This window comes from Paenibacillus sp. CH40, assembly GCF_024213605.1.
In the GTDB taxonomy this organism is placed as follows: domain Bacteria; phylum Bacillota; class Bacilli; order Paenibacillales; family Paenibacillaceae; genus Paenibacillus; species Paenibacillus polymyxa_B.
In genome coordinates this window covers 115099-230441 of record NZ_JANAVQ010000005.1, presented here as the reverse complement: position 1 = coordinate 230441, position 115343 = coordinate 115099, and the positions used below count along the sequence as shown (strand labels likewise).

Annotated in this window: 110 protein-coding genes and 1 riboswitch (2 of these 111 only partly in view); of the genes, 34 read left to right on the top strand and 76 right to left on the bottom strand. The window is 47.7% G+C overall.

The window, feature by feature from the left end:
- On the top strand, positions 1-480 hold the 3' portion of the coding sequence (locus NLX73_RS17000; RefSeq protein WP_254326774.1) for an FTR1 family iron permease. It extends 1344 nt beyond the left edge of the window; the window shows 480 of its 1824 coding nt (coding positions 1345-1824); its start codon lies beyond the left edge, outside the window; its stop codon occupies positions 478-480.
- A 90-nt stretch (positions 481-570) separates the two neighbouring features.
- Here NLX73_RS17000 and NLX73_RS16995 read toward each other — a convergent pair whose 3' ends face one another.
- The 12 genes from NLX73_RS16995 to NLX73_RS16940 form a co-directional block, all read right to left on the bottom strand.
- Positions 571-1983 carry a type III PLP-dependent enzyme domain-containing protein gene (locus NLX73_RS16995; RefSeq protein WP_254326842.1) on the bottom strand — a complete coding sequence of 471 codons (1413 nt, stop codon included), beginning with the start codon at positions 1981-1983 and terminating at the stop codon, positions 571-573.
- Positions 1984-2066: 83 nt separating this feature from the next.
- Positions 2067-3155 carry a Gfo/Idh/MocA family oxidoreductase gene (locus tag NLX73_RS16990; protein ID WP_254326773.1) on the bottom strand — a complete coding sequence of 363 codons (1089 nt, stop codon included), beginning with the start codon at positions 3153-3155 and terminating at the stop codon, positions 2067-2069.
- Entirely contained in the window at positions 3152-4312 is a 1161-nt protein-coding gene (locus NLX73_RS16985; RefSeq protein WP_254326772.1) for a UDP-glucuronosyltransferase, read from the bottom strand. The genes NLX73_RS16990 and NLX73_RS16985 overlap by 4 nt, the downstream gene beginning before the upstream one ends.
- A 17-nt stretch (positions 4313-4329) precedes the next feature.
- Positions 4330-5862 carry a hypothetical protein gene (locus NLX73_RS16980; RefSeq protein WP_254326771.1) on the bottom strand — a complete coding sequence of 511 codons (1533 nt, stop codon included), beginning with the start codon at positions 5860-5862 and terminating at the stop codon, positions 4330-4332.
- Positions 5863-5911: 49 nt separating this feature from the next.
- Positions 5912-6724, bottom strand: coding sequence for an ABC transporter permease (locus NLX73_RS16975; protein ID WP_254326770.1), 813 nt, complete (start codon positions 6722-6724; stop codon positions 5912-5914).
- A 1-nt stretch (position 6725) separates the two neighbouring features.
- Positions 6726-7532, bottom strand: coding sequence for an ABC transporter permease (locus NLX73_RS16970; RefSeq protein ID WP_061828871.1), 807 nt, complete (start codon positions 7530-7532; stop codon positions 6726-6728).
- On the bottom strand, positions 7522-8514 hold the full coding sequence (locus NLX73_RS16965) for an ABC transporter ATP-binding protein (protein ID WP_254326769.1): 993 nt from the start codon (positions 8512-8514) through the stop codon (positions 7522-7524). The genes NLX73_RS16970 and NLX73_RS16965 overlap by 11 nt, the downstream gene beginning before the upstream one ends.
- Positions 8515-8576: 62 nt before the next feature.
- A complete protein-coding gene (locus tag NLX73_RS16960; RefSeq protein ID WP_254326768.1) occupies positions 8577-9662 on the bottom strand; it encodes a hypothetical protein in 1086 nt (361 codons plus the stop codon).
- Between the two features lie 37 nt (positions 9663-9699).
- Entirely contained in the window at positions 9700-9945 is a 246-nt protein-coding gene (locus NLX73_RS16955) for an acyl carrier protein (RefSeq protein WP_023990061.1), read from the bottom strand.
- A 17-nt stretch (positions 9946-9962) separates the two neighbouring features.
- Positions 9963-11339, bottom strand: a complete 1377-nt coding sequence (locus tag NLX73_RS16950; protein ID WP_250266565.1) for a preATP grasp domain-containing protein — start codon at positions 11337-11339, stop codon at positions 9963-9965.
- A gap of 52 nt (positions 11340-11391) precedes the next feature.
- Complete coding sequence (locus NLX73_RS16945) at positions 11392-12585, bottom strand: radical SAM/SPASM domain-containing protein (RefSeq protein ID WP_061828875.1); 1194 nt, start codon at positions 12583-12585, stop codon at positions 11392-11394.
- A 49-nt stretch (positions 12586-12634) separates the two neighbouring features.
- The gene (locus NLX73_RS16940; protein ID WP_013311713.1) at positions 12635-12913 is read right to left on the bottom strand and encodes an acyl carrier protein; all 279 of its coding nucleotides are present in this window, start codon (positions 12911-12913) and stop codon (positions 12635-12637) included.
- Between the two features lie 357 nt (positions 12914-13270).
- Between NLX73_RS16940 and NLX73_RS16935 the strand changes: the two genes are divergently transcribed.
- Genes NLX73_RS16935 through nagA form a run of 3 tightly spaced genes read left to right on the top strand, consistent with a single transcriptional unit; the run spans position 13271 to position 16084 of the window.
- Positions 13271-14137: a MurR/RpiR family transcriptional regulator gene (locus NLX73_RS16935; RefSeq protein ID WP_254326767.1), complete on the top strand. Its 867-nt coding sequence runs from the start codon at positions 13271-13273 to the stop codon at positions 14135-14137.
- Between the two features lies 1 nt (position 14138).
- A complete protein-coding gene (nagB, locus tag NLX73_RS16930) occupies positions 14139-14867 on the top strand; it encodes a glucosamine-6-phosphate deaminase (protein ID WP_254326766.1) in 729 nt (242 codons plus the stop codon).
- On the top strand, positions 14864-16084 hold the full coding sequence (nagA, locus tag NLX73_RS16925) for an N-acetylglucosamine-6-phosphate deacetylase (protein WP_254326765.1): 1221 nt from the start codon (positions 14864-14866) through the stop codon (positions 16082-16084). Before nagB ends, nagA begins: the two co-directional genes overlap by 4 nt.
- A 105-nt stretch (positions 16085-16189) precedes the next feature.
- Here the strand turns inward: nagA and NLX73_RS16920 are convergent, their stop codons facing one another.
- The gene (locus tag NLX73_RS16920; RefSeq protein WP_254326764.1) at positions 16190-17167 is read right to left on the bottom strand and encodes a YhcN/YlaJ family sporulation lipoprotein; all 978 of its coding nucleotides are present in this window, start codon (positions 17165-17167) and stop codon (positions 16190-16192) included.
- Between the two features lie 195 nt (positions 17168-17362).
- Between NLX73_RS16920 and NLX73_RS16915 the strand changes: the two genes are divergently transcribed.
- Positions 17363-18940: an esterase/lipase family protein gene (locus tag NLX73_RS16915; RefSeq protein ID WP_254326763.1), complete on the top strand. Its 1578-nt coding sequence runs from the start codon at positions 17363-17365 to the stop codon at positions 18938-18940.
- 115 nt (positions 18941-19055) lie between these two features.
- On the opposite strand, the gene NLX73_RS16910 is transcribed toward NLX73_RS16915, so the two are convergent.
- The 3 genes from NLX73_RS16910 to NLX73_RS16900 form a co-directional block, all read right to left on the bottom strand.
- The gene (locus tag NLX73_RS16910; RefSeq protein WP_165179150.1) at positions 19056-19721 is read right to left on the bottom strand and encodes a hypothetical protein; all 666 of its coding nucleotides are present in this window, start codon (positions 19719-19721) and stop codon (positions 19056-19058) included.
- A 75-nt stretch (positions 19722-19796) separates the two neighbouring features.
- A complete protein-coding gene (locus tag NLX73_RS25000) occupies positions 19797-20024 on the bottom strand; it encodes a helix-turn-helix domain-containing protein (RefSeq protein WP_081112418.1) in 228 nt (75 codons plus the stop codon).
- On the bottom strand, positions 19967-20323 hold the full coding sequence (locus tag NLX73_RS16900) for a sigma-70 family RNA polymerase sigma factor (RefSeq protein ID WP_254326762.1): 357 nt from the start codon (positions 20321-20323) through the stop codon (positions 19967-19969). Before NLX73_RS16900 ends, NLX73_RS25000 begins: the two co-directional genes overlap by 58 nt.
- A 192-nt stretch (positions 20324-20515) precedes the next feature.
- Here NLX73_RS16900 and NLX73_RS16895 point away from each other — a divergent pair, with 192 nt between their 5' ends.
- The gene (locus tag NLX73_RS16895; RefSeq protein ID WP_223822138.1) at positions 20516-20713 is read left to right on the top strand and encodes a YvrJ family protein; all 198 of its coding nucleotides are present in this window, start codon (positions 20516-20518) and stop codon (positions 20711-20713) included.
- 73 nt (positions 20714-20786) lie between these two features.
- Here the strand turns inward: NLX73_RS16895 and NLX73_RS16890 are convergent, their stop codons facing one another.
- Genes NLX73_RS16890 through NLX73_RS16875 form a run of 4 tightly spaced genes read right to left on the bottom strand, consistent with a single transcriptional unit; the run spans position 20787 to position 24953 of the window.
- Positions 20787-21725 carry a DUF4340 domain-containing protein gene (locus NLX73_RS16890; protein WP_254326761.1) on the bottom strand — a complete coding sequence of 313 codons (939 nt, stop codon included), beginning with the start codon at positions 21723-21725 and terminating at the stop codon, positions 20787-20789.
- Positions 21722-23113: a GldG family protein gene (locus NLX73_RS16885; RefSeq protein WP_254326760.1), complete on the bottom strand. Its 1392-nt coding sequence runs from the start codon at positions 23111-23113 to the stop codon at positions 21722-21724. Before NLX73_RS16885 ends, NLX73_RS16890 begins: the two co-directional genes overlap by 4 nt.
- 5 nt (positions 23114-23118) lie before the next feature.
- Positions 23119-23841, bottom strand: a complete 723-nt coding sequence (locus NLX73_RS16880) for an ABC transporter permease (RefSeq protein ID WP_013311725.1) — start codon at positions 23839-23841, stop codon at positions 23119-23121.
- The gene (locus tag NLX73_RS16875; RefSeq protein WP_250260515.1) at positions 23838-24953 is read right to left on the bottom strand and encodes an ABC transporter ATP-binding protein; all 1116 of its coding nucleotides are present in this window, start codon (positions 24951-24953) and stop codon (positions 23838-23840) included. Before NLX73_RS16875 ends, NLX73_RS16880 begins: the two co-directional genes overlap by 4 nt.
- Positions 24954-25390: 437 nt before the next feature.
- On the opposite strand from NLX73_RS16875, the gene NLX73_RS24995 reads away from it, so the two are divergent.
- From NLX73_RS24995 to NLX73_RS16850, 4 genes are all read left to right on the top strand, one after another.
- The gene (locus NLX73_RS24995) at positions 25391-26719 is read left to right on the top strand and encodes an NTTRR-F1 domain (RefSeq protein ID WP_302055453.1); all 1329 of its coding nucleotides are present in this window, start codon (positions 25391-25393) and stop codon (positions 26717-26719) included.
- Positions 26720-26909: 190 nt separating this feature from the next.
- Positions 26910-28001: a glycosyltransferase gene (locus tag NLX73_RS16860; RefSeq protein WP_254326759.1), complete on the top strand. Its 1092-nt coding sequence runs from the start codon at positions 26910-26912 to the stop codon at positions 27999-28001.
- Between the two features lie 58 nt (positions 28002-28059).
- Positions 28060-29154 (top strand): tetratricopeptide repeat-containing glycosyltransferase, encoded by a 1095-nt coding sequence (locus tag NLX73_RS16855; protein ID WP_254326758.1) that lies wholly within the window; start codon positions 28060-28062, stop codon positions 29152-29154.
- A 51-nt stretch (positions 29155-29205) separates the two neighbouring features.
- A complete protein-coding gene (locus NLX73_RS16850) occupies positions 29206-30300 on the top strand; it encodes a glycosyltransferase family 4 protein (protein WP_250260513.1) in 1095 nt (364 codons plus the stop codon).
- Positions 30301-30382: 82 nt separating this feature from the next.
- Here NLX73_RS16850 and NLX73_RS16845 read toward each other — a convergent pair whose 3' ends face one another.
- The 4 genes from NLX73_RS16845 to NLX73_RS16830 are packed head-to-tail and all read right to left on the bottom strand — an operon-like array spanning position 30383 to position 35711.
- Positions 30383-32236 carry a beta-glucoside-specific PTS transporter subunit IIABC gene (locus NLX73_RS16845; protein ID WP_254326841.1) on the bottom strand — a complete coding sequence of 618 codons (1854 nt, stop codon included), beginning with the start codon at positions 32234-32236 and terminating at the stop codon, positions 30383-30385.
- A 5-nt stretch (positions 32237-32241) separates the two neighbouring features.
- Positions 32242-33351: an ethanolamine utilization protein EutH gene (gene eutH / locus NLX73_RS16840; protein ID WP_254326757.1), complete on the bottom strand. Its 1110-nt coding sequence runs from the start codon at positions 33349-33351 to the stop codon at positions 32242-32244.
- Positions 33352-33362: 11 nt separating this feature from the next.
- Positions 33363-34397, bottom strand: a complete 1035-nt coding sequence (locus NLX73_RS16835; protein WP_254326756.1) for a Gfo/Idh/MocA family protein — start codon at positions 34395-34397, stop codon at positions 33363-33365.
- A gap of 33 nt (positions 34398-34430) precedes the next feature.
- A complete protein-coding gene (locus NLX73_RS16830; protein ID WP_254326755.1) occupies positions 34431-35711 on the bottom strand; it encodes a glycoside hydrolase family 140 protein in 1281 nt (426 codons plus the stop codon).
- Positions 35712-35955: 244 nt separating this feature from the next.
- Between NLX73_RS16830 and NLX73_RS16825 the strand changes: the two genes are divergently transcribed.
- The gene (locus NLX73_RS16825) at positions 35956-36984 is read left to right on the top strand and encodes a LacI family DNA-binding transcriptional regulator (RefSeq protein ID WP_254326754.1); all 1029 of its coding nucleotides are present in this window, start codon (positions 35956-35958) and stop codon (positions 36982-36984) included.
- A 113-nt stretch (positions 36985-37097) separates the two neighbouring features.
- Here NLX73_RS16825 and NLX73_RS16820 read toward each other — a convergent pair whose 3' ends face one another.
- Both NLX73_RS16820 and NLX73_RS16815 read right to left on the bottom strand, forming a co-directional pair.
- Complete coding sequence (locus tag NLX73_RS16820) at positions 37098-38003, bottom strand: NAD(P)/FAD-dependent oxidoreductase (RefSeq protein ID WP_254326753.1); 906 nt, start codon at positions 38001-38003, stop codon at positions 37098-37100.
- Positions 38004-38109: 106 nt separating this feature from the next.
- Positions 38110-38514, bottom strand: coding sequence for an Rrf2 family transcriptional regulator (locus tag NLX73_RS16815; protein WP_061830056.1), 405 nt, complete (start codon positions 38512-38514; stop codon positions 38110-38112).
- Positions 38515-38672: 158 nt separating this feature from the next.
- On the opposite strand from NLX73_RS16815, the gene NLX73_RS16810 reads away from it, so the two are divergent.
- The 5 genes from NLX73_RS16810 (at position 38673) to NLX73_RS16790 (ending at position 44344) form a co-directional block, all read left to right on the top strand.
- Positions 38673-40598 (top strand): BglG family transcription antiterminator, encoded by a 1926-nt coding sequence (locus NLX73_RS16810; RefSeq protein ID WP_254326752.1) that lies wholly within the window; start codon positions 38673-38675, stop codon positions 40596-40598.
- Positions 40599-40843: 245 nt separating this feature from the next.
- The gene (locus NLX73_RS16805; protein WP_223822139.1) at positions 40844-41167 is read left to right on the top strand and encodes a PTS lactose/cellobiose transporter subunit IIA; all 324 of its coding nucleotides are present in this window, start codon (positions 40844-40846) and stop codon (positions 41165-41167) included.
- 18 nt (positions 41168-41185) lie between these two features.
- The gene (locus NLX73_RS16800; protein WP_069290287.1) at positions 41186-42481 is read left to right on the top strand and encodes a PTS sugar transporter subunit IIC; all 1296 of its coding nucleotides are present in this window, start codon (positions 41186-41188) and stop codon (positions 42479-42481) included.
- A 69-nt stretch (positions 42482-42550) separates the two neighbouring features.
- Positions 42551-43987 (top strand): glycoside hydrolase family 1 protein, encoded by a 1437-nt coding sequence (locus NLX73_RS16795; RefSeq protein ID WP_254326751.1) that lies wholly within the window; start codon positions 42551-42553, stop codon positions 43985-43987.
- A gap of 30 nt (positions 43988-44017) precedes the next feature.
- Positions 44018-44344 (top strand): PTS sugar transporter subunit IIB, encoded by a 327-nt coding sequence (locus NLX73_RS16790; protein WP_061830059.1) that lies wholly within the window; start codon positions 44018-44020, stop codon positions 44342-44344.
- Positions 44345-44412: 68 nt separating this feature from the next.
- Here the strand turns inward: NLX73_RS16790 and NLX73_RS16785 are convergent, their stop codons facing one another.
- From NLX73_RS16785 to NLX73_RS16775, 3 genes are all read right to left on the bottom strand, one after another.
- Positions 44413-45345 carry an NAD-dependent epimerase/dehydratase family protein gene (locus NLX73_RS16785; RefSeq protein ID WP_061830060.1) on the bottom strand — a complete coding sequence of 311 codons (933 nt, stop codon included), beginning with the start codon at positions 45343-45345 and terminating at the stop codon, positions 44413-44415.
- A 131-nt stretch (positions 45346-45476) separates the two neighbouring features.
- Positions 45477-46103 carry a DUF1796 family putative cysteine peptidase gene (locus tag NLX73_RS16780; protein ID WP_254326750.1) on the bottom strand — a complete coding sequence of 209 codons (627 nt, stop codon included), beginning with the start codon at positions 46101-46103 and terminating at the stop codon, positions 45477-45479.
- On the bottom strand, positions 46096-46743 hold the full coding sequence (locus NLX73_RS16775) for a DUF1796 family putative cysteine peptidase (protein ID WP_134903945.1): 648 nt from the start codon (positions 46741-46743) through the stop codon (positions 46096-46098). Before NLX73_RS16775 ends, NLX73_RS16780 begins: the two co-directional genes overlap by 8 nt.
- A gap of 235 nt (positions 46744-46978) precedes the next feature.
- Between NLX73_RS16775 and NLX73_RS16770 the strand changes: the two genes are divergently transcribed.
- On the top strand, positions 46979-47326 hold the full coding sequence (locus NLX73_RS16770) for a hypothetical protein (protein WP_103050047.1): 348 nt from the start codon (positions 46979-46981) through the stop codon (positions 47324-47326).
- A 25-nt stretch (positions 47327-47351) separates the two neighbouring features.
- On the top strand, positions 47352-47747 hold the full coding sequence (locus NLX73_RS16765; protein ID WP_165179126.1) for a hypothetical protein: 396 nt from the start codon (positions 47352-47354) through the stop codon (positions 47745-47747).
- A gap of 88 nt (positions 47748-47835) precedes the next feature.
- Here NLX73_RS16765 and NLX73_RS16760 read toward each other — a convergent pair whose 3' ends face one another.
- From NLX73_RS16760 to NLX73_RS16745, 4 genes are read right to left on the bottom strand one after another with little or no spacing between them, the layout of a single operon-like run.
- Positions 47836-48009: a hypothetical protein gene (locus NLX73_RS16760; protein WP_180984648.1), complete on the bottom strand. Its 174-nt coding sequence runs from the start codon at positions 48007-48009 to the stop codon at positions 47836-47838.
- A gap of 32 nt (positions 48010-48041) precedes the next feature.
- Entirely contained in the window at positions 48042-49262 is a 1221-nt protein-coding gene (locus NLX73_RS16755) for a glycosyltransferase family 4 protein (RefSeq protein ID WP_254326749.1), read from the bottom strand.
- A 33-nt stretch (positions 49263-49295) separates the two neighbouring features.
- Positions 49296-50522, bottom strand: coding sequence for a sialidase family protein (locus tag NLX73_RS16750; RefSeq protein ID WP_254326748.1), 1227 nt, complete (start codon positions 50520-50522; stop codon positions 49296-49298).
- Positions 50522-51796, bottom strand: a complete 1275-nt coding sequence (locus tag NLX73_RS16745) for a sialidase family protein (RefSeq protein WP_254326747.1) — start codon at positions 51794-51796, stop codon at positions 50522-50524. Before NLX73_RS16745 ends, NLX73_RS16750 begins: the two co-directional genes overlap by 1 nt.
- Before the next feature lie 142 nt (positions 51797-51938).
- Here NLX73_RS16745 and NLX73_RS16740 point away from each other — a divergent pair, with 142 nt between their 5' ends.
- Entirely contained in the window at positions 51939-52316 is a 378-nt protein-coding gene (locus NLX73_RS16740) for a hypothetical protein (RefSeq protein ID WP_254326746.1), read from the top strand.
- Here NLX73_RS16740 and NLX73_RS16735 read toward each other — a convergent pair.
- From NLX73_RS16735 to NLX73_RS16650, 18 genes are all read right to left on the bottom strand, one after another.
- Complete coding sequence (locus NLX73_RS16735) at positions 52313-53512, bottom strand: glycosyltransferase (protein WP_254326745.1); 1200 nt, start codon at positions 53510-53512, stop codon at positions 52313-52315. The genes NLX73_RS16740 and NLX73_RS16735 overlap by 4 nt on opposite strands.
- Positions 53513-53540: 28 nt before the next feature.
- Complete coding sequence (locus NLX73_RS16730; protein WP_254326744.1) at positions 53541-54257, bottom strand: glycosyltransferase; 717 nt, start codon at positions 54255-54257, stop codon at positions 53541-53543.
- A complete protein-coding gene (locus NLX73_RS16725) occupies positions 54254-55252 on the bottom strand; it encodes an NAD-dependent epimerase/dehydratase family protein (protein ID WP_254326743.1) in 999 nt (332 codons plus the stop codon). Before NLX73_RS16725 ends, NLX73_RS16730 begins: the two co-directional genes overlap by 4 nt.
- Positions 55213-56067, bottom strand: a complete 855-nt coding sequence (locus tag NLX73_RS16720) for a dTDP-4-dehydrorhamnose reductase family protein (protein WP_254326742.1) — start codon at positions 56065-56067, stop codon at positions 55213-55215. The genes NLX73_RS16725 and NLX73_RS16720 overlap by 40 nt, the downstream gene beginning before the upstream one ends.
- Positions 56064-57050, bottom strand: coding sequence for a polysaccharide biosynthesis protein (locus NLX73_RS16715; protein WP_103050037.1), 987 nt, complete (start codon positions 57048-57050; stop codon positions 56064-56066). Before NLX73_RS16715 ends, NLX73_RS16720 begins: the two co-directional genes overlap by 4 nt.
- On the bottom strand, positions 57043-58134 hold the full coding sequence (wecB, locus tag NLX73_RS16710) for a non-hydrolyzing UDP-N-acetylglucosamine 2-epimerase (protein ID WP_134903938.1): 1092 nt from the start codon (positions 58132-58134) through the stop codon (positions 57043-57045). The genes NLX73_RS16715 and wecB overlap by 8 nt, the downstream gene beginning before the upstream one ends.
- A gap of 121 nt (positions 58135-58255) precedes the next feature.
- Complete coding sequence (locus tag NLX73_RS16705; RefSeq protein WP_254326741.1) at positions 58256-59917, bottom strand: glycosyltransferase; 1662 nt, start codon at positions 59915-59917, stop codon at positions 58256-58258.
- Positions 59918-59977: 60 nt separating this feature from the next.
- Positions 59978-61111: a CgeB family protein gene (locus NLX73_RS16700; RefSeq protein ID WP_165179117.1), complete on the bottom strand. Its 1134-nt coding sequence runs from the start codon at positions 61109-61111 to the stop codon at positions 59978-59980.
- Between the two features lie 33 nt (positions 61112-61144).
- On the bottom strand, positions 61145-62236 hold the full coding sequence (locus tag NLX73_RS16695; protein WP_254326740.1) for a CgeB family protein: 1092 nt from the start codon (positions 62234-62236) through the stop codon (positions 61145-61147).
- A gap of 181 nt (positions 62237-62417) precedes the next feature.
- A complete protein-coding gene (locus tag NLX73_RS16690) occupies positions 62418-62777 on the bottom strand; it encodes a FliH/SctL family protein (RefSeq protein ID WP_061830076.1) in 360 nt (119 codons plus the stop codon).
- On the bottom strand, positions 62725-63075 hold the full coding sequence (locus NLX73_RS16685) for a hypothetical protein (protein ID WP_013311763.1): 351 nt from the start codon (positions 63073-63075) through the stop codon (positions 62725-62727). Before NLX73_RS16685 ends, NLX73_RS16690 begins: the two co-directional genes overlap by 53 nt.
- On the bottom strand, positions 63075-63407 hold the full coding sequence (locus NLX73_RS16680; RefSeq protein ID WP_029518277.1) for an alpha-helical endospore appendage domain-containing protein: 333 nt from the start codon (positions 63405-63407) through the stop codon (positions 63075-63077). The genes NLX73_RS16685 and NLX73_RS16680 overlap by 1 nt, the downstream gene beginning before the upstream one ends.
- Positions 63408-63436: 29 nt before the next feature.
- Entirely contained in the window at positions 63437-63724 is a 288-nt protein-coding gene (locus tag NLX73_RS16675) for a hypothetical protein (protein ID WP_013311765.1), read from the bottom strand.
- A 119-nt stretch (positions 63725-63843) separates the two neighbouring features.
- Positions 63844-65304 (bottom strand): glycosyltransferase family 2 protein, encoded by a 1461-nt coding sequence (locus tag NLX73_RS16670; protein WP_254326739.1) that lies wholly within the window; start codon positions 65302-65304, stop codon positions 63844-63846.
- Positions 65305-65376: 72 nt separating this feature from the next.
- A complete protein-coding gene (locus NLX73_RS16665; protein ID WP_254326738.1) occupies positions 65377-66108 on the bottom strand; it encodes a sugar phosphate nucleotidyltransferase in 732 nt (243 codons plus the stop codon).
- Positions 66105-66905, bottom strand: a complete 801-nt coding sequence (locus NLX73_RS16660; RefSeq protein WP_254326737.1) for a glycosyltransferase family 2 protein — start codon at positions 66903-66905, stop codon at positions 66105-66107. The genes NLX73_RS16665 and NLX73_RS16660 overlap by 4 nt, the downstream gene beginning before the upstream one ends.
- A complete protein-coding gene (locus tag NLX73_RS16655) occupies positions 66902-67837 on the bottom strand; it encodes a glycosyltransferase family 2 protein (protein ID WP_254326736.1) in 936 nt (311 codons plus the stop codon). The genes NLX73_RS16660 and NLX73_RS16655 overlap by 4 nt, the downstream gene beginning before the upstream one ends.
- The gene (locus NLX73_RS16650) at positions 67834-68772 is read right to left on the bottom strand and encodes a glycosyltransferase family 2 protein (RefSeq protein ID WP_061830081.1); all 939 of its coding nucleotides are present in this window, start codon (positions 68770-68772) and stop codon (positions 67834-67836) included. Before NLX73_RS16650 ends, NLX73_RS16655 begins: the two co-directional genes overlap by 4 nt.
- A 561-nt stretch (positions 68773-69333) precedes the next feature.
- On the opposite strand from NLX73_RS16650, the gene NLX73_RS16645 reads away from it, so the two are divergent.
- Complete coding sequence (locus tag NLX73_RS16645) at positions 69334-71112, top strand: M4 family metallopeptidase (protein WP_254326735.1); 1779 nt, start codon at positions 69334-69336, stop codon at positions 71110-71112.
- Positions 71113-71574: 462 nt separating this feature from the next.
- Positions 71575-73374 (top strand): M4 family metallopeptidase, encoded by a 1800-nt coding sequence (locus NLX73_RS16640; protein WP_254326734.1) that lies wholly within the window; start codon positions 71575-71577, stop codon positions 73372-73374.
- A gap of 131 nt (positions 73375-73505) precedes the next feature.
- On the opposite strand, the gene NLX73_RS16635 is transcribed toward NLX73_RS16640, so the two are convergent.
- Positions 73506-74285: a WIAG-tail domain gene (locus NLX73_RS16635; protein ID WP_254326733.1), complete on the bottom strand. Its 780-nt coding sequence runs from the start codon at positions 74283-74285 to the stop codon at positions 73506-73508.
- Between the two features lie 113 nt (positions 74286-74398).
- Positions 74399-75562: a glycosyltransferase family 4 protein gene (locus NLX73_RS16630; RefSeq protein WP_254326732.1), complete on the bottom strand. Its 1164-nt coding sequence runs from the start codon at positions 75560-75562 to the stop codon at positions 74399-74401.
- 205 nt (positions 75563-75767) lie between these two features.
- On the opposite strand from NLX73_RS16630, the gene NLX73_RS16625 reads away from it, so the two are divergent.
- Positions 75768-76895: a YheC/YheD family endospore coat-associated protein gene (locus NLX73_RS16625; protein WP_254326731.1), complete on the top strand. Its 1128-nt coding sequence runs from the start codon at positions 75768-75770 to the stop codon at positions 76893-76895.
- Between the two features lie 88 nt (positions 76896-76983).
- Positions 76984-77781: an archaetidylserine decarboxylase gene (asd, locus tag NLX73_RS16620; RefSeq protein WP_061830087.1), complete on the top strand. Its 798-nt coding sequence runs from the start codon at positions 76984-76986 to the stop codon at positions 77779-77781.
- Between the two features lie 171 nt (positions 77782-77952).
- Here asd and NLX73_RS16615 read toward each other — a convergent pair whose 3' ends face one another.
- Positions 77953-78738 (bottom strand): helix-turn-helix domain-containing protein, encoded by a 786-nt coding sequence (locus tag NLX73_RS16615; protein WP_061830088.1) that lies wholly within the window; start codon positions 78736-78738, stop codon positions 77953-77955.
- 179 nt (positions 78739-78917) lie between these two features.
- On the opposite strand from NLX73_RS16615, the gene NLX73_RS16610 reads away from it, so the two are divergent.
- Positions 78918-80216: an aminotransferase class I/II-fold pyridoxal phosphate-dependent enzyme gene (locus NLX73_RS16610; protein WP_061830089.1), complete on the top strand. Its 1299-nt coding sequence runs from the start codon at positions 78918-78920 to the stop codon at positions 80214-80216.
- Positions 80217-80317: 101 nt separating this feature from the next.
- On the opposite strand, the gene NLX73_RS16605 is transcribed toward NLX73_RS16610, so the two are convergent.
- Entirely contained in the window at positions 80318-81595 is a 1278-nt protein-coding gene (locus tag NLX73_RS16605; RefSeq protein ID WP_061830091.1) for a sensor histidine kinase, read from the bottom strand.
- A gap of 206 nt (positions 81596-81801) precedes the next feature.
- Here NLX73_RS16605 and NLX73_RS16600 point away from each other — a divergent pair, with 206 nt between their 5' ends.
- Complete coding sequence (locus tag NLX73_RS16600; protein ID WP_216637468.1) at positions 81802-81918, top strand: YjcZ family sporulation protein; 117 nt, start codon at positions 81802-81804, stop codon at positions 81916-81918.
- A gap of 116 nt (positions 81919-82034) precedes the next feature.
- On the opposite strand, the gene NLX73_RS16595 is transcribed toward NLX73_RS16600, so the two are convergent.
- The 5 genes from NLX73_RS16595 to NLX73_RS16575 form a co-directional block, all read right to left on the bottom strand.
- Positions 82035-83258 (bottom strand): ABC transporter permease, encoded by a 1224-nt coding sequence (locus tag NLX73_RS16595; RefSeq protein WP_061830125.1) that lies wholly within the window; start codon positions 83256-83258, stop codon positions 82035-82037.
- A gap of 2 nt (positions 83259-83260) precedes the next feature.
- A complete protein-coding gene (locus tag NLX73_RS16590) occupies positions 83261-84007 on the bottom strand; it encodes an ABC transporter ATP-binding protein (protein WP_013311782.1) in 747 nt (248 codons plus the stop codon).
- Positions 84008-84025: 18 nt separating this feature from the next.
- Positions 84026-85417 (bottom strand): DEAD/DEAH box helicase, encoded by a 1392-nt coding sequence (locus NLX73_RS16585; RefSeq protein WP_254326730.1) that lies wholly within the window; start codon positions 85415-85417, stop codon positions 84026-84028.
- A 122-nt stretch (positions 85418-85539) separates the two neighbouring features.
- Positions 85540-86319 (bottom strand): SDR family NAD(P)-dependent oxidoreductase, encoded by a 780-nt coding sequence (locus NLX73_RS16580; protein WP_254326729.1) that lies wholly within the window; start codon positions 86317-86319, stop codon positions 85540-85542.
- Between the two features lie 39 nt (positions 86320-86358).
- A complete protein-coding gene (locus NLX73_RS16575; protein WP_061830098.1) occupies positions 86359-86817 on the bottom strand; it encodes a chemotaxis protein CheX in 459 nt (152 codons plus the stop codon).
- A gap of 429 nt (positions 86818-87246) precedes the next feature.
- Here NLX73_RS16575 and NLX73_RS16570 point away from each other — a divergent pair, with 429 nt between their 5' ends.
- The 4 genes from NLX73_RS16570 to NLX73_RS16555 all read left to right on the top strand — a co-directional run bounded on the left by NLX73_RS16570 (position 87247) and on the right by NLX73_RS16555 (position 91139).
- A complete protein-coding gene (locus NLX73_RS16570; protein WP_023990132.1) occupies positions 87247-88149 on the top strand; it encodes a LysR family transcriptional regulator in 903 nt (300 codons plus the stop codon).
- Between the two features lie 60 nt (positions 88150-88209).
- On the top strand, positions 88210-89019 hold the full coding sequence (locus NLX73_RS16565) for a histidinol-phosphatase (protein ID WP_254326728.1): 810 nt from the start codon (positions 88210-88212) through the stop codon (positions 89017-89019).
- A gap of 154 nt (positions 89020-89173) precedes the next feature.
- Entirely contained in the window at positions 89174-89914 is a 741-nt protein-coding gene (locus tag NLX73_RS16560; RefSeq protein WP_061830104.1) for a GTP pyrophosphokinase, read from the top strand.
- A 346-nt stretch (positions 89915-90260) separates the two neighbouring features.
- A complete protein-coding gene (locus NLX73_RS16555) occupies positions 90261-91139 on the top strand; it encodes an NAD-dependent epimerase/dehydratase family protein (protein WP_254326727.1) in 879 nt (292 codons plus the stop codon).
- 345 nt (positions 91140-91484) lie between these two features.
- Here NLX73_RS16555 and NLX73_RS16550 read toward each other — a convergent pair whose 3' ends face one another.
- The 7 genes from NLX73_RS16550 to NLX73_RS16520 all read right to left on the bottom strand — a co-directional run bounded on the left by NLX73_RS16550 (position 91485) and on the right by NLX73_RS16520 (position 98284).
- The gene (locus tag NLX73_RS16550; protein ID WP_254326726.1) at positions 91485-92093 is read right to left on the bottom strand and encodes a GNAT family N-acetyltransferase; all 609 of its coding nucleotides are present in this window, start codon (positions 92091-92093) and stop codon (positions 91485-91487) included.
- A 51-nt stretch (positions 92094-92144) separates the two neighbouring features.
- Positions 92145-92885: a metallophosphoesterase family protein gene (locus NLX73_RS16545; RefSeq protein WP_254326725.1), complete on the bottom strand. Its 741-nt coding sequence runs from the start codon at positions 92883-92885 to the stop codon at positions 92145-92147.
- A gap of 109 nt (positions 92886-92994) precedes the next feature.
- Complete coding sequence (locus NLX73_RS16540) at positions 92995-93939, bottom strand: metallophosphoesterase (RefSeq protein WP_069290317.1); 945 nt, start codon at positions 93937-93939, stop codon at positions 92995-92997.
- A 65-nt stretch (positions 93940-94004) separates the two neighbouring features.
- The gene (locus NLX73_RS16535) at positions 94005-94814 is read right to left on the bottom strand and encodes an AAC(3) family N-acetyltransferase (RefSeq protein WP_254326724.1); all 810 of its coding nucleotides are present in this window, start codon (positions 94812-94814) and stop codon (positions 94005-94007) included.
- Between the two features lie 169 nt (positions 94815-94983).
- Positions 94984-95751 carry a succinate dehydrogenase iron-sulfur subunit gene (sdhB, locus tag NLX73_RS16530; protein WP_013311795.1) on the bottom strand — a complete coding sequence of 256 codons (768 nt, stop codon included), beginning with the start codon at positions 95749-95751 and terminating at the stop codon, positions 94984-94986.
- Positions 95752-95770: 19 nt separating this feature from the next.
- Positions 95771-97516, bottom strand: a complete 1746-nt coding sequence (gene sdhA / locus NLX73_RS16525) for a succinate dehydrogenase flavoprotein subunit (RefSeq protein ID WP_254326723.1) — start codon at positions 97514-97516, stop codon at positions 95771-95773.
- A gap of 93 nt (positions 97517-97609) precedes the next feature.
- Positions 97610-98284 carry a succinate dehydrogenase cytochrome b558 subunit gene (locus NLX73_RS16520; RefSeq protein ID WP_061830110.1) on the bottom strand — a complete coding sequence of 225 codons (675 nt, stop codon included), beginning with the start codon at positions 98282-98284 and terminating at the stop codon, positions 97610-97612.
- A gap of 226 nt (positions 98285-98510) precedes the next feature.
- On the opposite strand from NLX73_RS16520, the gene NLX73_RS16515 reads away from it, so the two are divergent.
- The gene (locus NLX73_RS16515; protein WP_028541456.1) at positions 98511-99416 is read left to right on the top strand and encodes a LysR family transcriptional regulator; all 906 of its coding nucleotides are present in this window, start codon (positions 98511-98513) and stop codon (positions 99414-99416) included.
- Between the two features lie 5 nt (positions 99417-99421).
- Here the strand turns inward: NLX73_RS16515 and NLX73_RS16510 are convergent, their stop codons facing one another.
- Both NLX73_RS16510 and NLX73_RS16505 read right to left on the bottom strand, forming a co-directional pair.
- Positions 99422-100099: a potassium channel family protein gene (locus NLX73_RS16510; protein ID WP_028541455.1), complete on the bottom strand. Its 678-nt coding sequence runs from the start codon at positions 100097-100099 to the stop codon at positions 99422-99424.
- A gap of 192 nt (positions 100100-100291) precedes the next feature.
- Positions 100292-101632 (bottom strand): TrkH family potassium uptake protein, encoded by a 1341-nt coding sequence (locus NLX73_RS16505; protein WP_103050007.1) that lies wholly within the window; start codon positions 101630-101632, stop codon positions 100292-100294.
- Positions 101633-102041: 409 nt separating this feature from the next.
- Positions 102042-102194, bottom strand: a riboswitch (cyclic di-AMP (ydaO/yuaA leader).
- Between the two features lie 261 nt (positions 102195-102455).
- Here NLX73_RS16505 and NLX73_RS16500 point away from each other — a divergent pair.
- The gene (locus tag NLX73_RS16500; RefSeq protein ID WP_254326722.1) at positions 102456-104186 is read left to right on the top strand and encodes a CPBP family intramembrane glutamic endopeptidase; all 1731 of its coding nucleotides are present in this window, start codon (positions 102456-102458) and stop codon (positions 104184-104186) included.
- On the opposite strand, the gene uvrC is transcribed toward NLX73_RS16500, so the two are convergent.
- From uvrC to NLX73_RS16480, 4 genes are all read right to left on the bottom strand, one after another.
- Complete coding sequence (uvrC, locus tag NLX73_RS16495) at positions 104155-106239, bottom strand: excinuclease ABC subunit UvrC (protein WP_254326721.1); 2085 nt, start codon at positions 106237-106239, stop codon at positions 104155-104157. The two genes, NLX73_RS16500 and uvrC, sit on opposite strands and share 32 nt — an antisense overlap.
- 160 nt (positions 106240-106399) lie before the next feature.
- Positions 106400-106717: a thioredoxin gene (gene trxA / locus NLX73_RS16490; protein ID WP_010347861.1), complete on the bottom strand. Its 318-nt coding sequence runs from the start codon at positions 106715-106717 to the stop codon at positions 106400-106402.
- 125 nt (positions 106718-106842) lie between these two features.
- Entirely contained in the window at positions 106843-107790 is a 948-nt protein-coding gene (gene dnaI, locus NLX73_RS16485) for a primosomal protein DnaI (RefSeq protein WP_025724035.1), read from the bottom strand.
- A 40-nt stretch (positions 107791-107830) separates the two neighbouring features.
- Positions 107831-109348: a replication initiation and membrane attachment family protein gene (locus NLX73_RS16480; protein WP_061830115.1), complete on the bottom strand. Its 1518-nt coding sequence runs from the start codon at positions 109346-109348 to the stop codon at positions 107831-107833.
- 345 nt (positions 109349-109693) lie between these two features.
- Between NLX73_RS16480 and hemQ the strand changes: the two genes are divergently transcribed.
- Positions 109694-110473 (top strand): hydrogen peroxide-dependent heme synthase, encoded by a 780-nt coding sequence (hemQ, locus tag NLX73_RS16475; RefSeq protein WP_023990152.1) that lies wholly within the window; start codon positions 109694-109696, stop codon positions 110471-110473.
- 206 nt (positions 110474-110679) lie between these two features.
- On the opposite strand, the gene NLX73_RS16470 is transcribed toward hemQ, so the two are convergent.
- A complete protein-coding gene (locus tag NLX73_RS16470; RefSeq protein ID WP_254326720.1) occupies positions 110680-111870 on the bottom strand; it encodes an NAD(P)/FAD-dependent oxidoreductase in 1191 nt (396 codons plus the stop codon).
- 238 nt (positions 111871-112108) lie between these two features.
- On the opposite strand from NLX73_RS16470, the gene NLX73_RS16465 reads away from it, so the two are divergent.
- Entirely contained in the window at positions 112109-113113 is a 1005-nt protein-coding gene (locus NLX73_RS16465) for an NAD(P)/FAD-dependent oxidoreductase (protein WP_023990157.1), read from the top strand.
- A 160-nt stretch (positions 113114-113273) separates the two neighbouring features.
- Here the strand turns inward: NLX73_RS16465 and sda are convergent, their stop codons facing one another.
- Both sda and NLX73_RS16455 read right to left on the bottom strand, forming a co-directional pair.
- Complete coding sequence (sda, locus tag NLX73_RS16460) at positions 113274-113417, bottom strand: sporulation histidine kinase inhibitor Sda (protein WP_007431918.1); 144 nt, start codon at positions 113415-113417, stop codon at positions 113274-113276.
- Positions 113418-113699: 282 nt separating this feature from the next.
- The gene (locus NLX73_RS16455) at positions 113700-114356 is read right to left on the bottom strand and encodes a YheC/YheD family protein (protein WP_254326719.1); all 657 of its coding nucleotides are present in this window, start codon (positions 114354-114356) and stop codon (positions 113700-113702) included.
- Positions 114357-114573: 217 nt separating this feature from the next.
- On the opposite strand from NLX73_RS16455, the gene NLX73_RS16450 reads away from it, so the two are divergent.
- A protein-coding gene (locus NLX73_RS16450; RefSeq protein ID WP_254326718.1) for a Ppx/GppA phosphatase family protein crosses the window boundary here: on the top strand, positions 114574-115343 show its 5' portion. Its footprint extends 766 nt past the window's final position; only the first 770 of its 1536 coding nucleotides appear in the window; its start codon is at positions 114574-114576; the stop codon falls past the right edge of the window.

Sequence of the window (115343 nt, the reverse complement as noted above, 5' to 3'; positions counted from 1 at the left end):
TGGAACCGCTTTGTGGAAAACAGCGTGGGCAACGCGCTGGCACGGGGAAGCCTGTGGTCGCTATTTGCGGTTTCTGCGCTCGCAATTCTGCGTGAAGGAGCCGAGACAGCTATCTTTTATGTCGGTATGGCTCCAGCCATCGAAACCTCGCAATTGCTGCTCGGCATTAGCTCGGCGACGGTTGTTCTAGTCATTCTGGCGTTTGCGATCATTAAGTTCAGTGTACGATTGCCGATTCGTGCCTTTTTCCTGACTGCGACTGTACTGATTTACTATCTCGTATTCCGATTTCTGGGCGAAAGTATTCATTCGCTTCAGGTGGCTGGCAGGCTTCCGGGGCACACTGCCTCCTCGCTTCCGTCCATTAGCTGGCTGGGAATGTATCCAACTTGGGAAACCTTTGTCCCACAAATCGCTGTACTGATCTTTATGGTATGGCAGCTTGTGCGTCAGGAAATGCGCAGCTCCAAGCAACAATGAGTCGATACTACCCTACTCATCATGTAAAAAACGCCAAATCACAGGTCCGATTTGTATCGGTTCCCATGAGTTTGGCGTTTTTTTACATACTTACAACGCATCCTCAGGCAACGGAATCATGCGCTGATGATGCAGCAGGTCTGTGCGGTCACCGTGTTCACGAATGACATGCACCTCCCCACGAAAATCGAGCAGCTCCGCCGGGGTTGCATGTCCCAGAAATTGTAGTGGACTATAGCTTAATCCATAGGCACCTGCATTCGGAAAGGCAATATAATCGCCCTCGTGAATCGGAGGAAGCTGCGCTTTTTTCACAATACAATCCTCGGGTGTACAAAGCGGACCAACAATACTTACCGTTTCAAGCTCCAAGGATGCTTCCTCCGAAGGCCCCCCTATTCGGCTTGCGACCTCTTCTAATGATTGTTCGACAGTAACAGCCGTTTGAGCAGAAGCGTCTCTCTGCCCCATCCGTAGGGTTGCTTCCACTTCTCGTTCTTTGGGTTCTTTCGATTCTCCCGCTTGCCTGCGCATAATTCGCACCGGGTAGTTGTCCCTAATACGGCGTCCTCGAAAAGTAGCTGCGGCGTAGTGATTCATGCCACCATCAGCCACGACAAACTTCTCTCCCTTGGATTCCTTTGTATACAATGCTCGGCAGACATACATGCCCGATTGAGCAACCAGATATCTGCCGCTTTCGATGATTAGCTTAACCCCGGGCATGCGGGTTCGGGTCTGCTCCGCGAGTGCGTTCAGTCCGTCAATGACGTGATCCATATCAAGTGGTTGCTCATGAGCAAAATAAGGTACACCAAACCCGCCGCCCAAATTGACCGTATGCATTGCCACACCATACTGAGCCTGTACCCGTTCTGCCAGCTGTAGCGTATTCGCAAATGAAGCTAAAATCTGATCCGATTTCAACATTTGCGTACCTGTATATACCTGAATACCTTGAAAATGGACGTGTGGGCAATCTTCCAGCACCTTAAAAAAGTGATCCAGCTGCCCTTCATCCACTCCAAAGGGGCGCGGAACACCACCCATTTTAATCGTTGCTCCAGACAGATCGTTATCGGGATTGATGCGAACCGCTGCCCTAACAAGCTGGCCCGCTTGGGCAGCAATGTCCTCCAACAGACGCAGCTCCCTCACCGATTCGACATGAATACAGCCGATTCCATAGGCTATCGCCTCGTTCAGCTCGGCTACTGTTTTTCCCGGTCCGGCGTACAGCACGTCTTCCGCAGCATACCCGGCCTCCATAGCGACGAACATTTCTCCAGCAGAAGCAATCTCAACACCACAACCTAACGAACGCAGCAATCCAGCCAAGGCTACGTTACCATTAGCCTTGAGCGCATAATGTACACGCACGGCCGGGTGCAATCGGGATAGCAACGAGCTGACGTGGGCATGCAGCGCGTCCCCGTCATAATAGTAAAATGGCGTCGGATGCTCGCCGAAACGCTCCAGTAAGGCTTCGTCCTTTTTATCCATCACCTGAGTTCTCCTCCTCTCTATACCTTGATACTCAGTATTTTGCATCATTCGCTTCCCTCCGCTCGAAAACACAATCATACTCATACTGCATATATCGTCTCACCCGAGCGTGCTGCTTCATGAATGGCTGCCAGCAGTCTGACGCGTTCAGCAGCCTCGCGAAATGGAATGGGCTCCGCTTCTCCCCGGATGATGTTACAAAAGGTATTCAACTGATTGACATAATAGTTCATAGGCTCGAAAACCGTTTTGGTATGCGAAGATGTCTGTGATAACACAGGCAGTGCGTCCACATCTGTTATATTCGGCATGATATCCTTCTTTATTTCTGTCTTGAGTGTCATTTTATAAAAACCTAAATTGGCCCGAAAGCAGTCCTTCAAGGTGACTACTGCCGAATCAAAGGTCAGTACATGAGCACAGCGATAAGGGCGCTCAAATGAAAAGAGGGCAGATGCCTCCAATCCGCTCGGATAACGGGCTTGCGCACGAAATGTCCAGTCACAGTCATGAGGACCATCGAAATCCGATTGACTGTGGAATTCCGCCTGCTCCAAACCAACGACGGCTTGAAGCAGCTGGAGCCAGTACACGCCCAGATCCCAAAAGCATCCCCCACCCTGCTCCGGACGAGATCTGTAATTGTCCGCATGTCCTTCTTTTGCCGGAATGCATAGACTCGTCTCTATGGAGCGTAAGCGACCATAACGCCCCGATTCTACCATCCTCCGCAGTTCATGCTGCCAAGGATGGTGCTGCACCATGACTCCCTCCAGCAGGTAAGCACTGCTCTGTTCGACTGTTGCTGCCAAGGGAGCCAGATCAGCCGTATTCAGGCATAACGGCTTTTCCACCAGCACATGCTTATGAGCCCGTAGTGCTTTGCCAATCCACTCGGCATGTAAATCGTTGCTGAGCGCAATATATACAGCATCGATCTCCGGGTCCTTTAGCATATCCTCAGCATGCCGATAAACGACACTGACGCCAAAACGATCTGCCATTTCTCCTGCCTTGGCAACCGTGCGGTTCGCAAGCGCGGTCACGCGTGCCCCTGCAACATGTCGGATCGGTTCCAGCAACGCACGGGGAGCAATGGCAGAACAGCCAATGATCCCAAAGCGAATATCTCGCATCGCAGGCTCTTGCGCAGCCGCGGCAGCGTTCATAATCCCTGCTCCATTCCTGGGGAGCTTACTGGCATTTGGATACTATTCACATACGACTCTATATAACGCGGCGTCCGACTGCGCAGCTCTACGATCCTCCGATGCATATCCTCTAGTATCTGAGCACTACCACTATAGGTTTCAATCCACGTCTCGTAGCGCATACCTAATCCCAAACGTTCCCACAGATCCGCATTATGCTTCTCATGCACACCAAATGGCTCCAGCATAATGAGTGGAGTGGCCGTAGCGAACGAGTCGGTTAGGCTGCCACCACCGGGCTTGCTGACAATGGCCTGGACACGACATGCTTGGTCCAGCATGTTATGGTAATCCGGTCCGACCTGATACACTGTCTTCTCGCCCTTTTTTACCTCTCCGAAAGGCGGAAATGTATGCTCCCCGGCTTCATTACGCTGCCATGTCCTCCACTGCGGGTCCATCTGAAAATAGCGTATACTGTCCCGCTGTTCATCCGGTTGATCCTGATCATACAACAGTAGATCCAGCTCCCAGCCCGCTTCTTCCAACCGTCCAACCTTCTCACGGTAGGTGCCCATCCCCCAACCGCCGCCATGTACGAATAAACGGGCTTGCCGTGCTTCAAAAGGGATATGCTCCACTGCCGGGATGTCAATATAGTGGTTGACTCTATTTTTATCATTTTCAAACAGGGTCGTTTCTCCACAGCCATCAGCAAAATGCGGGTTATGCTTGGCTAGATTTTTCCAGGAAGGAGAAGGTGTCGAATCCATGTACACGATGTCCACATGCACCGACTCCGGTTCTCTGCGCTTACGATACTCCTCCAGTACATACATCCAATGACCGGATAAGCATATAAAATACCGCCGATCCTCTTCTATCCATTGGTTCAGCAGCACTTCCATCGCAGCGAGATCCAGTGAATTACGCATATCCTGCGGAACCTTTTGTGACATTAAGGCCACCGCAAAATTGTCATGGTAAGCTTTGCGGCTTTTATCGACCTTGAGACGGGCCGATTCTGGCAGCACATTTTCAAATACATGAATCGCCGTATCCACGCCCAGCCTGCGAAGACCCGCTTGCAACAACAAGCCAGGGGTATAAAAGCCCAATCCGAAACCGGAACACAAAATCGTTACCTTCATAAGCTGATCCGTACTCTTACGCATGCTCATACGCCTCCCGTTTAATTCAGCACTGTAAAATGATGCTCTGCCAAAAAACGCTCCAGCTTTGTAGTCAACCGCATTTTATCCTCATCGCTCGCAGCAACCAGCTCTAAATAAAGACGCCCCTTACCTCGTGCCCGTTCGCTTCCAGCAGTTTCTTTTTTACCATTCAAGTCCGGCTTAGCCATGCCGTTCCCTTCTGATCCGCCATCGCTGGCCCCAATCCCGCTCACACGAACCTGCTTGGCAGGCGATCTGCCTCCGCGCCCGGTTGCATTTCTGCTTGGCGTGCTTGTATGGCCCACAATCTTGTTCTCTCCATCTCGTCCACCTGTGTTCACATATAACGTATTGGCACCCAGAGGCATGACACCTTCTTCACGTTCACCTGTGAACAACAATCCTTCACCTTTCAGCCCTTCCAGCAGTTCTTCATAGGATAGACTGCCATCATGGGACAGTGAATAATTCGTCAGCGTGCCACGCATACTTTTCCCGGCCAGAAAGGTATCGAGCTGATGCTTGATCAAACTCATCGACTTTCTGGCATTAATTTCGATAATAGGCTCCAGCTTCCCACCACGAAGTGTCATGGAATCAATGCATACATCGCCATAATAACCATCCTGATACAATTGCCGTCCCACATCCTGCATTAAGCTAAAATAGCCCTCGCGCTCCAGCCGCTCTAAAAAAGCCTCGTCCGGCGACAAGGATTCCCGATAAGAGAATTGAGTATTAGCCAGCCATTGTACAGATAGGATATCGACACTTCCATCATCACCAATCGTAAATTGGCATGAAAAATCCTGCTCTTTCTCCTGAAAAGGCTCCAAAAGGAAAAGCACCTGTTTGCCTTTACGCTCCTGTCCACGCAAATACGATACGATCCGGTCCAGCATTTGTGTCGAGGTAATGTGCAGGTTTCCTTTGCCCGATACGCCAAAATCATCCTTGATTAAAAAGCTTCCATCCCGTAGCAGCTTACGCCCCGCCTCAGCAACATCTGCAAACGAAGTCACAATATAGCCCGGGTTGCGCAGACCAAGGCTGCGTTTCAGATCAGAGGAATACGTTTTGGCATTTACCTTGCGAATCGTTTCCAGCGGTGGCTGATGCAGTGTTATACCCCAAGCACGTGCAGCCTCCTCCACATGCGGTAAACCCGCAAACGGGCTAAGCACACAGCCTTCCAGTTGAGGAAACCCCTCTCCGGCATCGGCCTTGCGACTGCCCAGCAGTTCGAATACTGAAGCGGCCGATACGTTGCCTGCACGCTCCATGCCGTCGGTCAAATCTCGTTCGTTGACAGCCGGATGAAAGCCCAACTGCGCGATATACTGACGATGTACAGGCGAAATAGCATAACGGGTCAATAACGCATCTCCTGGCTGGCAAAAGCTGAACAGCAGTTCATCCATGGCTGCTACAATCGCAGAAGAAGCCCGGTCAGGCAGGGCTGGCAGGGAAGCTAACTGGGCATCCCGCCAGTAAGCCTCCGCTTCGAACGTTCCCATATACAAATGACGCTGATTCGGTATCGCATTCATATGATTCGCTTCCTTTCCTGCTTCATTATTGGCCCACTACACGGTAGCGCTACTGGCTCGCGCTCGTATAATCACGTAGAGCAAACTGCCATATCAGGCGGATGATCGCCAGCAGCCAGAGAGGTGCGAGAAATGCCCATACCACCAACCCGGTATCCATTTTGCCGAGAATGAACATGGGCGGAAAATTACAAATGACAAACACTGGAAGCACGAACAAACCGATACGCTGAATCAGATTACTGTACACGGCCATCGGCACATAGTTTGTCTCGAAAATGCTGTTGGACAGCTCCGTAACGCCGTTCGTGCGGATAATCCAGAAGGCCAGCAGTTGGGGGAGCAAAAATACGGAGTATGCCGTAAGCACTCCGCATCCGAGCAGCACAGAGAACCCTCCCGCGGTTTCAAAATTAAACGGCAATCCGAGTCGATACCAGCCAATCCCTGTCATAATTCCGCCGCCAATTACATTCGGCACGGTATAGCCCAGTTCAAATTGACGCAGTGTCACCATAAATTGCAGCGATACGGGTTTGGTCATGAGCACATCCAGTGAGCCGGTACGAATTTTGTCAGGCAGGCTTGTAAAATTACTGTAGAACAATCCACTATAAAATCCGCTCATCATCGTAAACACGCCGATATATAACAATATGGCGTCAGGAGACCAGCCGTTAATGTCCGTCCCGGCGCGGTATGGAACCGATGCGTACAGCAGCTTGATAAGCAAATAAGTCGTTTCAACCAGAAATGCAGTTATAAAATTAATGCGGTATTCCATCTGCGACATGACGGAAAACTGGACAAACTTCCAGTACAGTCTGATGTAGCGCCTAACGTTTCGGAAAACATTTTTCATGTTAACCTCCCACCGAGACAAAGCGTTTGACCCCGGCTTGCCACACCCAGCGTGATACGGCCGCCAGCACTACAATCCAGAGCCATTGCACGCCAATGCCTTTAGCGGCTTCCAGCAAAGTCAGCTTGCCCGTTAACGCATTCACCGGAAAAAATACGGTGTAGCTGAACGGTAGCAGACTGAACAGACGGGCCAAAACATCTCCAAAAATCGTCAGCGGAAACACGGTACCGCTAGCTACGTAAATGACAAGCGACAGTGTATAAAATAGCCCCGCCGATTCCGTCACCCAAAAGGCTATGCCGCTCAGCGCATAATAGACCACAAAATTAAGTACTAGCGCTCCCGGCAACGCCAATATGTAAAGCAAGATGTACGATAGCCCGAAGCTGATTTGTCCTTCTAGGCTAAGACATAACAGCAAAATAGCAGCCGCCAGCAGCACGACCGCGGACTGTATGACTTTGCCTCCGATAAACCGGCAAAAACGGTAAGCGAAATAATGCACAGGCTGTACCATGAATTTTGCCAGTCCACCTTCCTTGATATCTGTAGCAATTTCGTATTCAAAGCCCGTAGCAATCAGTTTCCCAGTTACTCCCGCCATGACCACATACACCAGCATTTCTGGCAGAGAGTAGCCCAGTACTCTTGCTTGTCCCGAAGAACCGAATACAGCTAGCCAGAGAAAAATTTGCGTCATGATCGGCAGCATGAATCCCGCCATTTGGAGCCAATAATTAGCCCGATACTCCATTTCGTTTTGCATGCCAAGCTGGAGTACCTTCACATATTTGTTATTTCGCATCGGCCAGCCTGCCCCCATCGTACAAATTGGCTATCCCCTCTTCCAGCGGGACGTCCTCAATCGTAAAATCAACGACAGGCAGTGCGTCCAAAATCTTTTTGGACCAAGCCAAGGTATCTTCTGCATCCAGTTCAAATACCGCCTCCAGCTCCGAGTTGGAGCGCAGTTTGCCGAGGCTCGCCAACGTTAGGTTGGATACAGGGGACTCCAGTCGAACCTTGAGTAATTTACGGGCACCGATGACCTCATTCACCTTGTGTAAGTCTCCGTCATAGACCAATCTGCCCCCGCTGATAATGATGGATCTACTGCACAAATCCTCAATATCCTTCATGTAGTGGCTTGTCAGCAGGATGGTCGTCCGGTGTGTGCGGTTATAGGCTTTGAAAAACTCTCGAATCCGCCGCTGAGAAACAAGGTCCAGTCCGATGGTCGGCTCATCCAGCAAAATGACCCGTGGACGATGCAGCAGCGCGGCGATCAGTTCCATTTTCATACGCTCGCCGAGAGACAACCGCCGAACCTGCACATGAAGCTGTTCCTCCACCCCAAGCAGAGTGACCAGTTCATCCAGCGCCTCTTTATAACGGTTGTCCTCGATTTCATAGATAAGCTTGTTCAGCTCGAATGACTCGCTTGCAGGCAAATCCCACCAGAGCTGGTTTTTCTGTCCCATTACAATGGAAAACTGACGTTTAAACTCTTTTTGTCGTTTCCACGGGGTAAAGCCGAGTACTGATGCCTCCCCGTCCGTGGGATGGAGAATGCCAGACAGCATTTTGAGCGTCGTTGTTTTGCCCGCTCCATTTGGACCGAGAAATCCGACAATTTCGCCTTCCTCAATGCTAAAGCTGACATTTTGTACAGCCTCTTTGGTCAGCTGCTGACGCCTGAACAAGTTTTGTAACGATTTGCGCACGCCCGGCTCCTTTTTGTAGTACGTAAATGTTTTCGACAATTGGTTTAATGTAATGGACGGCAATCAATTCCCCTCCTCTTTCCTCTGTGCAGGACACCTGTGTCTGATACGGCCGAATGCTTGGCCTACTCGGCTGCTTGCTCTGCTAAAATCATCAGTTCCTCCAGCATATGCCGCTGTCTTTCAATTAAATGCAAAGCTCGTTCCGTAATTTCAGGCATCCGATGCTTGCGCAGTTGAAGCCCTGTTTTGTAAATATGCAGATTAAGCTTGTGCCAATCCGCGTACAGCCCCTGTGCCAATTCAATTACATGCTGTGTTTGTGGCCCCAGCGTAGCTTGATGCAGCAGGCAATAATCAGCTGTATAATCCGTCAAATGAAGGGCACTGCCCAATCGCAGATTGTAATAGATTTCATGACAGTACGTCCGAAAATCCTGATCCTCCATGTCTGCCAACAGACGGAAGTCACCGACAAATGCCCGGTACCCTTCATCTCCCCGCTTGACCTGCTTGCCTGTTACAGCTTTCCCCGTTTGGCTTTCCGACTCATTAGACGTGGGTACGCCTCTCCAGATGGCTTCGTGTCCAGTCAAATACTGTCGAATATGATGAGCACACGCAGCATGCATCTCACTTGGCGAAAGCGGGGCAGGCTGCTCCACCAGCCATGCATACTCAATAATGCCCTGCATCAGATCGTCGAGCCGAGCTGAGCCCACATAAGTCATGGCATGTCCCGAGGAATCGAGCAGGAAGCTATCATTCACCTGTGCTGTCCGTTCTTGCAAGTCCAACCCGCACAACTCAATCACGTGGCCCCTTGGGTAATTTTTCACATATACATCGTGATAGGTTAAAGCGGTGCTCGACGTATGCAGCATGGTACCGTAGCCCGATGTGAGTACCCGCAACAGGTCGGTTTCATCACTGACACCAGCGACCCACGGTTCCACCCGAATAACAGGTCCGCCACTGGCTGCCATTTCTTGAAGCTGCTCTGGATATTTCTCAGGTCCGAAGCGCTTCAAATCTCCACCATACTCTGCGCACATACTCCCACACAGCATGAATAGCTCGGATTCGGCCATGTTCACCCCGTACCTCCGCAATGAGGTACGCAGGGAAGAATATACACAATGTTTCCCTGGAAGAGCGTTTGCCACTTCTTCTGCACCATAGTCCACAACGGAATCATGACGAGTCTCCATATCGGATCCCTGCATCAACCTTGTCTTTTCGGCGCCCTTATGCATATTTGCCCAGCAGACGCTCAATGCCTTGCAGTGTAGATAGATGCTCCAGCACTAGATCGTCGTCCTCCATCGTAATATCAAGCTCATTTTCCAACTCTACAATTAATTCCACAGCGGATAAGGAATTCAGCCCCAAGGTTCGCAGATCCTGATCCGGAGTCAACTGTTCCAGCTCTCCCGGAGCCAGCTTCAAAATCTTTTCCAGCAAGGGTACTACATGGTATACATCTGTTTTCATTTTTGATTCCCTCCAATTTATGAGCATCCTAATCCAGCAATGATACCTTCCAATTTGTGCGCATACGCATCAGCTTCCTGCCAGCTGTCTGCCAAAATAAGTGTGAAAATTCGGTTCACATAGCCCCGCTTCACAGGAATACCAGACAATGTACCCGCCGTATACACAAACACCCCTTCTGGACGTTCGGGCGTATAGAGCAAGCCCTCCTCTGCGAGCAACCCGCACAAGCGGCTGTAGGTGAGAGGTGTAGCAGTAACGTTGCGGTAATAACGGGATAATGTTTTATGCTGTTCTCCCAGGACGGATGACAGGAATGAAATATAGGTAGATAACGTAAACCTACCGTTAATCTCAATGACTGGAACCAGCAAACCTTCTTCGTCAACAAAACCGTCAATAGAGGCCATTCCTGTGTACCCAATGGAATAGAGATACGTACCCAGCTGGTAGGCGCAACGTCTCACTTCTTCCTCCAGCGCATCGCCAATCTCAGCCGGCACTTGAGATCCGATATATACGGTGCCATCCACGTTTTGTCTTTTTAGCGAAAACATCGTCACCCCACCGCCCTCGTCAATGCAGAGCTGGTAGTTCAGATCCATCTGCTTATTGTGCCAGCGCTCCACAAGCCAGCCGCCGGAAGATGGAGACGAGCCGCCAAAGCGCCTCATCACACTCAGCAGCGTGTCCAGCTTGGACAGCTCGTCCAGCATATACATGCCTTGTCCCGAGGCACCGTGTGGCTGCTTGATAATCAGCTTCACAGGTCCATCCGATAAGTCAGCCAGTCTGGCACACTCCCTGCGGATCGCCGATTCGTCTGCACATACAGCGCCTTCGCTGACAGCAAAACCAAGCTTTTGCGCGGTCAGGCGGCTGAATATTTTATCATTCACCTGAGCACTGACCGCGGATGGAGCGCCGATCAGCTCCAGCCCGCAAAGCTCCGCGATCGCTTCCTCCTGCGGTGTGACCGCATAGGGGACGAGCCACGCTTTGGCTCCGCCGCTGCTGTGGCCTGCATCTGCAACCGTACGCAGTCGTGCCAAAAGCGCCTCATCCGCCAGCACCAGCTCTGAGATCGGCGTTAGCGGATCAGAAGGCTCCGGCACCTCAATACGCGGCAGGCTAAAGCCCAACCGTTGAAGCATGTCCAGAAACGCCTCATCCGGCTGTTCCCGAAGTACAATGACATCCTGACTTCGACATAGCAGGAGATTCATTTCCTCCATCCGATTTACGACTTGCTGTTCATCCCGGTCTACCATGCCCCCCTTGCGGGGGGATGGATGCCACACTTGCTCTGCGCCGATATTAAACAGCCAAATCAGGACTCCATGGTCCCGTTCATGCGCAAGCGCTTCCACAAGGTTAATAGTTTTAGTCGTCACGTCTTGTCATCCCTCTCTCTTCCATCCAGTAACAAACAACATCCATAGAAAACTAAATGTACTTCAGAGAGCCTGCCCCATGCAGATACAATACGCTGCATTTGGAGCACACCGGAGTCAATCCTTCATGATTAATCTTTTGACGAGTTTTCTCATACGCATCCGAGTTCCATATCTCCTTCAGACTATGCTCACGCATGCTTCCAATCGTGAATTCACTGAAAAATTTGCAAGGCATGACCTTCCCGTCTGGTAAAATATCTGTTCTGGAGGTGAGCGCCAAACAATGATTGGAACAACGACTGACCATTTCCTCGCCATGGATAAATTTATCAATTTCCTCATAATCCAAACCAGGCTGATAGCGCACGCGAATGTTCCATACTCGCTCATTGATCCGCTGTAGTTCCTGCATCAGAGGATCGATGTTATCCGGGTTGATTTTATATTTGAAAGCATGCCAGCTACTAATATTTTTTTCTTCAAGTTGTCGGAGCCAGGAGAAATTACGTGTAAAATATTCATCCATTTTGAGGGAGGTTTCTTTGGAAATGTACCAGGGGAACGTCAGCAGCACCAGATCCAGCCTTTTGTCCTCCAGCATTTGCAGAAATTCGTACATCCGTCCGATCATGTTATCGTTAATGACCGCATGGACAGTTACCCGTCCCTTGTACAATCCCTGGTCGCGCAGTTCAATCAGCTTATCCATTTGCCGCATTGTTTTTTGAAAGGTGCCTTTACCGCGAATTAGATCGTGTTCTCTTTCAAAACCTTCAATCGCTATTAATAACTCCAGATTTTCGGACAAATCCAAAATCCGGTCCAAATATTTATCAATAAGTAACCCATTTGTACAAAAGGTCATTTCGCGCCGATCTTCCGCCAGCACGTCCAAAATTTCATCAAAACGTCGATGAAACATCGGTTCGCCGCCCCACATGTACAGTCTGGACTTGGCTTCCTTGGTTTCGCTCAAAATTTGCCGGAGCATGTCCGGAGCAAGATCCATGTTTTGTTCTTCTTTATCCATTTGATGATGGTAGCCTTCCTCGTTCCATTCAAAGCAGTGTGTACATCTCAGGTTGCAGCGGTTAGTCAGCTTAATGCCGATCGTCTGGGGCATGTCCGTTTTGAAAGTAGGGTCCTGTGTGGCGTTACGGTAAGATACAGAAGCGTTTTTCAGGTTACGCTTGATGAGCTTGAACGCTTTCTCATCAATCAGCACATTGCTTTTGGGCTGCATGCTAACACCTCGTTTAATGGATTTTCAGGCACATGTACCTAGCTGTACGTCAGACCGTCTCCATTCCCTCCAGATGCGGCGCTTGTTCCGCATCGCTGATCCCCTGAATGTAGCTGCAAAACGCATCTACCGAGCTCAAATGCTCTAGCTCAAAGGAATCAAAATCAATCTCCACATCAAACGCATCCTCTACTTGCAGCATGAAATGAACCAACTGCAACGAATCCAGTCCCGCATCATGAATAATGTCCGAATGTCCATCCAGCTTAGCGACCAGTTCAGGATCTTCCTTAACCGCGCTGATCATTTCAATCACTTGGCTTTGCATAGCAAACTCCTCCTTGTGAATGAGATTCTGTTCGTTCCACCCAACGATGCCCTCTGCAAAGAAAGCTCCTAGAAAAATTCCTTCACTGGAACTTTATTCAATTATACTCCTCCAATGAAGAGACAAGTCAATAGGTTGTTTTGTAAGTAAAACTCGCAATATGTAAATTAATGTATGATAACTTCTACAATTTTCGCTGGCTATTTTTTCGCAAAATCTAATAAAAATTCTTCTCACATCTCTTGCATGAGCAGCAGAATTATTTTACAATACACGTGAAAATGTTTTTCTTTATATTCTCCTTATATACGATACTTATTTTCACATAAACACTCTACAGCCAAAGGAGCACAGCTCATGTCCCCCATTCTTCATACATTAGCCCATAGACTGGAGCAGCTTCCCGTACAGGAGCGCAAGCTGGCGGAATCCATCCTGCAATCCCCGGAAGATGTGTTGCATCTGGGTATTCGGGAGCTGTCAGAGCGTTGTGGTGTAAGTGCGGCGACCGTTACGCGGTTTTGCAAATCACTACATTTTAAAGGCTATCCCGATTTCAAAATGAAGCTGGCCGCCGAGTTGTCTCATTCCAACCGTAATGGTGAAGAATCCTATCAGGATATTGTCGCCGGAAATTCACTTTCCCGAATCGTGCAGGCTATTCAGGCGAACCATACCGCATCCATTGCAGACACGACCCGACTGCTGGATTTCAACAAGCTGGAGCAGGCCATTGCATGGCTGTCAGCCACGAGCCGCATTGATCTTTATGGCATGGCGACATCGTCGATTGTGGCCCAGGATTTTTACCAGAAGCTCATCCGTATTGGCAAGAACAGCACTGCCTTTGCAGATTCCCATATGCAGATCACCTCTGCCTCCTCGCTCGGAGCGGAAGATGTCGCCTTTGCCGTCTCTTATTCAGGGGAAACCCAGGAGACCATTGCGGCTCTACGCTGTGCAAAGGAACAGGGGGCCAAGACACTATCCCTAACCTCCTTCGGAAACAATACGCTGGCAGGCCTTGCCGATATAGCGCTATTTTCCTCTTCATTGGAGGAAGGAATGCGACGTGGGGATATGGCCTCTCGCATCGCCCAGCTTCATATTATAGATATTCTGTTTACAGGTATGGTGAGCGCGGATTTTGACAAATATATTCCAAGATTGGAAGGTTCATATCAACAAGTGAGCAAGCTCAAAAAACAACCAGGGGGTCACTAAGATGAACATACGCATTTTGAACAGCCGTGAAGACCTGAACGCTACTGCCGCCGCTGTGATCGCTAGCTTGCTGCTATCCAAACCACAGGCCATGCTTGGCCTGGCCACCGGTAGTACGCCGATTGGCATTTACCAATATCTTGCAGATATGTACCGCAAGGAACAGGTCAGTTTTGCACGCGCCTATTCCGTGAATCTTGATGAATATGTTGGTCTTCCCCCAGAACATCCGCAGAGCTATCGAAGCTTTATGAATGAGCACTTGTTCCAGCATATCGACATTCCCATATCCCATACACGTGTTCCTAACGGGAATGCACTAGATCTGACAGCAGAATGTGCAGCGCACGAGCAGGCTATTCTGGATCATGGCCCCGTGGATCTGCAGTTGCTTGGCATTGGTCATAATGGGCATATCGGCTTTAACGAACCCGGTCACAGCTTGGCTGGAGCCACACATGTTGTAGATTTGAAAGAAAGTACGCGCTCAGCGAATGCTCGATTTTTTGGCGAAATAGATGCTGTACCCAGGCAAGCAGTTACGATGGGAGTAGGCACGATTCTTAAGGCGAAGCAAATTATACTGGTGGCTTTTGGTGCGGATAAGGCCGACATTATAAAGCAGGCTTTAACTGGACCTGTCACGACTGAGTGTCCGGCTTCTTTGCTGCAATGTCACCCCAACGTACTTATTTTACTGGATCAGAAAGCGGGAGGATGGTTCAATTGAAGTCAGATGAAATGAGTGGTAACGTACCCCAGCTACTGTACGGGCAAGTTGTCGTTGGAAATGACATCATTGAAAAAGGGGTTGTCGTCATTGAGGGGCAGTCCATTGTTTATGCTGGTTCCGAGGGAAATTTGCCCGCCGATTGGACAGCGGTAGTCTTGGCAAATCAGGAAGAAAGTGCAGCGAGAGCGGTAAAAATTGTGCGTCTGGAAGGAGGCTATCTGCTACCAGGCTTTATTGATATTCATGTTCACGGCGGTAACGGTGAGGACTTTATGGACTCCAGTCCAAAGGTGCTGGATACGATCACCTCCTTTCACGGTTCACAAGGAACGACGGCCATGCTGGCTACCACCATGACCGCGCCCAAGGAACAGATTGACCGAGTATTGAGTGAAGTTCACGCTTATATGGCACTACCTATGCCCTATGCTCAGTTGGAGGGCGTACATCTAGAAGGGCCGTTCATCAGTCCGAACTGGCCGGGAGCGCAAAACCCGGAACATATCGTGCCACCGAATCTCTCATGGGTGGCAGAATGGGAGCAGCGCTTTCCAGGCCTTGTTCGCCAGCTCACGCTTGCGCCCGAACGGGAAGGAGCGCTGGAACTGATTGCATGGCTTTGCAGCCATGGCATTACCGCGGCTCTCGGTCATACAGATGCTACGTATGAAGAGGTTGAACAGGCAGCGACGGCGGGGCTGAACCATGCGGTGCATGCGTTTAATGCTATGACTCCGCTGCATCATCGCAAGCCGGGAGCCGCCGGAGCCGTACTTGCTGATCCGCGCATTGAAGCAGAAATCATCGCGGACGGCATTCATGTGCATCCCGCCGCCATTTCCCTGCTCGCTAGGTTAAAGCAGGATCATAATCTCATTCTCATCACAGATGCCATGTCTGCTACTGGTCTGGAAGACGGGAAATATACGCTCGGCGATTTGCCGGTGATCGTGCAGGGCGGTGTAGCACGACTGGAGGATGGGGTCACTTTGGCAGGAAGCACACTAACGATGATTGAAGGCTTCCGCTATTTGGTTCAACATGTGGGTATGAGTATTCCCGCGGCATCACAAATGGCCAGCCTGAATCCGGCTCGATCCTTGCACATTGCTGATCGTACAGGTTCGCTTGAAGCAGGTAAACAAGCAGATATCCTGTTACTGGATGGAGACTTAAAGCTGCAAGGTGTATGGATTAAAGGATTGCGCAAATAATTCAGTTATAGTTATCATTCCCCAAAACTAAAGAGCTATCCACCAGCGTATTCGCTGAGATGGATAGCTCTTTCTTTGGCATTGCACACACTTATAGGGTTTGAATTAGCGATGATTCATCGGCGCGGGCGTATGATTTTGTGGACGTGTGGGTGCTGTATTTTCCATTGGACGGTTTGTATCAGCCGCCGAGGTCGGGAATACACGTTCAATCACATCCACCATTTGATTGCTCAAGCCTCTAATCGGATGACCATTTTGCACACTGTGTGTAAAGTCAGTGGCTTGTTTGACAAAGTCCGGGTTAGCGGATACATGTACCTGTTCAATCGAAGGTGCAAATTGCTTAACTTTATTCGCGATACGGCTCTTGACTGCATCACTTGGTTCATATGCAGTTCTTGCTCCCTCGATTGTGGTGTTTCCGTTATCTCCGCGATTGTTGTCCGTCAAGCCACGCAACATACCGTACGAGCCTGTACCCATCGTACCGAATAAACCGTCATCACGACGCGCAGGTGTTCCATTCCCGGTAACTCCATTTCCGGCAACTCCATTGTCTGTCATTCCAGGCGTCGTAGTATCCGTAGTACGGTTTCCTCTAGTGCCATTAACGCCATTCACACTCGGTACATTACCGTTACGTCCAATACTATTAGCACTTGGAGTACCGTCAATACTTGGAGCACCGACACCTGTTCCGTTGGCTTGGTCTTTCAAGGAAACGGCTACATAGGCATGTCGTTCACCGACCAGCACTGTCGCAGACTTTACATCCGGCATCTCAGATATACGTTTGGACAAATTGCGATCGACTTGCAGATTACGGACTGGATGTCCGGTTCGGTTGCCATTTTCATTTAATGACATCCCGTCCATACCATTGGACTTAACCCCATAACGATTCACACCATCCATACCATTACGGTTCACACCATCCATATGATGTGTGCTTTGCGCGTTATAGCGTGTACTGTTCGTACGAACGTTATGATCGGCATTTCCGCACCCGGTCAAAGCAGCCATACTGGCGAGTAAAGCAGCAGAAATCGTAAAACTGATGACCTTCTTAGTTCCTGGCATGAACTCATCCTCCATACATTATAAAATGTGTGACGAGATTATCATGCGCTATGAATCATAGGGATATCCTGACTAAAAAATGACTAAAAAAATAAAATTTTAATGTAAATATGAAATACAATTGATGATTTACCACAAGATGGCATGTATAATAAGCTTGAAAAATACTTTATTTTACAAAGGAGGATTTTCAGTTTGAAAAAGATCACTGTTTTGATGCTCATTTTTTTGTTATCAGTTACCCTTGTACCCGTCGGCGCTTTTGCAGGCTCCACTACCCCCCAACCCCCAAAAGATCCCGCCGGAAGCTGGGCAGAAGGCCCACCACCTAATCGCGTTGATCCTGCCAAACCTGCATTATTATTCGTACATGGTTTAAACAGTAGCGCTGAAGTCTGGACCAAAAATAATAACGACATGCTTCATCGTGCACGTGACGCCGGATACCAGACGGCCACCATTAATCTGTACGATACAAATGGTACATCCCAGGATATGTGGGACAATGGTAAGCTTTTAGCCGACAAAATCAAGGTCATCAGTAACCACTTTGGAAAAAAGCTCATTGTCATCGCCCACAGCAAAGGTGGAGTGGATACTCAAACCGCTCTCGTATATAACGGAGCTGCTCCTTATGTTCAACGTGTCATCACCCTCAGCAGTCCCCATCATGGCTCACAACTTGCAGATCTCGCCTACAGCAGCTGGGCCGGATGGCTGGCAGACATCGTCGGCTCACAAAATCCCGGCACCTCCACTTTACAAACATCTTATATGAAGTATTTCCGATCCAAGACCGATGCACTCAGCAACGCAACTACAATTCCATTCTTCACGTTTGCTGGTGATAACTGGTCTGACGGCACTGCTTCCTACATACTCGGCGGACTTTACCTCTCAACCTTTGGTAAAAATGATGGGGTGGTCACAGTCGACAACGCTAAGCTCCCCGGCGGACGTGTAGTTAAAATCGGATCTTGGGATCATGCCAAGGTTCGTACCGGTTCTTACGTCTTCTCCCTGATCCAACCCTACCTCCAAGCGAACACTCCAGCATTGAATCAGGAAACTGAAACACTCTCAGCATCTTCCCTGACTGCTTCTGCTGTACAATCCACCTATAACGAGATCGATAATTCATACTTTATCCGAGGCGGCGATTATAATGGAAAAGCCTCAGAAACCCTCACTGTTGAAAATGGTGTCAAATCCATTGATCTGGACTGGATCAGCGATAAACGTGTGAGTAAGCTGGAACTAACCAAGCCTGACGGTACCAGTGAAATTATTAATCTGAAAGCAGGCTATGATGACGATATTTTTGCTGGTGCCTGGCATCATAACGCCGTCATTCAAAATCCAAAACCGGGCACCTATAAACTGAACGTCACAGTTCCTGATCAAGGAGCATATCTCCTGATTGCACGTTACCAGGCTGTTCAAGTTCCAGAGCTGAAATACAATCTGAATGCAGTGGGCCCGAAGCTAAACCTGAAACCACAGGATTCCCCGGACAGCGTTACACAAGTTACCTACCAAGTTCAATATTATGGTGATCCGCAGCAAGGAGTCACTTCTGCCTCCAAAGGTTTGACGGTACAGCAAAAAACCGTTAACCCTACCGGACAAATAGAGCTATCCAAAGCGGACAAGCCCGGCATCTATTCTGTAACCTATGAAATTAGCGGCACCACAGAGGCAGGTTATCCGTACCGTCGCACAGCTGTTCAATCCATCTATATTGATGCTGACGGCAATAAGTATGTTGACTAAATAAATCTACAACCTAAAAAGCCTGCGAACCCCTACATATATGGGGCGTTTGCAGGCTATTATTCATTACAAAACTTCTTGATAGTGGTAATACTTTGTAATCCCATTCTTGTGTTCAATCGGTTGTTTGATTCTGATTCCTCAGCTTATGAAGCCAATAGTAGCGGTGTAAATCCATAATAAAATGGAAAAGAACAAATGCCAGCATGGAGTATACACTGATCAATACTGTGGCAACTAATTGTTGTGTAGCAAATCCGAGGGAAACATTAGCTATCAGATAACCAGCCCCAGTAAATGTGGTGATCGTCACTACAGGCGCTCTCTTGTTTTTTTCCTTAACTTTTGGTTTCTTCTTATGCTTTGAAGGATCTTTGAATTTCGCCAAATTATATTTTATAAAGGAATACAAGGCGACTCCATAAAGGGCAAAGGAACCTATAAAATACCATGAAGTATCCAGACCCAACATGCCATAAGCAAACTTTTGTGTCATGATCATGAAGCCCATAGAACAAATCAAACCAAATACACCACGGAATAAAATGTAATTCAACTGCAATTTGCGTGGCATGATGACCAGTACTAGAGCCCAAATGTTTATCATAACAATCGGTGGCAACAGTACATAAACGTAAACGGCAATGTATGGATTTCCCACTAAGGGGATAACCAGAAACAGATCTAACAGTAATAAAACAAGAATGATGACATTGGAACGAATACTGTTGACTGGGTACATCTTCATACTTTTCTCAAAAGAAGCCCTGTTATCACTCATAAACTTATAAGCCCTCCGTTAAATAAGTAAACCTACGGATAAGGATAGCCAAGGCTATATCCATTGTCCACTTTTCTATTGAACTGTTTTTAACTCTTGTCGCAGTTCTTCTATAAAATCAGTCACAATGCTTTGGACAGCATCTTCACGGGACATACGGATATACCGACTGGTCTTTTGAATGTCTTCCTCGAACAATTGAAGTATCCTATACATGGCCTCCTGATCTCCACTTCGTACTAATTTTAGCAATTGGACGAACTCAGCATCCGAAATAACTCTTTGAGCATTTTCTTTTTCCATTTATTCACCGCCTGTTGGGATAGCTTTAACTCTTTTGCAATCTGTGCTTCGGTTTTATCTAGTATGTAAAGGTCAAAGATGATCATTTTTCCGATCTCAGAAGATAGAGAGTTGATAAGCTGTAATGTGTACATATTAGAGTTTGAAGATTCTGTAAAAGATGGGGCGCTGACGGCTTCGTTCTTTTCCATTACAAATTCATGATTGGTTTGTACCCGAGCACGATACTGGATTCTCCAGGCAATGCGGTACAGCTTCTTTCGATATTGTTCTACCAATGTTAGCTGATACTGATCCATTGTAAATCACCCTTTCTCTTTGGATTTGACTTTTTCTAATCCTCATACTATAGGGTAATTTCCAAACCTATTTTACAACCAAAATCAGAACACTTGTTCTTATTTATTATACTATTTTTACAATCAGTTGTATATGGTTCTTTTAATTTACCTTCCTTTATATATGGCTAAAAAGGAGGGAATACATTGCAAATGGATGATGCTCTTTCTCTGGTTACCAACGTAGGCTTTCCGGCTGGACTTTGTTTTATTTTGTTGCGGCACATCCTGCACACGATGGAGGAAAAGCTGGACAAGCTGGATCTCTCACTTCATGAGCTGATTCAGGTTATCCAAGAATTAAACGACACTAACAATTCTTCTTCCAAAAGCAGCAAACCTGACGAGTAACGAACACAAAGAAGCTCCAGACGACGATCATCCGCCGTTGGAGCCTCTTTGTGCGCTAATTTAATTCTAATGATTATTTTCCAGTCTGAGCTTGGTCGTGTCCATTCTGTTCAGCACGGTTCACGTCAGATACTGACAGACCATAAGCCCAGTTACTTTGTGGCGGTACAATCCATACGGTATCTGGATCATCGTTAAGCGTCCAGCCCTGATAGACCAGCTGGGAATCATCCTTACCCAGCGATACGCTCAGCGTAAAGCGGTGAACAGGCTTGTTCAGCTCAGAGGCTTTGCGCAAGGCCTGACTGCTGGCCAGGTTTTTGATTTGCTGTGAGAGGGAAGTCGCCGTGTCACTGGCTACTGACTTTCCGTTCAGCGTCCAAGATGTGGAAGCACTGTCTCCGGTTCCGCTGTTACCGGAGGATTTGAGCATCCATGAAGCATTTTGGCCTTCCCACTCTATTCCGCTCAGCTTGGTATCGTCCCAATCGAACGGCGTTGTATCTATAAAATCATCAGCACCCAGCAACAACCCTGAAAGTGTATCGATAGGTACAGAAGCTATCTCTTTTTTGTCTGATAATACATAAACAGCCTCTCCGGAAGGCAACGTTTCACCGAAGGCAAAGGTACGAACGTCACCCTTCTTGGTCTTAATCTCAATCTGATCATTGGTAGCGCTGATCCCATATTTGGCTACATCTTTAGGAGAAGATTCGACCACTTCACCCAACTTTACATTTTGAATCGCCGCTAGCCAATTGTCTATTGTATATTGGTTTAATGGGTAAGTCCGTGGCTTGCTCATACTCCATTGACCATCATGTTGTTCAAGTTCCACCGACTTGCCGTCCTTTCCAGTGATCGCGAAAGACGTAATATCCCCTTGCGTAAGCTGAACCAGCTGGCGAGCCGCCGGCGCTTGTTCACGAAAGAAGTTTTGGCTCTTTGCATAGATTATACCCGCTCCCAATACAACTAACAGTAGCACTGTGGGTATCCATTTTCTCATGCTCTTCTTCGCCTCCACCATAATAAGATTCCGATGACCGCGAACAGCAACGGCAATCCGATGACAGATATGGTCAATATCGTTTTCGCTTGTGCAGGAGTCAAGTAAGCTACCTTATAATCCTGCTCCTGACGAGGACGAATGGTGAGTCCATCAGAGTGTTCCTGCACATAATTCAGACTGTTCAGCACAAAGTCTCGATTGCCTCCTGTGCTGATCTCAGTGTCGCTTAAGAGGGCGGACGTTCCGAGAATAACGGCTTTGGGCTTGCCTTCTTTCCCTTCTACCGCATAACCGAGATTCAGCGGCCCCTGCGGGTCCTTGTCATCCTTCTGCGTTTCGTTGTTCAGCAGTCCTTGGATATTCGTTTCACCATAGCTGGCTGCAGAAGATTTCATCAAAAGCGTCGTCTTCCAATCCTTCTGCTCTCCTGCCTGCAAAGCAATAGACAGTGAAAGAACCGGGTACAGATTGGAAGCCGCCAACTTATCGGTGATCGCATGACTGCCGAAGGTAGGAACCGTCCATAGAGGTCCAAGTGTATTCGTCTGTTCCTGATCCACCACGATGGCATGAGTGTCCTTCACTCCATAATCAGCTGCTAATGCATCAAGGTTTTTCCAATCGGACCCCATGTTCGGGTGAAAGCCTAGTGCCATAAAAAGCTTTCCTCCATCATTCAGATACGTACGAATACTCTTCAGTTCCGTTGCACTGATATCACGTTCTGGTCCGACAATAGCCAATACAGACGCATCTTTGGGCACGCTACCCGCCTGATTAAGCTGAACTTCCTCTGTTTTCACATTATCTTGTGACAGTGAGCTGCTTAATTCAGTCATTTGGGACAATGGGATTTCCTCATGTCCAGTTAGAAAGACCACTTTCCCTTGACGGGTAGATGATAATCCCAGCAGTCCACTAGTCAGCTTTTCTTCCCCGGTAAATTGGTATGCCCCTTCACCACTCCCCTGAGCTTGCGTAAATAGACTCCCAATATCTATAACCCGCTTCTTCTCCCCCTGCACCAACACAATAGATGCTGAAGTAACACCATATTGCTTGGCCAGTAACGGTTCCTGATTCAGATCGTATTGTTCGACCTTGAGCTTGTTGTTACGCTTGGCATATTCATTCAGCATGTCCGTAACATCCCGGTTCAGCTTCTGATTTTGTGAAGTAGATACGGTAAAAGCAATGAGCCGTACGTCTTCCTTTACACCTTGGATGGTCGTCAACGTTTGGTCAGACAGCGTATACTGCTTGCCTGCCGTCAGATCCAGTTGAAAGCCACCCAACGACCGCAGAAATAACGTCAATAAAATAAAAATCCCTACAGCAGCAATCGATAGTACCACACTATTGGTATGACCCAGCCATTTTTTCATATTCATTACCTCCACCGTTTCCGTTCAACCACCTGGATGCTGAATAGCAAAAAGAGCACCGCCACTGTCACGTAGTACATCACATCGGCTCCATTCAGCAATCCTTTGGTAAAACTGTCAAACCGTGCGGTTAGTGAAAAAGGTTCCAGCCATTGCTGTACCGCCGCAGATGCACCCGTCTGTCCACCAAACGAATCCAGCATCCAGAACACAAGTAAAATAATAAAACCGACGACCGCTGACATCATCTGATGCTGTGAAAGCGTCGAAGCGAATAAGCCGATCGCCATCATGGCTGCGCCAAGCATAAATAGACCGATCACAGATGTAAATACCAGTGTCCAATCCAGCGACCCATAAAAGGACATCACGACCGGATACGCTAGACTGCACAGCACTAATATGAGCAACATCCCCAGCGACGCCAAAAATTTACCCACGATCATTTCCGTCACACTCACAGGGGAGGTAAGCAGCAGTTCATCCGTACCTTGCCTGAATTCCTCCGCAACCAGCCTCATCGTGAGTAATGGGACGACGAACACCAGCATGGACAAGGTGTCACCGAGTACCAGCCGATAGTCCAGAATGCTAGGCTGATACATAACAAAATTTGTATAAAAAAGTAACCCCGTCAGCAGCATGTACACTGCAAGCGCAAAATAGGTCGTTGGTGTCCACAGATAGGCTTGCAGCTCTTTTTGACAGACCGCGAACAAACGCCTCATGACCGATTACCTCCTGTATCCTTATCTTCTTCAGCCTTATCGTCGCCGGATGCAGCATCTCCATGCTCCACCGTGATAGCCGTAGGGGCTGCATTCTCCGAGGAATGTAGATCTTGTACTGCTGGATCGCTGACCTGACCTTCTTCCGTCTCGCGGGTCGTTAACTGCTGGAAGATATTTTCCAAGCTAAGGCTTTCTTTTTTCATCTCCAAAATCGGAAGCTTCGCATCAGACAGCACATAAAATAGTTCTTCGCGAAAATCCTCACCGGAGGCTCCTGTGAGTAGCAATTCGGTCATATCTGGCTCTGCGGCAGTCAGCTTCGTGTTCGCTGGAGGCTGCGTGGCCGCCATAGATTCAACCTCTACTTTTCCCCAAGTACGCAGGACATCCAGCACCTGCTCACGCTTCCCTCTGACCTCCACCTTCACCTTGAATCCATCTTCCATCGAACCGCCGAGCGCGTCAGGGCGCCCATCCATGACCAGCTTCCCTTCATGGATGATGAGAACACGATTGCATAACGCATCCACCTCAGGCAATATATGCGTACTTAGCAATACCGTATGATTTTCGCCAATCTCCTGAATGAGCTGACGAATCTCCAAAATCTGATTGGGGTCCAAACCCGAAGTCGGTTCATCCAACACCAGTAAATCCGGGTTATGAATAATCGCACCTGCCAGTCCCAAGCGCTGTTTATACCCTTTGGACAAACTGCGGACTAATTGTTTTTCCCGCCCATTCAGTCCTAGCCTGGACATCATCTCCGAAATACGCAGCTTCTGCTCTCTCGCAGGCACATCACGAATACTAGCTACAAACTTCAAATAGGATCTTACGGACATATCCTCATACAAAGGGGGAGTCTCCGGCAGATAACCGATTTTGGAACGGGCCTGTCTGCCCTTATCCTGAATCGGGATACCATCAATCGTAATCACTCCCTCGTTGGGTTGAAGATATCCTGTAATCATGCGCATCGTCGTCGTTTTACCCGCACCATTCGGCCCCAGGAAACCAACAATTTCACCGCGCTGCATTTCAAAATCCAGCTTATGTACACCCCGGTTGCCCTCATACCACTTGCTCACCTGCTGCACTTTGAGCACATGTTCCACCCTTTCCTTTATCGTAATCTTCTCCCTGCTGCTCCCCTACTTCCCTCCCACCTAAAATGTTGCATGAGTAGCGGGTAGCAGCGGAGCGGAGGATTTGGAGCTGGAGAAGCGCCAGCGTTCGCCTTTGCCTTGGGATTTTTACCTCTACATGTCTTACTTAATCACAGAAAAATCCCACGGCAACAGCGATCGGAAGCCCAAAGCCTTCGCGGAGCGGTCTCCTCGCACCTTATGCTACACTTTTAAATTCTAATAATAATCCCCCACATATAACTCCAGCTTAACGTCACTTAAATAGAAGCTTAAAATAATGTGTCTGAAATGTGAACACGAAATTACACATCTACCCTCAGAAACTTGTACGGTTCGCTAAGGTATGGATTCGCATCTACTATCATTACAACGTGTGAAGGGAGTGTATAAAAGCGATGAGTGTATTGTTTACCAATCTAGTTTCTAACGGCGACTTCGAGATCGGATCCACCCTTTTTTGGAGCTCTGTCAATGTGACTGTCACTAACTTATCTGTAAAAAAGACAAACTTTTATAGCGCGATCCTGGCAGGAGGCGCAGTAGATGCTTCTCTTTCCCAGGTCGTTTTTGCTGCACCAGGCGAAAGCTATACGTTAAGCCTTTCAGCTGCAAAAATAGGAGGCCTATCCAGTCCTCAAGTTAACATTTTTCTGTATTACTATGACGCAACCTTTAGCTTCCTTGGCACGGGGCTAACTACCTATTTGAGTGCAGGTACATTGCCAGACGCTGTGAACGGAACATGGCAAAGCCTGTATGAAGTAACAGCTCCTGTACCAGCCAACGCAGCCTATGCCTTTTTGATTATTAGTAAAAATGCCTTGGCTAACACCGCTGATGTAGCTATTGATGCCGTTGCTCTTGTTAAAGCAAGTGCAGCTGGAGCTGTGGGTCCAGTCGGACCTGCCGGCCCAACTGGTGCTACAGGTGCTACGGGGCCTGCGGGTGCCACAGGCGCTACGGGCGACACTGGCGTTACCGGACCTGTCGGGCCTACGGGTGCCACGGGCGACACTGGTGTTACCGGACCTGTCGGACCTACGGGTACCACGGGGGACACAGGTGTTACTGGACCTGTCGGACCTACGGGTGCCACGGGGGACACTGGTGCTACCGGACCTGTCGGACCTACGGGTGCCACGGGCGACACAGGTGTTACTGGACCTGTCGGACCTACGGGTGCCACGGGGGACACTGGCGCTACCGGACCTGTCGGGCCTACGGGTGCCACGGGGGACACTGGCGCTACCGGACCTGTCGGGCCTACTGGCGCTACGGGCGACACTGGCGTTACCGGACCTGTCGGGCCTACGGGTGCCACGGGCGACACAGGTGCTACTGGACCTGTCGGGCCTACTGGCGATACCGGGCCTACGGGGCCAACTGGACCTACCGGACCATTTGGCCTTGGATTTACCGGGCCTGTCGGGCCTACGGGTGCCACGGGTGATACAGGTGCTACCGGACCTGTCGGACCTACAGGCGCCACGGGTGATACAGGATCTGCTGGACCTATCGGGCCTATCGGGCCTATCGGCGACACAGGCGCTACTGGACCTGTCGGACCTACGGGCGACACGGGACCTACAGGGCCGACTGGACCTACCGGACCGTTTGGATTTACTGGCCCGATTGGACCAACAGGAGACACTGGTCCACAAGGACCGATTGGACCTACCGGACCTACGGGGCCGACTGGACCTACGGGGCCTACCGGACTCTAACCTCCTTTTCTACCACATCATGTTTAAGCGATGTACCATACCTTATCGACAAAGCCGCACAGCATGTTAAGGCTTTGTCATCCTTGCCCTGCCGCGATTGTGGCAGGGCTTCTATAAATCAGACCTCTTTTAAATCCAACTTTATGTTTGACCTGAACCCTTAGATGGTTCAAAAAGGAGTGATGCTCAATTGATCAGTATCAGCCTGTGCATGATCGTCAAAAATGATCAAAATACGATTGGCCGTTGCCTGGAATCGGTCCATCCTATTGTGGATGAAATCAACATCGTGGACACAGGTTCACAGGATCGGACCATTGACATATGTCGCAACTTTACAGATCGAATTTTTCCATTTGAATGGGTAGATCATTTTGCCCTTGCACGTAACTATTCGTTTGAGCAAGCTACGCAGGAGTACATTCTCTGGCTTGATGCCGATGATATTTTGAAGGAGCAGGATGCCGTCAAGCTGCTTGAGCTGAAGCAAACCCTTGATTCCTCAGCCGTACCAACCGTCGATTCCGTGTCTATGAATTATCATTATGGCTTTGATGATCATGGCAATGTCACCCTACATTTTCGCCGAAACCGCTTGATCAGAAGGTCAGCCGGATTCCGTTGGCACGGAGCCGTGCATGAGTACCTCGCCGTAGACGGGAATATTCAACATGCCGATATCGCCATAACTCATACCAGAACACATACAGTCTCTCCAGGAAGAAATCTGCGAATTTATGAGAAGTTGCTCGCCCAAGGTCATGCCTTCTCTCCTCGTGACCTCTACTATTACGCTAACGAGTTAAGAGATAATGAAAGATATGAGCAGGCCGTGCAGGCTTACCAGAATTTTCTGGATACCGGACAGTGCTGGGTAGAGGATGCGATTAGTGCATGTAGCAAAATGGCCGACTGTCTGCAACAACTTGGCAAGTTGGAGCAAAGTATTACCGCGGCTCTCCATAGTTTGACCTTCGATACGCCCAGGGCAGATCTATGCTGTCGGATAGGTCATTATTTTTTGCATAAAAACGAGATCTCCAAAGCTATTTATTGGTACGACATGGCTACCACTCTGAATTCTCCCGACACGATGGGCCCGGTACAGGACGCGTACCAAACGTGGTTTCCTCATATCCAGCTATGCATTTGCCATTTTCGGATGAAGGATTACACACGTGCGAATTGGCACAATGAACAAGCTGCAATGTACGTTCCCAACGACCCGCATGTCCTGCATAATCGGCAATTTTTCAGCTCAATCCTGAATCCTCCCCAATAGAGATGTCTCCCATACTCACCCCTCAATCTTTAAGTAAGTCAAAGGAGGAGCAAGCGGAATGCAACAATCGAATCGGTACAAGATAGCTGTCTATGCCATTAGCAAAAATGAAGCCCGATTCGCCAAACGCTGGATGCACACCATGCGTGAAGCCGATGTTGTCATTGTAGCGGACACCGGCTCTACAGACGATACTGTTTCCCTGCTACGCGAAGCGGGTGCAGAGGTGCATCGTATCGAGGTAAATCCTTGGCGTTTTGACAAGGCTCGCAATGAGTCCCTGCGGCTGGTCCCTGACGATATAGATATTTGTGTCTGTACGGATCTGGACGAAGTCTGGGAGGAAGGTTGGCGGTCGCGGCTGGAACGTAACTGGAAGGAAGGAACTACCCGGATGCTATATACCTTTACGCATGGACAGCCTGGGCAAGATACCGTTTATACATGGTTCTGGAAAGAAAAAATACACACTCGTCACGGTTACCGCTGGGTACGCCCGGTTCACGAGGTGCTTGAATATATCGGGGAGGGTGAAGAACGTAGCATTCGATCCGATCAGCTCCGCTTGTATCATGATCCCGATCCGCACAAATCCCGCAGCCAATACCTTCCGCTGCTGGAGCAGTCTGTGCGCGAGTTTCCCGAGGATGACCGCAACATGCATTACTTGGGGCGAGAATATATGTATCATGGCCGCTGGGATGAGTGCATTACTACATTGCAACAACATCTTGCCATGCCGCAGGCACGCTGGGCAGATGAACGCAGCGCTTCGATGCGCTTTATTTCTAGAGCCTATAAAGCAAGTGAACAATGGCAGGAGGCAACACGTTGGTTATACCGGGCTATTGCGGAAGCGCCGTATTTACGTGAACCTTACACGGAAATGGCTCAGCTGGCTTATCATACACGGAACTGGTCCGCCGTCTATCATATGGTTGAAGAAGCGTTGCGTATTTCAACACGACCCGATACGTACATGCAAGAAGATTTTTGCTGGGACGCCACACTGTATGATCTTGGTGCCCTCGCTTGCTACGAGTTAGGCCTTTTACACAAAGCTTGTGAATATGCGAGAGAAGCAACAGAGCGCTCCCCGGACGATTCTCGCCTTAGCCATAATTATGCGCTAATTCAATCTAGGCTTCCATAGAAACCCACACCCCGTTCTGTTAGTTGAATAACTTGGTATAGGAGCTTTTGATTGGCAAAGGAGGTTATTGAGATCAAAGTTCTATTTACTTTTTATATACCGAGCGGCGGCGTAGAAACCTTGAACCGCCAACGCTGTAAAGTGCTCATGCAGGACGGGATTGAATGTCATCTTCTCTATTATCAGCAAGGTACAGGGATGCAAAACCTGAACGGCGATATTCCTGTATTCATGACTTCCTCTGAAGAAGAAATTCGAATGCTGGTAATTACTAACCGCTATGATGCAATTATCGTCTCATCGGATTATCCTATGCTCCCCAGACTGCGAATGTTGGGCTATCAGGGGGTATTAATCTATGAATCGCAGGGCTTTGGTTCTCACGAAGAGGCTGCTTGGGTGGTCGCGGATGCAGTTCCGTATCTTCAGAGACATGCCAACGCGGTGCTCTTGCCCAATACAACTCATCTGGTGCAGCTATTTACCGACATGTGTCCATGGCTTAATCGTTATGTATTTCCAAACGTACTGGATACCAGCGTATTTAATTATGTACCTAACACTCCTCCGATCAATCCGATTATTGCCTGGGTTGGGCGGTTGGAGCCCAACAAGAACTGGAGGCATTTTGTCGACATTTCTTACTGGATGCTGCAAAACCGAGCGGATCTTCGAATCTGGATGTTTTATGATGACACCTTGTCTCAACCGGAGGATAAAATACAATTCGAGAACATGCTTGCTCAGCTTGGTATGTCCTCCCTTATCGAGCGTTTTAAAAGCGTCCCTCATGCCCAAATGCCCCTGTACTACTCCATGATTGGCGACTCAGGCGGCTACCTGCTATCGACCTCGCTGGTAGAGGGCTTCGGCTATGCGGTTGCTGAGGCGATGGCCTGTCGTTGCCCGGTATTAAGCTCTGATTCAGACGGAGTACGAGCATTCATTGACCACAACGAAACCGGTAAATTTTATCAGCAGGGAGACATCTTGCAGGCGATACTGCAAGGACTAGACCTGATGAACAACGTACCTCAACGCGAATCTATCCGCAGGAAAGGGCTGGAGCGAATCGTTAGTCTGTTGGCACCGGATAAATATGTGCGCTCCTTCCGGCAGATGATGAACACGCTGGGTGTGAGGTAACTAAAAAAAGCTGACGACAACCCTTTTTATATACGGGCCATCGTCAGCTTTAACTTGCCTTTTTATTATGGAATATTGTAATCTATCTAATCTTTAGTAAGCGGTCTCCTGCATGAATATCCTTGGGATCTTCAACTAAAATATCCGTGTACACGGCTGTATTGGTTACAATGACGGATGTGGTAATATCATATCCTTCATCCCCTATAGCTTTGGGATCGAATTCAACCAGCTTGTCCCCTTTTTGAATCGTATCTCCTTCAGACACAAAGGAAGTGAAATGTTTTCCTTTCAAGCTGACCGTATTAATCCCAATGTGAATGAGCAGTTCAACTCCATCCTCAGAAATAAGCCCGATGGCATGCTTGGTTTTGAAAACGGTAACAACTGTTCCGTTAAATGGCGCATAGGCTACTCCTTCTTTCGGAATAATTGCGGCCCCCTGGCCCATCGCACCACTGGAAAAGGCTTCATCTTTTACTGCGGTTAAAGGAATCAATTCACCGTGTAGAGGACTGAATACCGCTTTTTCTTCCTCTTTGTTTTCATCTGCAATTTCAATCTCAGACGCAGGTTTTGCATTTTTATAACCGAAAAGATAGGTCAAAATAAATGCGACTACAAAAGCTACTACCAAAGATATAATAAAGCCGATGAAGCCTGCATCCATGCCTTTTGGATTAATGAATAGAGGTATACCAAAAATGCCGCCTGAGGCAAATCCATATGCCGTTGAGCCGAGTAAGCCTGCAGCAGCTCCTCCTATACCTCCAGCGATCGAGGCTAAAATAAACGGTTTTTTGGCGGGTAAAGTAACCCCGTAAATAGCTGGTTCAGTAACCCCCATCAAACCCGCAATTGTGGCAGAAGTGGCGATAGGTTTTAATTTAGGGTCCCGTGATTTCAAAGCGATGGCAAATGCCGCACCTGTTTGCGCAAAAGTCGTACAGAAGAGCATACCGTTAATCGGATCAAACCCGTTTGTAACTACATTATTCAGGAGAATTGGAATGAATGCCCAATGCAGACCAAAGATAATAATGCCCTGCCAGAACCCGGCCAGAACGAGGCCAGCTACAGCCGGACTTAACTGGTAGATCCACATAGAGCCTTTGGCTAACCCATCGCTGACTATAGTTGCTATCGGTCCGACAACCAGAAAAACAAGCGGTGATATGATGACCAAGGTCAGAAAAGGCACCATGAACATTTTAATGGAAGCAGGTGCATACTTACTTATCATTTTTTCGACCTTAGCTGCCAAGAACGCTCCAATAATGATAGGTATAACAGAAGAAGTATAATTAATCAGAACAACAGGTATGGTCAAAAAGGACAGCGCCGTTTTATCCGTAAAGGCGGAAGTAATGGTCGGGTACACCATCGCTGCTCCCAAAACGGCAGACAGATACGGGTTTCCTCCAAATTTTTTACCTGCTGAAAACCCTAGAATAACCGGAAAGAAATAAAACATTGCGTCTGCTGTCGCATATAAAATTTTATACGTGCCCATCTGATCAGTCATCCAGCCCAGGGATGTGCATAAGGCTAATAGTCCTTTTAGAATCCCCACAGCAGCGAGCACACCCACAACGGGCATGAACACACCTGAAATTACATCGACAAAGCGGCTGAATAGGCTCGCTTTTTCATTCTTTTGATCATCTTCAACCATCTGATCTCCATGCTTTACTCCCATTGTATCCAAAAGAGCTTCATAAACTTTGGGAACCTCATTCCCGATGACCACCTGAAATTGGCCACCACTTTCTACAACGGTAATGACACCGTCAATCTGCTTGATCTTTTCTTTATCTGGCAATTGATTATCCTTCAATTTGAATCTCAATCGAGTGACACAGTGAATGACACTGTTCACATTTTCATTTCCGCCCACGGCACTCCATACTTCTTTGGCTGTTTTTTTATGATCCATCATGTTCACTCCTTCTTGGATGCGCTTTCTATTTTTCTATTCGTAGTAGCTGGATGTGCTATAACTGCGACAATTACGGCACTGATCCCGCCTGCAAGTTTACCCACGATCATGGCAATCACCATATTCTTGTCCATTCCTGCTACAAAGCCAAGATGTCCCCCCAGAACGAAAGATCCACTGACAGCAAAAGCAATACTGATCACTTTTCCTCTGGGCTCCATCTCTTTAACTAAAGTGAACGTAGGAATATTATGAGCAAGACTAGCTACCAGACCCGCAGTAGCCGATGGATCTATGTTTAGCAAACGTCCTGCCCGTTGAAGCGGATTTTTAAATATTTTTGTAATCCAAGCAACCAACGGAAACGCACCAGCCAATACAATAGCAATCGTTCCAACCGTTTGCACACCGACAGACAACGGAGCCATATTGGGAATGATCACAAATCCAGTTAAGGTTTCGACCCCAATCGCTGCCAAACCGACAAGGGATAGAAGCCTAATGCCGTTACCAAACCACTTGAACAATCGGATCGTAAGCTCCGTAAATAGACGTAAACCCAGCATAATGATTATTGAAAGAAGCATGGGAATAATCAGATTTTTTAAAATCATCATCACGTCAAATCCGGCGGTCATTCCCCCTATGAAACAGCCAACAGGAATTGTACTGATACCGATTAAGATTCCTTTTGCAAAATATAGATGATCCTCTTTTTCCAAAATGCCGAGGGCAACCGGAATCGTAAATACGAGCGTTGGGCCAAACATGGTCCCCAGAAAAACCCAGGAAAATAAACCCGCTTGCTGGCTGTGCGCCATTTCTGCCGCAAGTGCGTATCCTCCCATATCTACCGCCAATATCGTATTGGCAAAGGATGCCGGATCGGCACCCATTGCCACATATAATGGTGAAACAATAGGAATCAACCATGAGGCGAGTACAGGAGCCAAGGAAACAATTCCTATCATGACCAGAGCAAGAGAACCCATGGTCATGAGCCCATTGTTGAAGGCTTGTCCCAACCCCCAGCGATTTCCCAAGCATTCATCCAATGCACCCAGCACTAAAAAAAGAGCGATAACATACATCACAATATCGTTAATGGACATCCTGTTGCCTCTTAATACACATGAACTTTATGATTTTCTGCGCTGTCATAGGTGTCGAATACAAGCTGAAGGGTCTTGATATTGTCGTGACCACTCGTTTGAAACTCTTTTCCCGTGTTGAGACAATCTATAAAATGAGCCTGTAGCTTTTTATGGCTTTCCTCATAGTTTAATTCAGTCTTTTCAACCAATACTTTTTCGACTCCCTGATTATTAATGAGAGATAATTTACCTGTGTTATACAGTTTTAGGGTGGCCTCATCGCCTTCAATCACCAGCTGTTCTTTATGATCGGGAAGGACCTGCTCTGGAAGCTGCCCATTGAGTTCCCTACGAGTCGCCCAGCTCATGTCCATAAGACCAAAATAATGTTCATAACCTAACATAATAATGCCCGTGTCTTCTCCCTGTGTGTAGGGGCTGACTCGCTTGGTTTCCGCATACAAACGCTGAGGTTCACCGAATAAGAAACGCCAAGTATCCAGCCAATGAACTCCCATTTCATAAAACAAAAGCTTGGGCATATCTCTGAAAAATGGCTGCGGCAGCTCTTTTTCCGGAGCAAACCTCGGCGAATAAAAATCCGTATGCGTATAACGTATAACATTCATATTCCCAACGATATTCTCTGTCAGCAATTTTTTTATAATTTGAAAAGGCTCAAGCCAACGCCAATTTTCGGTCACCATAAGTCTGACTCCTGCTGCTTCAGCAATACCTACAATTTGCTCAGCTTCCTCCACAGAACGTGCAAAAGGTTTTTGACACATCATATGTTTTCCGGCTGCGGCCGCCAGTCGAACCAGTTCCAGATGTGTCTCAGGAGGTGTAATGATGTCCACGACATCAATATCCGCTTCGCTTAGCATTTCCTCCAGACTGGTATAGCAATATTCAGTAGGGATATGGAATTGAGCTGCTTTTTCAAAAAGTAAGCCTTTATTTCGATCACAAAATCCTTGGATTTCTACATCCGAGATACACTGCCATGCTTTTATATGTTTTTCCGACCAATATCCCGTTCCAATGACGCCGATTTTCCACATGGTGCTTCACTCCATCCACATTCTTCTCTGTTTTTATTTCGTTCCGATGATGACAACATCACTTTCAAAGCTGTGCATGTCTAGCACCGATTGATCCTTTTGGACGGACACGTCGGTTTGGGCAAACCGCTTCCCGGCTAAATCAATCGTTGTAAACTTGTAATCCTGCACGTTAATACTTAGCGATACCTTCGTGTTAACCGGGACATACAAGACAATGGTATTCTCGTTCCCCGCAGCTCTGATTTCCTCTGTCTTGTTTAAAACAATATCCAACGGTTTTACGCCAATCAGGTTATACATTTCAAACAAATATTTAATAAAGGAGTAATCCCATGCGCCCTCAAATCGCAATGCTGTTCTCCAATCATAGGGACTATCGAATCCTTCCCCTTCTACAATGCCGAATTTCTTTCCTTTTTTGTGCCAGCTCCAAATGCCATGCGCTCCGTAGGTAATGCCCGCACCTCCGCCTGCAAGGAGGCTTTGCCATGCTACTTTTCTCACATCCAGTGCTGTGTATCTGCCATACACATTGCGGCTATAACTAATTTGTTCATAACATGGCTCTCCATTAATGACAGGCCGTATATCCGGCTTATGGTAGAAATGTTGAGCAATCTCATGGCCCACATGCTGAAACTCGGAATTATGTCCTGATTGATACATATAAAATCCAAGACCCTGGTGTTTCTCAAAGGCTGGAGGAATTTCTCTCAATCTTCCTTGAATATGCAGCGTAGTTAAGCTTGCAGGGCTTAATTGTTGTACAATTTCCAGTGCTTTTAAATAATAGGAATTGGCACGTTCGGTCGGAAAATCACTATCCCCGCTGATCAGAAAAATAGGATCAAATGGAGAAAAACGGTTTACGACGTACGTTACATAGGGTTCAACGCATTCAAACGGCATTTTATTACCCTTTTGGAACATTTCAGCCCATGTATCCGGCACATAGTTACACCACAATAGAACCAGGGCTGGAACAAATCCACGCTCTACAGCCATTTTCAACATGATTTCTGCCCGGTCAAAATAAGCTTCGTTTAATGTATGGTAGTCGAAATCCCCATTTTCCAGTAATGCAAACGGCTGTAGATTCAGATCCGATTCACTTGCATCCCATTGTCGGAGCATGTTGATTTGCAACACATTGAAACCTTGCATCTTCCGATAGTCAAGATAATCGCTCCACTCCTCTATCGTCGCGTTGGTAAATACACTCCAAACCGTATCTGCCAAATAAAAAAAAGGTTTTTCCTCTTTTGTAAAACTTCTTTGATTTTCAGCCATGTTTAAACTCAAATAAATCACCGTTCCTCTCTTGCTGTATTCACAAAATTCTCTAAACAAAACTAAATAAACAACTAAACTTATATGATTATTTCGCAAATTAAACTAAATTAAAGCGCTTTACACTTGAATATTAACACTATAAATCATAAACGGTCAACGAATTTTTATTTTTAGTTATTTAGTTTAGTTTAGTTTATAAGCTAAACTTTCTTGCAGAGTAATGATATAATTTATGTAGTTTAGTTCAATAGGGGGTTCCACATTGAAAATTGATGATATTGCAAGGCTTGCAGGTGTTTCAAAATCTGCTGTCTCTCTTGCTTTTAATAACAAACCCGGAGTCAGTGAAGAAACCAAGGAGCAAATTCTAAAAATAGCCCAAGAGCATGGATATAAACCACGCACCATGAAGACAAGCAAGGAAGTTATTAAAAATCATCATGTGATACGCTTTGTGGCATGTAAAAATACAGACATCGTAACAGAACATTATGATTCACTTCCATTTTTCAATGAGTTAATTCATCATATTACCAATCAGGTGAGAGAACATGGAAACACCTTGATTTTTTCGTCTTTTGATAGCCATAGCCTGGAAGAAGAATTATCTGCTTTGGAAAAAGATCAGCCTTCTTCAGGCATACTTCTGCTTGGTACCAATTTAACTTCTGAGACTATTCATTCCATACAATCCATTCATTCCAATATTGTGATTCTGGATACTTGCTTTGAACACGTCGATGCCAGTTTCGTATCTATTAACAACTATCTTGGTGGGTATCAGGCAGGCCAATATTTAATTCAGTCAGGACACAGAAAGATAGGATACGTACAATCCAGTACGAGGATTCTTAACTTTACAAAACGAAAGGAAGGGTTTATGGCTGCTTTAGAGGAGCACAATCTTTCCATAGAAAATGGGCTTACATTTGATATGCATCCCATGCTTGTGATGTCACAGGACGCATTTAAAACAGCTATTCATGAACTGAATGAGCTACCTTCGGCCCTATTTTGTGAAAATGATTATATGGCGATCAGTGCCATTAAAACGTTTCAAGAGATGAACATTCGAGTGCCTGAGCAAATTTCCGTCATGGGATTTGATAATATTCATGAAGCCAAGGTGATTAGCCCGGAACTCACAACCATTCATGTGAAAAAGGATATTTTGGCCCGAACTGCTGTAAACTTGCTTATGGAGAGGCTTAACAATCATCAGGGGCATCATACCCAGGTTCTTGTGAATACGGAGGTTATTGAAAGAAGATCTTGTGTAGCCTTGAAATGACCTATGATCATTAGTTTATTATTGCTTGCTCTCTCTATGATTTTAGAATAAAGCCGCCGTGTTGGCGGCCTTTTCTATTTTCGGACTCCATATTGGACATTTTCAATTTATCGTCATTCGTTGAAATCTTCCTCTGTCAAATCCATATTTACGCTCGCAGCAGTTCGACTGCCGTCGGCCGCGGCAAAAATCAACTGGGAAGGCATGAAGTACGATGAATCCCCGGCAGCATATACACCAGGTATGGAGGTTCTCCCCGCTTCATCCGTCTTGATCCCACCCGACTCCGTTCTTTCACAGCCCAAACGTTCTCCAAACGGTGCACTTTGTACAAACTGGGGAGACACAAAGCCGCCGACCCTCGGGACTTGAGTGCCATCCGTAAATCGCACATGCTCAAGCTTTCCATTGTGACCGATGAACGCCGCAACAGGTTGCTCCATTACGATGATTCCTTTAGAATAGAGCCGTTCTTTTTGCTCGTCCGACAGGGATGCCTGACCATTCGTACAGACGATCAAATCCTTACTCCAGTTAAGGAGTAGTTTGGCTGTATGAAATATAGCTGCCGATTCAGAGACGAGGACAAGCGGTTGATCCCGCAACTCCCAGCCGTCGCAATAAGGGCAATTAAATAAACTTTTCCCGTATAACGGATAAAAACCTTCAATCTCGGGGAATATCTCCTTTACGCCCGTCGCCAATATCAATTTCCGCGCTTGAACGCGATGGCCTGACGAATCAAGTACCTCAAATCCAGATTCGTTTTTTGTAATCGAAACAACCTCGGTTTGCAGATGATGGACAGACGGATAACGCAACACTTCCTCATAAGCTACACGGCGGAACTCGGCCGGCGTTACGCCGTCTCTCGTAATAAAACCGTGCGACGCATGCGTAACCGCATTTCTGGGCCGATTATTATCAATCAAAGCCACACTTCTTCTGGCCCTGCCAAGCACGAGGGATGCATTCAATCCGGCGGGCCCTCCACCAATAATAGCGCAATCGTACAGCATAACACCCAACTCCTTTTAAAAGATATTAAAGACTCTTTATATCTTCAATAAAACAAAAAAAACTCTATACATAACTGGCAACCACCCTCTTTCTATATAAAGTCGCTTACTTTGAAACTTGCGTTTGCTTTTGCGCCAAATCGGACAATTTCGTATTTTTAAGATGTCGTTCCATTTTCTCCTCTGCTTCCCTCATTACAGCTTGAATCAGGCACTCGGAGCCGTGGACAAAATCACATTCAAACAAAGAATTGGTTCCTTCAATGGCATGGATAATATCCAAAAAGGTAATGTCCTCTTTATGACGAGATAGTCGATAGCCTCCATTGGCTCCAGAAACCGATTCGATCATCCCAGCCTTCACAAGCCTTGTCAAAATTTTCGAAAGATAAGTTGGTGAAACATTTTGGGATTCAGCCAGCTGCTGAACACCTACTGGCTTCACCGACGAATCAGTAACGAGCATGAGCATAGTGTGCAGAGCATAATTCGTTGCTTTTGTAAATTTCATAACTACACCTCAATCAAAGACTTATTGTATCCACTATATCCCCGAATCTGCTAGTGTGTCAAGGTCATCTAGCATTCACGCTGCTGTTAATCCTTCTTTTGGTTACGCTCTAACCGTTGTATACTGTTCATCAGAACAGCTAAGAAAGGGGGCTCGTTGTGCGTATTTTTGATATTCTTCGTATATTGGTTGCAGAACAGATGGTCAAAGGAGAACACTTGGCAAATGCATTGAAGGTATCTTCTCGAACGATACGAACGGATTTAAAGGAATTGGGTGCTCTGTTGTCAAAGCATGGAGCAGCAGTTAAGCCCCTTAAAGGAACAGGATACAAGCTAGAGGTTCGGGACGAACAAGCATTTCATCATCTACTGAAGCAATTAAAGGATTATGATCATAATGTGCCCTATCCATTAGCGAGTTCTTCTGAAGCTAGAAACCGTTTTTTAATGAAAAAGCTATTGCTTACCAATGCATATGTCAAACTTGATGATTTAGCCGAGATCCTGTATGTTAGTCGATCTACTTTACAGAATGACCTCAAAGAACTGCGCAAGTTACTGGCAACTTACGGACTATCTCTGGAGAATAGACCCTATCATGGTATTCGAGTCAAAGGTAATGAGGCCAAGCTGCGTTATTGCATTTCCGACTATATATTTAACAGGTTAGATGAAATAGGCGAGCAGCAGGTGTCACCCCCTCTTCTGATCTCTAACGAAGAGATGGAATTCATAAGAGAAGTGATTCTGGATCGTATTGAGAACCATGATATTCAGTTGTCGGACATTGCCCTGAACAATCTGGTCATTCATATCGCTATAGCATGTAAGCGTATTCGCGAAGAAAGGTATGTGTCGTATTATCCGCAAGAGATGAAAAAAATCGAAGCACAAAAAGAGTTTAGGGTGGCGACTGAGATCGTATCCGCCTTGGAACAAATCATGAAGCACTCCTTTCCACTTGTTGAAGTTGCGTACATTGCTGTTCACCTGCTGGGTGTAAGGACCGTCGTTAGTGCCCGTATGGATGAGGTGGAGATTAAAAAGATCATTGATAAAGATATCTACGAACTGACTATCGAAATACTAGACCAAATTGATCAGCAGTTGAAGATGAACATTCATAACGATCAAGAATTGCTGATTGCATTTTGCCTTCACCTCAAACCGGTGATCAACCGTTATCAATACGGAATGAATTTGCGTAATCCTATGCTGGATGAAATCAAAGCCAATTACCCGCTTGCCTTTGAAGCAGGTATCATTGCTGCGGAAGTCATCAAGCAGCGGCTTCATATACACATCGAGGAAAATGAAATTGGGTATTTAGCCATTCATATCGGAGTCGCGATGGAAAGAAAGAAAATGGAGGACGCGCCCAAAAGATGTATGATCGTATGTGCTTCTGGACTCGGCAGCGCTAAGCTGCTGTATTATAAGCTTCAATCGGTCTTCGGTTCCAGATTGGATATCGTGGGAACCACTGAATTTTATAAGCTGAAACAAATGCCTTTGGATACACTGGACTTTGTCATTAGCACGATCCCCATTTCAGAACCGCTTTCTATCCCCATGATCCATGTGAATACATTTTTAGGCGGTTCCGATATTACTAAAATTGAGCAAGCCATTTCTGAGGCCAGACTTCCTGCTGTGCAGTATGTACGAAAAAAATTGGTCTTTCTTCAGCAGAAGTTTGAGAACAAACTCCAAGTGCTTGAATTTATAGCCGAAAAAATACACGAAGCAGATCTTGTAAAAGGCCCCCTGCTGCAATCTGTAATAGAGCGTGAAGCCGTTTCCCCCACTTCATTTGGCAACTTGGTCGCGATCCCGCATCCGATGGAACCTTTCGCAGATTCTACGTTTTGGGCCATCTGTACATTACAAAAAGCAATCGATTGGGATGGCAAGCCGGTACAGTTTATTTGTATGCTCTGTATACAGCGCACCAAATCAGAAGATTTACAGACTATGTATCATATTTTGCTTGAAATTTTAAATAATGAACAGCTCGTCCAGCAGCTTATTCGCTGCAAATCATATACAGAATTCATAGAAGTGTTGCACAAAAATTGTTGAACATGAAGAGTATGTAAACAAAGGAGAAATCTAAAGCCTACAGGGCTGGGGTTTCTCTCTTTTTATATTTAATGATAAGACTTCAACTAGAAAGAACGATTTATTTCCGTTAAGAAGAGGAAATAATGTGCGTTATGTTGAAAGCGATTCCAAATTATAATAGCCATACGACGAGGATGATTGAAAGGAGAGAGGATCACGTGAATAATGATGAATCTACAGAGCACGACGTGAACATGGAGGACATGGATGATACAGAGATTGTATTCCAAATTATATTATACGCAGGGAATGCACGCAGCTCGGCCATGGAGGCGATTGAGCTTGCAAAGGCGGGGAAATTTCGGGAAGCCAAAGATGAATTAGCCACAGCAAAAAAAGAACTGGTGTCTTCCCACAAAATTCAAACCAGAATTATCCGCAAGGAAGCAGCGGGTGAAAAAACAGAGATGTCCGTCATGATGGTACATGCTCAAGATCATCTGATGAATGCCATCACCATTCGCGATATGGCCTCAGAGTTTGTAGACCTGTATGAACGCATTGATCAATTCGTACCGAAATCGTAGAGGGAGGGACGCTATCCCATGGCATTCAAAGACAAACTGGTCGATGGCCTCACATCGGTAGCAAATGCAATCAATAATTTTAAATATATTATAGCGATCAAATCAGCTTTTATCACATTGATGCCTGTTATTATTGTCGGTGCCTTTGCTGTATTGATTTCTAATATGGTCATGGACCCGGTCAATGGCCTTGCGCATTTTAAGCCGTTCTCATTCCTGGCTGAGTACAAACCGATTTTCTCGGGCATTAACTATGCCAGCTTGAATATCCTTACCATTCTGGCTATTTTCATGATTGGTCTGGAGCTAGGAAAAATTAACGGTGAGAAAAATCTCTTCCCCGGTTTGCTTGCTTTAATCTGTTTTATCTCTGTGACACCAACCACGATAGAGTTGATGGTTAACGGTGACATGCAAAAAGTAACAGACGTCTTAGCCCGTCAATTTACGGATACCAAGAGCTTGTTTTTAGGTATTTTCATAAGCATCCTATCCGTTGAGCTGTACAGTAAGCTGGGCAAGTCCGATAAGCTAAAAATCAAAATGCCTGAAAGTGTTCCCAGCAATGTGGCCGTTTCTTTTTCTGCATTGATACCAACTATCATAACGGTGACAGTCTTCTCAATGCTCGGATTTTTCTTTCATAAGTTTACAGGTCTCTACCTGTACGATGCTGTCTATAATGTGGTACAAAAACCTCTGGAGACCGTAGTACAGGGACTGCCAGGTATACTGGTACTGATGCTGGTTGCGCAAATCTTCTGGGTGATCGGTATTCACGGGAACCAAATGGTAAAGCCCATTCGTGAACCCCTGCTGCTTGGCGCGATTACCGTCAACATGACTGCTTATGAGCAAGGACTGCCCATTCCGAACATTATTACGATGCCTTTCTGGGACGTATACATGAGTATCGGTGGTTCAGGGATTACACTGGCCCTCTTGATTTGTATTATGATCGCTTCCAAGCGTGAAGATATGAAGGAAATAACAAAGCTTTCGCTCGGCCCAGGTCTGTTTAATATTAATGAGCCTGTCATTTTTGGACTTCCGATTATGTTGAATCCATTGATGGCTATCCCTTTCATTATTACTCCGCTCATCACAGGAACGATTGGTTACTTCTCGACGTTGCTTGGATTTGCAGGTAAAGCCGTCGTCATGGTTCCATGGACTACTCCGCCTATTATTAATGCCTACCTGTCTACAGGTGGAAGCATTGGCGCCGTCGTAACTCAGATCATTTGTATTGTGGTAGCCATTATCATTTATTTCCCGTTCGTCAAAATTGCCAACAAGCGAACGGCTGAATAATGCGTTACTATAGAAATACATCAATAATTGAAAACGCATTCTTTATACAATGAAAAGGAGAAACATGTCATGGCTAAACATACGATACAAATTCCGTCGAATTTCATCATGGGTGCAGCGGCTTCCGCTTGGCAGACAGAGGGATGGAGCGGTAAAAAAGAAGGTCAGGACTCATACCTAGACCAATGGTACAAAAATGACCGCTATGTCTGGCACAATGGATATGGACCCGCGGTTGCAACCGACTTTTATAATCGCTATACCGAAGATATTGCGCTGATGAAGCAGATTGGCTTAACCCATTATCGTACTTCTATTAATTGGTCCCGCTTCTTAACGGATTATGAGAATGTAGTGGTGGATGAAGCGTATGCGGATTATATGGGCCGAGTCATTGATGAGCTGATTGCAAGCGGAGTCGAGCCGATGATTTGTCTGGAGCACTATGAGTTACCCGCTTATTTGATGGACAAATATGAGGGCTGGTCCTCCAAGCATGTAGTGGAACTGTTTGTAAAATATGCGGAAAAAGTGTTTGAACGGTACGGGGATCGGGTCAAGCACTGGTTTACGTTTAATGAGCCCATTGTTGTACAAACGCGTGTCTATCTAGACGCCCTCCGCTATCCCTATGAACAAAATACGCGGAAGTGGATGCAATGGAACTATAATAAAACGCTGGCTACCGCGAAGTGTGTACAGCTTTTCAAAGCCAAAAATTATAGTCAGCACGGGGCTAAAATAGGCGTTATTCTGAATCCCGAAGTCACGTATGCCCGATCAAGCGCCCCTCATGACCAATACGCGGCGCATATGTATGATTTATTTTACAATCGAGTATTTCTGGACCCGCTTATTAAAGGCGAATACCCACAAGAATTATTCGATCTCATGGGCAAGCATGATATTGCATTTGAAGCTACAACGGAAGAGCTGACCGTGATTAAGAAAAATACCGTTGACTACGTCGGAATCAATCTCTATTATCCCCACCGGGTCAAAGCGCAGAGTAAAGCGTGGAATGAAAACACACCCTTCCACCCCTCTTACTACTATGAGCATTTTGATCTTCCGGGTAAAAGAATGAACAAATCACGGGGCTGGGAGATTTATCCGAAAATCATTTACGATATGGGAATGCGTATCAAGAACGAATATCACAATATCGAGTGGTTTGTCGCAGAAAATGGTATGGGCATTGAGAATGAGGTTGCCTTCAAAAATGAGGAACACATCATTCAGGACGACTATCGTATTGACTTTATAACTGAGCATTTATACTACACGTTACAAGCTGTAGAAGCAGGCTCCAACTGTACAGGTTATATGCTGTGGGCCTTTACAGACAACGTTTCTCCCATGAATGCTTTTAAAAATCGCTACGGACTGGTGGAAATTAACCTAGACAATGATCGAAGTCGGCATTTGAAGAAATCCGGCTACTGGTATCAAGCTGCTATCAAGGAACGCTCGTTTGTTGCTGATCTGGATGAAGAGTATAAGTAGTTAAAAATGAATTTCTGGAGGCGCTCAACGATGAAAAAAATTATTCTGGCATGTGCTGCGGGTATGTCCACATCCATTTTGGTTTCTAAAATGAAAAAAGAAGCAGCAGCAAGATCCATAGAGCTGAACATCGAAGCCATCCCCGAAAGCACCATTAAGGAAGAGCTGGAAGGCATTACAGATTCTGTGATTGCTATTTTGCTCGGACCTCAAGTACGGATGCGTAAAAAGGCAGTAACCGAAATTGCTGCTCCCTATAGCATTCCTGTAGATGTCATTGACACGTTGGCTTATGGTAGAGGAAACGGTGCAGCAGTCCTGGATCAAGCCTTGAAGCTGGCTGGCGAGAACATCTAATTGCTATTCAAATGAAAAAGAGGCTGAGTATTTCCTCAGTCTCTTTCTTGATATCCGCGCGCTTTTTATCAAGACATACCTTCTTTGCCTGAGCCCATACTGCTCACATACGTTTCCTGTAAACCGGCAGAAATGCCGTATAGCGGTTCCCAACGAAGCCAATGTCTGGCGACTGCGTTACTAAGACAGCTATGGTGAATGTCTCCCGCTCGCGCCGGTGAATATACAGGACGGACAGACGAACCATGCAGCTTTAGTAAATCGTAGGCCAGTCGATTGATGGACGTCGTTCGTCCCGTACTTACATGTACTGTGCGTTGATCCGCTGCATGAATAGCCGCCATATTCGCTCGAACGACATCCTTGACGTACACAAAGTCGCGGGTTTGTGTCCCATCACCGTGAATGAGCAAGGGGCTTCCTTTTTTCAGCCGCTCCATAAAGAGAGCGACTACACCACCCTCTCCCTTCGCAGCCTGACCGGGACCATACACATTTCCATAACGCAAAATCGTGTAGTTCATTCCGTACAGCCGATAAAAAAGTCGAATATACGATTCTGCGGTCAGCTTGGACAGTCCGTAGCCTGAAATCGGCTCCACGGGATCGTCTTCCTGTATACATTGCTTTTGTAGCTCTCCATATACACCGGACGTGGACGCAAATATAAATTTTGACACACCGGCTTCATGACAAGCCTGCAACAAATGGATCGTCCCCAGCACGTTCACATCCGCGTCCTCATCGGGTTGATGGATGGATTGCTGTACATCCGCCTGTGCGGCCAAGTGAAACACAATATCCGGGCTTTCCCGAATCAGCAGCGTCCTAGCTTCAGAGCTGCGAATATCCGCAATATGCATGACTGCGCGCGGGTCCACATTTGCGATATTCCCGGTCGTCAGATTATCCAGCACATGCACTCTGATGCCCGAATCAGCAAGCGCACGTACCAGCTGAGAACCAATAAATCCGGCTCCCCCGGTGACCAAAGCCTTCACTAGCTCACCCTCCTTTTGAACCGAAGCATATGACTTCCCTTCGCATCATGTTATGCGACTCCCTATAGCTTGGCGCAGGCACAAGCACAGTCCGAAGACAATCTATAATGTGTCTCTGGAATCTCAGCACCTCAGACATGCAGCCTGACATTTTCCAGCATATAACGCCACATCTCATCCTGACCGTTCCATATATCCTCAGGCGGCAGCTCCACTGAAACCAGCCGCTCCAATCCCCAATCCAGCTCCGTCACACCATCAGTCCCTGTGTAATCCACGTATAACAAGCGAAAATCATGTGTAATCCTCTGCAATAACACATCATGTAGTTCCACCGCTTGCTCCCGACTGCCCCCGAGACGAACCAGTAGCAGACGGGACGCAAGCGTGAATTGATCTAGTAGACGTGCGATGCGGCGATCAAGCGTCGTTTTGAATGCAGGATAGGAAGTCAGCTGCTCCGATGTATTCTCGCTAACCGGAAAATGGTGTGCCGCTGTAATCCCATAGTTTGCATCCTCGACCATGAAGTTATGCTCGCCGTAATCGTGCCCCGTGACACGCAGACTATCAACATCCATAAAACCGGCAAAACGGGCGTCCAGCAAGCGACTGACCTGTGACAAGTTACCGGAAATCATCCAGTCCAGCGGACCCGCATAGGGACGCAGTCCGTTTTTATCCAGCTGAATGGAAGGCAAGCAATGCCCACCCAGACTGAATACAGCATCATAATCCCCCTGCAACCGCTCAAGCACGACGCCCTCCCCTTTCCGAAGACAAGGTCATCCCTTTAAAAAGGGTACGCCAGTGCGGATCACTTTTGTAATTCCATACATCGGCAAAAGGCATTTCCACCGCGCATACATGTGGAAGCTGCCAATCCACCTCCGTCAACTCCGTTACACCGGAACAATTCACCACCAACAAACGAAATTCATTCGCTACCATGCCTGACAAAATACGTTCCAGTTCCTCTACTTCTTCATAGGTTCCCAGCATACGGACGAACAAGCTGCGCTTCGCCATCTGTGTTTTTGCAAAAAAACGTTCGATACGACGGTCTATCTTTTCCCTGAACTCAGGATAGGTCACCAGATCTGAGGACGTATTGCGTTCCTGTGGAAAATCATGCACCGAGATCACATTATAAGCGATATCTCTGACCATATAATTCAGTTGGCTCGTACCAACGACACTTAAATTGGGCAAATCCATAAATCCGGCAAACCGATTTTCTAGCAAGCGGTTCACATCGGACAGCGTGTCAGACATCATCCAATCCAGTACCCCGGCAAACGGCCGCAAACGGTTCTTTTCCAATTGAATGGCAGGTGTACAGTTTTGCCCCAGACTGAAGACCGCTTCATATTCCCCTGCCAGCTGTGCGAGTCTCATAGCCGTGCCTCCTTTTTTAATACGACCCTTCCCTCAGCGCCCTTCTTCTGTAATCGAAAAGGGACTTCAGGCCGTAGTTTGTTCCACTCTACATTACATGCACAGCACGGCGAAAAGGGTTGGACACCAATGCGCTTTTTGTCAAAGAGGCGTACAACTATCCAGTCCAATCCCGGTTATTTTTCATATCATATTAAGGCTGGTAACCTAACGGAATTCAAGGAGGCATCATCATATGTCCGTGTTTCTTTTAACCGTCGATCACCATCTCGCTTACCACAGCGCCCATATAGAAAGCTGCCATGTAACCTTTTTCAATCGTGAAAAGAGAGCCGTCGATGTGTTGCTGGAAATGGGAAATGACAGTGGCGTTTTCCGACGGCAGCTCCTTCGATTGAGCCCTTCTCCCGAAGCTGGCTCCGTGCTAGAACTCAAGGATATGGAGACCGCCCAAAATCCTTTTTACCTGCGAGTGGTGACGAGTATTTACAATCCGGAAACGCTGTTTATCCTGGCTGAATTTTTGGAAAACGGGAACGTTGTCGCTAAACGTACAGCCAGTCATTTTACCGTGACGCCCTAATGAACGGGCAGAGGAGGAAGAAGGTATGTTGAAATATTCAGTTCAAAATAAAGCTGAGCCAGGCACATATGCACTGCCTTTTCAGGTCACCGAACAGGAGAGCGTGCTCTCTACATTAATCATTCCTGCAAGTAAATCTGAAGGACGTATTGTCATTGAAGTTTCTTTGGCATGGGAAAATCCGCTGCTCAACTGGGATATCGGGGAGCTAGACATTCGATTGCGTCGCAATGATGAGCGGGGACCTATGCTGGATTGGTTGCAGGATTCCTGTTATCAGGAGGGATTTGCTGAGTTAAGCTATGAGGAAACGGGAAAACAGGCAGAGCCTTATGTATACTGCTTAACCGTACAATCAGCTGACCGCCGTGCTGTTGTTACAGGGCCGCTCATAATTCGAGGCTCCGTTTATGAGGATTAACGAAAACCTGGATGGACAATGAGCTGAAATAAACTAAAGGCAGGTGGGAGTTTTAAGCCCGACCTGCCTTTTTATATGGTCTGTGCCCTCATGGTGCGGATTGTCTCAGACGTTCCAAAATGTCAGCGTCTGGCAGCTTATAATCTTCCGGCAACGAGGTGTTAATTCGGTTCCATATTGCGTAATCGACCTTCAGATCTGGGTGCGACTGCTGGATTTCAAAAATACGGTTGTACAAGTCTCCAACGACAGGAAAAGTCATGCTCTCCCTCCTAACTATAAGAATCAACGTATTCAACGTACTTGATTCAGCGCTTGCCCATAAATATTCACGAGCCGCTCAATCATAACATCCAGAGACCAATGCGCGGTCCCCCATGCTTTGGCACGTTTTCCCATAGCTATCCGCACTTCATCCTGAGCCAGCAAATGCTGCAAATGAGCTGCCAGTGCCTCCACATCGCCAACCGGGGAGACCAGTCCGGTGTGTTCATGCTTCACCATTTCCGGCAGTCCGCCCGCATCCGATACCACTGCCGGAAGCCCCAAAATCTGCGCCTCCATGACCGAAAACGGCTGATTGTCCTGTATGCTCGGATGAACAAAAAGGTCCGCCAGTTGTAAAAGAGCAGGTACATCTTCACGATGCCCCAAAAAAAACACATCTTCCTCCAGCCCTAGCTCCTTCGCCTGTGTTTGAAGCTCTTCCCTTTTATCTCCCTCCCCGACAATCCAGCAAACCCAATCCGTACGACTTGCTTTCAGTAGGCCAAGAGCGCTTATTAAATAATGCAGCCCTTTGATATAGACCAGCCGTGAAGGACAAATCATAACTTTTTTCCCCTCAGGTCGTACGACGTCCGTTCCCCGGGCGTGGACTTCCCAGAAGTGCTCGGTATCCAATCCGTATTGGAAAGTAGCAATCTGCTGCTCAGGCACTTCGAACTCACGCACAAGCGTCTGTTTCATCCATTCTGTAGACGTAATGGTAATATCCGCGGATAGAGCGCCATAGTGCTCCAGCGCCCAATAATATTTCCACATCAGCGTCTCACGGTAACCCTCCTCATGATCCCGCTCCAGAGCCATCATGACTTCACGAGCCAGCGAGCCATGAATATTCGCTACCAACGCACTGTCCTTACGTTTGACCCGACTTAGAGCACGCGTCGCAATAACATCTTGCGTGTGAATAACATCATACTGCTCAACCCCGAAATACGCCGCTGCCAGCTCCATACAGTATCGATCCTTTTCCACCGTCTGCACCCATGAATCCAGATGTAATACAGGGACAGCCGATTCATTCAACTTCGTATGCAGCAGGGGCAGCAGTTGATCCTTCAGTAGCTCCCTATCTTCAAAAACAATATGGTATTTAGGTGTATCCGGTCCATTCCCCATCAAGTCTACCGTGTGACCTAGTAGCTCCAGTCTCCGTTTAATTTGCAGCATAAAGGGCCATACGCCACCCAAATGAGGAATCGGCCAGTACGTAGCTAACAAAATTTTCAAAACAGCCTCACCTCCTCTGTCTCGTACGCTGAGCTACATTCCGTTACTTCCGTAAATTTGCTGGAAACCCGATAACGCATCTGTCCAGACCGCAAAAAATCCATTATTAGGCACGATCGTTACATCAATAAAATTACCGATCGTAACGACGGGAACCGGACTAATCCCGTTAGGATTAAAGGAGCTGTCTGTTATTCTGAGGTTCGTAAATGTATTCCCTCCGTTCGTTGATTCGGCCACAAATACGTCTAATAAAGAGGTCGTTATTTGATTGGTATAATATACGATCTTAATCACGCCGGTCACAGGCGAAACATCAATAGCCGGGAAAAAATGCTGTGCCCCGGCACTGGCTCCTGTCACCGATTGCGGTGCAGTCCAGCTTAATCCACCATCCACCGACCGGGCAAGTAGTACATCCGCATACCCTGCCCGATTATCCTGCCAGACCGCATAAAGTGTTCCCTGATTCGGGCTAGTAGAGCGATCTACCGCAATGTTGGCCATCGGCAGCACATTGAAGCCAAAGCCGGCCACGGGCAACGGACTTGGAACCGGGACAACAGAAGACACAGGCAGCGAAGAACTGAATGCTGTCCCCCCATTGAAGGACACAATGACCTGATATTGGTTAACCGGATTCGTCACAATGTACCCGACATAAATCACCCCTGTAATGCTCACGGTGATTTCCCCCCGCGTAATCTGATTGGAGCCAGGGGTGAGCACCACGGGTGTATCCCACGTGATCCCTCCATCCTGTGAGCGCTGGAAAAACATGACGGACCCGCCGAAAAAGTCAGGATTGTATTGATGTGTGTAACATAAATAGATGTTTCCGGTATAGGAGCTGACCTGAGAAGTATCAAATTTCACGCTGACCTCAACATTGTTGACAAATGTCCCATACCCTCGCTGGGCAATCACAGGCGGATCAAATGTATTACCGTTGTCTCTCGACATATAGATAGCGATGGTACCGCTCAAGCCGTCTGCGGTAAATACGTGACAGGCTATGACAAACAAGTTGGGAAAACCGTAGCTGACGCTATGGGATTCCGCCCCTACATATCCGGCTGGCAGTGGTAAAATCTGCTGTGTGAAGGATACACCGCCGTTGCCGGAACGGTAGACTGCCGTCAACGGCGGTCCCGTCGTAAAATCGATAGCCGTAGACACAATGGTACCGTCGAGCAGGTTGAAAGCTACACTCGGTTCCTGCGCCAGCCTTCCGTTAGGCGTAAGCTGTACGTTCGGCATCAGGCCCCCCCTCCCGGTACACCAGCAAAAATTGTCAAACTGCCTGTGCGCGTATCCGTCCAGACGGAAATGTAGCTATTCGGCGGTACAATGGCGACATCAATATAGTCGCCGATCAGCTCTGATTCGCCTCCACCGACATTCGGATTAAAGGAGGTCGTGGTGAGACGACTGTTCGTAAAGGTGTTGCCTCCATCTGACGATTGGGCGGCGAACACATCCAGATTAAAGCCATCCAGGCGATTGGTATAGTACACGACAACGACCAATCCCGTCTTAGGCGATACCGAAATCGCAGGAAAGAAATTTTGCGAGCCGGGCGGACTGTCCGTCACGATGATCGGAGCACTCCAGGTACCGCCAAAATCGCTTGATTTGGACAACAAAATATTGCTGTATCCCTGACCAAAATCCTGCCAAACGGCATACAGCGTATTTGTTGTGGAAGGCACACCCGAGCAGTCCGCGGCCAAGCTGGGGAAATTCAATATCCGAAAGTCATAACCAGGAACGGGCAAAGGATTGGGCACCAGCGTTATATTGGATACAAGAATATCCCCGCTGAAAGTTGCACCTCCATCAAAGGAGCGCCGAATAAAAAAAGCCGGTGTTTGCGGACCCGTACGAATCCAACTGACATAGACACTTCCATATTTGTCGACCGCAGGCTCAGGTCGTTCTGTGGAAGATTGGATATTCGAAAGCAATAACGGTCGATCCCAAGTTAGTCCTCCATCGGTGGAACGCTGGTAGAACGCCGCAGATTGAGCATTAAAATCTACATTATATTGGCGGTTATACGTGACATAGACGTGCCCTAGATAGGGACTTGCCCCCGCATTATCCGTCGTAATATTGGTCCAGTCATTATTAATGTAATCTCCAAAGCCCGGATTAATGACCACCGGGGGGGAAAAGGTGGCCCCATCGTCCGTAGAGCGATAGATCACGACAGCCCCGTTCTCATTTCCCGGAAACACATGTGCGGATATGATGAAAATATTCGGGAACAGATAGGCTACCATTCCTGCCTCAGCTCCTGTATATCCCGGTGGAATGGGCAGTAAAGTATCAGTCCAGTTCGCCCCAGCGTCCAAGGAACGATACAGTCCAATCAGCGGGGGCCCGCTGCTAAAGTCAACAGCGACAGCCACAACAATATTCGGATTCAACAAATTAACGGCGATACTGGGCTCAAATTTGGGCAACCCGCTGGGTGTCACCTGAAAATTCAAAGGCATCGCGAGCATTCCCTTCATTATATAAATGGACATGCCTGAAGTATTTCTATTAAAATGTACTTTTTTCAGCACAGCCTACAGACAACCATACAAGCTTTCTTTTCGATAGATTCATAGTATAGAAGCATCCCTTCAGGGGTTTTCCAATATTCTGTTTTTTGAGAGGATGATTCGATTGGCTTTTACAACCGGATATATGACCAACACTAGAGATTTTGGTACTGCCTGCTCCAATGTCGTTGTAAATTTGGTTAACGAGGATACAGTGAACGCGGCAACCGTAACGGTACAAATTTTTTTCTCACTCGTACCGGATACCAAGATCCCCTTGTACGTGACATCGGTTAACTTACCTGCAAACTCCATTGCCCGACGTACCTTCTTTATACAAGGGGTACTTGCCTATGAGGTTCAATATAACGTAGTCTCCGCTGTACCTTCCAATGTTGTGCTTTCGAATTTTGGTTTGGACCAGTTTGGTAATGTTGTACAGGAGCATCGTGTTCTTCAGTCGGAGCTGACCACAATTCCGGCGCTGTCTCCTGTCAGCTAAAAACAGCCCTGCTCCAGGGCCTGATGCAATCTGTGGGTGTAATACACGTAATTCCATTCCGGCGGTATGGACTGCACTCCTCGACCGCTGCCGATGGTTGAATGATCATCTGTATAGTAGGAAAAGGCATGTGTATCCTGTAATGGGCGCAACAAATCCGTGAGATACAGTAGATCCGTCACGGCTATATAAGGTTTGACACCGAAGCATACAACAAAGCGGGTCGTTGTTTCACCAATAGCCTGAACCATTGCTTCCTGGACCGAATAATGCTGACGTGGCGTTACGATTAACCGAGGATCGAGCATCATCGACAGGAAAGCGGCGGCTCCCTGTTCTGGCGTTAAATCCAGCAACCGTACCACGCAATTGCTGTAGTGCTGCTCCAGCAGATTATCCAGCAATGGTTCAGCTTGAGCCATATCCGTGACAGGCATTAAAATCGTCATTTCAAGTGGGATGCCCCGACGTGCTCTCGCCTCATGCTTGGCGATTTGGAATGCGTGCCGCCAGCGTCGGTGCTCCTTCTGGCTGTGCAGGCCGGCCGATACACTAAATGTGGAATTCACCCGGTAATCCATCAGGATCTCCGGGATGAATTTCATGCTGCACGTCTCGGTCAGCCGCAGCCAGTAATCATAATCCTCAACAGGTTGCAGCCGATAGCTGCCGATTTGACGGGCATATTTGCTTTTGTACATAAATGAAACCCCGACAATGCTGGCATTCAGCAATTCATGATGTGGCTGGCCTTGGTACCGGATCAAAGCTTGTTGATGCTGCTCGTCATACAACGGGTTCCCATATGCGTCAACCTGGCGGAAGGTAGAGAACACAAGACCGAGTGAGTCCGGCCCCTGCTCCAGCTCCCACCGTAATCGTTCGATAAAGGATGAATTATAAACATTGTCGCTGGATACCCAAGTCACATACATGATCGCCGGATCTTTAAACAACTCGTCGAATCCCCGGTTAAGGGCATGGGATACTCCTTTGTTCTGAGGGAGTGTAACCAACTGAACGCGCGGGTCCCCCATTGCTGCGTTGAGCGCCGGCCCTACCATTTCCGGCGCTCCGTCAATAACAATGATAAAGCGAAATGCCCTATAGCTCTGGGCTAGTACAGATGAGATCGCAGCTTGCAGATAGCCGATATCCTGTTTGTACAGTGGCATAACAATCCCCGTATCTACCATATCAATCCCCCCTGACAGACTTTCGGCTTCATGAGGATAAACCGCTCAACACCTGACTGAAGCGATCTCGATAACGTGCTTGGGTTATGTTGTACTCCCGCTCCACAGCGGGCCAATGTTTTTTGGTTCCCATTTCATCATGCCAGCGGTAGTTAACCAAGGACTCGTTCAGAAAAGGAAATGGATATCCCGCCAGCATCACTCGGTACCACATATCCAGATCATGTGTGTACGGCAGCAGTTCATCAAACAAACCAATATGTGCAAACAGCTCCCTTTTAAACATAACCGTGCATCCATTGACCGGATTTCCTTGCTGAAAAAAACGGTAAAACTCCGTCATAGACGGAAACACGGCGGCTGCCTGGTAGCTTGTGACTTGGCTGTATTGATTGATGAAATTGAAATTGGTATGGGAGATGTACGCACCGTTTTCCACCATAAAAGAAACCTGATTATTAATTTTGTCCCTATGATAGGTATCGTCGGAGCTGAGCCACGCAATATATTCCCCGCTGGCATGTCGGATACCATGATTCAGGGCGCTGGCTGTTCCACCGTTGGATTTTCCTAAATAATGTATATATGGACGATAGGGCTGAAGCATATCGACATGTTCCGTGGACCCGTCATCGACGACAATAATCTCGAGGGGTCCATAAGTTTGCTCTAGTGCACTTTGCAAAGCCTGATCCACATATGCACAGTTATAAAAGGGAATGACGATCGTTACTTTCGGTCTCATATCGTTCCTTCCTTTCCAGCTCGGCGGTATTGAATCATATCCTCCAGAGATTGCGCCAGCTGTATGGTCGGCTTCCAGCCCATGTCCTCCAGCTCTTTCGCACGGTATGCCTCGGTGGATGCTGACTCTTCCACATCCCCCCATTGTATGGGGATAGATGTTTTGGCCAGCGCAACCATACGTTCCACGATATTGCCCAGTTCCACAATGCGGCCTGTGCAGACCGAGTAAACTCGGCCTGGCACACCCTGTTCCAATAGCACACCGTATGCGCGAACGGCATCACGAACGTCGAGGAAATCACGTTGCGCATGTCGGGAAGATACCCGGAACGGGGCAGTTTCAGTTATGGACTGCCCCTCCAGACGTTCCGTCTGAACGATATACTCCGCGAGTAATGCACAAAATCCGGTAGATGGACCCGGACCGATCAAGTTGCAAGGCTCTGCCAGCATGACGGATTGTTCGAACAGCGCGCCCCACGAGAGCGCGACTGCCTCTTGAAGGCTTTTGCTAAGGCTGTATGGATGCGTTGGATGATACGGTGCTTGCAAAGCCGTCTTTAGCCGAGAACCCGCCACGACAATTCTGGCTTTGGGGAAAGGTCGCAGTACATCGAGCAGATACAGAGTGGACAGTACATTGGATTCCATGTATAGCAGGGGGCTTTGCCAAGATTCAGGGACGGAATTTTTACCACCTAGGTGAAGCACGTAATCCGGAGCAATCTGTCTAATTACTTCGCCTAGACGTTTCTTGTCGAGCAAGTCACACACATAAGGCGTAATACAGCTACGGGTCTCCGCCTCTGGGCTGTTATTTTCATCATCGTGAGCCAGTAAGATCAGTTCTGAGACGGAAGCGGCAGTGCGAGTCAACGCCGCTACCTCCCAACCGAGCTTTGCAAAATGGCGGCAGGCATGCATCCCGGTATAGCCCGCCGCTCCGGTAATGACTATGACAGGCCGACGTTGTTCCGCTGTGCTTCCGTCCATTCCAGCAGCTCCTTCAGCATGATGCTGTAGTGAGGAACATCGTAGAGCAGATCGGCCCGGGTAGAACGAAGCGTCCGGTCCTGCACCGGCTCATCTTTCGGCACGATCCGAATATCCTCCCTTTTCCAGATGTCTTTGAACAGCAGCAGCAAATCATGCTTGCTGATCGGTTCAGGGTGAACCAGATGAATGAGTCCGTCCAGCGGCTCATTCATCTGCACCTGTATCGCCTTCGCTAATTCCAACGTCGTAACCCCGTTCCAAAAGACTCGGCGATACCCGTTAACGTCTCCGCTCTGCTGCAAGAACCAGTGCAGCAGACCAATGCCTCCCGGCCGAATTTCCGGCCCGATAATGGAGGTACGGATAGTCAGATGTCCTGTGGCCTTTACTTCTCCGAGTATTTTCGTCAAAGCATAGGCACTTGTCCCATCGGGTTGATCCGTCTCCTTATATAAACCAGGTATGCGATTTCCTTCGAATACGCAATCCGTGCTGATATGAATCAATCGGGCACCAATACTGTCCGCTATCCGCCGGAGAAGATGTGGCAGCAAGCCATTGATTTGGTATGCTGCAATCTGATCCTCTCCGGCATGCTGATTCAGTACGCCTACCGCGTTAATCATAACGTCTGGCCGTACACTCCGTACCAGTTGCTCCACCATAAAGCTGTCCTTTACATCCAGCAGCAGACCGCCTTTATTTTCGGGATCACGGGTGGTGTAGAACACGTTATACCCGCTCTGGTTTTGGAAATACTTAACCAGAACATGGCCCGCCATGCCGTTACCACCCAAAATAAGCAGCTTCATTTGATGAACCCCCCGCTTTGGAGAATGCTGCGAATCTCCTCTTTCGACATCAAATTAAACTCCGAACTAAAGCTGCTGAATGACACGGGAGGGCACTGATTATAGCGGTCCTTTAATTGAGGAATATTCAGCGTTGGGAGAATGACCAAATATTGCTCGTCATAGACTACCGTCGTCAGGCTTTCAAAGTCACTCATCAAAATCTCATGAATTTTCTCGCCGGGACGCACACCTTTTTCTACAATTTCTACGTTTTCCACACCTGAATCCTCAATGAGCACCTCAGCCAAGTCCACAATACGGCAGGTTGGCATGGTCATGATAAAAATTTCCCCGCCGACACTTTCCACCGAGGCTTTGAACAGGAGACTGATCGCATCACGCAAGGTCAGGAAGAAGCGGGTCATGTTCATATCTGTGATCGAAACCTTGCCTTTTTGGCGAATCTGGCTTTGGAACAGATGTACCACGCTTCCGTTGGTGCCCAAAACATTACCGCCGCGCACCGTCACGAAACGTGTATCGCTATTCAGCAGATTGGCGTAAACAATCAGTTTTTCTCCAATCGCCTTCGTCATGCCGTAAAAATTGGACGGATTCGCTGCCTTGTCAGTCGATATATAAATGACTTTCTTTACCTGATTGGCAACAGCGGCCTCGATCACGTTTTGGGTGCCTACGACATTGGTTTTGAGTGCCTCGTAGGGCTGATCTTCACAGACGGGAACGTGTTTGAGCGCTGCCAAATGAAATACATAGTCCACTCCTTGACAAGCGGTGGTCAGCGCATCCTTATCCCGAATATCGCCAATACAGAAGCTGAGCCGTTCATCCTCAAACTGCCTATTCATGGCAACCTGACTGGATTCTCCGCGTGAAAAGATAATGACCTCTTTGGGGTTACGCGGCAGTAACTGGGTAACCAGCTCATGCCCCCAGGAGCCGGTACCGCCGGTAACCAAGATACGTTGGTTTTCAAACATGCCGTTTCCCTCCAAGCAGAAATTTAACTACCTTATCCGACACATCTTCCGCCAGATAGCCTGCGGGACATTGCCACTTATGGGTCATCCCGGTCATTATGGCTACCGCGTTTGCTATAACCTCGCCATCAAGACCAGACACGATATTGCTGCCGCAATCTACCGTTTCCGGCCGTTCGGTCGTCCGGCGCATCGTAACCGTCGGCACCCCCATGACACAGCATTCTTCCTGTACGGTACCACTGTCCGTCAAAGCGCAGCGGGCATGCCGCTCCAGCAGAACGAAGTCAAAAAAACCGAACGGTTCGTGAAATTCCACTAGCGGATCAAGCTGGATCGGCGGATGACTTGCGATTCGGGCGGCAGTGCGGGGATGAATACTGCAAATGACCCGCTGCCCGAACTGCTGGGCTACCCGGTTAAGACCATCTAAAATAGCCAGCAAATGCGGTGGATGGTCCACATTTTCAGCTCTGTGGGCAGTGACCAGGAAATATTCTCCCGGCGACAGTCCCAACTTTTTCAAAATCCCACTGCCCGATACCTCTTTCTCATAGTGCTGCATCACTTCGTAGATCGGATTTCCAGTCAGTATAATTCGTTGGCTTGGGAAGCCTTCGCGTAGTAGGTGCTGCTTGCTTTGCTCCGTATAAGGCATATTAATGGTAGATATCGCATCAATGACACGCCGGTTCTTCTCCTCCGGCACATCCAGATCATAACAGCGGTTCCCCGCCTCCATATGCACGACCGGATAACCCATACGTTCCGCAAGTAAGGCACATAAAGCGCTGTTCGTATCACCGAGCAATAGCACATGATCGGGGCGTTCCTTGTTTAAAATATCCTCCATCTGCGAGTACATGGCGGACAACTGTTTGCCCAGTGTCCCCGCTTTCTCCTGAAGTACATAATCCGGGGCACGCAGTCCCAGCTCGCGAAAGAACTGCCCGCTCAGGCTTTCGGTGTAATTTTGGCCCGTATGCACAAGCACATGTTCATCTGCATGGCGGTCCAGCTTCGGAATGATCAGGCTGAGCCGTATAATCTCCGGTCTTGTGCCGAGCACGGTCAATATTTTCATGGTTTTGGAACCCACCTTTGCTGTCGTTGTTTCATTGAATTGTGGCGTTCAATGAAGGATAGCCATCCAGCAGACTGGCTGTGCTCCAGCTTAACGTTCATCTCAACGGTCCGGCGTAGGTTCACCCGGACCGTGGTTTTGTATGCTGTCCAGCTTTGAGCGTGACTCGCTTCTGCTTGTGCGTGTTGTGTCGCCGTGACCGGTGCTTGAATTTCCGCTTGAGTTTCTGTCTGGACTTGGTTTTCGGATAAAGTCCCTTCGACAACGGGGACCCGTGAATTTTCTTGAGGCGACTCTTGCCGCCGCTTCTCTTATATCTGCGATTCCGCAATCGGGTACGCTTGCGGCCCTTTGGCCATCTCGCCCGAATACTACGCTTACCGCGGGGCAATTCGGGTGGTGAGTCAGGTAAAGGGGATACTGGTTGTGGCAAGCCTTGAATAGCTGCATATTCGATTGGCGGCAGGCCCAGCACAGGCAGTTGACACACCACCGATTCGGGAAATTCTCGAATCGTGCTGGTATATCCCTCCGGTATAGCGATGACCTGACGCAACCCTTCGCCTTCCCTCGTCCATACAGGTCCACCCGGCTGCTGAATCAACGGGAACCAATGCGGATGATGACATACCCATTGACTGACCATGAGGTGTAAACTACCTCGGTAGGAATCAGGTCCGTATACACGTGTAGCCGCACTGTTGTTACGCACACCAATCCGTTCCACTTCTTCGGGATGATCGAGCAGATAGCCCACTTTTTGCGCCAACATGTCGCTGTTGCCCGGCTCTACCAAAAAATCTGTATTTCCGGTCGCCTCCATCAACTCCACAAGTCCACCCTGCGCAAAGGCTACCACGGGCTTACCGTAAACCAGCCCTTCCAGCGCGGTCAGGCCAAAGCCTTCCTCCACCATACTTGGGATTACAACAATATCCATTGCGCTATAGGCCGTTGATACGGATTCCTCGAATGAATTGAACTGGAAGCGGCGGCTATAACGAGATTGGCGGATTAAAGAGACACATTTTACGTAATATTCCGAGTCCACCGAGCTGCCGATGATCCAGAAACGACACCGCGAATTGGTTTCGCACAGCTTTAGAGCCATTTGGACAAAAGGCAACAGCCCTTTGGCTTCGTAAATAAAAGAAGAAATATAACCAATGCAAATATGGAAATCCCGCAGCCCCAGTTTTTCACGTTTCCTTTTCCGTTCCAGCACATGCTCTTTGGGAGATGGCATATCCATATCCCGGCAGGGAGACAACACCGTATGCGGACGTGTCAGTCCCCCGCCATGCAAAGGACGCATTACAGCTTGCGAAATGCCGATGACCCATTGGCTATAGCGCTCAATGATAGAAACAGAAACTGGCGTATGCGCATTCTGGTTAATGACCTCGGTTATTTTCCAGATCACCGGAATATTAAGCTCTTGGGCAGCCATTGCAGGCATGACGTTCACACAGGTATTGACCAGCACCACATCAGGTCGAGCATGCCGAAGCATCTGGAACAACGGTGCATACGCCACATGGGTCCGCAAATTCTCCGCATCCTGCGCCAATCCCTCATATGGGGTGTACATGCCATGCAGCATGAACAGGTTCTGTGTCAGAACAGTGATTCCGCGCTTGCGGGCCATTGAGGTCAGCCGCCCTTCACCAGGCGTTACGAGAATACAATCGAAGTACGTACGCATGTCTAGACAAAATTGCAATAGCAGCTTCTCTGCCCCCGTAATACTGCGGACGTTGCTAACATGGCTGAATAGCATCATTTTCGGCTTGATCGGAGTTCACCTCCTTTAAAATAGCAACCATCGGACGTGTGAATCACCTTATGGAAATATGACCGACAATAGTTGGTCAATCCGGTGACCATACGTGTGCTCCCGCAGGGTTCGTTCCAGAGCACGTAGGGCAATTTCATGGCGCTCTTTTTCATGCGTCAAATAAAACTCAACCTTCTCCAACAATTCCTGCTGAGAGCTGTAGGTCTCTATCTCTTCCCCCGGCTTATAAAAACGAGCCAGATCATCTCTTGTATCTGTCAGTTGCAACGTGCCACTGGCAGAAATTTCAAACGTGCGCGGATTGGGCGAAGCCCCCGGAATTTTCAGTGAGTTGTTGTTCACCGAATCATCCTGATGGGAACGATGAAGATTAATTACGATTTTGCTGCCGTTATACGAATCATTGGTTTCGACCGGAGACATCCAGCGACCCAGCTCAATTTTGTCACCATACGACTGATAATCCGGGAGACGATCCCACCAGATTCCGTTGATTTTAATGTTACGAGCCATGAGCTGCGGCATAATTGGATTGAAGAAATAGATGCGGTTCCAGTAGGCTGAGCCTGTAAACCCAATCTCACGTCGTACCGAAGCGGGCGAGCTGAGTGGGAAATAGTGAGTCAGAAATGCTCCAAAGGGCAAATAGTGCACAGACGTGCAACCCAACTGACGGTACAGCTCCATGCAGTTCATTTCTAACGTGAACACATAATCATAATTCGTAACAATTTTAGTCGTCGTGTCGGTGTAATATGGATCGTCCGTTAGCCAGATGGCGGTGGGGATGCCCAACTGGCGTACCGCAGTAACCTGCTCCAACGGAAGATCCATTCCATCCAGTGCCAGCATCAGATTCGGACGGAGCTGAGCGGCAATATCTCCTACCGGCTGACGTGGGTCTGTTACGGTAACCTGAGCCGTCATGCTTTGCAACGTGGTAATGACCGCCTCATCCAGCGGAGAATACGGAAGGCCTTTGCCTGAGACGACATACAGTACATGGATTTGTCGAAAAGGGAAAACTGCTTTCATCCGTGCAACAATTGCGTTAGCACGTCCGCGCAGATATCCTTCGTCGTATCCGTCATGCACTCCCGCAATTCTCCCCCTTTCCCAGGAGGCTGCCGCCGTCTGGTGAACAGCCGGGTCATACGGTCCTGTCGTAGATATCGTCATCACTTTCACTCCTCACTGTTTATGGTGTTTACTTTAGGCCATCGCCTTGTCCAGCAGTTCTTCCATGCGATTGGAGTACATATGCTTTTGCATAGTCGTGTACAATGCGCGCCAGGCCATGCGTTCTCGTTCCCAGTCATGCTTGAGATAGTAGTCCAGCTTCACTCTCAGTTCCTCTGCTCCAGAGAAGGTTTCAATGTCATAGCCTGGTCGGTAATAACGGCTCAAATCCTTCCGAACATCCGTCATTTGAAGCGTGCCGCAAGCAGAAATTTCGTATGTCCGAGGATTGATGGACTCCGCTGAAAGCTGGTGTGTATTCCGATTATCCAGTCCGGGGTCTGTCGGGCGGTGCATATTGATGACAATTTTGGAGCCGTTATAATATTGAGCGGTCTCTTCCGGCTCCATAAAACCCGGACGGATAAAGCGTTCCAGCACATCCCGCCGGGTCAGCCGATCCCAGTGTCCACCTACGATCAGCACTCTTTTGTCCGCCAAGAAGGGAGCAAGGTGGTCGAACAGCTTCACACGGTTCCAGAAGGCATTTCCAATGAAGCAAATATCATGCTGATGCTCCCGCTCTACTCTTCGGGGATAAAAGATACGAGCTGACGCAGCCAGCGGCAAATAGTGAACCCTCGTTACTCCCTGATCGCGATAAAACGGCAGGCATGAAATTTCGTGCGTAAATACGACATCGTAGGATTGACAGATCAACGCCGTATCCTCCGTAAAGTAAGGATCATCTACAAACCATATGGCCGTCCGAATGCCTAGGGCTCGTATTTGTTGCACCTGCTCCAGATGATCCGCCGGAAAAACATGCAGCCCGTTCATGACCAGCACGAGGTCTGGACGTTGAGCCTCGGCGTCAGCTAGCATCGTAGCAGGTGTACCGATGGCGCATGAGCTGCATATTTGGCCTAATGCCTCTTGCACACCTGTGTCTATAGCTGCGAAACCTTGCGGAATATACAACACTTTCAAATGACGAACAGCAGGCTGTATTGCCACGACCTGTGACAGAGCAGCCGTGCAACCGCCCATTCTGCGTCCTTCCCGATAGCCGCATCGGTACGCTTCGCGTTCATGTCCGCTTTGTTGATCGTTCACATCCTTCACCCTGTCCTGTTGTAGGATAAACTTCTGTCACTCCTAAACTATATGCGGAGGGGTCAAACGCATCATGGACGACTGCCACTGCCCGGACAAAATTGGCGTTTGCCCGTCCAACTGCCGAACCGCAAATAACCCCAAAGCTGTTAGCTTCGGGGGTGAACAGTAATAGAATGATTTGCCCAGTTTACTGAGCTTTGTAAGCGAGCTGGTGTCCATCTTCATAACCTTTGGCAAAACCTGAATTGAAACCCTCGTTATAAGCTGCATCATATCCCTGCTGAAATGCCTGCGGATCATGCTCCAATGCAACAGTCCCGGGCTGTGGATTCTCCGCAGAAGGGGCTGCCACCGGGTTAGCTTGAGGTTTTTTCCGCCGCCGCAAATGAGGATGTCTTCTACGTGCAGAATAAAGTCCCCTTTTACGGCGTCTTAGAGCAAGGAGACGTCTTCTTCTTCGTTTTAATCTGCGAATGCTGGAACGCCGGGCATCTTTACGTCTTTTGCGGGCTTTGTCCCGAGTGGCGCGTTCCCACCTTGTACTCATTTTCATTCCTCCTTTGCTTTCTCGTGGTGGTTTCATTTTTCTGAACAGGCACATGGAGCCACGGCTTAGTCGGTTTTCCATATACCTGTCGTCTTAATGGAATACCCGCCAACATTTGCGTGATTTCTCCCTGGTAGTTGCTGAGTATACGGATGGTTTCTTCCAGACGGGTAGCCGACATATCCGCATGGGGCGTCAAGTCCGCAAGACTGGTCAGCATCCGAGCAACGGCGTGCTGGCTGGCAGCAATAGACTCCATCATATCCAGCTTGATCTCACGTTCACGCCTCATGCTCATTAGTTCATATCCCCCGAGCCCATTCCTCCCATCATCCCTTCCATGCCGCCACCCTGCTGCTCATCCTGATCCAGCAATGCTTTGAGATTGCTGCAAAGTCCAGTCTGAAGCCGCGTTAATCCCTCCAGCATTTCCACCATCTGCTCGTGAATTTCCAAAGGCCGTCCCAACTGCTCTTCATCGGTGTCAAATGCGTGGGGGGCCAGATGGTTCAACGCCCAATTACGCACTTTTTCTGCTTCGACCGCCTTGGCCTCCAGGATCATAGACACATTCCGCTGCATTTTGGAGGCTGCGTCCAGCATGTGAATCATTGCTTGTTCCCTACTCATGTGTTCACTCCCTGCCCTCGGTTGGTACGTTACTCCTCTTCCGGGTATGCCGTCTCTTTCACGACACGAACGAGCATTTCAGCCATTGCTTCCTGAAGATCGGCAATACCGTTCAAGTAGGCAACAATGCTTTTGTTTACTTGTCCCGAGCTGTCGAGAATGCCCGGAATTCCGTCAAAACGCGGCTCCTCATCTGGCAGTTCATGTATGATCTGCGCCATGCGCACAACCACCTGCCGTTCCGCATCCAACAACCTTGACATCTGTTGCTGCGAGTGCGAAATGTGGATCAGCAAATCATCTAACTCGTTATGCATAAGCCCCTCCTTTATGTGCTCCGCCGTGCGGAACGCACGAATTACCTACGGGCTTTCCGCTACTACAGCGTATGCCGCAGCGAGTAGTCGGTTCCGCCTAAAAACGCCTATTCAGATCATTACAGATGCCCGTGCAGCACCGGTGGAGCAATAATAGGCTGCTTCTCCACCAAAGCCGACAAATCTCCGGGAGACAAAAACTGAATTCGGTAGTCCTCTGCCCGCCAGCTCATCGCAGCGTACAGGGTAAGGAACGGCCTTTTCCAGCCGTTACCGATTTGATACAGTTGCCCGCCCTCAGCATACAATACCTCGATCCATCGCTTGCGTTGAGCCGGTATATTCAGTGTGGGCAGCATGGACATGTTCTCCAGATCGGGAGCCGCCAGTACAGGAATGGGTTCCTCTCGCAGCTCAGCTGTAGGTGCATCAATGTTGCCGGAAACTGTAGCCTCCGGCTTCCCTACCAAGGGAAGCACCAACAAATCCAGCTGAGACACTCTAACAGAGCGCACATTTTCACCTCCCGCAGCACTGACTCCATGCAGATACCGCCTTCTCCCCGGCTCTAACCGAAATACTGCACCGGACGGTCCCTGAACAACCGCTCCGATGGGATAAAAGCTTGCCGCTGATACGTGTGTTTCCTTACCTGTTGATATCTGGCCGTCCGTCTCCGCTGTACTGAATTTCAGATTGCGGAACAGCTTATCCGCGTCCCCCCACTTTTGTACAAAAAAGGATCGGTTCCGGCTGCTTTCCTCCATTGAACCGCTTTTTTCGGTCGTTTGAGGAAAACCATACACCGTATCCCGATCTCTTTCTTCATAATGGATAAAAGCATCTCCGGCAATTGCCATACGTATCCCCAACAAACGCACACGCAATAGCCAATCTGCATGGGCTTCCTCAGTACTGTGGCAACCTTCGTCCCAGTAGCCCGTTTTTTCCAATGTCTCTCTGCGCAGCAATAAACAAAATCCAGCTAAGCTTTCGGTCTCTCGCCATGCATCCGGATTGGAAATATTGAAGGTCATGGCAAATTGACGAGCTCCATTTTCGTTCATATAAGGAACCTCAATCTGCTGTTCTTTGAATGGACCATTCGTTACAGGCCCAACAACACCAATACGCGGATCGCTGTATAAACACCCTAACAACCGATCCAACCAGCCGGGGGTCACCATAGAGTTTTGATCCAGTACCACGATAGTTGTGCCTTTTGCCATCATCAGCCCCTGATTCAGGCAACCTATCATTTGAACATCTTTTTTTAACAGCGCATAACGCACAGCGATGCTTTTACGGAGCAAATAGGTGGATGTCCCGTCCGTCGATCCGCAGTCCACCACAATAATTTCGTGAGGATGGCTCGTATTCTCCTCAATACGGTGAATGCATGCACGGAGTTGTTGAAGCTGATTGCAGGACGGAATGATAATACTGACACCTTCAAAAACCTTGCCGAACGAAGCCTGGCCCAACCTGTTGCCCTGCTCCTGGCCCCTTTTATATCCTGACCAATAGCCTTTCTTTCCGAGCCGCTTGCTGTGTTTCCTTTGCATACTCAGGCGTTTCATGCCGTTCACTCCTCCGGGTGGCATTATGCCTATACTATATGCCTGGCCCGGCCGGATGGTGTTTCGTTGAGATCAGGGTAGAAGTCCTTTCATTTTCACTCCAGCTTCCTGAAGGGAATCGAAGGTTCCTGCGTCGCTCCAATAGCGCCGTAAAATATCATATTCCAGCTTGCCTTCAGCGGCATAACAGTTGTTAACATCCGTGATCTCAAGCTCACCGCGTGCCGAAGGTGTAATTTGCCGGATCTTATCGAACACGGCAGTATCGTACATATAGATACCCGTAACGCAATATTTGGATTGGGGATGCTGCGGCTTTTCTTCAATCCGCGTAATGCTCTCCGGGCGCTCAGGATCAAATACGGGTACCCCGTAACGACGAGCATCTGCTACCTTTTTCAACAACACTCTGGCGCTCCCTGGGGGCTGTTGCTTGAACCGTTCGATCACAGGTCCCAAGTCTTCCTTGAACAAATTATCACCTAACAAAACAGTGAATTTCTCTTCTAATTGCATATAGCTTCTTGCCAGTTCGAGTGCTTCCGCAATGCCGCCCGCCTTTTCTTGAATCCGGTATGTCAGTTGGACACCATAATCACTGCCACTGCCCAAAAAATCGGTATACAGCCCGGCCGATTGTTTACCAATAATAATAAGCATATCGGTGATTCCAGCCTGTCGTAGCCTCTCGATACCATATACGATCATGGGATACTTGCCGACCGGAAGCAGATGCTTGTTGAGTAATGTAGTCAACGGATGAAGGCGCGATCCGGTTCCTCCTGCGAGAATAACCCCTTTCATATCTTCCTTCCTCCTTCGACAGCATGTTCAGTGCATGCAACCCCAGTGTTTCCAGTTTCAATGAACATTCTGGGATCTATGCTCCATTTCTCTATAAACAAACGATAGTTCCGCTCGATCAGCTCTTCAATCCAGGAAGTCTCCGAGCGTGAGAAGCTCGCATTCCCCTCGTGATAGACAAAACAGTCGTTGCACATGAGCAGCTTGTAGCCATGCACGCGTGCGCGCAGACAATAATCGTCATCCTCATAATGTCCGGGGCTGAACCGTTCATCCAGCAATCCGATCCGTTCCATCAGATCGCGCCGGAACAGCAAACAAAACCCTACCAACCGCTTGACCTCCTGCCATCTGGAGGGATTACTTGCATTATTCTGCTCCGCATATCTCAGACAACTGGCCAAATCTCCTTCCAATCCGTGTATCTGCTGAATACCGCTGACGTAATTCGTCACCGGTCCCACCAATCCCACCATGCTTTCGCTCTGCAATGCAGCCAACATAATCGATAGCCATCCCCGCGTAACCGTCACATCATTGTTTAAAATAACGAACTGATCACCCGAAGCCAGCCGGAGCCCCATATTACATGCTGCTGGAAAGCCCCTGTTTTCAGGAAGACGTATGCTGATCAGCCGCTCAGATGCACAAAAATCACCCGTTCCGTCATTCGAAGCGTTGTCCACAACAATGATTTCATACGGTACATCTATCGTATGTGTCCGAATTGCCTCAATACACGGCTTTAACAGATGTAGGCCGTTATAAGTCGGAATAATGATGCTCGTCAGACTCATTGTGCATTCCTCCCTTTGGCAACGTCTACCCGTGTTGGAACAGGCCCGAGCGGGGAATACCCGGCTACCTGAAACACCGCCGTCAGTGCCTCTGCATGATCACCGACGATCAACTGTTCCATAGCGTTCCCTTTGCCAACATTGAAGGTCCGCTTACGGTTTGTTTTAATGACATCGACAGCATGTACTGCCGTCACGATCATGCCATGCAGAATTGCCAGGGCGTGGGCTTTTGGCGGTACGGCAAGCACGGCTGAGCCAAGCTGATCCAGTAAACGCCGAGATAATGCATGCGGTACGGCGGTCAATGAGCTTGCTCCCAAATCCGGCCTGCGCAGTACGCGATTCAGGAATGCTTTGCACCGTGTCACGCTGTCCTGCTGGGCATAGGGCGGCAAATGTCTGCCCAGATCATTAAGCGCAACGTCCGTTCCCTGATCCACCGCGTGGAGAAAAGGCAGCAAATCAGATGCTGGAATCGGCAAATCTCCGTCCACGAACAACACAATATCAGCCTGCGTCATACGCGCGCCTACCGCCCGGCCAACATCATGCCCCAGTCGATTCGGCACGTTGACAAGAGTCACACTGGGATGATGTTTGGCTACGGTGGAGCGCGTGCCGTCCGTGCAGCCGTTCAATACGACAATGATATCCGTAAGCGGAAGTTTTTCCAGCTCGCCCAGTACCCGGTCAATCGTTGACTCTTCATTACAGGCGCTGACCACGGCCGCTGCCGTTCCCTGTAACACAATATCTCCCGGAACTTCGCGTTCCACAGGCGGAGTCACTTCGGTCATTCCTTTCGCCCGAGGTGTGGGCTTTCTCATCCTACGGCTATGCATTGAAGTCGTCGTTCCTCGTTTTCGCTGAACACGTCTCATGCCCCAACTCGGTTCTTCACGCTTCCCTCTGCGATACTGTCTATTCACAGTTTCACCTCGTCTCTGATCCGTTTGCGCTCCAAATCCGTATATCCCGCACGCGTTCCCAGACGCGATGTAAGCCAGGCAATGGCATCCAGATGATCCTGAACAATTACATCTGCCAGCGGGTCCTTGCCGTTCTGTTTTTTACGTGTCGCATTTATTTTTCCGACAGCTATTCCATATACAGTCACCACTCGTAACTCGGAGGCGATGGACATAGCTTGAAATAAAGGAGGCTTTTCCAAGGGCTTTAGACCTATTTTCTTTAGAGCCTTTTGACTTATGGCGTGTGGAATGCCAGTCATAGATGCTCCCCCTAAATCAGCACGATTCGACAAGATATTCAATACATGCTTTGCCTCCACTACAGGGTGTACGGGCGTACGATTCACAGGTCCATGGTAATCATTCAGCACCACATCCGCCCCTGCACATATGGCGTGTATAAACGGCCGGAGTCTAACGCAGGGAATGACGATATCCCCATCCAAGAAAAGCAGGATCTGTCCGGATGCCGCCTCCGCTCCAATACGACGGCCAACATCATGTCCGAGCGGTTCCGGAAAGGAAAGCACACGAGCTCCCGCCGCCGCTGCCACCTTCGCCGTTCTATCGTGTGATCCGTTCTCAACGACGATAACCTCTGTATGTGGATGGACACGGCGCGCTTCGCGAATCACAGCCCCGATTGTTTTTTGCTCATTCATGGCCGGAATAATGACAGATACGAAAAACTTTCCCACTGATGACGGTTCAGATGGTCGCTCTTCGCCGATCTGTGCCCCTCTCTCCGTGTCGAGTACCTCCCTCATGGCAGGGGCTACCGGATTCTTATGCATGTTCGGCATTCGTAACGGCAGCCACATCTTAGAATGATAGTAAGCGCCGGAATGCCGCCTCCGTTTGATCTTGTATCCAGCTCTTCCCTGCTTCTTCATGCTCCCGTCTCACCTCCCTTCCTGCTGTATAGATGGACAGCATGATTAGGACAGTTCAACATAACCTATGCGGTCCAAAAGCCGTGTGTAACGGCAATCGTGGAGGTCTTTTCGACACAGCAATTTTCGACTTTATTTTACATAACTTATTAATCCTATTAAATAAATGAGTTATTAGGGTCTAAAGAATCATTTTGGATAAATTTGTGACATAGATCTTCTCGTCCGTCATTCTCTGTGCTAATATCAGAGCCAGATGATGGGAGTTCAAAAAATCAACATTTGTTTTTTTTGCATAAGTCAATATTTTTCCATTATCCACCATTATTCTATTTTCTTTTTATACGACAGGAAAGGAGGAGTTTGTCACCTTTTTAAGCTACATGCTTGATACTGCAGTACCCTCTTTTCACGTACGCTTCATGAAAAACACTTCGGTATTTCTCTTCATGTTCCATTTTCTTCTATTCCAGACGACAACACGACCTACATAAATGGCGCAATGCCTTATTCAAGACAGGATGATTCATCCTGACAATAATCGAGGAGAGTGAATTTTTAATGAAAAAAGTATGGGTTTCGCTTCTTGGAGGAGCTATGTTATTAGGGTCTGTCGCGTCTGGTGCATCAGCGGAGAGTTCCGTTTCGGGGCCAACTCAGCTTACACCGACCTTTCACGCCGAGCAATGGAAAGCCCCTTCCTCGGTATCCGGGGACGACATTGTATGGAGCTATTTGAATCGGCAAAAGAAATCGTTACTGGGTGCGGACAACTCTAGTGTACGTGAACAATTCCGAATCGTTGATCGCACAAGCGACAAGTCCGGTGTGAGCCATTATCGGCTGAAACAGTATGTAAACGGGATTCCCGTATATGGAGCTGAACAGACTATTCATGTGGGCAAATCTGGTGAGGTCACCTCTTACTTAGGAGCGGTGGTTACTGAGGATCAGCAAGCTGAAGCTACGCAAGGTACAACTCCAAAAATCAGCGCTTCTGAAGCAGTCTACACTGCATATAAAGAAGCAGCTGCACGGATTGAAGCCCTCCCTACCTCCGACGATACGATTTCTAAAGATGTTGAGGAACAAAGCAGTGTAAGCAAAGACACTTACGCCGAAGCAGCTAACAACGTAAAAACGCTATCTACTGATAAGGACGAGCTGAGTCTTGATAAAGCATCTGCCCTGAAAGATAGCAAAATTGAGGCGGTGGAGACAGAAAAAAGTTCCATTGCCAAAATCGCTAATCTGCAGCCAGAAGTAGATCCTAAAGCCGATCTGTACTTCTATCCTAAAGGGGATGACCTGCAGCTGGTTTATGTAACAGAAGTCAATGTTTTAGAACCTGCCCCACTGCGTACTCGCTACATTATTGATGCCAATGATGGCAGCATCGTATTCCAGTATGACATCATTAATGAAGCGACAGGCACAGGTAAAGGTGTGCTTGGTGATAGCAAATCATTCACCACGACGGCTTCCGGTAGTAGCTACCAGTTAAAAGATACAACACGCGGTAATGGTATTGTGACCTACACGGCCTCCAACCGTCAAAGCATCCCAGGTACCCTTCTGACCGATGCCGATAATGTATGGAATGATCCAGCCGGCGTGGATGCCCATGCGTATGCTGCCAAAACATATGATTACTATAAGTCCAAATTCGGACGCAACAGCATTGACGGACGCGGGCTGCAACTCCGTTCGACAGTCCATTACGGTAGCCGCTACAACAACGCCTTCTGGAATGGCTCCCAAATGACTTATGGAGATGGGGACGGTAGCACATTTATCGCATTCAGTGGGGACCCCGATGTGGTAGGTCATGAACTTACTCACGGTGTCACAGAGTATACTTCGAATTTGGAATATTACGGAGAGTCTGGTGCATTGAATGAGGCTTTCTCGGACATCATCGGCAATGACATTCAGCGTAAAAACTGGCTTGTAGGCGATGATATTTATACGCCAAACATTGCAGGCGATGCTCTGCGCTCTATGTCCAATCCTACGCTGTATGATCAACCAGATCACTATTCCGACTTGTATACAGGCAGCTCCGATAACGGTGGCGTTCATACGAACAGCGGCATTATCAATAAAGCCTACTATCTGTTGGCACAAGGTGGTACTTTCCATGGTGTAGCAGTAAATGGAATTGGCCGCGATGCAGCGGTCCAAATTTACTACAGTGCCTTTACGAACTACCTGACTTCTTCTTCCGATTTCTCCAACGCACGCGCTGCTGTGATCCAAGCAGCAAATGATCTGTACGGTGCGAACTCGGCACAAGCAACTGCAGCTGCCAAATCTTTTGACGCTGTAGGCGTAAACTAAATCATATACGCTATAATCCTCATATCCCGTCCATAGACCTTTGCCGTTGTGCAACTGTCACTTAGGTCTGCTCATAATGGACGAAAAAATAGGGGTGCAGTGTACAAGTCTGCGCCCCTTCCCCCTTATTTATGGCGTCCCCTCAAAGGGGCGCCCTTTTCTTGTTCATCGGGTCCCTTCGATCATTTTCGACTAAATAAGACAAATAAACAGTAAATCAGGGACTAAAGATTCATTTTGGGGTATTTTGTAAAATTAACCTTCTCGTTCGACAACCTCTGTGCTAATATCAGAGCCGAGACGTTGAAATTGCAAAAAAATAAACCTTAATATTTTACAAAAGGTCATTTTTATCCAGCTTCTTCACGTTTCAAAGGAGCAACAAGACTTACATATATAACGCAAGGCTTCTGCAAACAGGGTGTTTTTACCTCAACATTAACTAGGGAGAGTGAGTATGAATTGAAAAAAGTATGGGTTTCACTTCTAGGAGGAGCTATGCTATTAGGATCTATAGCGCCCGGGGCCTCCGCAGCTGAAAATTCTGTTCCCGATCCGACTCAGTTTACACCAACATTCCAAACGGTGAACTGGAAGTCTCCTTCAACGGTAACAGGCGACAATCTGGTCTGGAGCTTTTTAAATCGACAACAAAAAACATTATTGAGTCTGGACGATACCCACATCGGTTCCCATGTGCGCGAGCAATTTCGTATCGTGGATCGCACCAGTGACAAATTTGGTACAAAGCATTATCGGTTAAAACAATATGTAAACGGAATTCCCGTATTTGGAGCCGAACAGACCATCCATGTGAACAAGTCTGGCCAAATCACCTCTTATTTGGGAGCGATCATTTCAGAAGATCAACAAGCCGATGCCAAAGAAAATACAACTCCAAAAATCAGTGCTACTGAGGCTGTATATACCGCATATGAAGATGCAGCTATACGGGTTCACTCTCTCTCTTCCTCCGTCCAAATCGTTCCTGAACCTTACGAGGATACAAGTAGTGTAAGTAAAGACACTTACGAAAAGGCATCTAACAATGAATTATCAATCTCTGTCGATAAGGACTCCTTGGATTTGGATAAAGCAGTTGAACTGGAGAACAGTAAATTGGAAGTGGTAGAGCCTGCATCCTCTATCCCCAAAATTGCCAATCTGGAGCCAAGTGTAGACCCTAAAGCAGAACTGTACATCTATCCCGATGGAGACTCAACACGTCTCGTCTATGTAACCGAAGTTAATACTTTACAGCCCGCTCTGCTGCGCACACGTTACTTTATTGACGCTAATGACGGAAAAATCGTATTCAAGTATGACATTCTTAACGAAGTGATCGGCACAGGGCGCGGTGTATTCGGTGATACCAAAACATTTGAAACAACAGCTTCGGGCAAGAAGTATCAACTAAAAGATACGACTCGTGGTAAAGGAATCCTAACTTATAACGTCCACAACACCGAGACGCTCCCCGGCACCCTGTATACAGATTCCGATAACGTGTGGGAAGATCCGGCTGCGGTGGATGCCCACGCTTACGCTATCCGCACTTACGATTATTACAAGGATAGATTTGGACGCGACAGCATTGACGGGCATGGCATGGCCATCGCTTCGGCAGTCCATTACGGCGCAAAGAACTACAATAATGCCCACTGGGGCGGCACTCATATGCTTTATGGAGACGGAGACGGCACGTTATTTGCCCCTTTTAGCAGCGACCTTGAAATTGTTGCCCATGAGCTGACACACGGTGTAACCGAGCATTCATCAGGGCTCGTGTATTTCGCTGAATCCGGTGCATTAAGTGAAGCCATCTCAGATATTATAGGCAACGACATTGAGCGCACCAATTGGGATTTCGGCAAAGTCGCTTATACCCCTAATATTAAGGGCGACGCCATTCGCTCCCTTTCCGATCCTGTCAAATACGGTCAAGTCGATCACTACAGCAATCTCTATCCTGATCCTAACAACGAGGATTATGGTGGAGCCCACATTAATAGCGGTATTATTAATAAAGCCTACTATCTACTGGCACAAGGAGGCACTTTCCATGGTGTCAAGGTAGATGGAATCGGACGTGATGCAGCCGTATATATTTATTATAATGCCTTCACCAATTATCTGACTTCCACGTCTAACTTCTCCACCGCGCGAGCCGCTGTGATCCAAGCGGCCAAAGATAGTTATGGTGAAAATTCAATAGCCGTAACCTCTGCTATGAAGTCTTTTGACGCTGTAGGTGTGAGATAAGTGAAATAATATAAATTTCCCCGGTATTACAAGTCTCCCCCCCTTGTCTCTTATGTATACGGCGTCCCACTATGGGACGCCTTTTTTCTAGTATAAAGTTGATTATTGGTAATTATATTTCCGGCTTCTTATTATTGCCCCATCGCAATCCAAAGGACCAACCCTTCACATAGCGGACCTGAGTATATGCGTTCCACAGTAAGTACTGCTGAATACCTCTGACGTTGTGTGACGGATACCATCACTCCCGGTATACTCGCATTGGCAGTGATTACATACTGTGTATCTATAAAAGGCTTCTCAAATACAACGCTCACTTCACCCCTATCCGCTTGTGCGGGGAGGTGAAAAGAAATGCTCCCATATTGAGGTGAAGCTATATGATCGTCAGAAGCCTCGTCACTGGTCGCTGATCCGTCGTGAATGACATTCAGGTTTAATTCTTTCTCCGTATCGAAAGCTTGATCGATATCTTGCTCAGACAAGACCACGCGTTGCTTTGGGCGTGGTCTTCCTTCAGCAATGTGAATACTGGTTATGGAACAATCCAGTAACGAATCTTGCTCTGCCTGACCTTCCGTCGTAATAGACGATATGTTGTTATCCGTCCTGTATTCCGTATCTGACTCAGGCACAGACAACAGCAGTACAGATGCTCGATTCATCTGCATCGCTTCCTCTAGCGTTTTGGGGAGCTTATGCTTCTTCCATGCCGCTTCCTCTATAGCTTGAACCGATGTGTCCTTCTCTACGGGGGCAGGGACCGTTGCCGTTCCACGCTGGTTCGATTTATGACTGCCGGAAGTCGAAGCCGCTTTCTCTTTGTTAACACGGGGGGAGGGAACCGCATGGGAAAGGTTACGCCGTGCTGTTCTTTTATCCTTAGGGCTATGGTTCGTACGATGGTTCATGGTGACCGCTCCTTTGGCACAGGAGTGAACCAGCGGTCGCTCCGCTTCATTCACCCGGCTGGGAATCATGGCTAATGCCTATAAGATAGCCTATGCGCGTAACAGCGCCTACGTCACTCCGCTACACAGTCCGTTATGATTTGTGCCCAGCGTTGTGCTGAGTGTTGCCATAAAAATCGTCTCCGTACCTCGCCAAGCCCGGCTTCTCCCATCTGTCGTCGCAAGCTTGGTTGCTGGAGCAGCTTGATGATGGCATCGGCCATTTCCTGCTCACCGTGAGACGGATACACAAGCCAGCCTGTCTCGCCGTGTTGTACAACCTCTGGAATACCGCCGATTCGTGAAGCGACCACAGGCACTCCTGCCGCCATGGCTTCCAGATTGACCAGCCCGAAGGCCTCATCCTTCACTGAAGGAACAACGGTCACATCGGCTAGCTGATATAGCGAGGCCAATGCTGGATGCGGAACATAGTCCAGGAATTGCACATGCTTCCCCAACCTTAGTTTACGCATCTGCCGATGCAACGACGCCGTGTATGGCGTGAGGCGGTCATGCCCGTAATAGGCACTACCTGCAATGAGCAGCAGTACGTCCGGGCAGGCGCGGACCACATGCCGCAGGGCCTTCAGCAGCCGGTGAACGCCCTTCCCTGGCATCAGTCTGCCCGCGAATAACATGATTTTGCGCCCTGACCAGCCGAAATCGTCCAATCGCGCCGATCTGGCTGCTTCTGCTGCTGGAGTCCACCGTGGCAGGAAATCGCCGGGATGGATACCCAGCTTGTTTATGACGATGCGCTCTCTGACGGCCTCGGGACAGTCAGAAGCTACGATTGCCCCCAAATACGCACTGTTCACGATAATGCGATCCATCGACAACAGCAGCCTGCCCATATCCTTCCGTTTGAGGTAAGGCTCCCGGATGAACGTGGTCGAATGCAAAGTCAACACAACTCGGCTATCGGGTAAAGCCTCGCGAATTGCATACGCAACTGCCGGGCGGTTGTGTACATCTACTACCGCTGGTAACCATCTCTTTAAATCAGCAATCACCTCAGAAATATAACCTGCTCCCCGCGTATAACGCATGCAGGGAATTCCGTCGACATCGCCATGATCCGGTGCCTCTTCTCCCTTTATGCCATAGATCTGCGCTTGAAGCTCATGACTAGCCAGCGGTACCATGCGGGCAATTACCCGCTCCACAGAACTGCTGCGGGGCGAAGGTATAACAAAGGAGCCCGGTGTAACGACTGCTACCTTCGGCCTCTGCATCACCTCACCTACTTTCTGACCTTATTCCAACACTCTTCAACACTCATCTTGTATCATATCGTCTGCCTCGCTGAAATGTGCCTCGCTTCTAACTTTGGGCTTACCGCAAGGCAAGCGTCCATGCCTGGCCGATCTTTGATACATATGATGGACTAGAATCACAGTATGATCAGTTGGAGTGACTACAAGGAGGGCGGACATACTCATGTTGCATGTCGGCGTCATGCTCAACCCGGCAACCTACCGGGGCATCCCCGCCATGAGGACGCGATATGAATCTATCGCCAATTACGAGGACGCCGGGTTAAGCTACGAGCTCATCCCCTGCTTTCTTCGTCTGGAGGATATTCATATAGCGACCGGAACATGCCGGGCTTATGTTAAACACGGCAACGAGTATCGGCAGATGATTCTTCCGTTGCCGCCGGTCATCCACAATCGGACTCTCTATCGGCAAAATGAAAATGCTAGAGATATCAGCAAGCTTGTACAAAAGGGGTTCTATATTTTTAATGAACAAAACCGTTTCCACAAAGACCATATACATGCAATTCTGCAGGAAGACCCTTTGCTACGCATCCATCTCCCCAAAACATTGCAAGGCAACCTTTCCTACATCCATACCTTGATGGAAGAAACCGGAGATGTTGTAATTAAACCCAGTAGCGGTAGCGTGGGTAGAGGAATTATGCGTCTGCGGCATTCCCGCGGAGGCTGGACTTTGCAATGCGCTCATCCGGCTATACCTGAGCGTTGGTCCACCCTACGTTTGAATGTCGGAGAACTCCCAATATTTCTGCACAAGCGACTGCTGCAGGTGCCTCATATCGTACAGGAAACCATACCGCTTGCTTTGTACAACAATCGTCCGTTTGATGTCCGTGTGTCGGTTCAGCGCGGATATGGCGGTATCTGGGGTGTGACAGGCATGTATGCTAAAATTGCTCCTTCCCACACCTTCGTCTCCAATGTGGCACAGGGCGGTACGGCCCGTTCCTTACTAGAAGTGTTATCACAAACAGAGACGGTTCAGACTTCGAACGTAGTTCGGCTGATGAATGAACTGGAGCGACTCTCATTACAAATCGTGCACCGACTGGCACAAACCCTTCCCCGTCTCGCCGACGTCGGTCTGGATCTGGGAATTACCCATGAAGGCAAGATTGTTTTTATTGAATGCAACGGTCGTGACCAGCGCTATGGCTTCAGCCAGGCGGGCATGCACAATGTCTGGAAAGAAACATACTCTCAGCCGATGGCTTACGCTCGTTGGCTTCTCGAACGGATGCCTTCGTCAGACACCGAACGTTCACCAGGCCGTCCACTGTATTGATTTACGTCACATTCTGTGTCAATATAGTTCAGAGCGGCCGGACAGGTTCCGGCCAAGACGGCTCGGAAATGAACAAGGGGGATCTGTAATGGCAAAACAGTGGCTGCGGCTCATGACGGAGCTATCATCGCGCAAGTGGGTGTGCCGGATTGTAGGCTCCTTCGCGCAAAGCGGTGCAAGCCGACTCTTTATCCCCACCTTTATACGTACGTACCAGATCCAGACGCATGAGGCGGAACAGGAATGGAAGGAATACCGTTCTCTAAACGCTTATTTTACACGCAAATTAAAAGCGGGCATGCGCCCGATTGATACGAACGCCGAGGTGATGACCAGTCCGGTGGATGCACGGATTACTTTCACTGGCCCAATTACGTCCGGCACTCTATTAAATGTCAAAGGGCAGGACTATACGCTGGAAGAGCTTCTTAACCGCTCTCCGCGTCTTGAAAAATACACACACGGCTATGCTTTTGTGCTCTATCTCAGCCCGACGGATTATCATCGCATTCATGCACCAGTATCCGGTACGCTGGTAGAAAAAGAGCATCTGCGCGGCAAGGTATACCCAGTGAATGACTTCGGCTTGCAACATATGCGAGCAGTTCTTAGCCGCAATGAACGACAGATTACGTACATTGCCCACGAATATGGTGAGGTGGCGGTCGTCAAGGTTGGCGCAATGAATGTGAGTAGCATTAAATATACGGATGATAAGGCCGTCTCATGGACAAAAGGAGACGATCTCGCCTATTTCGAATTTGGATCAACTGTCGTTTTGCTAACTGAAAACGGCACGTTTGAGCCAGACCCCGCATTGAAGCTGGGGGATGCGGTGAAAATGGGACAACGTCTGGGTTGCTTTCGACATGATCCCAAAGCATAAGTGAATTTATCATAACAGGATTATAGCTACACATATGAGCATTGGGATCGGATGATGTTAAATTGCTCATATAAAAAAGGACCCGGCGTAACTGCCCGGGTCCTTTTTTGGAATTTATCCATTATATTCTTCACGCCTAAATCCGAAACAGCTTGTCCACCGTCCATAGCATTACCGGATCTCAGACGGACTTTTCCCCGTGTACTGCTTGAATTGGCGGCTGAAAAAAAAGATGTCACGGTACCCCAAAGCCTCTGCCACCTCGGTCACATTCATTCCGGCATGTAGTAATAGATGCTGTGCACGCTCAATCCGCATGCTGATAATATGAGATTGCGCGGAAACACCCAGCAGCTCCTTGAATTTAATTGAAAAATAACGCGGTGACAGCCCCGCTCGTGCAGCCAAATCCTCGACGCGATGAGGAAGTCCCGGATGCTGACGCACGTAGTTGGCCGTTTCTCGAATGACCTCGGTGAGCTGGTTACTGGCTTGTTGCTCCTGAGGCTCCTTACGGTCCGCACGCAGCAGATGAATCATCAGTTGTTTCAGGATCAGCTTGCCTTCCTCGTCAGCTCCATAAGCACGCTCTAGGCGTAGTCGAACGTATCTGGCAAGCATATGCTCTACCTCGAACGTTTCCTCCAGCATACGGTAGCTTGCAGGAATTAGCTTTGGTTGTTCGATAAGATCAAAATGAATATAGGTAAGTATGAGCGGCTTTTGCGGGTTATGTGTGGCACGGGTATCATCCCCCGGCTTGAACAGGAAGCAACTCCCCTTGCTCACCGGATACGACGTCCCGTTTAAGACCACTGTTCCTTCTCCGCTCCATACATAAAATAAATCATAGTTTGGCATCGGCTTCTCGCGTACCTGCCACTTCCAGCCCGGCTCGCACACAATTTTGGCGAAGGCCGACAACAGGATAAACGATGACGCAGATGTATCCAGCAAAATCTGCACCTCCTTTTGTTAATCTTTGGTTGTCCTCTATCCCATTAATTTATAATATAAGCTCAGCGCCGTCATTAAGCAAAAAAATGCGCTTTTATGTTCCAGATGCTTTTGCGTGACGCTTACCGTGTGTAATGCTATAATATGTAATCAAAATGACTTGGAAGGATGAAACGGGAATGAATCCACTGGCAGCGCAGTTAAACCAAAACATTCAGACAGGCAACGAGCATGTATATCAAATGCTTTCTCTTTTAGGGAAAGAAATTTATTTCCCAAAAGAAGGGATTTTGAGTCAATCCGCAGAAGCAGGGAAGCTTGCTAAAAAGTACAACGCTACGATTGGCATTGCTACAGAAGGCAATGGTCCTATGCATTTGGAGGTCATTCAGGAAAAGCTGTCCGCTTACAATCCCAAGGATTTATACCCTTACGCTCCCCCTGCGGGCAAACCTGAACTACGTAGTGTATGGCGCGACAAAATGCTGAAGGAAAACCCTTCGTTGGCTGGAAAAAGTTACGGCCTTCCCGTAGTTACGAACGCGCTGACCCACGGTTTGAGCATCGTTGCCGACCTGTTCACGGATGAAGGGGATGCTGTCATTTACCCAGACAAAAACTGGGAAAACTATGAGCTGACTTTCGGTATTCGCCGTCATGGACGTTTGGTGAATTTCCCGTTGTTCACAGAGGATCAACGTTTTAATAGTGAAGGATTACGCGATGCTCTACTGGCACAGAAAGAATACGGCAAAGCGATCGTTGTACTGAACTTCCCGAATAACCCGACGGGCTACACACCGGGAGTCGAAGAGGGTAAAGCAATTGTTGCTGCCATCCAGGAAGCCGCGGAAGCAGGCATCAATGTCGTAGTTGTGACGGATGACGCTTATTTTGGTCTGTTCTTCGAGGACTCCCTGCACGAATCACTATTCGGTCAGTTAGCTGGACTTCATCCGAGAATTCTACCAGTCAAAATTGACGGAGCTACCAAGGAAGAATTTGTTTGGGGCTTCCGTGTCGGATTTATTACCTTTGCTTCGGAACATCAGGATGTACTGAGCGCACTAGAACAAAAAACATTAGGGATTATTCGGGCAACGATTTCGAGCGGTCCTCACCCATCTCAAACCTTCGTCCTGGATGCCCTCAAGTCAACAGACTTTGAACAACAGAAGAAAGAAAAGTTCCAGATTATGAAGGGTCGGGCTAATAAAGTCAAAGCGTTACTCGATAGTGGAAAATACGGAGATGTATGGAGCTACTATCCTTTCAATTCGGGTTATTTTATGTGCCTCAAGCTGAACGGCTTGTCCGCTGAACGACTGCGCACACATTTGCTGGAACAATATGGGGTAGGGACGATTGCGCTGGGTGAATATGATCTCCGAATCGCATTCTCATGTATCGAGGAAGAGTATCTGGAAGACCTGTATGACATTGTTTACCGTGGCGCACAAGATTTGTTGAACGCCTAATATGTAACAGATTAAATATAGCATCATTAGCGGTATGCCGGATGTTGCGGCATACCGCTTTTTAATGAGCTGAACCATTGTAAGTCACACTTCGCAACAAACTATCCTTCAGCAGCGAGCAAAGATTTCTGTGCGAGTGGTAGCAGGATGACTACCTCGGTTCCGACTCCCGGCTCACTCTCATAGTGTATACTTCCGTTCATAGCTTCAATGATTCGAAAGGAGACGACCGTTCCCAGTCCCGTTCCTACCTCTTTGGTTGAAAAAAACAAAGTACCCACTCGCTCCAGATGCTCCTGACTCATGCCTTTTCCCGTATCCCTAATATGCAGACATGCCTTCTCTTCCTGAATCGCCAGCTTTATGTATACCCTGCCCCCATCATCCGCAGCTTCGATCGCATTTTTCGTCACATGTATTAACGCCTGTAACAGCTGATTACGATCCATATGTACGTATATTTCATTCCTTAGCTCAGTATACAGTCTTACGCCTTGCTTGGTCGCCATCGGTTTCAAAAGCAAAACAATCTGTTGAACCATGCCAGACAAATCCATCAGCTCTGTGTTCCCAATCTGCGGTCTGGATAAGTTCAGATAGTCGCTAATAATTCTTTCAGCCCGATCGACCTCTGCTAGTGCCAAAGCAATATATCTGCGATTTTTCCCTTCTAGCCCTGACTGAACCATTTGCAGGAACCCTTTAACCACGGTCAACGGATTCCTTACTTCATGAGCCATAGAGGCAGCCAGTTCACCTAAGGTATTCAGATGCTCAGCATATTTAATCTTTCTTCTCATTTCTTCCCGTTCCAAACTAAACTCCATCCAGAAAGAGGAGGCTCCAATGCTTAGGAATTGAATCACACCGAACCAGAGTATTGCCCGGATCAGCTCGACCTCATCCTTATCCAGCCTGCCATTGGCCCAGGAATGTATTAACAAAAATATAAGCATGGCAATATTGGTCCATATACTCATTAGCATATTCATGCCCACCCGAAGCAACATACTATTGAGCTGCATAAACTTTCTTCTCACCAAGAGAGGCCCCAAATAACACAACATCATGCTGGGAAAGCTCACCACCATAGACTCTGGATCTATATACATACGAGCCATCACCATCAGCGTTATATTCAGAAGCCCTGCCTTTGGACCAAAATATAAAACAGAAAGGATCAGAGGAACATATCGAAGGTCCCAATATAATCCATACCAAATGTACGAAAACATAATGCAAAGCACAGAAGACACACCCAGCACCCCTCCCATAAGCAACGGGGTATGTTTCCTATGCCGATGATCTGACAAAGCGCTATATACCAATAACGGTACAAACACAAGAAATATGTTCACGAGCAGCTTATCTACCAGCATCTCGTCTTTCCCACTTTCCAAGTGATAATGACTACGTACTTCTTCTATTCTCGATAATACGTGTCTTTTCCTCTATCCCCCCCTACATCTGATGAAAAATATAAGGCGATTCAGCAACATACCTGAGCATTGGCCCACGCAATCTGAAAATCCAATTCATAAGATACGATGTATCCTTTATCACAATGACCGAGAGGAGAATGAGCATGGGAGCAGAAGAAACAAGAGGCGGTTACGGTGGTTACGGCGCATTCACAAGCACAGGAACAATTCTGGTACTGTTCATTTTATTAGTTATCATCAGCAAAACGCTCTTTATATAAGCAGGCGGAAATCTGCACCCACGGCTACGATAACAGCGAGCGTACAAAAAAGGCTAATTCGCAGACAGCTCTTGCTGCTTGCGAATTAGCCTTTACTTTATTCACATAGATACAAATTACACTTCTTCCTCATCCTGACCGTCCAAACGCCATTTTTTGGCTTGAGCGCCTCGTAACAAGAACACTACTGCAACTCCCCCAAGCAGCGTGAGCAGTGTAGACAGTAGATCTTCCGTTCCTTTTGCCAGAAAAGGAAGCCACAGAACCACAGCAGCCGGCAACGTCAACCGAACAACAAAGTCGAGAAAAGACGCACGACGACTATGCGCAGGAATCGGATATAACTGAAGCCACAACGAATCCTTGTGATACTGCTTTAGTGAAGTAACCTGTACACCAATGAGGAATATGAAAAATAAATATACTGCAATCCCAATCCAGCTAGCATGGGTGATATATATAATTAACAACCCCAGAATTCCAAGCCGAATGACAATACCTGCTGGCTCTGTACGCAGGAATGTCTTAAACAGCAGGTAACGATACGCTCCCCTTCTGTTCCAAGGTATGTTACCTCCCAACCAGGACAGCCAACGACGTGGCGTCACTCTCTGCGTAAGGGCGGGCACATCGACAAACCAGCCCAAAGTGCGCATCACCCGAGCAGCCTGCATACCCTCTGTACGAATCAGCTTTTCCCAAGCCACTAGCAGCTTGACCGGAAAACGCAGAACAAGCACGTACACCACACCGACCAATATGATAAATGGCACGCTGTGTAGTGGAGGCTGCCATAGCCATGCGGCTACCATCAGCACAGCCAATACCCACCGAAGCAGACGATAGCCTACACTCCCGCCAATCGATACCATGCGAAGCTCTTGCCAGCCGCCGTAGCTGAATAGCAGCTTTAACAGCACAAACAGTAGCAGGGTCAGTAGCAACGGCTTAGGCGCCGCATCACTGCGAATATACAGCGGCCACACGATAATAGACAGCAATAGCAAACCGAATATTTTGTACACCACACCCCGAATCCGGCTGGCCTTAAAATAATGGTGCATCGCGTGCTCCTGTGGACGGAGGAAAACAATATCCGCTGCGTTTAAATACGTACGAAAGCTCGCATGAGCAATCGGAATAGCCACAATAAGCATGATCCAGCGGATGGGCAAATCCGGTGGAGTATGCATTAGTAGCGACGTGTACCATGCGGCAAAGGCAATCAGCGCAAAGCCGAAGACCACCGCCAGACCGCTTTGAATGACATAGCCCAGATAGGGCAGCACCTGTCCCCAGAACGCTACACGTCTTTCTTTATGCAAACGTTGCAAATCCATGCTCATTCCCTGCCCTGTACCAGCTCATAAAATGCATCTTCCAGCGGCATGCCCGGCTTACCCGCCTGTGCTGTCACTTCGTCCAGCGTACCCTGTGCAATGATGGCACCCTGATGAAGTACAATGAAACGATCACAATAATTTTCAATCGTGGACAAAATATGAGAACTGAGCAGAATGGACGAACCCGAACGCTTCATCTCTAACATAAAGTCAAGCAGGGAACGAATACCCAGCGGGTCTAACCCCAAAAAAGGTTCATCTATGACATACAACGGCGGTCCCGCTAAAAATGCGCACATAATCATCACTTTCTGGCGCATCCCTTTAGACAGGTGCATCGACATACTCCCACTTTTATCCCGCATACGGAACAAGTCTAGCATTTGATCACTGCGCGTGCGGAAATCTGCTTCGCTAACTCCGTACGCTCTGGCCGTGAATTCCATATGCTCCATCACCGTCATTTCAGGATACAGCTCTGGAGATTCAGGTACAAAAGCAATGGCTCCCTGATATTCCTCGGGATTCTCATCCTGCTTATGCCCCTGCACACGAATTTCTCCGGCCTGCGGTGTCATCAGACCCAAAATATGCTTCATGGTCGTACTCTTCCCGGCCCCGTTCAGACCGATCAGTCCTACCATTTCGCCCGGTTTCACATCCAGCGAAATCTGATGCAGCACCGGGCGCTTGGCGCTATATCCGCCGGTCAGTCCGTTAATTTGCAACACAGGCTGTTGTTCCATGGCTCCCCCTCTTCTCCCTTACTCGTTCGGTTTTGATCCTTTTTCCTTCAGCCATCTTGGTGCACCCTTGTTTTTGCGATCACGCTCGCGCTGTGCTTTTCCTGCTTTGGACAAGGCTGCTCCTTTGCTCTTGCCTGGAGCTGAACCGTTCGCGGAATTTCTGCCAGGACGTCCGTTTTCGGCACGAACAGGTGCCTTTCGGTCCTCCGCCGATGCTCCGTTAGATAAGGATCTAGCCTCGGATGGTCTTACAGGTGCACGCTTGGCATCCGCCGGACGCGGCACAACTACTCGACCTCCGTGCAACGCACGCTCTGCAATGTCAATGCCCAGTTCACGGGAGAACTTGCGCATGATGAACGTTTCACGGTCGGTGACAACCGATGCCACTAATCCTTTGCGTCCCATCCGTCCTGTCCGTCCTGCACGGTGAACATAAGCTTGACTATCCGTAGCCGGGTCAAAATGAATGACCATTTCAAGTCCCTCAATATCCAGACCACGAGCTGCCACATCCGAAGCGACCAGTACTTTGAGCTTGTCCTCGCGGAATTTGGCCAACACGTTGCTACGCGTGACTTTATCCGCATCTCCATACAAGGACGCCGTAGTCAGCCCCATATGCTTGAGCTTGGCTTCAATCTCCCCGATGGCATTGGTCGTATTCACGAACACCAGCGCTTTTCTCGGATTAAAATGACGCACCAGACGGCGCAGCATATCCACCTTATCCCGTTCTTCAGATACAAAGTAATAGTGTTCCAGTCCACTGGCCGTCTTCTGGTCGGGATCAATCCCAATTTCTACGTATTCACGCATCTCCCGTTTTGCCAGCGACTGAATCTCATCGTTCAGCGTTGCGGACAGGAATACCAATTGACGATCACGTTGGGCGGTGCCCAATATGTTGGTTACATCGCCTGCTCCGCCAAGCTGGAACATCTGATCCACCTCATCGATGACGATGGCTGTAATATTGTGCATTTTCAGCTTTTTCGAAGCGATGAGTTCCCGTACACGTCCTGGTGTACCCACGACAAGCTGTGGATGATCCTTGAGCTTTTCGATTTGACGTTTGATAGCCGCCCCACCAATCAGACCGAGTACACGGATTCCGCGATGCTCTCCGTAGCGCTGACCCTCACGTACAATTTGCATGGCCAGCTCCTGGCTTGGAGCCAGTATCAGCTTTTGCGTAGCCTTTTTCTGTGAATCAATCGCTTGCAGCAGCGGCAGCAAGTAAGCCAGTGTTTTACCTGTGCCAGTTTGTGAGCGCGCCAATACATGCTTTCCCTTCATTATTTCCGGTATAGCCTCTGCCTGAACTGGCGAAGGCTGTGTAATTTCATGCTCAGTCAGTTTGTCCAACAGATCTTGTTCAACGCCGAGCGATTCAAAATTCAATGTCATGAAAAGGTCCAACCCCTATACGTAAATTCGTTACTCTCCATTATATGCGAAAATAGCCCTGTTACCAAATCACAAAAATAAAAGATGTCCCTCACCATAGCTAATGGCTTACGGGACATCTTTTATTTCTTATTTATCACACCATGACCCAGCCTATCGGTCAGTCTGGGAGCTAACTGATACAGCTTGAGAAAAGGAGATACCCACCGTGGCAGATTAACCTCCTCCTTGCGAAGCTCCATCGCTCTTACGATATGCCGTGCTACCTTATCTGGTTGTAGCATAAACCAGCTTACATTTCGAACATATCCTCCTGAAGGATCTGCCAGCTCAAAAAAGGGTGTGTCAATCGGCCCCGGATTAATCGTCGTTACAGTCACTCCACTCCCGCGCAACTCTTGCCGGAGCGCATTGCTGAAACCGAGCAACGCATGCTTCGTCGCCGTGTAAGAAGAAGATTTAGCTGTCCCGATTTTCCCGGCCATTGATGCTACATTGACAATCTGTCCATGGCCCCGCTCCGTCATTTGCGGCAGAAACGCCTTGATGCAGCGAACAACACCCATGTAGTTCACGTCCATCATTTGTTCAAACTCCGTCAGATCGGTTTCATTAAAATACTCAAACTTTCCGTAGCCCGCATTGTTAAGCAATATATCGACCCGTCCGTACTGTTCCAATACTCGTGCAGCAACAGCCTCTACCTGCTCCTGGCGGGTGACGTCCAGTTGGATAAGCTCATGTCTGCCGCTGATTCCCGCAGATACTTGCTTCAGTCGCTCCTGCGAGCGTGCTGTTAAAATAGGAATCGCGCCCTTTTCGCTTAACAACTGAGCGCAAAGGGCGCCAATCCCACTAGATGCACCTGTAATCACAACTATCTTGTCCTGTAGTATATTCACGGTCATCCCTCCGCATTAAAGAAACTTGCTCCTTTAATATTAAGAGATCATCACCTGAATATCCAGCTCACCGATTCCTTCCACCGTAAGCGGAATATAAAGGGCACGCTGAGGCACAAAAGTGGTCAAGTTTTCTGATTTCATGACCTGCGGAGGCGTAATATCCACAACAATTCCCTGACTGGACAAAATCGTACTGGCATTACCACTAATCATATTGCCCAATTCTGAAATTGCGCTTTTTCCCATCTCATCAATTTCAGTCAACACAAATCCGCCCATCATCGCTGAAACCATACGTAGCGCCACCTGTTCATTCAGGCCGAACACAATATTTCCGCTAAGCTGTCCGGTCATCCCGATCATAATCCAGATGTGGTCGTCCACCAGCTCGACATTTTTCACACCAAGATTTCCGGGTGAAGGAGATACTTGGATCAATTGTTCAATGACCCGTCGCGCCGACTCCAAAAAAGGATTTATCACTTCTGCCTTCACGATCAAAGCGCCCCTTTACGATGGGCTTTTAGACATACAACAAAAGTCCCATTTAAATTAGAATTTTTTAATTAAATATTACTGTAAAACGAATCGATCCTCAATAAAATGCTCTCTATATCACTTATCGACAGCTACCCGGTAATTTTTTATAGCTAAATCACAAAAAATGTGAATAATGTCCTATATCTTTACTTCTTACCGGTTTTAGATTGATTATTTTTGAAGGATATCAGGACTTTAGTCTTTATTTCCCAATATACCACACTTTAAGGTACTCTGCTTCGATTCATTGCCCTTCCTGCTCGAATAACCTATAATTTAATGAAATAAAGCATAACGACGGTTTTACATATGAACCTATGGATTGGCTAAAAATATTCATTCTATACAGCTGCGATAAGATTAAGAAAAGAGAGGAGGAACTTCATGAACATCAGTCAACTTGAAACACTTATCATGATTTCCAAAACGATGAGCTTCCGCAAAGCCGGAGAACTTCTCAATTTGACGCAGCCGGCGGTGTCCGCCCAAATTAAAAGTCTAGAGGATGAGTTCAAAACCATTCTGATTGACCGCAACCAGCCTGTCACCCTGACCGACAGGGGAGCTGTTTTTTTGGAACACGCCGAGCGCATATTAGAGGTTGTTGAGGAATTAAGACAAAAATTATACGATCTAAACGAAACACCGCAGGGTCACATTGCGCTGGGCACCACAACATCCATCGCTATTCAAATTTTACCGCGCGTGCTTTCCTACTTTCAGGATCAGTTCCCTCTCATCAAAACCTCCATTCAATCCATGGCTTCCTCAATGATTTATCAGCAGGTGGAGAACGGACTTATTGATGTTGGCATCGGTTATCTGATTGAACGTAATCCCAATTTAAGCACTTCGGTTCTGTACTACGATTCCTTTGAGCTAGTCGTGTCTCCTACTCATCCACTGGCCTCACAACCACATGCTACCATTGAAGCCCTTCGGGAAATTCCGCTGATTCTGCTCTCTCCCGATACGGTGGGACGAAAATTCGTGGATGATGTATTTAAAAAGCACCAAATCGTACCTCATGTCGTGATCGAGTTGTCCAGCAGCGAGGAAGTCAAACGGATGGTCGAAATTAATCTCGGTGCTGCCATTATTTCCAGACTATCGGTTACTTCTGAACTGCGTGCAGGCACATTAAAAATGATCCATATTCCCGAGCTGGAAGTTAGTCATCCGGTAGGAGTGATTTATAAATCCGGCCGATATCTAAACTCAGCCATGCAGCAATTTTTAAGTGATCTGAAGGGGATGCCGGAGACGAATTTCACCAGTTCTGAATAACGTAATTCGCTATGAACACCATACGAAATATAAACCCTGATTACGAAAGGAAGATAGGCTATGAAATTTGATCTGCACACCCATCATTTTCGCTGCGGTCATGCAGACGGAAACATTCGAGATTACATTGAAGCAGGCATTCAGTCGGGCTTACAAGCGATTGGTATTTCGGACCATTCCCCTTTCCTGGGCAGCGAACAGGATCAGGCTTTTCCTAAAATTTATATGGCTAAGTCACAGCTTGCTGAATACGTAGAAGAGGTACAACAGCTTAAAAAGGAATATGAAGGCCGTATTGACGTGCTCCTCGGATTGGAAACGGATTATTTTCCTGATTTTGCTGAATTATATCGTTCCACTCTGGCTCCTTATCCATTTGATTACCTCATTGGGTCGATTCACAATGTCGAAGGGGATAGCATTTTTAACCGTAACCGTTGGAACAAATTAAGCGACGCTCGTAAAATCGAGGTCAAACAAGCCTACTATGCGCTCATTCAGGAATCTGCGCGAAGCGGCATGTTTCAAATTTTGGGTCATATTGACGCAATGAAGGGAAACTTTCCTGCCTTTTCAGACATTCCTGCCGATGAATCCATTGATGAAACCTTGCAGGTAATTGCGGAATCCAATGTGGCGATTGAAATTAACACTTCGGGTAAAACCAAGCTAAGTGGCGGATGGTACCCGTCTGCTTCTATTTTAGAAAGAGCGCACCATTTTGGTGTGGAGGTTACTTTTGGTTCGGATGCCCATAAGCCTTCGCGGGTAGGCGATGACTGGGAAGAAGTAAAGGCAATGCTGAAGGATATCGGCTTTCGGGAATGGGTCTATTTTAAAGAAAAACGTAAAATTCCTGTGGCGCTTTAAAATTTAAGGTGGGAATTGCCGCTCCGCAAATCATTTGATCTTACACACGCTGCTGCAATGGGATTGTTGGGATTGTAATTTATAAGGTGATAATTCCATTGCAAAGGCGAACGCTTAGCAAGATTATGACATCTATGTATGAGGAGAATTACATATGCACTTGGAAGATCCTATGAACAAGCTTAAAAAGCTAAAGCATGACATCACGCGATTTATGCTCATCTATAAATTTGCGCTCGACGAAATGGAAACCAAGATTGAAATATTAAAGCAGGAATTTCAAGCATTGCACGATTACAGCCCTATTGAGCATACCAAATCACGCCTTAAATCTCCTGAGAGCATCATGAATAAAATGATTCGTAAAAATAGCGAGTTATCGCTGGATGCTATCAAAGATCATATTAAGGATATCGCAGGTTTGCGTATTACTTGCTCTTTTATTTCTGACATTTATGATGTCAGTAACATGCTTCAGAGACAAAGTGACTTGAAGGTACTGGAAATTAAGGATTACATCAAGAATCCCAAGCCGAACGGTTACCAGAGCCTGCATTTGCTGGTTCAAGTTCCTGTATTCATGTCGGATTGTGAGGAGCTAGTCTGCGTAGAAGTGCAAATTCGAACCATTGCGATGGATTTCTGGGCCAGCCTGGAGCATAAAATCTTTTATAAATACAACCAGTCTGTGCCCGAAAACCTGACACGTGAATTAAAGAACGCAGCAGATTCCGCTAATGCTCTCGATCTTCAAATGGAGCGACTGCATCGTGAAATTAAGGAGATTAAAGACGCTAGAGGTGAAGAGGACTCCATAGAGGAGCTTCGGAAGATTATGATTAATAATCAGCAAATTACGGTGCCGGCCAATTTCTTGAAGCTTCTAGGAGAGTAAGATTAGGCGGTGCTCCACCGCTATGCGAATGATTTGATCTTATGATCGCTGTTGCAACGGGATTCACTGGATATTATAAGCCCTTTAAAGGGTAGAATCCCATTGCAAAGGCGAACGCCTGCGCTTCTCCAGATTCAAATTCTCCACTCCGGTTCAAATTCATCTGCCCCTCAGGACATGCGACTCAACTACAACCTATGATCCTCCTCTTTTTACTTAATTGTTAGATGAACTATGTAACTAAGAGCACTTCATCAAACTCTTTTCATTCGCTCTGTATCCTTAACAGTCATTATTTCGTCTACCTTAATATATTAAAAACAAGCTTATAAGGGGTGATGTAAGTATGAAAAAGATACTTGTTTTGGGTGGAACGCGCTTTTTTGGCAAGAGACTGGTGGAACGTCTGCTGGAGAGTTCCGAGAACTCCGTTACCATCCTCACACGGGGCCAAGCAAGCGATTCGTTTGGTGACCGCGTTCAGCGAATCCGTGCAGACCGTACCGACCGGCAAGCACTCGCTGAAGCGGTAGGTGAGCAAGTGTGGGACGTTGTTTATGATAATATTTGCTTTTCTCCAGATGAAGCCAGCGAAGCCTGCCGCATTTTTGATGCTAAAGCCAAGAGGTATATTTTCACCTCCAGCCTATCCGTCTATGATTCGAGCCCGGAAGTGCTGACAGAGAGCATCTTTGATCCTCAATCTTACCCGGTTCGCAAGGGCGGGAAAGGCGTTTTTACATATCAGGAGGCTAAACGGCAGGCAGAAGCAGTTTTTATGCAGCAAGCTACATTCCCTGTAGCCGCTGTTCGTTTTCCGATTGTACTGGGAACAGATGATTATACGAAAAGGCTTCATTTTCATATCGAGCATGTTCGTGAAGGAACAGAAATCGGAGTACCTAATGCCACAGCACAAATCTCATTTATTCGTTCCGATGAAGCCGCAGATTTTCTGTTTTGGCTTGGTCACACTCCTTTAACAGGGCCTGTAAATGCTTGTTCCGACGGTACAGTGAGGATTGGAGAGATCATTTCGATCATTGAGCAGGTAACTGGAAAACATGCTGTGATGAAAGAAAAAACAGCAGACGAGCACATGTCTCCATTTGGTATTACACAATCGTGGTACATGGATACGTCCAAAGCCCAGTCAGAGGGGTACTCATTTCTCTCCCTAAATGAATGGCTTCCAGAACTGGTAACTAGCCTGAACCGTTCCTAAAATCATAAAAAAAGGGGACCCGAAACTTCGGGTCCCAGCAATATATATAATTCAAAGGGGGTCATGTTTATGTACCCACTCTATGTTAAAGTAACTTTGCAGTTATGTTTCATTTTTGTAACAAAATGAAATATAACTGAGCGCGGCCAAGGAAAGAAGACCACTCGCTTCCGCAGAGATAGAGAAGGCCCTACTATAGGATAACAAAAAAAGAGGACCCGAATCATCGGGTCCCAGCAACATATATTATTCAAAAGGGGGTCATGTCTGTATTGTACCCGTCCTGTGTTAGAGTTGTTTTGCAGTTATATTTCATCTTTGTAACAAAATATTCCAATACCATTTCTATTCATAATCCCCTTGGGTCATCGAAAATACCAATACACTCGGTACCACTCCTGAGGGATCATAAGCACCAATTGTACGCAGCAGGCGCATCTTATTTTTAATAAGTACACGCATGGAAGCCTGATTATCCTCTTGGCAACGACTTTCGATCCGCTTGAGCTTCAAAGATCCGAAACCAAAATTCAGCATTTCTCCCACCACTTCTGTAGCCAGCCCCTGTCCCCAAAAAGGACGATCCAGAATATAGCCCAGTTGTGCCTCACCCGTTCTTTCATTCCATTGCTGAAAAGAGACGATACCGAGCAACGGTGAGGAGGTAAGCTCATTGGATTCACCAAGTAGATTGCTTTCTCCTGTATTTCTCTGATGCCATTCCACCGCAAAATGCAGGGAATCTAGTGAATCAGCAGATATTTTAATTTGCGCAACCAAACGCCGCATTCGTGTATTGACTGGTTTGCGAATTCGATTCACATATTGGATCACCAATGGATCGGATAGAATCCGTTCCAGCGCGGGATAATCCTCCGTTCTTAGCTGGCGCAATCGGACTCGGCGGGTGTAAAGCTCCGGTAGCCCAAGACGAAGCATTTCTCTGGTCAGCACAATGTTCCCCCCTGCGGATGGATTGGCTTTTAGAAATGAATGTTTCCATACTTAATCCAGGTCCTGAATCCCGCGGTAAATTCCTGTGCGCAGCTCTCGAATATAATACGGCAAAGAAGGCACAGCAGCTTCCTCCGCTTGTTTTACCGCCAGTTCTATATCATAAGGTACACGTACAAAATGAATGGAGAAGGACGTAGGCTGCTCCTTTCCCATCTCGCCCTCTAAAATGCAGTAGGAAGCCTGCGTAACATCCAACGGATTCCCGACACTGCCGACGTTAAAAAGGGTTTTTCCCTGAAAATGCTGGATAAAAGCATTGTGCACATCACCATATCCCACAACATCTGGAGCAAAAGCAACTTTTCCATTTTCTTCTGCTAACGGATCGAACATGGCAAGCCGTTTTTCCGGCTCATCCCATGGCTGCACACGGTGATATACACTTTGCGGCGAGGCATGCACCAGACGGATACGGCGTCCGCTCATTCTGAAATCATAATGAAACGGTAACTGTGCCAAATACTGCACTCGTTCTGCCCCCAAGCGCTCGGCTTGCCAGCTAAAATTGAGATCATCCGTAATACTAACCAGCTCATCCCAATTCCCCCGCACGACCACTTCACAACGTTGACGGACAGCATCCAGAACCTCGCACGGGCTAGGCCCTTTGCCGATCAGATCCCCCAAACAAAACACACGGCTAATGCCTCGGGAAGCAATATCCTCCAGCACCGCCTCACAGGCAGGCCAATTGCCATGAATATCTGAAATGACAGCAATACGATCCATCTGAACCTCACTCCTTTGTCCGAAACGACTACATCTCTACACTACATTCAAGCCATCTTTATGTAGTTCCAACATATATGATAAAGATGAAAAAAAGATCATGGCCTATCTATTGGCCGGATTTTAGCGTAATGACACTAAGCTCCGGTCTGCACAGCACGCGAATCGGCAAGTGTGTCATACCAATGCCTCGGCTGACATACAGCGGCATTCTCTCTGTTCCCACATGAAATAACCCCTGGATGTACTTGCGTCCACCCGGAGGCGGCATTGGTGCTCCAATGACCGGCAAGCGTACCTGTCCTCCATGCGTATGCCCTGACAGTTGAAGATCAAAGGACATTTGCGCCGCTACATCTGCATAGTCCGGCTCATGCATCAGCAGCAGCTTGCACATCTCATCAGGTAGCCCGTGGATGGCACGCTGCGGATTGGGCTTGCCCATGATGTTATCCTCTAAACCGACCATGGCTACACGCTGTCCCGCAAGCTCTACAATCGCATGCTCGTTTCTCAGCAACGTAAATCCGGTTTTTGGGTATAATTCCTGAACTCCGGCTGGTAAGCCTCTATAATCATGATTGCCCAAAATAGCAAATTTGCCGAGTGTGGCGTGCATCGAAGCCATAACTGGAACAGCAGCCTTCATGGATACTGCATAGTCATCTACAATATCGCCTGTAAAACAGAGCAAATCTGGCTTCAGACCTGCTATACGGTCCGCAAGCTCGCGCAGATCCTGCTCATCCATATGAAAACCCAAGTGTACATCACTGAAATGTACGACCCTGATTCCGTCAAAAGCAGACGGAAGACGAGGGAGAGTCAAGTTGAAGCGTGTAATTTCCAAATGATTAGGCTCCCATAAGGAAGCATATCCTCCAGCCAGAAGCGCGGTTCCGGCTGTGGCTAAAGCCGCTTTTTTCAAAAAATGGCGGCGCGAAGGATTGGCTGGTTCATTTGAAATGGAACGCCGCGAAGAACCGGGAGGGATAGCGGCCCCCTGATGCGGGCCATCCTGACTCTCGCGGCGGGTGTGCGGCGTCTTCTCCATATGCGTTCCCCCTTGCGATCTATTCCTTGATCTCACTTTTTAGAAATTCTTACTGTCCATAAGCTTTAGCGATGGGTGGACAACCACTGCTCCGCATAGTCTACCAAATCACGTTGCCTCGCGAAAAAACATGAAGCCTCTCCAATGTTCACTCGCGTAAAAGCTGAGGGACAGTCCCGTTCAAAATCAAGTCCCAGCTTCTCAAAGTCATCTGAGGTAATATTAAAATCCTGAAAAGATACCCACGCTTTTGCTCCATCCACCATCATAGGAGCTTGATGCGTGATCACTTCTCGTCCATTATAGGCTGTTCGATATTCCGCCAAATGCAAGGACGTGTTGCTGTCATGTCCGCAGCCCAACAGCAGCACATAGGCATCTGCCTCATACAGCTTTGCCAAGGGCGAATGCTCACCCAGCCCATAGTCGAGCTGATGATCTGTCAGTAATCCCGAAGCAGCAGGTCCACGTGCCGCCAGAGAAACATGCGGATGCCCGCTGCGCTTGGTTCCCGGCAGGCCACGGAACGTTTCTACAATGATGCCCATCCCCCCGGTCAGCGTCCAGGCCGGATTATAAGCGGGCATTTCCTCGCGTACCAATTCCCACCATGACTCGTCCAGAGGCGGGTTCATCCAGGTCGAAGGATCAGTCAAGTCATGAGACTGTGTCGGCATCACCAGCGTCCCTTCCGGGCCAACCGCTTCGGTTAGTGCCGCAAGAATGGCCGAGGCCCCGCCCGGAACATAATTCCCGAAGCTACGCATGGACGAGTGCACAAGCAATGTCATGCCGCTCCGAACTCCCAGCTCCTTTAATCCCTTCATGACATCCGACCTAGTGACAGGTCGATTCGTTATCGGTTGCACAGTCACCTGTCCAGCCTCCTTTTCTCCAAAAACGATACACAATACCATAATTATACCATAACTGCTATCCGCGCTCCTTCCTCCATGTTACCCTTCATCTTTTCTGAGCGCAAAAAAACAGGCTTTCTCCAGTTTGAGAAAAGCCTGTTTGGGCAAACCTATTCGCTGTCTAGTGCTATACAGTCAGCCAGCGCTTGAACATATGCTTGGTCGTTTCCTTATTCATTTCGGCAATAGAAGTTGTCAACGGGATGCCTTTCGGGCAAGAACGTACGCAGTTTTGCGAGTTCCCGCACCCTTCCAGCCCGTCGTCCGTCATCAACGCCTCCAGCCGCTCTTCCTGATTCATTTCCCCTGTCGGATGGCTGTTAAACAGACGAACCTGAGATATCGCCGCAGGTCCGATGAACGTCGTCTTCTCGTTGACGTTCGGGCAAGCTTCCAGACAGACACCGCAGGTCATGCACTTGGACAGCTCATACGCCCACTGACGCTTTTTCTCTGCCATTCTAGGACCAGGGCCCAGATCGTAGGTACCGTCAATCGGAATCCACGCTTTGACCTTCTTGAGCGCATTAAACATCCGGCTGCGGTCGATGACCAAATCCCGAACTACCGGGAACGTGCTCATCGGCGCGATCGTAATCGGCTGTTCCAGCTTATCGACGAGCGCCGCACAGGCCTGACGCGGCTTGCCGTTAATCACCATGGAGCATGCTCCGCATACTTCCTCCAGGCAATTCGACTCCCAGCATACCGGGGCCGTCTCTTTACCGTGGCTGTCCACCGGGTTACGCTGAATTTCCATCAGCGCGCTAATCACATTCATCCCCGGACGATAAGCCAATTCGAATTCTTCCGTATAGGGACTGGCTTTAGGATCAGCTTGACGGGTCACAACGAACTTCACTGTTTTATTCGACTTCACTGCTTGCTCCGACATCTAAATACACTCCCTTCCGTTATTTGTTCTTGGAATAATCCCGAATACGCGGCTTGATCAGCGAAACATCCACCGCTTCATACGAGATTTGTGGTCCTTCCGGTGTCCAGTCCGCAATCGTTGTTTTCAGGAAATCCTCATCGTTGCGATCCGGGAAGTCTGGTTTGTAATGGGCCCCGCGGCTTTCGTTGCGCAGTAGCGCACCTTTGGTCATCGCTTCAGCCAGCTCCATCATATTCCACAGTTGCCGTGTAAACGCCGCACCCGCATTGTTCCAGCGCGAAGCGTCATTGATGTTAATGTTAGAGTAACGCTCCTTCAGCTCCTTGATCTTGTGGATCGTAGCTTCCAGCTTGTCATTATAACGAACCACAGTCATGTTGTTCGTCATCCACTCACCCAGCTCTTTATGAAGAACATAGGCATTTTCTTTTCCGTCCATATGCAAAATGTGCTCATATTTCTCCGTCTGCTGATGAACTGCCGCATCAAATACGGAGGTAGCTATATCCTGTGCAGATTTTTTCAAGCCTTTAATGTATTCCACAGCCTTAGGTCCAGCCACCATCCCGCCGTAAATGGCTGACAGCAACGAGTTCGCACCCAAACGGTTCGCACCGTGATATTGGAATTCACACTCACCAGCCGCGAACAAGCCCGGTATATTCGTCATTTGATTGTAATCGACCCACATGCCGCCCATTGAATAATGAACAGCCGGGAATATTTTCATCGGGATTTTGCGCGGATCGTCACCGACGAATTTTTCATAAATTTCAATAATGCCGCCCAGCTTTACATCCAGTTCTTTCGGGTCCTTGTGGGACAGATCGAGGTAGACCATGTTCTCGCCATTAATACCCAGTCCATCATCAACGCATACACTGAATATTTCACGTGTCGCAATATCGCGAGGGACCAGATTTCCGTAAGCCGGATACTTTTCTTCGAGGAAATACCATGGCTTACCGTCCTTATACGTCCAAATACGACCGCCCTCTCCCCGTGCCGACTCGGACATGAGACGCAGCTTGTCATCACCTGGTATAGCCGTCGGATGAATCTGGATAAACTCACCGTTCGCATAGCGTACGCCTTGCTGATACACCGCACCAGCAGCTGTGCCCGTATTAATGACGGAATTCGTGGTTTTACCGAAAATAATCCCGGGGCCACCAGACGCCAAAATAACTGCATCCGCCGCAAAAGTCTTCACTTCCATCGTACGCAAATCCTGCCCGCAAATCCCTCGACAGATGCCTTCATCATCCAGTACAGCCTGTAAAAACTCCCAGTTCTCGTACTTGGTTACCAAACCCGCAGATTCCCAGCGCCGTACCTGCTCATCGAGAGCGTACAGAAGCTGCTGTCCTGTCGTCGCACCGGCAAAAGCGGTCCGATGATGCTGGGTACCGCCGAAGCGGCGGAAGTCCAGCAGTCCTTCCGGTGTCCGGTTAAACATGACGCCCATGCGGTCCATGAGATGAATGATCCCCGGAGCCGCTTCGCACATCGCTTTTACCGGAGGCTGGTTGGCCAGAAAGTCCCCACCATAGACTGAATCATCAAAGTGAATCCAGGGTGAGTCTCCCTCACCCTTGGTATTAACCGCACCGTTGATGCCGCCTTGAGCACAAACGGAGTGGGACCTTTTGACCGGAACCAAAGAAAATAAATGAACGTGAACTCCCGCCTCTGCCGCCTTGATCGTAGCCATTAGACCTGCCAGACCGCCGCCCACGACAATAATGTTGGATGCTGCCATTTCTGCTCACTCCTTTTTTTCAGGATTTTAACCAAATCCCCTTTTACGTTTGAAAATAGAATTTCAACACGATGTATAATTGATATGAGTTGTTTATAGTAGCTGTTTAAAAGCGCCGCATTGCACCAAGGCAGTTGCCGTTTCCTGAAATTCCGCACTCCGGAATGCAAGCAGGGAAGCGATGAAGCCGATAGACACCACCACGAACAGAGTCATACAGATATAAGAAGATACTTTTTGCGCACGTGGTCCCACGGTAATCCCCCAACTAACCATAAATGCCCACAGTCCGTTAGCAAAGTGAAAGGATGCCGAAACGACACTGATTAAATACAAAATGAAATAAACCGGGTTCGTCACGATGCCATGCATGACTCCGCCTAGCTCCTCATGGGTTACATTACCCAGAGCCACCTGAAAGCGCGTGTCGTATACGTGCCAGATAATAAATACAAACGTAATGACGCCGGAAATACGCTGGAACAGAAAGCGCCAGTTACGTGAATAGCCGAATCTTTTGACATTCGGGTCAGCCTGATAAGCAATATACAAGCCATAAATTCCGTGGAACAGTAATGGCAAGTAGATGAATAACGTTTCTAGCACAATAACCAGTGGCAAACCATTCAGGAAGGCCACGCTGCGATTAAATCCTTCCTTGCCGCCCTCCACCGCTGTGAAGTTCGTCACCAAATGCTCAACAAAAAATAGAGCCAGCGGAATGACGCCAAGAAGCGAATGCAGCTTTCTGGAATAAAATCCTCTCATCTAGGTCATGCTCCCTTCTCCCAATAATAGCGTTTTCAATAGTAATATAACATATAAATTGACAGTTTCCGACAGGAAATGTCCAACAAGGTGTCCCTTATAAGGAAAAACAAAAGTGTGAACATCTTGTGTCGCTTTCATGTTACTCCTTTTCGGCTTATAATGGAATTGCAATATACGTATTAATTATTATGTCTTTTTTGCATATAGAGAGGAAGTGGATGATTTGTTTGAGGATTTGAACGCTTTTGCCGTCATTGTCGAGCAGTCCAGCCTGAATAAAGCCTCCAAACTGCTGAATCTGTCCCAACCTGCCCTGTCTCGCAAAATTGCGAAGCTGGAGGAAGAGCTGGGTGTGAATCTCTTTGATCGTCGGGGCAAACGGCTCGAAATTACGTCCACTGGCCGATTTGTTTATACATTCGCGCTAGAGCAACGGCAACGACAGCTTCGCTTCTTACAAAAGCTGTCCCAGCACAAAAATGAAGCCCAGAGTATGCTTACACTCGGGGCTAGTCTCACAACACTCCAAACGACGCTGCCTACCCTCGTCGAAGCTTTCATGAGCAAGCATCCTCAAACCGAGCTAAAGCTGCTCACCGGTAAAACCCATGAAATCGTCGCCTTTGTACGTGACAAAAAAGCAGACGCCGGTATTGTCGGGTCTGCCATTCATGAAGCCGGACTGCGTTGCATTCCGCTATTTGATGATCATTTGGAGCTCGTTGTTCCCATTGGACATGAATTAACCGTCAAGACAGGAACGGCCTCGATGAAAGATCTGCAAGGATTGCCGATGATTATTTTCTCCAAAGGAACCTGGTACCGCAGTCTGACGGATGACTTGTTCCAGCGCAGCGGCATCATGCCGGATATCCGCATGGAAATCGACTCCTTCGAGGCAATTGTACGCCTGCTTCCAACCTGTAAGGCTTCTGCCTTACTACCCAAATCCTATTTGCGCAGCGAACTATTACGGGATAATGGACTCACTGCATTATACTTGCCCGATTTGAAGGAGACACGCCGAACGACCTCCCTCATTTACTCGGAGACGACCGATCTCGGTCCGACAGCACGACGCTGGATTAGCGAGACACGTGCGTCGTTTGCAGGCTACCGTATGGTGTAGAGGGTTTAATCCTCTTCATTAACATTAACAACCTCATCCTCAAAGCGACCGATATTGTCATTCGAGCCGATGATGACCATAATATCGTCTGCTTTTAGCCGATCCATAGCCGTCGGTGCGATCAGGATACCGTTCGCCGTATGAAGCGCCACGACGCTACAACCAAAGCGGGTACGGGCATTTAGCTCTGCTAGCGTTTTGCCATTCAGACATGCAGGTACATTGAGTTCCACAATACTGTATTCCTTAGACAACTCCAAATAATCGAGCAAATTAGGCGTGACTAGCTGGTGAGCCACCCGGATACCCATATCCCGTTCTGGATAAATAATCCGGTCCACACCGAGCTTTTCTAACGCACGCCCGTGCAGCACAGATATGGCTTTGGCTACAACTTTTTTCACACCCAGCTCCTTCAGCAAAATGGCGGTGAGGATGCTTACCTGAATGTCATCACCAATAGCAACAATGCCACAATCGAAATTACGGATGCCCAGTGATCGCAACGAGTCTTCATCGGTAGCGTCCGCCACGACAGTATGTGTCAACATCTCACTCATACTGTCCACAACATCCTCATTCCGGTCAATGCCTAGCACCTCGCACCCCATATCCACCAATTGCAAAGCCAGGCTTGAGCCAAACCGCCCCAAGCCAATAACTACAAACTGCTGCGTTTTCATATCTACTCGAAAACTCCTTATCTGAATCAATTTCATAAATGAGGATTTTGCAAAAATCCCATAAGCGACTTCCAATGAAGAAGATATAGATCGAAATGATTTAGTTCGTCTATATCTTGACTTCGGAGCGACTGGTATCGAATTTTGCAAAATCCTGAAATGATTAAACCAACGAAATGTATATGAAATGATTCATCCTATAATCATTTTGCCTTCCGGATGACGATATAATTCTTTACCCTTTTTCGGCCCCAGTGCATAAGCTAGCGTGAGTGGCCCCAGTCTACCTGCAAACATCGTCAGGGTAATCACCAGCTTGCCTATGACTGTCAAATCAGGTGTAAGCCCCATCGACAGCCCCACCGTACCAAACGCAGACACCGTCTCAAACAAGATCATCAGAAAATGATGATCTTCGGTTGCCGACAAAATCATGGTCACCCCGATCACGAACAGCAACCCCAGCAGTGTAATGGTCAAAGCCTTGTAAATTCGTCCCTGCGCAAGTCGGTACTTGAACAGTACAATATCTTCCCGCCCCCGCAGCATCGAAATCACCGCTCCAATGAGCAGGGCGAATGTTGTGGTCTTAATCCCGCCTCCAGTGGAGCCAGGAGAAGCCCCGATAAACATAAGTATGATGATAAAAAACTGCGTAGCCTGCCGCAAGCCTGCAATGTCCAGCGTATTGGCACCTGCGGTACGGGGGGTAACGGACTGGAATAAAGATCCCAGCAGTTTACCACCCCAATCAAGCGAGCCGAGAGTCTTCGGATTCGTAAACTCAAATACAAAAATCACGAGCGTGCCGACTACAATCATAGCGCCCGTCATGCTGAGTACCACCTTGGTATGCAAGGACAGTCTCTTGCGCTTGCGATATTCTGCCAAGTCTGACATCACTACAAAACCAATGCCGCCAGAAATAATTAGAAACATTGCGGTAAAATTAACAATCGGATCATATACATAACCTGTCAAGCTGCGAAATTCACCGAATAAATCAAAACCAGCATTGTTAAACATGGAGATGGCATGCCAGATTCCAAAATAAATCGCCCTGCCTACGGGCATATCAAAGGACCAGCGAACCGAGAATATCGTAGCGCATACGCCTTCAATAACCAGTGAGTACAGTAATACCTTACGGATTAACCCGACAATTCCCTCTACAGAAGTCTGATTCATCGCTTCCTGCAAGATGAGACGCTCCCGCAAGGAAATCCGACGCTTGAACACCAGTGCAATCAAGGTAGCCATGGTCATAAAGCCAAGACCGCCGATCTGGATCAGCGCAACGATGACAACTTGACCAAAAGTGGTAAAAAAGAGGCCGGTATCCTTTACGACAAGCCCGGTTACACAGGTCGCAGAGGCGGCAGTAAACAAAGCGTCTATAAACGCAAGTGGCTTTCCTGTTGTATTGGAGATCGGCAGCATTAACAATAAGCTACCTATTAGAATGATAATGGCAAAGCCCGCAACGAATATCTGCGGTGGAGAAAGCCGAAGCCAGCTTGCATTGGGATTCATCTATTCATCACTTCTCTCCTAATCCTTAAAACTATAAAAACAGTGATTTAATACGGTGTAAGCTCGCTACGCGTTCCATTTGATCTTTCGATCGTCGTTGCCCCTGAATTTTTTGATTTTTCCAAACCTTAGTTAACTATAATTAGCATTCCCTGAATACAGGAAGAATGCATGTCAAGCACTACTCGGCCCCCTGTGCTATTGGCGGGCAGTAGCGAAGGGGGCAGAATTGTTCTGAAGAAGCGAAGCGTTTGCCTTTATCTCCGGATTTTAACCATTAGAGGGGGTATACAATAAAAAAATCCGGGGATAACAGCAATCGGAAGAATAATCTGCACCCGCAGCGGTCTAACCAATCCAAACACTTTTATACGCACAAAAAAAGACACCGGAAAACCGAGTGCCTGACTTGGTTCCTGCTCATAGCCTACGAGGTTAGCTGACGGATTCGGGCAGCACAGTATGCCCTATTTACACTTCCGATCCAGCAGGATCGGTTGTAAAATTCACCCCAGTAACATGGTTCCCCCGTTTTCCCATAGAAATTCGGCTCAACTGTATATCATTACCTATGTATTTCATAGGCATTGCCTCAAGATTATAATCCTTCTATATCCAGATCACAAAACCAATTTCGCCGAAAAAACGTGAAATTGGCTTTATTTTGCGAATGGGCATCGTTTAATCGCAGCTTATCTAATTTTATTGGAACTTTAAAGTGCTTTCACTCTATTTTCATGAATATCGCTGGTCTGTTGGCGGGAACCTGTGCAGTATGATATCTTTAATGGATGTTCTTATTTACAGATTAAGGAGGAAACTCATGAATCCTATCGGGAAACCGGTCGTGCTCACGGCCAACTTCAAAAAATTAGGCTTGCTGGGCGGGATTGGCCTGATTTGCTTTTTTATCTTTCAATTGCTTATTCCCTCGCTTAGCAATCCGAGTCCAGAATCAGTAATGAACGCAAAGGTCATCAGCAAACAAGAAGCGGTCATACACGCATTGGACTTCGCCCGCTCCGAGCTGGGCTATACTGAATCACAGCCTGAGGAGCCCGTCGTGACCTATCAGGCCGAAACAGATTTGTACGGTTATTTATCTAGAGAAAAACTGCTTCAACAGTACGACCGTACATGGAAAAAGAGTTACCCTTACGAAACCTTTCGGGTCGATCTGCCTGAATCCTCAGCGAAGAGTAAACTGCAAATTCATGTGGATTTATCCACTGGCAAGGTCGTTAGCTTTAAACGGATCACCTCCAATACCAATTACACACAGGCTGATATTTCTACGGATGAACAAGCACGTAATAGGCTTGTACGTGTGGCTGAGGACGGCATGACCCTCGAAGCCAAGGAGCAGGCGGCCGCAGTATGGGTCAAGCGCTTTGGCTTTAAGCCGTCGGATTTGAAGCTTGCGACCACTGAACAAGAAGGCGGATTAAAGTATACCGTAGACGATAAAAAAATCGGCGCCTCGGTACTTACACTGGCTTTTACTTTTGAAGACGGTGATGTTCGCTCCTTCACCCAAAGCTTTTCGGCCCCGTCGTCCTATACCGATTATATCGAAAAGCAAACATTTTGGGCGAATTGGATGACCTATGCGGGTTATGCCCTATTTAGCTTTGTGCTGGGTGTACTTGCCATTGTGTATGCGTCACTCACCCGACGACATACTTCATTTGTTCGTGGCATTGTTCTGTCCGTTATATACTTTATTGCTAGTATAGCTGGGACCATGAACATGCTGCCTTTATTGCAAGCAGAAGCAGGCGGTAAGGGCATGCTTATATTTCTTATGGTTTTCCAGATTGGTGTTACCTTTTTCATGGCTGTAGCGCTCTACTTCTCCTTGGTCGGCGGTGACGGGCTTATGCGTCAGGTTGGACTGAATGCATGGCCGCGTGCAAAAGAGCCGGGCTACGGGCTGTATGTGCTTCGCAGTATGTATGTTGGCTACTTGTGGGCCTTTATTTTACTCGGGGTACAATCCATCTTATTCTTTATACTGGAGCGCACATTTAATACATTTTCCACCACAGATGCCACGCAATCCCCTTACAATATGGCTTATCCATGGCTACTGCCGATTATGGCCTGGATGGCAGGTATTGGAGAAGAGACTGTCTACCGTCTGTTTGGTATTCCGATGGTCAAAAAAATAGTGAAAAACACTTTTGTTGCGTGTCTGATCACCACGCTGATTTGGGCACTGGGACATACGCTTTATCCGATCTATCCGGTGATTTCCAGACCTATTGAGCTGACTTTTCTTGGTTTGCTGTTCAGTTTTGTGTTCCTGCGTTACGGCTTTATTGCCGCCATGTTCAGCCACGTTATTTTTGACAGCATTCTAATGGGACTTAGTGTGATGAGTCTGGGAGACACTGTGAATGTGAGCGCTGGTCTATTCTGGATCTTACTTCCAGCCATCGTGGGTTACATCATTTATTGGTTTAGTCCTAAAAAGCCAAATCGAATTATGTTTGAACCTATAAAAAAAGAGGAGCCGTATTCTACGACTCCTCCTCCCGAAGGGCAGCTATAATCTGACGCGCAAGCTTATCCCCAATAGAGAGAGGCCGGAAGTCTTCGACACTGGCCTCTCTTATTTTTTTGAGCGATCCAAAATGCTTAAGCAGTAACTTACGCCGTTTCTCGCCGATGCCTGGAATAGAGTCCAGCCGGGAAGTTACCATAGATTTGCCGCGTTGCTCGCGGTGGAACGTGATGGCAAAACGGTGAACCTCGTCCTGAATCCGTTGCAGTAGATAAAATTCTTCGCTATTGCGTGCAAGTGTCACGGCCTCAGAGGACTCTCCCACTAATAGTTGGGAAGTTCTATGTTTGGCATCCTTCACCAGTCCACACACAGGAATGAACAAACCCAGCTCATTTTGCAATACATCGGTCGCCGCCTTAATTTGTCCACGTCCACCATCGACAACGATCAAGTCGGGACGTTCCAAATTTTCCTTAAGCACACGTTCATATCTACGTCGGATAACCTCACGCATTGTTTCATAATCATCGGGTCCCTGCACAGAACGGATTTTATATTTTCGATACTCCTTCTTGGCAGGCTTGCCATCAATAAACACGATCATGGCGGAGACTGGATCGGAACCCTGGATATTGGAGTTATCAAACGCCTCCACCCGGTGCAAGCTATCCAGTCCAATGGCACGTCCGAGATTGCTTGCAGCTTTGGATGTCCGTTCCTCATCCCGCTCGATCAGCTTAAACTTCTCATCCAAAGCAACACGTGCATTTTCCGTCGCCATGCCTGTCATTTGCTTTTTCAGTCCACGCTGCGGTACAAGTACCTTTACATCCAACCATTCAGCCAGAGCGAGAGCCGCCGTACTCGGGTCCTCCAGTCCACCGGATAGTTGGGTTTCTGTTTCCTTTACTCCGGTATCTTGGTCACCAACTTGGTCTTGATTTGTTGCTGCTGCATAAGTTGCCCGTTCTTCAGCCACCAGCAATGAGTCAGCAGAAGGCTCTGTCTCCGTTTGTATCGCTTTCTCATCTGTCTGTCCGGTAGCATCGGTTGTAGCTGCACTGTGGAGTACAGTTTCTGCCGCAACCGGTTGATCGACATTGACCTGTTCGGCCTGCATCAGCTTAGGAGAATCTGGCAGCAATATTTCTTGCGGCACTGCCGGGTTGTCACTATAATATTGCGTCACATAGGACATAAAATCACTGTAAGCTTCACCGTAGAAAGGAAAAGTCGACATATGGCGCTCGATCATTTTACCTTTGCGGACATATAGGATCTGTACACACATCCAGCCCTTATCTACTGAAAAACCGAATACATCTCGATCCTTCGCATCCGATGTGGTGATTTTCTGCTTTTCCATCATCGCGTCGATGCTGATAATCTGATCTCGCAGCTCCTTGGCCCGCTCAAAGTACAATTCCTCTGCGGCCTCCTGCATTTTACGCTGAAGATCCTTTTTAATTTCCTCATGTCCCCCGCTCAAAAAGGAACCAATCTCCTGACCAATCTGGTCATACGTTTCCTTCTCGACCTCTTTCACACAAGGCCCCAAACATTGATGCATGTGATAATACAGGCACACTTCCTTGGGCATTACACCACACTTGCGTAACGGATACATACGATCCAGCAGCTTCTTCGTCTGATGTGCCGCGTAGGAATTGGGGTACGGTCCAAAATATTTTGCTTTATCTTTCAGAACGCGACGGGTCACCTCCAGCTTGGGGTGTGCCTCGTTCGTAATTTTCAAATACGGAAAAGTTTTATCATCCTTCAATAGCACGTTATAACGCGGCTGGTACTTTTTAATGAGGTTGCACTCCAAAATGAGCGCCTCCATATTACTGCCTGTAACGATATATTCAAAATCACGGATATCGGAAACCAGTCGCTGCGTCTTGCCGTTATGGCTACCTGTAAAATAGGAACGGACCCGGTTTTTCAACACTTTGGCCTTGCCGACATAAATAATGGTGCCTTCGCTATTCTTCATCAGGTAACAGCCTGATGCATCCGGCAGCAACGCTAATTTATGCCGTATGTTCTCCAGCGCCTTTTCCTGATTCTGCAAGTCCTCCGCATAAGGTTTCATTCGCCCGGTTCCTCCTTCCATTCTTAATGATTACTCAACTAACTATTTATAATATATAGGAATAGTACACAAAAACGCCCCCGGTATTTACAACCGGAGGCATTGACCTTTCATGGCCGCTCCACCAAGCCCCCGCGGGAGCATGGGTCACATGCGATGATTATTGGTGTTTAGTAAGCATGCTTTTCAGTGCTTCTTTGGAGTTCAGACCTACCACTTTATCGACAGGCTGTCCGTCTTTGAAGACGATCAGGGTAGGAATACTCATCACGCCGAAACGGGAAGCAGACTCTGGATTTTCATCCACGTTCACCTTCGCGATTTTGACGCTGTCGCCAACTTCTGTGGACAGATCCTCCAGAATAGGAGCGATCATTTTGCAAGGACCGCACCATGGCGCCCAAAAATCAACCAAAACGGTTCCTGTGCCTTCGACTTCTGCGTTGAAGGATTGATCGGACACGTTAACAATTGCCATTGTATGTTCCTCCTTTATAGAAAAGTCAAGATTATTATAACCTGTAATGTCTGTTTCGACACCTTTTAATTATATCACAATAGTCTTTTAATTGTAAGATATCAAAATAGCAGACGGAAAAACGCTTACCCCCGCTGATTTTTTCCCTTTACGGTAATGACATCTACAAAAGGACGAATCCGGTCCATCAAGCGTTGTCCTTTGTACATTTCCTCTCCGTCCTTGCTCGTAAAGCTGAGATGCTTCTCCAGCCCCTGCAATGAGTAATTGGAAGTATAAAAGGTCGGTTTGCGATTCATTCGGTAATTCAGTATGGAGCCCATCACATGGTCCCGTACCCACGGGCTTAAATTTTCAGCACCAATATCGTCAAATACGAGCAGATCACAATTTTTGAGCATTTCGGTCGTTTCCTTCAGCTTCTGCCCGTCCTGAATCATGGACTTTAAGTCCTCCACAAAATCAGGCATATACACGATCACACCGTTCAGACCCGACAGGGCCAGCTCGTGCAATAGATAGCCCATCAAAAAAGTTTTACCCGTACCAAATGTACCTTCCAGATACAATCCTTTTTTGGATAGCCCCTGACTTTTCGTTTCTTCAATGTAACGGAATAGCTGTGTGACGGCAGGCATACGTTGTGAATCTTTGCGCGCAATTTCAAGAGCGTTATATCCCTCCAGAAGGGCGCGTTCATCCACATAAAAGCTTTTAATTCGCTGACGCACCCGTTGTTCATGTTGGGAAGCAACCAACTTCGCACATGGGGTCCGAATGTCCACGATTTCGGCTGTTCCATTCGGATATTCCACGCCCAGCTTGCAAAAGTGGCCCTGAAAATCGTTAGGACATCGTTCCAGCCCCGGACAATTGTCGCAATTTCGACGATCCCGGGCATACTGAAAGAGCATACTCATGTTGAGTCGCAATTGTGTTTCGTCCACATCAGGATGTGCAGCACAAAACTCCTGCACGAGCGGATCATTTAGAACTTGATCGGCTACATTGCGAGTGCGCTGGCGAAACGAAGGGTTCTGCATCTGCTGTAGCAAATCGCCCAGTGATTCCAAGAACGCTCCTCCTTTCTAAAATGTGCAGAGCTATGGACACCTACACCTTTTTCTGTTTTCCGGATTGCATTCGTTCGGCCAGACGCAGCAGTTCATCCAATTCTTCCTCAGATACAGACTCCTCTGAAGGATGATCCTGAACGATTGGAATGGATGGCTTGGCAGGCCCATTATTTTTGGCATATGCGCGGGATCGGCCGCCGGAAGGAGAAGCAGAGGACTGTTTACCTTTTACCTTGGCTTGATCCCTTATATATTGAACGGCTTTTTCGTAAGTGTTTACCTGCTTAAGCAGCATGTTGGAAGCAACGGCCTCGACAAAGTTGCGGTTAATCCGCTGATCGCTCCCAGATACGAGCAGTGACATCAAATAATGGATCAGCACGTTGATGACTTCACCGGGCAGCTTATAGCTGATATCAATTTTCTCGAATATATCCAGCAGGTTACCGGGAACCGTGCCGGGGAAAAAGGTTTGCAGCAAACGACGATAAGGCTCGTTGCGCAACATCATATTATACTGGTGAATGTCACATTTGGCTGTGAATTGTGGTGGAACCTCCACATAAAATTCCATTTCCACAGCCTGTTCTGCAGGCGGCTCTTCAGATGTGGAAGTTTCCCTCTGGCGCAAGGCGACCACTTTGGCGGCCTGTACCTGCTGTTCCTCCTGACGCTTCCGATCCTGTCTGGAGTGCTGACTAGCCCGAAGCTGAAGCTCATCGAGCAACAAATCGCCTGCTTCGGTAAAAATACCATCCTCATCCAGCAAGCGACTGATATCCTGTACAGAAAGGTCAAATTTGCGAACAACGTAATTGACCATGCCTAACTGCTCGTGCTCAAACCGAAGACGTTCCACGTGCTTACGATTGGCAGATTCACGCGGAAAACGGAGAATAATATCTGCATAATTCAATGCTTCCTCCGATTCTGACGCTAGTGCTCCAGTCTGACGGCTAGTGGACACCTCGGACAGCGCCTGCTCCAGTTCATAATCAATAACATGGGTATTCAGTTCAAATAACTCGTAGAAAGGAATCGAAATATTCTCTTTATTATAGGAAGATTGCGACCATTCGCTAGATTCCCTGCTCCACAACGATTCTCTCAGAGAAAGCACTGCAAACTTACCGATTTTGTCTCTCAACAAAAGGGTGAGATGCTGTGTTCTAAAAAATTCAGCAGGTGCAAGCGGTGGCTGCATCTCATATTCGTACATATAGTCGTCCGTTTCGGGTGCATACAGCCTGGACGTTTGTAACAGACCGACGGCCTCCAGCTTGGAGGTCTGTTCAATCAAATACTTGCGTCCCTTCTCACTCGGCTCCAGTCCCAGTGTCAGAAAAAGGCGACGCTGCTGTTCCAACGGCGAATAACCGATTTGTCCAACTGGCACATGCTGGAACAACAGTCGATACAGACTGACCGCAAATGCGCCTACCATCGGCTGATAGACGCTTCCCAGCATCAATTCATCCAGTGCGCTCAAGCCAAATTCCCGATAGACGCAATAGCGGTGGTTCTCAGTATAGTGCAGCAGGTTTTTCATCCGCATTCCAACATTCTTCCTTTCCTGACATAACGGTCTCCAAGATGTTTTTCTATTCTATCATACTTGCCTTCTCGTGGGACCAACAAAATAAGGGCAATTGTTCTCCTTTTTGGCAGCCATATTCGTCTGAGTTCTACTTTTTTCGAGAATACTAACTATTTTATGACTTTGTGACCTGCATCATGGTAAATATAAAATTCTTCACACTTCTTTCATTGGTGAAAAGCTTTACTTTGAGCTACAATATAATGGTTAAGCATCACGTATTGGATACAGGAAAGATATAAGGAAGTACACATATTTCGGCTAAGCCGATTATCATTTACAGATCGTAAAGGAGTGTAGATCGTGAGTCAACATCAACCACAACAAACCCCAGCAACACCCAACGAAGTAGCCTCCACACTGGAAGGCTGGTATGCGCTTCACGATTTCCGATCCATCAACTGGACAGCATGGAAGACAGCAGACGATGAAGAGCGCGCCGGAGCACTGGACGAGCTTCAAGAGTTTATGAAGGAATGGAACGTTACCGAGGAAGCGGGTCTGGGCAGCTCAGCTGTCTATACTGTAGTCGGACAAAAGGCTGATTTTGTCATGATGCACCTGCGCGAAACGCTGGAAGACCTCAATAAACTGGAAAATGACTTTAACAAAACAACCTTCGCCAAATATACAACGAAAACCTATTCTTATGTGAGTGTGGTGGAACTAAGTAATTATTTGAGCAAAGATGAAGATCCAATGCAAAATCCACAAATCGTCGCACGCTTGAAGCCCGTATTAAACAAGGCGCGTTATATTTGCTTCTATCCAATGAACAAAAAACGTGACCTGGACGACAACTGGTATATGCTTTCGATGGACGAGCGTCGCACCTTGATGCGCAGCCACGGTTTAATTGGACGCAGCTATGCTGGCAAAGTAAAGCAAATCATTTCCGGTTCCGTCGGCTTTGACGATTGGGAATGGGGTGTAACACTGTTCTCCGATGACGCACTTCAGTTCAAGAAGCTAATCTACGAAATGCGTTTTGATGAAGTCAGTGCCCGTTACGGTGAATTCGGCTCCTTCTATGTCGGCAGCGTGTTGAATGAAGAGACATTTGAAGACATGTTGAAGCTGTAAGACGCAGACATCAACTCTTACTGAATAGAACCGAGGATTTCGTGAACTCCCACTTACGGGACGAACGGAATCCTTTTTTTGTAAGACCTAAAACTATAATAGAAAACAAGAACAATGAAAAAAAAAGGCCTCCGAGCTCCTGTATAAGAGCTGTGGAAACCTTTTTCTAGTCGTATTGTTTTTGCATGTTGACTACTCGTCTGAGGTTAGAAGAACCGCCCTTTTTTCAGTACCAGTGGAATTCCGCCAATGATGAACAGATAGCGGAGATCCACAATTTTTTTCAATTGTGCGGCCACCCAACCTTTTATTTTACGTTTGCCCACCACGGCGACGGCTTCGCCTTTTCCAAGCGAAGCAACCGTCCCTTTGTTAGAAAATACGAACTTGTGCAGCTCCTTTTTGCGAAGAGTAGCGGCCAGATTCTTGGCACAAAGGACCCCTTGCTGCATCGCAATTTGGGCCGTCGGTGGATAAGGACGTCCTTCGGGATTAAACATCAGGGAGCTGTCCCCGATAATAAAAATATCATCGTGGCCCGGTGCACGCAGAAAATCGTCAATTTTCACCCTTCCGCGCATCACTTCGAATCCGGCTTTCTCAATTAATCCGTTCCCACGAATCCCTCCCGTCCAGACCACCGTGCAGGCTTCGACTTTCTCCCCATCACCAACGATTACACCATCCTGCAGGCATTCCTTAATCGGAATTCCAATGCGGAAGGTGACCCCTTTACGCTTAAGGACATCCATCGCATACTCCACCAGTTCAGGATCAAATCCTGGCAGTGCCGTAGGAGCTGCCTCGACGTTAATGATTTGAATCCGGTTAAAATCGATGTCATACGCTCTAGCGAGCTGTGGCAAACGATCCGCCAACTCCGCTACAAACTCAATGCCGCTGAAACCAGCGCCCCCAACGACAAAATTGAGGCGACCTGGCTTACCATCATTTTTATATAAGGCCAGCTGGTATTCAATATGCTCACGAATCAGGCGAACGGAGTTAATACTGCGTATCGTCAGCGCGAACTTATCCATCCCCGGAATACCGAATGTTTCGGGCTCCCCGCCTAGCCCGATGACCAAATAATCGTAGGACAGCGAGCCATCCTCCAGCACGATTTTTTTCTCCTTTGGTATGATTTCCTTAACCGTTCCTTTGACTAAATCCACCTTGAACTCATCGATTAGCTGCGCAATCGGAATCCTTGAATGTTCAATCGTATCTGTACCTGCCGCAGGCATATGAAGATGTGTCGTAATATAGTGGTAATCATGACGGTTGATCAGCGTGACATCCGCCTCATTGTGCTTGAGCTCCTTTTGCAATTGCTGAGCCGTCAATATACCGCCATACCCAGCGCCCACAATGACAATTTTGGGAATACTGCTCATGCTTCTACCCCTTCCGATATACAAAATCATTAATTGTTCACAGCTGTTCTCTCAAAACGGTTAATTGATACTCACAGAAAAGTCTTCATCAAATATTAATCGCTTTAACTTTGCAAGCGGAACCCAGCAGTTTATAATGATAAACAGTGAATCATGCGTTCGGCGGCTATCTGAACCTCTATGCGGCTGATTCAATATCTACAAATCCCATACTATCCCTTTCGGAGGTGTTTTTAGAGTGACAGCTCAATCCACAGGTGCGGAGATCCGCGATCTGATTATTATCGGAGGCGGTCCAGCCGGTATTTTCGCCGCTTTTTACGGAGGAATGCGTCAGGCATCCGTCACCTTAATTGAAAGTATGCCCCAACTGGGCGGCCAGCTTGCAGCCCTTTATCCTGAAAAATATATTTATGACGTTGCTGGCTTTCCTAAAGTGACTGCACAAGAACTGGTTAACAATTTGGTTCAACAAATGAACCACTTTAATCCAGAGGTGCAGCTAGAAGAGAAAGTCGTATCGTTAGAGAAAAAGGAAGAACGCCACTTCATCGTAAAAACAGACAAAGGTGGCGAGTATCATGGTAAAGCGGTTATTATTACCGCTGGTGTTGGTGCTTTCGAGCCGCGCAGACTGGAACTTCCAGGTGCCGAACGTTTTGAAAAAACGAACCTGCATTACTTTGTCAGCGACCTGAGCAAATTTGCAGGCCGAAAAGTGCTAATCAGCGGTGGTGGTGACTCTGCTGTAGACTGGGCACTTATGCTGGAACCGATTGCAGAACAGGTTACATTGATTCACCGCCGTGACAAATTCCGTGCGCATGAACACAGTGTAGAAAACCTCCTCGCTTCCAAAGTAAACGTTATTACACCAACGGAAATTACAGAATTGCATGGAGAAGACACGATTACCAAAGTCACTCTTGCTCATGTAAAAACCAAAGAAACACAGGAAATCGAAGTGGACGATGTGATCGTTAACTTTGGATTTGTATCCACACTTGGCCCGATTGCTGAATGGGGAATTGAAATCGAAAGTAACTCTATCGTGGTCGACTCTCGCCAGGAAACAAATATTCCGGGCATTTTCGCCGCAGGGGACATTACGACCTATCCAGGCAAGCTCAAGCTGATTGCGGTCGGCTTTGGTGAAGCTCCTACGGCAGTCAACAACGCCAAGGTCTATGTAGATCCAGATGCCAAGTTGTCTCCCGGCCACAGCAGTAACATGAAATTGTAGTCTAGTTTAGACTATGACAAAAAAGGGTATTTTACTCCAAATTTGAATCTTTGGAGTGAAATACCCTTTTTTACGGTGTGCCTATTCGTTGCAGTGATTGTCTGTAAAGTCATTCGAACCCTGAATGACTTTACAGTCGCAGTACGAGAGCTTGTCCGGTCTAATGAAGGACTACGGCTGTATTCATCTCTAGATTTCTTTTGTGAATCTCAGCCAGCAACAGTGCAATGAAGTCACATTCAAGTTTAAGCTCGATTGCCATCTGATAGGAATCCAAAAGCATTTCATCCGTCAGCATAGCCATCCTCGACACAACCTTTCCTTTTATTTCAAAATCTATTCTATCAAAATACCAAAATCGGAACAAGCGTTCTGTTATCCACAGTCAATTGTGGAAATCCTGTGTATAAATTGTTGGTAAGTGTCGTTAACCCATATATGTGACAGGGGATAATGTGGACAATATTTATACACAGAATTTTGACACTCAAACACAAAAAAAATATTTTTATTATTTATACAAATATATTATATTTAGCGTCTTGTTAATAGATTATATTGGAATTTTTTTAAAGAAATCAGAAATTTATTGCGGTCTTGTATTAACCTCTAAAATCCATACCCGTCCACTCTGATCAAGCCCGTAATCAAATCCCAGTTGTCCGATCCCAGGAAATCTTCTTTCCAGTACAGGAATACAGCGTCGTGTAAGTTCAATGATCTCTCGCCGCTTTTGAGTAGCAAGCCGCCGAGGATATATCATCCGAAGCGCCTCTGTTCCCTTCAGCAAAGTTCCCCCTTTGCACAGATTCGTAATGACCAGCCCAGGCCGAGCATGACGTGCAACCACCGCACGGAAAACCCATCTCTGCCCTTCCTTCACAACTTTGACTCGATAGTCGACAGGTCTACCTTGAATACTTGCCAGTTGGATGCCTTGTTGAATGAGATATAGACGTTGGATTCTGAGCTTATTAATTCCGATTACAAGCGCTTTAAAATGACTGAACCGGTGCGTGTGCTCCATACGCGTACAGGTGTATCCCCTACGCTCCTTTGCCACACGCATGACTCCGATGCCTCCGCCTCCTTTCACAGGTTTTATAAATACAAAAGCATGCCGCCGCAGCATCATGCGCAATTGTTCTTCACTATATAGACAGGTTTCCGGTATATAAACGGCGGTATGTGGATAGTGGAGCAGCGCCTTCGTCTTTAGCCATTTGCTTGCAAGTTGTCTCATCTAACCCTCTCCTTTCGCCGTCAGTTATACTTATACATACTCAACAGGGATGTTCTATTCTTGGATGATTGTCCGCGGCATGTGTCTATTTCGACAAGATCATGGCGAACGGTAGCATGCACCGAACATCACTGGTACAATGACAATAATCTACTACCATTTGCACGGAGCAACGGAAATTACCGGCAAATCGTTTTTTCAACAAGGAGGTCAACTCATGAATAGCAAAATTGGCATCATGGACATTGGCTCAAACTCCATTCGTCTGGTGATCTATGAAATGACAGATACAGGAGCCTATCGAATTGTGCAGGAATGCAAAGAAGCTGCCCGACTGAGCGAAAAGGTTGGGGCCAACGGCCGTATGGAACGGGAGGCGATTCGAAGCATCGCTCCATTGCTGCGCCAATTTATGGCGGTATGCCATATGCACGGGGTGGTCCGTATGCGTGCAGCAGCAACGGCAGCCATCCGCAATGCCACGAATTCGGACGAAATCGTCCAATGGATTGCGGAGGAGACAAATTTAACACTGGAAATACTGAGCGGGGAGCAAGAAGGCTATGCCGGTTTTCTGGGCGTAGTGAACACTATGAATGTGAGTGACGGAATCATTATTGACATCGGGGGTGGCAGTACCGAAATTACGCTGTTCCGCGATCGAAAGCGACTGCATACGGTGTCATTTCCCTTTGGCGCCGTCAATATGAATTGGCGCTTTGGACGTGAGGTCAAGAATGGCGAATGGGCTCCTCAGCAAATTGAGGAGATGGAGAGCTTCGTCCGTTCTTCACTGCAAAATCATGATTGGATCTTCTCCAATCCGGGTCTGCCATTCATCGGGCTGGGTGGAACCCTGCGTACTTTGGCTAAAATCAATCAGAAGCGGCAGGATTACTCACTTCCTGTGACGCACCATTACGAAATGACGACAGAAGATGTCGATTACTTCTATGGCAGTCTGCCCCATCTTCCCTATGAAAAACG

Excerpts from the sequence above, each read along its gene's own strand:
- NLX73_RS16995 (WP_254326842.1), bottom strand. The coding sequence starts at position 1,983 with ATGGATAAAAAGGACGAAGCCTTACTGGAGCGTTTCGGCGAGCATCCG.
- NLX73_RS16990 (WP_254326773.1), bottom strand. The coding sequence starts at position 3,155 with ATGAACGCTGCCGCGGCTGCGCAAGAGCCTGCGATGCGAGATATTCGC.
- NLX73_RS16985 (WP_254326772.1), bottom strand. The coding sequence starts at position 4,312 with ATGCGTAAGAGTACGGATCAGCTTATGAAGGTAACGATTTTGTGTTCC.
- NLX73_RS16980 (WP_254326771.1), bottom strand. The coding sequence starts at position 5,862 with ATGAATGCGATACCGAATCAGCGTCATTTGTATATGGGAACGTTCGAA.
- NLX73_RS16975 (WP_254326770.1), bottom strand. The coding sequence starts at position 6,724 with ATGAAAAATGTTTTCCGAAACGTTAGGCGCTACATCAGACTGTACTGG.
- NLX73_RS16970 (WP_061828871.1), bottom strand. The coding sequence starts at position 7,532 with ATGCGAAATAACAAATATGTGAAGGTACTCCAGCTTGGCATGCAAAAC.
- NLX73_RS16960 (WP_254326768.1), bottom strand. The coding sequence starts at position 9,662 with ATGGAGACTCGTCATGATTCCGTTGTGGACTATGGTGCAGAAGAAGTG.
- NLX73_RS16955 (WP_023990061.1), bottom strand. The coding sequence starts at position 9,945 with ATGAAAACAGATGTATACCATGTAGTACCCTTGCTGGAAAAGATTTTG.
- NLX73_RS16945 (WP_061828875.1), bottom strand. The coding sequence starts at position 12,585 with ATGCAGCCCAAAAGCAATGTGCTGATTGATGAGAAAGCGTTCAAGCTC.
- NLX73_RS16940 (WP_013311713.1), bottom strand. The coding sequence starts at position 12,913 with ATGCAAAGCCAAGTGATTGAAATGATCAGCGCGGTTAAGGAAGATCCT.
- NLX73_RS16935 (WP_254326767.1), top strand. The coding sequence starts at position 13,271 with ATGTCCCCCATTCTTCATACATTAGCCCATAGACTGGAGCAGCTTCCC.
- nagB (WP_254326766.1), top strand. The coding sequence starts at position 14,139 with ATGAACATACGCATTTTGAACAGCCGTGAAGACCTGAACGCTACTGCC.
- NLX73_RS16920 (WP_254326764.1), bottom strand. The coding sequence starts at position 17,167 with ATGCCAGGAACTAAGAAGGTCATCAGTTTTACGATTTCTGCTGCTTTA.
- NLX73_RS16910 (WP_165179150.1), bottom strand. The coding sequence starts at position 19,721 with ATGAGTGATAACAGGGCTTCTTTTGAGAAAAGTATGAAGATGTACCCA.
- NLX73_RS25000 (WP_081112418.1), bottom strand. The coding sequence starts at position 20,024 with ATGGAAAAAGAAAATGCTCAAAGAGTTATTTCGGATGCTGAGTTCGTC.
- NLX73_RS16900 (WP_254326762.1), bottom strand. The coding sequence starts at position 20,323 with ATGGATCAGTATCAGCTAACATTGGTAGAACAATATCGAAAGAAGCTG.
- NLX73_RS16895 (WP_223822138.1), top strand. The coding sequence starts at position 20,516 with ATGGATGATGCTCTTTCTCTGGTTACCAACGTAGGCTTTCCGGCTGGA.
- NLX73_RS16890 (WP_254326761.1), bottom strand. The coding sequence starts at position 21,725 with ATGAGAAAATGGATACCCACAGTGCTACTGTTAGTTGTATTGGGAGCG.
- NLX73_RS16885 (WP_254326760.1), bottom strand. The coding sequence starts at position 23,113 with ATGAAAAAATGGCTGGGTCATACCAATAGTGTGGTACTATCGATTGCT.
- NLX73_RS16880 (WP_013311725.1), bottom strand. The coding sequence starts at position 23,841 with ATGAGGCGTTTGTTCGCGGTCTGTCAAAAAGAGCTGCAAGCCTATCTG.
- NLX73_RS24995 (WP_302055453.1), top strand. The coding sequence starts at position 25,391 with ATGAGTGTATTGTTTACCAATCTAGTTTCTAACGGCGACTTCGAGATC.
- NLX73_RS16855 (WP_254326758.1), top strand. The coding sequence starts at position 28,060 with ATGCAACAATCGAATCGGTACAAGATAGCTGTCTATGCCATTAGCAAA.
- NLX73_RS16845 (WP_254326841.1), bottom strand. The coding sequence starts at position 32,236 with ATGGATCATAAAAAAACAGCCAAAGAAGTATGGAGTGCCGTGGGCGGA.
- eutH (WP_254326757.1), bottom strand. The coding sequence starts at position 33,351 with ATGTCCATTAACGATATTGTGATGTATGTTATCGCTCTTTTTTTAGTG.
- NLX73_RS16835 (WP_254326756.1), bottom strand. The coding sequence starts at position 34,397 with ATGTGGAAAATCGGCGTCATTGGAACGGGATATTGGTCGGAAAAACAT.
- NLX73_RS16820 (WP_254326753.1), bottom strand. The coding sequence starts at position 38,003 with ATGCTGTACGATTGCGCTATTATTGGTGGAGGGCCCGCCGGATTGAAT.
- NLX73_RS16815 (WP_061830056.1), bottom strand. The coding sequence starts at position 38,514 with ATGAAATTTACAAAAGCAACGAATTATGCTCTGCACACTATGCTCATG.
- NLX73_RS16805 (WP_223822139.1), top strand. The coding sequence starts at position 40,844 with ATGGATGATACAGAGATTGTATTCCAAATTATATTATACGCAGGGAAT.
- NLX73_RS16800 (WP_069290287.1), top strand. The coding sequence starts at position 41,186 with ATGGCATTCAAAGACAAACTGGTCGATGGCCTCACATCGGTAGCAAAT.
- NLX73_RS16795 (WP_254326751.1), top strand. The coding sequence starts at position 42,551 with ATGGCTAAACATACGATACAAATTCCGTCGAATTTCATCATGGGTGCA.
- NLX73_RS16790 (WP_061830059.1), top strand. The coding sequence starts at position 44,018 with ATGAAAAAAATTATTCTGGCATGTGCTGCGGGTATGTCCACATCCATT.
- NLX73_RS16775 (WP_134903945.1), bottom strand. The coding sequence starts at position 46,743 with ATGAGACTCGCACAGCTGGCAGGGGAATATGAAGCGGTCTTCAGTCTG.
- NLX73_RS16770 (WP_103050047.1), top strand. The coding sequence starts at position 46,979 with ATGTCCGTGTTTCTTTTAACCGTCGATCACCATCTCGCTTACCACAGC.
- NLX73_RS16765 (WP_165179126.1), top strand. The coding sequence starts at position 47,352 with ATGTTGAAATATTCAGTTCAAAATAAAGCTGAGCCAGGCACATATGCA.
- NLX73_RS16760 (WP_180984648.1), bottom strand. The coding sequence starts at position 48,009 with ATGACTTTTCCTGTCGTTGGAGACTTGTACAACCGTATTTTTGAAATC.
- NLX73_RS16750 (WP_254326748.1), bottom strand. The coding sequence starts at position 50,522 with ATGCCGAACGTACAGCTTACGCCTAACGGAAGGCTGGCGCAGGAACCG.
- NLX73_RS16745 (WP_254326747.1), bottom strand. The coding sequence starts at position 51,796 with ATGTCCATTTATATAATGAAGGGAATGCTCGCGATGCCTTTGAATTTT.
- NLX73_RS16735 (WP_254326745.1), bottom strand. The coding sequence starts at position 53,512 with ATGGTAGATACGGGGATTGTTATGCCACTGTACAAACAGGATATCGGC.
- NLX73_RS16730 (WP_254326744.1), bottom strand. The coding sequence starts at position 54,257 with ATGAGACCGAAAGTAACGATCGTCATTCCCTTTTATAACTGTGCATAT.
- NLX73_RS16725 (WP_254326743.1), bottom strand. The coding sequence starts at position 55,252 with ATGGACGGAAGCACAGCGGAACAACGTCGGCCTGTCATAGTCATTACC.
- NLX73_RS16720 (WP_254326742.1), bottom strand. The coding sequence starts at position 56,067 with ATGAAGCTGCTTATTTTGGGTGGTAACGGCATGGCGGGCCATGTTCTG.
- NLX73_RS16715 (WP_103050037.1), bottom strand. The coding sequence starts at position 57,050 with ATGTTTGAAAACCAACGTATCTTGGTTACCGGCGGTACCGGCTCCTGG.
- wecB (WP_134903938.1), bottom strand. The coding sequence starts at position 58,134 with ATGAAAATATTGACCGTGCTCGGCACAAGACCGGAGATTATACGGCTC.
- NLX73_RS16705 (WP_254326741.1), bottom strand. The coding sequence starts at position 59,917 with ATGATGCTATTCAGCCATGTTAGCAACGTCCGCAGTATTACGGGGGCA.
- NLX73_RS16700 (WP_165179117.1), bottom strand. The coding sequence starts at position 61,111 with ATGACGATATCTACGACAGGACCGTATGACCCGGCTGTTCACCAGACG.
- NLX73_RS16690 (WP_061830076.1), bottom strand. The coding sequence starts at position 62,777 with ATGAGTACAAGGTGGGAACGCGCCACTCGGGACAAAGCCCGCAAAAGA.
- NLX73_RS16685 (WP_013311763.1), bottom strand. The coding sequence starts at position 63,075 with ATGAGCATGAGGCGTGAACGTGAGATCAAGCTGGATATGATGGAGTCT.
- NLX73_RS16680 (WP_029518277.1), bottom strand. The coding sequence starts at position 63,407 with ATGAGTAGGGAACAAGCAATGATTCACATGCTGGACGCAGCCTCCAAA.
- NLX73_RS16675 (WP_013311765.1), bottom strand. The coding sequence starts at position 63,724 with ATGCATAACGAGTTAGATGATTTGCTGATCCACATTTCGCACTCGCAG.
- NLX73_RS16670 (WP_254326739.1), bottom strand. The coding sequence starts at position 65,304 with ATGAAACGCCTGAGTATGCAAAGGAAACACAGCAAGCGGCTCGGAAAG.
- NLX73_RS16665 (WP_254326738.1), bottom strand. The coding sequence starts at position 66,108 with ATGAAAGGGGTTATTCTCGCAGGAGGAACCGGATCGCGCCTTCATCCG.
- NLX73_RS16660 (WP_254326737.1), bottom strand. The coding sequence starts at position 66,905 with ATGAGTCTGACGAGCATCATTATTCCGACTTATAACGGCCTACATCTG.
- NLX73_RS16650 (WP_061830081.1), bottom strand. The coding sequence starts at position 68,772 with ATGAAGAAGCAGGGAAGAGCTGGATACAAGATCAAACGGAGGCGGCAT.
- NLX73_RS16645 (WP_254326735.1), top strand. The coding sequence starts at position 69,334 with ATGAAAAAAGTATGGGTTTCGCTTCTTGGAGGAGCTATGTTATTAGGG.
- NLX73_RS16635 (WP_254326733.1), bottom strand. The coding sequence starts at position 74,285 with ATGAACCATCGTACGAACCATAGCCCTAAGGATAAAAGAACAGCACGG.
- NLX73_RS16630 (WP_254326732.1), bottom strand. The coding sequence starts at position 75,562 with ATGCAGAGGCCGAAGGTAGCAGTCGTTACACCGGGCTCCTTTGTTATA.
- NLX73_RS16625 (WP_254326731.1), top strand. The coding sequence starts at position 75,768 with ATGTTGCATGTCGGCGTCATGCTCAACCCGGCAACCTACCGGGGCATC.
- asd (WP_061830087.1), top strand. The coding sequence starts at position 76,984 with ATGGCAAAACAGTGGCTGCGGCTCATGACGGAGCTATCATCGCGCAAG.
- NLX73_RS16610 (WP_061830089.1), top strand. The coding sequence starts at position 78,918 with ATGAATCCACTGGCAGCGCAGTTAAACCAAAACATTCAGACAGGCAAC.
- NLX73_RS16605 (WP_061830091.1), bottom strand. The coding sequence starts at position 81,595 with ATGCTGGTAGATAAGCTGCTCGTGAACATATTTCTTGTGTTTGTACCG.
- NLX73_RS16600 (WP_216637468.1), top strand. The coding sequence starts at position 81,802 with ATGGGAGCAGAAGAAACAAGAGGCGGTTACGGTGGTTACGGCGCATTC.
- NLX73_RS16595 (WP_061830125.1), bottom strand. The coding sequence starts at position 83,258 with ATGGATTTGCAACGTTTGCATAAAGAAAGACGTGTAGCGTTCTGGGGA.
- NLX73_RS16590 (WP_013311782.1), bottom strand. The coding sequence starts at position 84,007 with ATGGAACAACAGCCTGTGTTGCAAATTAACGGACTGACCGGCGGATAT.
- NLX73_RS16585 (WP_254326730.1), bottom strand. The coding sequence starts at position 85,417 with ATGACATTGAATTTTGAATCGCTCGGCGTTGAACAAGATCTGTTGGAC.
- NLX73_RS16570 (WP_023990132.1), top strand. The coding sequence starts at position 87,247 with ATGAACATCAGTCAACTTGAAACACTTATCATGATTTCCAAAACGATG.
- NLX73_RS16565 (WP_254326728.1), top strand. The coding sequence starts at position 88,210 with ATGAAATTTGATCTGCACACCCATCATTTTCGCTGCGGTCATGCAGAC.
- NLX73_RS16560 (WP_061830104.1), top strand. The coding sequence starts at position 89,174 with ATGCACTTGGAAGATCCTATGAACAAGCTTAAAAAGCTAAAGCATGAC.
- NLX73_RS16555 (WP_254326727.1), top strand. The coding sequence starts at position 90,261 with ATGAAAAAGATACTTGTTTTGGGTGGAACGCGCTTTTTTGGCAAGAGA.
- NLX73_RS16545 (WP_254326725.1), bottom strand. The coding sequence starts at position 92,885 with ATGGATCGTATTGCTGTCATTTCAGATATTCATGGCAATTGGCCTGCC.
- NLX73_RS16540 (WP_069290317.1), bottom strand. The coding sequence starts at position 93,939 with ATGGAGAAGACGCCGCACACCCGCCGCGAGAGTCAGGATGGCCCGCAT.
- sdhB (WP_013311795.1), bottom strand. The coding sequence starts at position 95,751 with ATGTCGGAGCAAGCAGTGAAGTCGAATAAAACAGTGAAGTTCGTTGTG.
- sdhA (WP_254326723.1), bottom strand. The coding sequence starts at position 97,516 with ATGGCAGCATCCAACATTATTGTCGTGGGCGGCGGTCTGGCAGGTCTA.
- NLX73_RS16520 (WP_061830110.1), bottom strand. The coding sequence starts at position 98,284 with ATGAGAGGATTTTATTCCAGAAAGCTGCATTCGCTTCTTGGCGTCATT.
- NLX73_RS16510 (WP_028541455.1), bottom strand. The coding sequence starts at position 100,099 with ATGAAAACGCAGCAGTTTGTAGTTATTGGCTTGGGGCGGTTTGGCTCA.
- NLX73_RS16505 (WP_103050007.1), bottom strand. The coding sequence starts at position 101,632 with ATGAATCCCAATGCAAGCTGGCTTCGGCTTTCTCCACCGCAGATATTC.
- NLX73_RS16500 (WP_254326722.1), top strand. The coding sequence starts at position 102,456 with ATGAATCCTATCGGGAAACCGGTCGTGCTCACGGCCAACTTCAAAAAA.
- uvrC (WP_254326721.1), bottom strand. The coding sequence starts at position 106,239 with ATGAAACCTTATGCGGAGGACTTGCAGAATCAGGAAAAGGCGCTGGAG.
- trxA (WP_010347861.1), bottom strand. The coding sequence starts at position 106,717 with ATGGCAATTGTTAACGTGTCCGATCAATCCTTCAACGCAGAAGTCGAA.
- NLX73_RS16480 (WP_061830115.1), bottom strand. The coding sequence starts at position 109,348 with ATGCGGATGAAAAACCTGCTGCACTATACTGAGAACCACCGCTATTGC.
- NLX73_RS16470 (WP_254326720.1), bottom strand. The coding sequence starts at position 111,870 with ATGAGCAGTATTCCCAAAATTGTCATTGTGGGCGCTGGGTATGGCGGT.
- sda (WP_007431918.1), bottom strand. The coding sequence starts at position 113,417 with ATGGCTATGCTGACGGATGAAATGCTTTTGGATTCCTATCAGATGGCA.
- NLX73_RS16455 (WP_254326719.1), bottom strand. The coding sequence starts at position 114,356 with ATGAGACAACTTGCAAGCAAATGGCTAAAGACGAAGGCGCTGCTCCAC.